Annotated in this window: 102 protein-coding genes, 3 rRNA genes, 8 pseudogenes and 1 riboswitch (1 of these 114 cut by a window edge); of the genes and pseudogenes, 59 read left to right on the forward strand and 54 right to left on the reverse strand. The window is 71.8% G+C overall.

The window, feature by feature from the left end:
* The 3 genes from AC4IHM_RS25600 to AC4IHM_RS25610 form a co-directional block, all read left to right on the forward strand.
* A protein-coding gene (locus AC4IHM_RS25600) for an aldehyde dehydrogenase (NADP(+)) (RefSeq protein ID WP_490869350.1) crosses the window boundary here: on the forward strand, positions 1–295 show its 3' end. The gene continues 1,235 nt to the left of window position 1, outside the view; only the last 295 of its 1,530 coding nucleotides appear in the window; its start codon lies off the left edge, out of view; it ends in the stop codon at positions 293–295.
* Positions 296–398: 103 nt separating this feature from the next.
* Entirely contained in the window at positions 399–1,007 is a 609-nt protein-coding gene (locus tag AC4IHM_RS25605) for a DUF1349 domain-containing protein (RefSeq protein WP_490869351.1), read from the forward strand.
* Positions 1,008–1,044: 37 nt separating this feature from the next.
* Positions 1,045–1,548, forward strand: a complete 504-nt coding sequence (locus tag AC4IHM_RS25610; protein ID WP_490869352.1) for a GNAT family N-acetyltransferase — start codon at positions 1,045–1,047, stop codon at positions 1,546–1,548.
* A 194-nt stretch (positions 1,549–1,742) separates the two neighbouring features.
* Here AC4IHM_RS25610 and AC4IHM_RS25615 read toward each other — a convergent pair whose 3' ends face one another.
* The 3 genes and pseudogenes from AC4IHM_RS25615 to AC4IHM_RS25625 all read right to left on the reverse strand — a co-directional run.
* Positions 1,743–2,090: a hypothetical protein gene (locus AC4IHM_RS25615; RefSeq protein ID WP_490869353.1), complete on the reverse strand. Its 348-nt coding sequence runs from the start codon at positions 2,088–2,090 to the stop codon at positions 1,743–1,745.
* Between the two features lie 193 nt (positions 2,091–2,283).
* Entirely contained in the window at positions 2,284–2,742 is a 459-nt protein-coding gene (locus AC4IHM_RS25620) for a hypothetical protein (protein WP_490871023.1), read from the reverse strand.
* A gap of 118 nt (positions 2,743–2,860) precedes the next feature.
* Positions 2,861–3,013: pseudogene (locus tag AC4IHM_RS25625) on the reverse strand (radical SAM protein); the annotation flags it as partial.
* Positions 3,014–3,735: 722 nt separating this feature from the next.
* Between AC4IHM_RS25625 and AC4IHM_RS25630 the strand changes: the two are divergent.
* The 3 genes and pseudogenes from AC4IHM_RS25630 (at position 3,736) to AC4IHM_RS25640 (ending at position 7,091) form a co-directional block, all read left to right on the forward strand.
* Positions 3,736–4,956: a helix-turn-helix transcriptional regulator gene (locus tag AC4IHM_RS25630; protein ID WP_490869354.1), complete on the forward strand. Its 1,221-nt coding sequence runs from the start codon at positions 3,736–3,738 to the stop codon at positions 4,954–4,956.
* 403 nt (positions 4,957–5,359) lie between these two features.
* Positions 5,360–5,935, forward strand: a pseudogene (locus AC4IHM_RS25635) (DsbA family oxidoreductase); the annotation flags it as partial.
* A 97-nt stretch (positions 5,936–6,032) separates the two neighbouring features.
* The gene (locus AC4IHM_RS25640) at positions 6,033–7,091 is read left to right on the forward strand and encodes an aminotransferase class V-fold PLP-dependent enzyme (RefSeq protein WP_490869355.1); all 1,059 of its coding nucleotides are present in this window, start codon (positions 6,033–6,035) and stop codon (positions 7,089–7,091) included.
* Positions 7,092–7,160: 69 nt separating this feature from the next.
* On the opposite strand, the gene thpD is transcribed toward AC4IHM_RS25640, so the two are convergent.
* The 5 genes from thpD to AC4IHM_RS25665 form a co-directional block, all read right to left on the reverse strand.
* Positions 7,161–8,057, reverse strand: a complete 897-nt coding sequence (thpD, locus tag AC4IHM_RS25645) for an ectoine hydroxylase (RefSeq protein ID WP_490869356.1) — start codon at positions 8,055–8,057, stop codon at positions 7,161–7,163.
* 6 nt (positions 8,058–8,063) lie between these two features.
* Entirely contained in the window at positions 8,064–8,462 is a 399-nt protein-coding gene (locus tag AC4IHM_RS25650; RefSeq protein ID WP_490869357.1) for an ectoine synthase, read from the reverse strand.
* Positions 8,463–8,549: 87 nt separating this feature from the next.
* Positions 8,550–9,821: a diaminobutyrate--2-oxoglutarate transaminase gene (gene ectB, locus AC4IHM_RS25655; protein WP_490869358.1), complete on the reverse strand. Its 1,272-nt coding sequence runs from the start codon at positions 9,819–9,821 to the stop codon at positions 8,550–8,552.
* Between the two features lie 131 nt (positions 9,822–9,952).
* On the reverse strand, positions 9,953–10,465 hold the full coding sequence (ectA, locus tag AC4IHM_RS25660; protein WP_490869359.1) for a diaminobutyrate acetyltransferase: 513 nt from the start codon (positions 10,463–10,465) through the stop codon (positions 9,953–9,955).
* A gap of 329 nt (positions 10,466–10,794) precedes the next feature.
* Positions 10,795–11,925 (reverse strand): pyridoxal-phosphate-dependent aminotransferase family protein, encoded by a 1,131-nt coding sequence (locus AC4IHM_RS25665; RefSeq protein WP_490870933.1) that lies wholly within the window; start codon positions 11,923–11,925, stop codon positions 10,795–10,797.
* Between the two features lie 168 nt (positions 11,926–12,093).
* Here AC4IHM_RS25665 and AC4IHM_RS25670 point away from each other — a divergent pair, with 168 nt between their 5' ends.
* Together AC4IHM_RS25670 and AC4IHM_RS25675 are read left to right on the forward strand one after the other, a co-directional pair.
* A complete protein-coding gene (locus AC4IHM_RS25670) occupies positions 12,094–13,185 on the forward strand; it encodes an amidohydrolase family protein (RefSeq protein ID WP_490869360.1) in 1,092 nt (363 codons plus the stop codon).
* A 186-nt stretch (positions 13,186–13,371) separates the two neighbouring features.
* A complete protein-coding gene (locus AC4IHM_RS25675; protein WP_490869361.1) occupies positions 13,372–14,373 on the forward strand; it encodes an SCO1860 family LAETG-anchored protein in 1,002 nt (333 codons plus the stop codon).
* Positions 14,374–14,461: 88 nt separating this feature from the next.
* Here AC4IHM_RS25675 and AC4IHM_RS25680 read toward each other — a convergent pair whose 3' ends face one another.
* Positions 14,462–15,106: an NADPH-dependent F420 reductase gene (locus AC4IHM_RS25680; RefSeq protein WP_490869362.1), complete on the reverse strand. Its 645-nt coding sequence runs from the start codon at positions 15,104–15,106 to the stop codon at positions 14,462–14,464.
* 62 nt (positions 15,107–15,168) lie between these two features.
* Positions 15,169–15,981 (reverse strand): inositol monophosphatase family protein, encoded by an 813-nt coding sequence (locus AC4IHM_RS25685; RefSeq protein ID WP_490869363.1) that lies wholly within the window; start codon positions 15,979–15,981, stop codon positions 15,169–15,171.
* A gap of 116 nt (positions 15,982–16,097) precedes the next feature.
* On the opposite strand from AC4IHM_RS25685, the gene AC4IHM_RS25690 reads away from it, so the two are divergent.
* A complete protein-coding gene (locus AC4IHM_RS25690; RefSeq protein WP_490869364.1) occupies positions 16,098–17,012 on the forward strand; it encodes a LysR family transcriptional regulator in 915 nt (304 codons plus the stop codon).
* Between the two features lie 30 nt (positions 17,013–17,042).
* Here the strand turns inward: AC4IHM_RS25690 and cobC are convergent, their stop codons facing one another.
* The 6 genes from cobC to cobM are packed head-to-tail and all read right to left on the reverse strand — an operon-like array spanning position 17,043 to position 23,360.
* The gene (cobC, locus tag AC4IHM_RS25695; protein ID WP_490869365.1) at positions 17,043–18,113 is read right to left on the reverse strand and encodes an Rv2231c family histidinol phosphate aminotransferase CobC; all 1,071 of its coding nucleotides are present in this window, start codon (positions 18,111–18,113) and stop codon (positions 17,043–17,045) included.
* On the reverse strand, positions 18,103–19,017 hold the full coding sequence (locus AC4IHM_RS25700) for a sirohydrochlorin chelatase (protein ID WP_490869366.1): 915 nt from the start codon (positions 19,015–19,017) through the stop codon (positions 18,103–18,105). The genes cobC and AC4IHM_RS25700 overlap by 11 nt, the downstream gene beginning before the upstream one ends.
* Positions 19,014–19,610 carry a precorrin-8X methylmutase gene (locus AC4IHM_RS25705; RefSeq protein ID WP_490869367.1) on the reverse strand — a complete coding sequence of 199 codons (597 nt, stop codon included), beginning with the start codon at positions 19,608–19,610 and terminating at the stop codon, positions 19,014–19,016. The genes AC4IHM_RS25700 and AC4IHM_RS25705 overlap by 4 nt, the downstream gene beginning before the upstream one ends.
* Positions 19,607–21,307, reverse strand: a complete 1,701-nt coding sequence (gene cobJ, locus AC4IHM_RS25710; RefSeq protein WP_490869368.1) for a precorrin-3B C(17)-methyltransferase — start codon at positions 21,305–21,307, stop codon at positions 19,607–19,609. Before cobJ ends, AC4IHM_RS25705 begins: the two co-directional genes overlap by 4 nt.
* Positions 21,304–22,545, reverse strand: coding sequence for a precorrin-6y C5,15-methyltransferase (decarboxylating) subunit CbiE (gene cbiE, locus AC4IHM_RS25715; protein WP_490869369.1), 1,242 nt, complete (start codon positions 22,543–22,545; stop codon positions 21,304–21,306). Before cbiE ends, cobJ begins: the two co-directional genes overlap by 4 nt.
* Positions 22,542–23,360 carry a precorrin-4 C(11)-methyltransferase gene (gene cobM / locus AC4IHM_RS25720; RefSeq protein ID WP_490870934.1) on the reverse strand — a complete coding sequence of 273 codons (819 nt, stop codon included), beginning with the start codon at positions 23,358–23,360 and terminating at the stop codon, positions 22,542–22,544. Before cobM ends, cbiE begins: the two co-directional genes overlap by 4 nt.
* 113 nt (positions 23,361–23,473) lie before the next feature.
* On the opposite strand from cobM, the pseudogene AC4IHM_RS25725 reads away from it, so the two are divergent.
* Positions 23,474–24,201 (forward strand): annotated as a pseudogene (locus tag AC4IHM_RS25725) (ZIP family metal transporter).
* A gap of 20 nt (positions 24,202–24,221) precedes the next feature.
* Here AC4IHM_RS25725 and cobI read toward each other — a convergent pair.
* From cobI to AC4IHM_RS25770, 9 genes are all read right to left on the reverse strand, one after another.
* The gene (gene cobI, locus AC4IHM_RS25730; RefSeq protein ID WP_490869370.1) at positions 24,222–24,953 is read right to left on the reverse strand and encodes a precorrin-2 C(20)-methyltransferase; all 732 of its coding nucleotides are present in this window, start codon (positions 24,951–24,953) and stop codon (positions 24,222–24,224) included.
* Positions 24,950–26,389 (reverse strand): cobyrinic acid a,c-diamide synthase CobB, encoded by a 1,440-nt coding sequence (locus tag AC4IHM_RS25735; protein ID WP_490869371.1) that lies wholly within the window; start codon positions 26,387–26,389, stop codon positions 24,950–24,952. The genes cobI and AC4IHM_RS25735 overlap by 4 nt, the downstream gene beginning before the upstream one ends.
* On the reverse strand, positions 26,383–26,982 hold the full coding sequence (gene cobO, locus AC4IHM_RS25740; protein WP_490869372.1) for a cob(I)yrinic acid a,c-diamide adenosyltransferase: 600 nt from the start codon (positions 26,980–26,982) through the stop codon (positions 26,383–26,385). Before cobO ends, AC4IHM_RS25735 begins: the two co-directional genes overlap by 7 nt.
* The gene (locus tag AC4IHM_RS25745; RefSeq protein ID WP_490869373.1) at positions 26,982–29,045 is read right to left on the reverse strand and encodes a putative cobaltochelatase; all 2,064 of its coding nucleotides are present in this window, start codon (positions 29,043–29,045) and stop codon (positions 26,982–26,984) included. The genes cobO and AC4IHM_RS25745 overlap by 1 nt, the downstream gene beginning before the upstream one ends.
* Positions 29,042–32,695 (reverse strand): cobaltochelatase subunit CobN, encoded by a 3,654-nt coding sequence (cobN, locus tag AC4IHM_RS25750; RefSeq protein ID WP_490869374.1) that lies wholly within the window; start codon positions 32,693–32,695, stop codon positions 29,042–29,044. Before cobN ends, AC4IHM_RS25745 begins: the two co-directional genes overlap by 4 nt.
* A complete protein-coding gene (locus tag AC4IHM_RS25755; protein ID WP_490869375.1) occupies positions 32,692–34,200 on the reverse strand; it encodes a cobyric acid synthase in 1,509 nt (502 codons plus the stop codon). The genes cobN and AC4IHM_RS25755 overlap by 4 nt, the downstream gene beginning before the upstream one ends.
* Positions 34,197–35,180, reverse strand: a complete 984-nt coding sequence (locus tag AC4IHM_RS25760) for a cobalamin biosynthesis protein (protein WP_490869376.1) — start codon at positions 35,178–35,180, stop codon at positions 34,197–34,199. The genes AC4IHM_RS25755 and AC4IHM_RS25760 overlap by 4 nt, the downstream gene beginning before the upstream one ends.
* 99 nt (positions 35,181–35,279) lie before the next feature.
* Positions 35,280–35,426, reverse strand: a riboswitch (cobalamin riboswitch).
* A gap of 135 nt (positions 35,427–35,561) precedes the next feature.
* Positions 35,562–35,783, reverse strand: coding sequence for a hypothetical protein (locus tag AC4IHM_RS25765; protein ID WP_490869377.1), 222 nt, complete (start codon positions 35,781–35,783; stop codon positions 35,562–35,564).
* 34 nt (positions 35,784–35,817) lie between these two features.
* Positions 35,818–37,068, reverse strand: a complete 1,251-nt coding sequence (locus AC4IHM_RS25770; protein WP_490869378.1) for an inorganic phosphate transporter — start codon at positions 37,066–37,068, stop codon at positions 35,818–35,820.
* A 235-nt stretch (positions 37,069–37,303) separates the two neighbouring features.
* On the opposite strand from AC4IHM_RS25770, the gene AC4IHM_RS25775 reads away from it, so the two are divergent.
* From AC4IHM_RS25775 to AC4IHM_RS25800, 6 genes are all read left to right on the forward strand, one after another.
* Positions 37,304–37,996 (forward strand): class II aldolase/adducin family protein, encoded by a 693-nt coding sequence (locus AC4IHM_RS25775; RefSeq protein WP_490870935.1) that lies wholly within the window; start codon positions 37,304–37,306, stop codon positions 37,994–37,996.
* A 439-nt stretch (positions 37,997–38,435) separates the two neighbouring features.
* Positions 38,436–39,563 (forward strand): alpha/beta hydrolase, encoded by a 1,128-nt coding sequence (locus AC4IHM_RS25780; protein ID WP_490869379.1) that lies wholly within the window; start codon positions 38,436–38,438, stop codon positions 39,561–39,563.
* A 166-nt stretch (positions 39,564–39,729) separates the two neighbouring features.
* Entirely contained in the window at positions 39,730–41,148 is a 1,419-nt protein-coding gene (locus AC4IHM_RS25785) for a hypothetical protein (RefSeq protein ID WP_490869380.1), read from the forward strand.
* Between the two features lie 178 nt (positions 41,149–41,326).
* Positions 41,327–42,925, forward strand: a complete 1,599-nt coding sequence (locus AC4IHM_RS25790; protein ID WP_490869381.1) for an ABC-F family ATP-binding cassette domain-containing protein — start codon at positions 41,327–41,329, stop codon at positions 42,923–42,925.
* Positions 42,926–43,260: 335 nt separating this feature from the next.
* On the forward strand, positions 43,261–43,482 hold the full coding sequence (locus tag AC4IHM_RS25795) for a helix-turn-helix domain-containing protein (protein ID WP_018567695.1): 222 nt from the start codon (positions 43,261–43,263) through the stop codon (positions 43,480–43,482).
* 151 nt (positions 43,483–43,633) lie between these two features.
* Positions 43,634–44,437, forward strand: a complete 804-nt coding sequence (locus AC4IHM_RS25800) for an enoyl-CoA hydratase/isomerase family protein (protein WP_490869382.1) — start codon at positions 43,634–43,636, stop codon at positions 44,435–44,437.
* A gap of 103 nt (positions 44,438–44,540) precedes the next feature.
* Here the strand turns inward: AC4IHM_RS25800 and AC4IHM_RS25805 are convergent, their stop codons facing one another.
* The gene (locus AC4IHM_RS25805) at positions 44,541–45,275 is read right to left on the reverse strand and encodes a nucleopolyhedrovirus P10 family protein (RefSeq protein ID WP_490869383.1); all 735 of its coding nucleotides are present in this window, start codon (positions 45,273–45,275) and stop codon (positions 44,541–44,543) included.
* A 90-nt stretch (positions 45,276–45,365) separates the two neighbouring features.
* Between AC4IHM_RS25805 and AC4IHM_RS25810 the strand changes: the two genes are divergently transcribed.
* From AC4IHM_RS25810 to amaP, 5 genes are read left to right on the forward strand one after another with little or no spacing between them, the layout of a single operon-like run.
* Positions 45,366–45,839: an Asp23/Gls24 family envelope stress response protein gene (locus AC4IHM_RS25810; protein ID WP_490869384.1), complete on the forward strand. Its 474-nt coding sequence runs from the start codon at positions 45,366–45,368 to the stop codon at positions 45,837–45,839.
* A 28-nt stretch (positions 45,840–45,867) separates the two neighbouring features.
* Positions 45,868–46,053 carry a hypothetical protein gene (locus AC4IHM_RS25815; protein ID WP_490869385.1) on the forward strand — a complete coding sequence of 62 codons (186 nt, stop codon included), beginning with the start codon at positions 45,868–45,870 and terminating at the stop codon, positions 46,051–46,053.
* Positions 46,050–46,433 (forward strand): hypothetical protein, encoded by a 384-nt coding sequence (locus tag AC4IHM_RS25820; protein WP_490869386.1) that lies wholly within the window; start codon positions 46,050–46,052, stop codon positions 46,431–46,433. Before AC4IHM_RS25815 ends, AC4IHM_RS25820 begins: the two co-directional genes overlap by 4 nt.
* Positions 46,430–47,089 carry a DUF6286 domain-containing protein gene (locus AC4IHM_RS25825; protein ID WP_490869387.1) on the forward strand — a complete coding sequence of 220 codons (660 nt, stop codon included), beginning with the start codon at positions 46,430–46,432 and terminating at the stop codon, positions 47,087–47,089. Before AC4IHM_RS25820 ends, AC4IHM_RS25825 begins: the two co-directional genes overlap by 4 nt.
* Complete coding sequence (amaP, locus tag AC4IHM_RS25830; RefSeq protein ID WP_490869388.1) at positions 47,086–47,673, forward strand: alkaline shock response membrane anchor protein AmaP; 588 nt, start codon at positions 47,086–47,088, stop codon at positions 47,671–47,673. Before AC4IHM_RS25825 ends, amaP begins: the two co-directional genes overlap by 4 nt.
* A gap of 32 nt (positions 47,674–47,705) precedes the next feature.
* Here the strand turns inward: amaP and AC4IHM_RS25835 are convergent, their stop codons facing one another.
* From AC4IHM_RS25835 to AC4IHM_RS25845, 3 genes and pseudogenes are all read right to left on the reverse strand, one after another.
* On the reverse strand, positions 47,706–48,461 hold the full coding sequence (locus tag AC4IHM_RS25835) for an SDR family oxidoreductase (RefSeq protein ID WP_490869389.1): 756 nt from the start codon (positions 48,459–48,461) through the stop codon (positions 47,706–47,708).
* 45 nt (positions 48,462–48,506) lie between these two features.
* The gene (locus AC4IHM_RS25840) at positions 48,507–49,310 is read right to left on the reverse strand and encodes an SURF1 family cytochrome oxidase biogenesis protein (protein WP_490869390.1); all 804 of its coding nucleotides are present in this window, start codon (positions 49,308–49,310) and stop codon (positions 48,507–48,509) included.
* 166 nt (positions 49,311–49,476) lie between these two features.
* Positions 49,477–49,665: pseudogene (locus AC4IHM_RS25845) on the reverse strand (hypothetical protein); the annotation flags it as partial.
* 186 nt (positions 49,666–49,851) lie between these two features.
* Here AC4IHM_RS25845 and AC4IHM_RS25850 point away from each other — a divergent pair.
* From AC4IHM_RS25850 to AC4IHM_RS25860, 3 genes and pseudogenes are all read left to right on the forward strand, one after another.
* Positions 49,852–50,079: pseudogene (locus AC4IHM_RS25850) on the forward strand (SDR family oxidoreductase); the annotation flags it as partial.
* Between the two features lie 165 nt (positions 50,080–50,244).
* Positions 50,245–51,183, forward strand: a complete 939-nt coding sequence (locus AC4IHM_RS25855) for an SDR family oxidoreductase (RefSeq protein ID WP_490870936.1) — start codon at positions 50,245–50,247, stop codon at positions 51,181–51,183.
* 72 nt (positions 51,184–51,255) lie between these two features.
* Positions 51,256–52,098, forward strand: coding sequence for a helix-turn-helix transcriptional regulator (locus AC4IHM_RS25860; RefSeq protein WP_490869391.1), 843 nt, complete (start codon positions 51,256–51,258; stop codon positions 52,096–52,098).
* A 358-nt stretch (positions 52,099–52,456) separates the two neighbouring features.
* Here the strand turns inward: AC4IHM_RS25860 and AC4IHM_RS25865 are convergent, their stop codons facing one another.
* Positions 52,457–53,437 (reverse strand): quinone oxidoreductase family protein, encoded by a 981-nt coding sequence (locus AC4IHM_RS25865; RefSeq protein ID WP_490869392.1) that lies wholly within the window; start codon positions 53,435–53,437, stop codon positions 52,457–52,459.
* 33 nt (positions 53,438–53,470) lie between these two features.
* Between AC4IHM_RS25865 and AC4IHM_RS25870 the strand changes: the two genes are divergently transcribed.
* Positions 53,471–54,211: a TetR family transcriptional regulator gene (locus tag AC4IHM_RS25870; RefSeq protein ID WP_490869393.1), complete on the forward strand. Its 741-nt coding sequence runs from the start codon at positions 53,471–53,473 to the stop codon at positions 54,209–54,211.
* On the opposite strand, the pseudogene AC4IHM_RS25875 reads toward AC4IHM_RS25870, so the two are convergent.
* Positions 54,205–54,369, reverse strand: a pseudogene (locus AC4IHM_RS25875) (integrase core domain-containing protein); the annotation flags it as partial. The gene AC4IHM_RS25870 and the pseudogene AC4IHM_RS25875 overlap by 7 nt on opposite strands.
* A 159-nt stretch (positions 54,370–54,528) precedes the next feature.
* On the opposite strand from AC4IHM_RS25875, the pseudogene AC4IHM_RS25880 reads away from it, so the two are divergent.
* Positions 54,529–55,038: pseudogene (locus AC4IHM_RS25880) on the forward strand (hypothetical protein); the annotation flags it as partial.
* A gap of 128 nt (positions 55,039–55,166) precedes the next feature.
* On the opposite strand, the gene AC4IHM_RS25885 reads toward AC4IHM_RS25880, so the two are convergent.
* From AC4IHM_RS25885 to AC4IHM_RS25910, 6 genes are all read right to left on the reverse strand, one after another.
* Complete coding sequence (locus AC4IHM_RS25885; protein WP_490865804.1) at positions 55,167–56,381, reverse strand: IS30 family transposase; 1,215 nt, start codon at positions 56,379–56,381, stop codon at positions 55,167–55,169.
* Between the two features lie 123 nt (positions 56,382–56,504).
* Complete coding sequence (locus tag AC4IHM_RS25890) at positions 56,505–56,738, reverse strand: hypothetical protein (RefSeq protein WP_490869394.1); 234 nt, start codon at positions 56,736–56,738, stop codon at positions 56,505–56,507.
* Between the two features lie 103 nt (positions 56,739–56,841).
* The gene (locus AC4IHM_RS25895) at positions 56,842–57,828 is read right to left on the reverse strand and encodes a DEDDh family exonuclease (RefSeq protein WP_490869395.1); all 987 of its coding nucleotides are present in this window, start codon (positions 57,826–57,828) and stop codon (positions 56,842–56,844) included.
* A gap of 103 nt (positions 57,829–57,931) precedes the next feature.
* A complete protein-coding gene (locus tag AC4IHM_RS25900; protein ID WP_490869396.1) occupies positions 57,932–58,939 on the reverse strand; it encodes a CopD family protein in 1,008 nt (335 codons plus the stop codon).
* Positions 58,940–59,080: 141 nt separating this feature from the next.
* On the reverse strand, positions 59,081–60,607 hold the full coding sequence (locus AC4IHM_RS25905; RefSeq protein WP_490869397.1) for a S8 family peptidase: 1,527 nt from the start codon (positions 60,605–60,607) through the stop codon (positions 59,081–59,083).
* A gap of 85 nt (positions 60,608–60,692) precedes the next feature.
* Positions 60,693–62,240, reverse strand: coding sequence for a S8 family peptidase (locus tag AC4IHM_RS25910; RefSeq protein ID WP_490869398.1), 1,548 nt, complete (start codon positions 62,238–62,240; stop codon positions 60,693–60,695).
* 265 nt (positions 62,241–62,505) lie between these two features.
* On the opposite strand from AC4IHM_RS25910, the gene AC4IHM_RS25915 reads away from it, so the two are divergent.
* The 3 genes from AC4IHM_RS25915 (at position 62,506) to moaA (ending at position 65,652) form a co-directional block, all read left to right on the forward strand.
* Complete coding sequence (locus AC4IHM_RS25915; protein WP_490869399.1) at positions 62,506–62,862, forward strand: DUF485 domain-containing protein; 357 nt, start codon at positions 62,506–62,508, stop codon at positions 62,860–62,862.
* Positions 62,859–64,493 carry a solute symporter family protein gene (locus AC4IHM_RS25920; protein ID WP_490869400.1) on the forward strand — a complete coding sequence of 545 codons (1,635 nt, stop codon included), beginning with the start codon at positions 62,859–62,861 and terminating at the stop codon, positions 64,491–64,493. Before AC4IHM_RS25915 ends, AC4IHM_RS25920 begins: the two co-directional genes overlap by 4 nt.
* Positions 64,494–64,662: 169 nt before the next feature.
* Positions 64,663–65,652: a GTP 3',8-cyclase MoaA gene (moaA, locus tag AC4IHM_RS25925; protein WP_490869401.1), complete on the forward strand. Its 990-nt coding sequence runs from the start codon at positions 64,663–64,665 to the stop codon at positions 65,650–65,652.
* Here moaA and AC4IHM_RS25930 read toward each other — a convergent pair.
* Together AC4IHM_RS25930 and AC4IHM_RS25935 are read right to left on the reverse strand one after the other, a co-directional pair.
* Complete coding sequence (locus AC4IHM_RS25930) at positions 65,649–65,882, reverse strand: hypothetical protein (protein WP_490869402.1); 234 nt, start codon at positions 65,880–65,882, stop codon at positions 65,649–65,651. The genes moaA and AC4IHM_RS25930 overlap by 4 nt on opposite strands.
* A 207-nt stretch (positions 65,883–66,089) precedes the next feature.
* Entirely contained in the window at positions 66,090–66,482 is a 393-nt protein-coding gene (locus AC4IHM_RS25935; protein ID WP_490869403.1) for a DUF3099 domain-containing protein, read from the reverse strand.
* Positions 66,483–66,725: 243 nt separating this feature from the next.
* On the opposite strand from AC4IHM_RS25935, the gene AC4IHM_RS25940 reads away from it, so the two are divergent.
* The gene (locus tag AC4IHM_RS25940; protein ID WP_490869404.1) at positions 66,726–67,010 is read left to right on the forward strand and encodes a GlsB/YeaQ/YmgE family stress response membrane protein; all 285 of its coding nucleotides are present in this window, start codon (positions 66,726–66,728) and stop codon (positions 67,008–67,010) included.
* Positions 67,011–67,083: 73 nt separating this feature from the next.
* Here the strand turns inward: AC4IHM_RS25940 and tyrS are convergent, their stop codons facing one another.
* From tyrS to AC4IHM_RS25955, 3 genes are all read right to left on the reverse strand, one after another.
* Positions 67,084–68,352, reverse strand: a complete 1,269-nt coding sequence (tyrS, locus tag AC4IHM_RS25945) for a tyrosine--tRNA ligase (RefSeq protein ID WP_490869405.1) — start codon at positions 68,350–68,352, stop codon at positions 67,084–67,086.
* Between the two features lie 72 nt (positions 68,353–68,424).
* Positions 68,425–69,819, reverse strand: coding sequence for a metallopeptidase TldD-related protein (locus AC4IHM_RS25950; protein WP_490869406.1), 1,395 nt, complete (start codon positions 69,817–69,819; stop codon positions 68,425–68,427).
* Positions 69,816–71,369 (reverse strand): TldD/PmbA family protein, encoded by a 1,554-nt coding sequence (locus AC4IHM_RS25955; RefSeq protein ID WP_490869407.1) that lies wholly within the window; start codon positions 71,367–71,369, stop codon positions 69,816–69,818. Before AC4IHM_RS25955 ends, AC4IHM_RS25950 begins: the two co-directional genes overlap by 4 nt.
* Before the next feature lie 288 nt (positions 71,370–71,657).
* Here AC4IHM_RS25955 and fabG point away from each other — a divergent pair, with 288 nt between their 5' ends.
* The 3 genes from fabG to AC4IHM_RS25970 all read left to right on the forward strand — a co-directional run bounded on the left by fabG (position 71,658) and on the right by AC4IHM_RS25970 (position 73,660).
* On the forward strand, positions 71,658–72,362 hold the full coding sequence (fabG, locus tag AC4IHM_RS25960) for a 3-oxoacyl-[acyl-carrier-protein] reductase (RefSeq protein WP_490869408.1): 705 nt from the start codon (positions 71,658–71,660) through the stop codon (positions 72,360–72,362).
* A 5-nt stretch (positions 72,363–72,367) separates the two neighbouring features.
* Positions 72,368–73,135 (forward strand): enoyl-ACP reductase FabI, encoded by a 768-nt coding sequence (gene fabI, locus AC4IHM_RS25965; protein ID WP_490869409.1) that lies wholly within the window; start codon positions 72,368–72,370, stop codon positions 73,133–73,135.
* Positions 73,136–73,309: 174 nt separating this feature from the next.
* Positions 73,310–73,660: a hypothetical protein gene (locus AC4IHM_RS25970; protein ID WP_490869410.1), complete on the forward strand. Its 351-nt coding sequence runs from the start codon at positions 73,310–73,312 to the stop codon at positions 73,658–73,660.
* On the opposite strand, the gene AC4IHM_RS25975 is transcribed toward AC4IHM_RS25970, so the two are convergent.
* Positions 73,638–74,330: a FadR/GntR family transcriptional regulator gene (locus tag AC4IHM_RS25975; RefSeq protein WP_490869411.1), complete on the reverse strand. Its 693-nt coding sequence runs from the start codon at positions 74,328–74,330 to the stop codon at positions 73,638–73,640. The genes AC4IHM_RS25970 and AC4IHM_RS25975 overlap by 23 nt on opposite strands.
* Positions 74,331–74,413: 83 nt before the next feature.
* Here AC4IHM_RS25975 and AC4IHM_RS25980 point away from each other — a divergent pair, with 83 nt between their 5' ends.
* From AC4IHM_RS25980 to AC4IHM_RS25995, 4 genes are all read left to right on the forward strand, one after another.
* Complete coding sequence (locus tag AC4IHM_RS25980) at positions 74,414–75,817, forward strand: CynX/NimT family MFS transporter (RefSeq protein WP_490869412.1); 1,404 nt, start codon at positions 74,414–74,416, stop codon at positions 75,815–75,817.
* Between the two features lie 55 nt (positions 75,818–75,872).
* The gene (locus AC4IHM_RS25985) at positions 75,873–75,989 is read left to right on the forward strand and encodes an SGM_5486 family transporter-associated protein (RefSeq protein WP_365619499.1); all 117 of its coding nucleotides are present in this window, start codon (positions 75,873–75,875) and stop codon (positions 75,987–75,989) included.
* A 184-nt stretch (positions 75,990–76,173) separates the two neighbouring features.
* Positions 76,174–76,380, forward strand: coding sequence for a hypothetical protein (locus AC4IHM_RS25990; protein ID WP_490869413.1), 207 nt, complete (start codon positions 76,174–76,176; stop codon positions 76,378–76,380).
* A gap of 92 nt (positions 76,381–76,472) precedes the next feature.
* Positions 76,473–76,991, forward strand: coding sequence for a SixA phosphatase family protein (locus AC4IHM_RS25995; protein ID WP_490869414.1), 519 nt, complete (start codon positions 76,473–76,475; stop codon positions 76,989–76,991).
* Here AC4IHM_RS25995 and serB read toward each other — a convergent pair.
* A complete protein-coding gene (gene serB / locus AC4IHM_RS26000; protein WP_490869415.1) occupies positions 76,970–78,250 on the reverse strand; it encodes a phosphoserine phosphatase SerB in 1,281 nt (426 codons plus the stop codon). The genes AC4IHM_RS25995 and serB overlap by 22 nt on opposite strands.
* 281 nt (positions 78,251–78,531) lie before the next feature.
* Here serB and AC4IHM_RS26005 point away from each other — a divergent pair, with 281 nt between their 5' ends.
* Positions 78,532–81,069, forward strand: a complete 2,538-nt coding sequence (locus AC4IHM_RS26005; RefSeq protein ID WP_490869416.1) for an ABC transporter ATP-binding protein/permease — start codon at positions 78,532–78,534, stop codon at positions 81,067–81,069.
* Positions 81,070–81,172: 103 nt separating this feature from the next.
* Here the strand turns inward: AC4IHM_RS26005 and AC4IHM_RS26010 are convergent, their stop codons facing one another.
* From AC4IHM_RS26010 to AC4IHM_RS26020, 3 genes are all read right to left on the reverse strand, one after another.
* Positions 81,173–81,895, reverse strand: coding sequence for a transglycosylase SLT domain-containing protein (locus AC4IHM_RS26010; RefSeq protein WP_490869417.1), 723 nt, complete (start codon positions 81,893–81,895; stop codon positions 81,173–81,175).
* Between the two features lie 340 nt (positions 81,896–82,235).
* Positions 82,236–83,294: an S-adenosylmethionine:tRNA ribosyltransferase-isomerase gene (locus AC4IHM_RS26015; RefSeq protein ID WP_490869418.1), complete on the reverse strand. Its 1,059-nt coding sequence runs from the start codon at positions 83,292–83,294 to the stop codon at positions 82,236–82,238.
* Complete coding sequence (locus tag AC4IHM_RS26020) at positions 83,291–83,986, reverse strand: SDR family NAD(P)-dependent oxidoreductase (RefSeq protein ID WP_490869419.1); 696 nt, start codon at positions 83,984–83,986, stop codon at positions 83,291–83,293. Before AC4IHM_RS26020 ends, AC4IHM_RS26015 begins: the two co-directional genes overlap by 4 nt.
* Before the next feature lie 238 nt (positions 83,987–84,224).
* On the opposite strand from AC4IHM_RS26020, the pseudogene AC4IHM_RS26025 reads away from it, so the two are divergent.
* The 3 genes and pseudogenes from AC4IHM_RS26025 to chpE all read left to right on the forward strand — a co-directional run bounded on the left by AC4IHM_RS26025 (position 84,225) and on the right by chpE (position 86,423).
* Positions 84,225–85,389: pseudogene (locus tag AC4IHM_RS26025) on the forward strand (GAF domain-containing sensor histidine kinase).
* Positions 85,382–86,023 carry a response regulator gene (locus tag AC4IHM_RS26030; RefSeq protein ID WP_490869420.1) on the forward strand — a complete coding sequence of 214 codons (642 nt, stop codon included), beginning with the start codon at positions 85,382–85,384 and terminating at the stop codon, positions 86,021–86,023. Before AC4IHM_RS26025 ends, AC4IHM_RS26030 begins: the two are co-directional and overlap by 8 nt.
* A gap of 154 nt (positions 86,024–86,177) precedes the next feature.
* The gene (gene chpE / locus AC4IHM_RS26035; protein ID WP_490869421.1) at positions 86,178–86,423 is read left to right on the forward strand and encodes a chaplin ChpE; all 246 of its coding nucleotides are present in this window, start codon (positions 86,178–86,180) and stop codon (positions 86,421–86,423) included.
* A 224-nt stretch (positions 86,424–86,647) separates the two neighbouring features.
* Here chpE and AC4IHM_RS26040 read toward each other — a convergent pair whose 3' ends face one another.
* Positions 86,648–87,436 carry an Rv1486c family protein gene (locus AC4IHM_RS26040; RefSeq protein WP_490869422.1) on the reverse strand — a complete coding sequence of 263 codons (789 nt, stop codon included), beginning with the start codon at positions 87,434–87,436 and terminating at the stop codon, positions 86,648–86,650.
* Positions 87,437–87,587: 151 nt separating this feature from the next.
* On the opposite strand from AC4IHM_RS26040, the gene AC4IHM_RS26045 reads away from it, so the two are divergent.
* The 3 genes from AC4IHM_RS26045 (at position 87,588) to AC4IHM_RS26055 (ending at position 89,986) form a co-directional block, all read left to right on the forward strand.
* The gene (locus AC4IHM_RS26045) at positions 87,588–88,385 is read left to right on the forward strand and encodes an ABC transporter ATP-binding protein (RefSeq protein ID WP_490869423.1); all 798 of its coding nucleotides are present in this window, start codon (positions 87,588–87,590) and stop codon (positions 88,383–88,385) included.
* A 54-nt stretch (positions 88,386–88,439) separates the two neighbouring features.
* Complete coding sequence (locus tag AC4IHM_RS26050) at positions 88,440–88,871, forward strand: NfeD family protein (protein ID WP_490869424.1); 432 nt, start codon at positions 88,440–88,442, stop codon at positions 88,869–88,871.
* Positions 88,872–89,026: 155 nt separating this feature from the next.
* Entirely contained in the window at positions 89,027–89,986 is a 960-nt protein-coding gene (locus AC4IHM_RS26055) for an SPFH domain-containing protein (protein ID WP_490869425.1), read from the forward strand.
* Between the two features lie 43 nt (positions 89,987–90,029).
* Here AC4IHM_RS26055 and AC4IHM_RS26060 read toward each other — a convergent pair whose 3' ends face one another.
* From AC4IHM_RS26060 to AC4IHM_RS26070, 3 genes are all read right to left on the reverse strand, one after another.
* A complete protein-coding gene (locus AC4IHM_RS26060; protein ID WP_490869426.1) occupies positions 90,030–90,536 on the reverse strand; it encodes an HNH endonuclease in 507 nt (168 codons plus the stop codon).
* A 199-nt stretch (positions 90,537–90,735) separates the two neighbouring features.
* A complete protein-coding gene (locus AC4IHM_RS26065) occupies positions 90,736–91,275 on the reverse strand; it encodes a YbhB/YbcL family Raf kinase inhibitor-like protein (protein ID WP_490869427.1) in 540 nt (179 codons plus the stop codon).
* 39 nt (positions 91,276–91,314) lie between these two features.
* Positions 91,315–92,097, reverse strand: a complete 783-nt coding sequence (locus tag AC4IHM_RS26070) for a sporulation protein (RefSeq protein WP_490869428.1) — start codon at positions 92,095–92,097, stop codon at positions 91,315–91,317.
* Between the two features lie 140 nt (positions 92,098–92,237).
* Here AC4IHM_RS26070 and AC4IHM_RS26075 point away from each other — a divergent pair, with 140 nt between their 5' ends.
* The 4 genes from AC4IHM_RS26075 to rrf all read left to right on the forward strand — a co-directional run bounded on the left by AC4IHM_RS26075 (position 92,238) and on the right by rrf (position 98,557).
* Positions 92,238–92,879: a DNA-3-methyladenine glycosylase gene (locus AC4IHM_RS26075; RefSeq protein WP_490869429.1), complete on the forward strand. Its 642-nt coding sequence runs from the start codon at positions 92,238–92,240 to the stop codon at positions 92,877–92,879.
* Between the two features lie 521 nt (positions 92,880–93,400).
* Positions 93,401–94,928 (forward strand): 16S ribosomal RNA (locus AC4IHM_RS26080).
* A 283-nt stretch (positions 94,929–95,211) separates the two neighbouring features.
* Positions 95,212–98,334 (forward strand): 23S ribosomal RNA (locus AC4IHM_RS26085).
* A 106-nt stretch (positions 98,335–98,440) separates the two neighbouring features.
* A 5S ribosomal RNA gene (gene rrf / locus AC4IHM_RS26090) occupies positions 98,441–98,557 on the forward strand.
* The 16S, 23S and 5S rRNA genes sit together here, the layout of an rRNA operon.
* A 119-nt stretch (positions 98,558–98,676) precedes the next feature.
* Here the strand turns inward: rrf and AC4IHM_RS26095 are convergent.
* Positions 98,677–99,792 (reverse strand): hypothetical protein, encoded by a 1,116-nt coding sequence (locus AC4IHM_RS26095; protein ID WP_490871024.1) that lies wholly within the window; start codon positions 99,790–99,792, stop codon positions 98,677–98,679.
* Positions 99,793–99,849: 57 nt separating this feature from the next.
* Here AC4IHM_RS26095 and AC4IHM_RS26100 point away from each other — a divergent pair, with 57 nt between their 5' ends.
* On the forward strand, positions 99,850–100,584 hold the full coding sequence (locus AC4IHM_RS26100) for a tetratricopeptide repeat protein (protein WP_490870937.1): 735 nt from the start codon (positions 99,850–99,852) through the stop codon (positions 100,582–100,584).
* Positions 100,585–100,657: 73 nt separating this feature from the next.
* On the opposite strand, the gene AC4IHM_RS26105 is transcribed toward AC4IHM_RS26100, so the two are convergent.
* A complete protein-coding gene (locus AC4IHM_RS26105; RefSeq protein WP_490869430.1) occupies positions 100,658–101,950 on the reverse strand; it encodes a DUF1015 domain-containing protein in 1,293 nt (430 codons plus the stop codon).
* 72 nt (positions 101,951–102,022) lie between these two features.
* Here AC4IHM_RS26105 and AC4IHM_RS26110 point away from each other — a divergent pair, with 72 nt between their 5' ends.
* The 4 genes from AC4IHM_RS26110 (at position 102,023) to AC4IHM_RS26125 (ending at position 106,164) form a co-directional block, all read left to right on the forward strand.
* A complete protein-coding gene (locus AC4IHM_RS26110; RefSeq protein ID WP_490869431.1) occupies positions 102,023–103,054 on the forward strand; it encodes an HAD hydrolase-like protein in 1,032 nt (343 codons plus the stop codon).
* A 103-nt stretch (positions 103,055–103,157) separates the two neighbouring features.
* Positions 103,158–104,204: a FecCD family ABC transporter permease gene (locus AC4IHM_RS26115; protein WP_490869432.1), complete on the forward strand. Its 1,047-nt coding sequence runs from the start codon at positions 103,158–103,160 to the stop codon at positions 104,202–104,204.
* 5 nt (positions 104,205–104,209) lie between these two features.
* On the forward strand, positions 104,210–105,247 hold the full coding sequence (locus tag AC4IHM_RS26120; protein ID WP_490870938.1) for a FecCD family ABC transporter permease: 1,038 nt from the start codon (positions 104,210–104,212) through the stop codon (positions 105,245–105,247).
* A complete protein-coding gene (locus AC4IHM_RS26125) occupies positions 105,244–106,164 on the forward strand; it encodes an ABC transporter ATP-binding protein (protein WP_490869433.1) in 921 nt (306 codons plus the stop codon). Before AC4IHM_RS26120 ends, AC4IHM_RS26125 begins: the two co-directional genes overlap by 4 nt.
* On the opposite strand, the gene AC4IHM_RS26130 is transcribed toward AC4IHM_RS26125, so the two are convergent.
* Positions 106,148–106,495 carry an SCP2 sterol-binding domain-containing protein gene (locus AC4IHM_RS26130; RefSeq protein ID WP_490869434.1) on the reverse strand — a complete coding sequence of 116 codons (348 nt, stop codon included), beginning with the start codon at positions 106,493–106,495 and terminating at the stop codon, positions 106,148–106,150. The two genes, AC4IHM_RS26125 and AC4IHM_RS26130, sit on opposite strands and share 17 nt — an antisense overlap.
* Positions 106,496–106,537: 42 nt before the next feature.
* Here AC4IHM_RS26130 and AC4IHM_RS26135 point away from each other — a divergent pair, with 42 nt between their 5' ends.
* The 6 genes from AC4IHM_RS26135 (at position 106,538) to AC4IHM_RS26160 (ending at position 112,461) form a co-directional block, all read left to right on the forward strand.
* Positions 106,538–106,828 carry a hypothetical protein gene (locus tag AC4IHM_RS26135; protein ID WP_490869435.1) on the forward strand — a complete coding sequence of 97 codons (291 nt, stop codon included), beginning with the start codon at positions 106,538–106,540 and terminating at the stop codon, positions 106,826–106,828.
* Positions 106,829–106,835: 7 nt separating this feature from the next.
* Positions 106,836–107,651, forward strand: coding sequence for a hemolysin (locus tag AC4IHM_RS26140; RefSeq protein WP_490869436.1), 816 nt, complete (start codon positions 106,836–106,838; stop codon positions 107,649–107,651).
* Positions 107,648–108,553 carry an NAD kinase gene (locus AC4IHM_RS26145; protein ID WP_490869437.1) on the forward strand — a complete coding sequence of 302 codons (906 nt, stop codon included), beginning with the start codon at positions 107,648–107,650 and terminating at the stop codon, positions 108,551–108,553. Before AC4IHM_RS26140 ends, AC4IHM_RS26145 begins: the two co-directional genes overlap by 4 nt.
* A gap of 47 nt (positions 108,554–108,600) precedes the next feature.
* Positions 108,601–110,343, forward strand: a complete 1,743-nt coding sequence (gene recN, locus AC4IHM_RS26150) for a DNA repair protein RecN (protein ID WP_490869438.1) — start codon at positions 108,601–108,603, stop codon at positions 110,341–110,343.
* A gap of 33 nt (positions 110,344–110,376) precedes the next feature.
* Positions 110,377–111,138, forward strand: coding sequence for a hypothetical protein (locus AC4IHM_RS26155; RefSeq protein ID WP_490869439.1), 762 nt, complete (start codon positions 110,377–110,379; stop codon positions 111,136–111,138).
* A 174-nt stretch (positions 111,139–111,312) separates the two neighbouring features.
* On the forward strand, positions 111,313–112,461 hold the full coding sequence (locus AC4IHM_RS26160) for a glycosyltransferase family 4 protein (RefSeq protein ID WP_490869440.1): 1,149 nt from the start codon (positions 111,313–111,315) through the stop codon (positions 112,459–112,461).
* The last annotated feature ends 9 nt before the right edge of the window (positions 112,462–112,470 follow it).

Consider the following 112,470-nt stretch of genomic DNA (forward strand, 5'->3'; position numbering starts at 1 on the left):
GGAAGCGGCGGGGGAGGGGCGCGGCGCGGAGCTGCTGGCCGAGCTGACGCCGCTGGCGGGGAGGGTGCTGGTGAACGGCTGGCCGACGGGCGTCGCGGTCGCCGCGGCCCAGCACCACGGGGGGCCGTACCCGGCCACGACATCGACCTCCACGTCGGTGGGCGGCACCGCCGTGGAGCGATGGCTGCGACCGGTCGCCTACCAGGGAACCCCCGAGGCACTGCTGCCACCGGAGCTGCGGGACGACAACCCGCTGGGGCTGCCGCGGCGGTTCAACGGGGTGCTTGAGCGGTAGTGCCGCGGGGGCGCGGTGGTGTACCGGCCACGGCGCCGCCGTGGCCGGTCGCGCGGTTCCCCGCGCCCCCGAGAGGCCTGAGCTGCCCTGACATACTCGGTCGATGGACATGAAGCTTCCCGAACTGCCGTTCTCCCTGCGTCCCTACGGGCCCGACGGCCACTGGACCTACGAAGGCGGTGTGCTCACCGGCGTCGCCGGGGCCCGGCAGGACCGGTTCGTGCCGCCGACCGGCGAGGCGCTGGAGTCCGTGTCCGACGCGCCGCGGCTGCTGGGGGCGCCCGAGGGGGACTTCCAGCTGATCGCCCGTGTCACCGTCGGGTTCGGCGCGGCCTTCGACGCCGGGGTCCTCTATGTGCACGTGGGGGAGCGGGCCTGGGCCAAGCTGTGCCTGGAGTACTCCCCGAGCGCGCCCACCGTCTGCACGGTGGTCACCCGGGGGCACTCCGACGACTGCAACTCCTTCCCCGTGGAGGGGAGTTCCTTCTGGCTCAGGGTCAGCCGCAGCGGGCGGGCCTTCGCCTTCCACGCCTGCGCCGACGGTGAGCGCTGGACCTTCGTCCGGCTGTTCACCCTGGGCGGCGAGGAGGAGACCGGCGCGGCCCTGGTCGGCTTCCTGGCCCAGGCGCCCACGGGGGAGGGCTGCGTGGCGACCTTCGACCACCTGGAGTTCCGGGCGCACTGGCCGGCCGACCTGCGCGACGGGAGCTGAGGCAACCGGAGGGGCCGGTTCCCGCGTCCTGGGTTGCATGATCGACGAACCTGCGACCGCAAGCCTGGTGATCCGTACCGTCCTGCCCGCCGAGGCCCGGACCGTCGCCGCCCTGCACGCACGGGCCAGGGCGACCTACTACCCGGACGGCCCGCCCGACGACGGCTTCGACCCGGTCGCCGCCTGGCGCACCGCCGCCGAGCGCCCCGAAGGGCACGTGCTGTGCGCCGTGGAGCGGGGCGGCCTCGTCGGCGTCGCCTCCTTCCGGGTCCCGGAGGGCGGCCCGGCGGACACGGTCAAGCTGTTCCAGTTCCACGTCGATCCCGACCACTGGCGCTCCGGTGTCGGCACCGCCCTGCACACGGCCTGCGTCGAGCAGTGGCGGGTCGACGGCATGCGGGAGGCCGTCCTCGACGTACACGTCGACAACCGGCGCGCCCAGGCCTTCTACGCCCGCCGGGGCTGGCACCCCGACCCCGGGAACCCGCCCGCCGAGGGCGACCACCACCTGTCCCTGCGCCTTCGCGTACCCGGGGAATGAGGCCAGCCGCCCGAACGTTTCACGCACGTGCGGAGAGGGCCTCCGCGGCCGTACGACCGACATCGCCTGCCCTTGGACCAACAGAGCCATAGGTTAGCGCACCCGGTCTGACCTGCATAGATGCACGGAGAGGCCCCGCCCATGCGCCACGGGGGAAAGCGCACAAGCGGGGCCGTCAAAGGGGGTACAGCCGGTCAGCCAGGGGTCCGCACCGAGGCCGTCTGAGCGCGCAAGTCCGCGAGACGACGTTGGTACAGCGGGCCGATGGCATGCGCGCCCCTGGCCTCGCTCGGGGTGGCCTGTTCGATCAGGTGATGGGAAACCGCCCGGAGGTGAGCGGCCCACGCGATCACGTGCTGTTGAGCCGTCCGCCCGCATGCCTGTGGTTCACCAGGAAGGCACAGCGGAAGATCCGGCCCGAGCTTGTTAGCTGCGTGCCGGACGTACCGAGCGATGGTCAGCCATTCATCCTCGGTCCGCCGAATGGCGTTTCCGTCGCCTTCCCACCCCCACGGGCCGAAGTCGTCCCCGTGATCGTCCATGCGTGCGCTCCCTCATGATCAGCGGATTAGGCCGGTGCGCCGATCGTAGCCGCGCTGTCCGCTTCCCTGGGGTCACAGTGCCCGACCGAGGGAACGCACGGACCGCACGGTCCGCACATGGGCAGGAATTGCGGAGGAGTGCACGACTGGACACCATCGCCGTGAACCGCCGCGATATCGGCCGCAACGTCGGTCATCTGCGCGCCGCCCCAGATATCGGAGATCGGCTTTCCAGCACGTTCCCGATGGTCAGGAATCGACCGAGGACGCACGGCCACACGTCACCGGTCGGGCCGATGGCGCATTTCTCGTGGGCGCAGTGCCCGCACAGATCAGCGATGGTCGGCGCGGCCCCCTGACTCGCTCTCCCGAATGCGCGGGTGCGGTCTCCGCCGACCGTGCCGACACCGAGCGCCGTAAGGTCCTGCGCCGCTTCCTGCACTTGCTGTCCGTCCCGCACGGCGACGACTCCACCCCGCAGCGGGATACCGAGGGACAGCGCCTTTTGCACGTTGGCGCGAGTCTTCTTGTGCGCCCCTCGGAGTTGCGTCACCGCGTCGTGTTCCTCGGCGCTGTCCGAGTAGTACGACGTGGCGAGCTTGACGCCGTACTCCGTGAATGCGTCCCACAGTTCCGGGCGAATGTGGGTCATGTTCGAGAACACCTCGATACCGAGGCCCCGCCCGTGAGCGTGCTTGATCAGCGCGGACAGACTCGGGTAGCGTCGGCTCTCCCCCGATGAACTGAACGTCCAGGGTGCCCATGTCGGCAAGCTGGTCAATCACGTTCAGCCAGTCCCGCACGGTCATGGTTCCGTGTGTTCCCTTGGGCCCGCTGTCCGCGTAGCAGTGATCACAGAACTCATTGCAGAGTCCCGTGATCTCAAGCCACGTGAATAAGAGACGGTTTCCGGCAGTGCTCATCGTGCGTCTCCTTACACCTGGGGTTTGGAAACCCACCCCCGATGACTCGACCGTCCATTGAGGAATCACCGGGAGCGGGAGTTGGAACCCGCCCCCTCTCGCGCCTGTGCAATCAGCACGGGGGGAGCTGTGCGGCACGAGGGGGACGGGGGTTCAAAGGCGGCCTAATGCGGCCAGCGTGGGAATTGCCGAGGACAGCGCGGCGACCGTGAAGACGAACACGGACCAGCCGAACCGGCGTACGTACTTCACGGCCTTTCCTCGTATGGCACGCAGTTGGGGCAGTCGTCAGGGTGGAACGGGGACGGGGGATGCGTCGGGCCGGGGAGGTAGACCACGCCCGAGGTCACGTCCAGCGCGCCGCCGTACTGGTCCCACCAACCGGCCGGAGAGTCCGCGTACGGGCTTCCGGGGCTGTCTATGAGGCCCTGACTAGCTCAGGGGGCGGGAGAGGCCGCGTACGGCGCTTCTGCGGCTTCACGGGGGCCTGTGTCACGAGTGGTCCGCCCGCAGGTGCCGACGCATCCGCACGTTGCAGTCACTCACGCCGCTTGCGTTCCCGTTGGCCCGCGCTCGGTCTCGGTCGTGTGCGATCACGTCGCAACCGGCGCACCCCGGAACGGGCTTGGGGTCCGGGTCAAGCCTCACGGGGAGGTCTAAGGGCTGCTCCTGGATACGCTGACCAGGGCAGACGGGCAATCCCCGAGAGGAGACCGGCCACGATGACCAGCAGGCGGCGGAGGTTGGCAGAGCGCCGGAAAGCGTGCGGGTACAACCAAGAGGAATTCGCGGAAGCGGTCGGCGTCGATCGCTCAACAGTCCAGCGCTGGGAAAGCGGGAAGACTGACCCGCAACCCTGGCAGCGTCCGAAGATCGCAAAGGTGCTGTCGGTTACGTCGGCGGAACTCGACGCGCTGCTAGTCCCGGATGCATACGCCCCGCCAAAGTCGCGTACTGCTTGGCTATCTGACGCTACGTCAGGTAGTGACGACGAATTCGATGCGCTGGAATTGGCACGGCGTGTATCTGCTAGCGATGTAGGCAAGGAAACGCTAAGTCGTCTAGAACACGCATTCGATGAACTGGCAATGAAATACCCGGTGTCACCGCCGCAAGACTTGCTCGAAAGAGTAAGGAAGCACTCCGCTTATGTCTCACATCTCATGGATGCGCGGATGACTCTTGCGGAACAACGCCGCCTTTACGTGGTCGGCGGATGGTTCCAACTCTTGGGAGCCACGTTGCATATCGACCTGGACCAGGAACACGCGGCGACGGCTCGTTTGAAGACAGCGGCCACCCTTGCGCAGCACGCAGACCACCGCGAAATTGAGGCGTGGTGTTACGAGACTGACGCTTGGCGAGTGCTCACCGATGGCGAATACGTACGCGCGCTAGAACTTGCGCAGATTGCACAGGAGTTGGCACCGGCCGGAACGTCGGCTGCGATCCAGGCGACAGCGCAAGAGGGACGCGCAAGGGCCCGTCTCGGGGAAGGGCCGGAAACGTACGCGGCTATTGAACGGGTGCAACGCATGTCGGGCGCGATGGTTCCGCGTAAGGGCACCGAGCATCACTACCAGTACGACCCCGGTAAAGCGCTGGCCTACACAGCAACGACGCTGGCATGGGTCGGAGATCCCGCAGCCGAGGACTACGCGCGACAGGTAATCGCGCGACTCGCCCCCGCTGACGATGTGGAGAAATGGCCGCGCCGGGCGGCGTCCGCGAACATCGATTTGGCGCTGGCACTGCTCGGCGGTGACCGGCTAGACGAGGCGTGCAACGCAGCACAGCGAGCCATACTGTCCGGCCGCATCGTTCCGTCGAATCACTGGCGTGCGCTGGAAGTCGTCAAGGCTGTGGAGCGGCGACAGCTCCCGGAAGCGTCAGATCTGCGAGAGGCGTACCAGGGATTGAAGGCACTCCCGAGCGGGAGTTAGGGAGCCTCCTCAACGCCGAAATGCCTACGAATCAAAGGTGCCGAAAACCCTTGGTATCACTGGCCGAACGGTACCCGGACACCCCACGCAGGCCGGGATACACGCCTTTATTTCGAAGGTGCCCCGGAAACACAAGAAACCCCCGACGGCCGCGAACGGTCATCGGGGGTCGTGTGCACACCTCGACGTTGAGGTGTGGTCATCGCGTGCCGCAGTTCCGGGGGTGGCCGTCGAGACGTACGAGGCCCGGCAAACGAGGTGCGCCGGACTCATCAGCGGGCCGGCCACTTGGGAGTCTGCGCCGGAATCGGTAGGCGACGAAACCGGACCGGGCCGGTGCATCCGAAGGTTCCCATCCGTCCGCCTTCCCGTACACGTCGAATAGTTCACGTGAACTGGACAAAGGCACAAAAACGACGTGCAGCCCGTGCTGACGATGCTCACCGCCAAGTACGGCATGAGCGAGGCGCAGGCCAGGGCCGGTGAGGACCACCTCGGTGCGCAGGCCGCCGCCGAGGGGCTCGACTACCGCACCCGCGACCGCGACCACGGCAGCACCTTCGACATGCACCGGCTGCTGCACCTCGCCAAGGCGCGGGGCCGGCACGAGGCGCTGCTGGACGCGTTCTACCGGGCAAACTTCGCCGAGGAGCGCTCCGTCTTCAACGACGACGAGCGGCTCGTGGAGCTTGCCGTCCCGGCCGGTCTGGACCCGGACGAGACCCGCGCGGTGCTCGCCGACCCCGCCGCCTACGCCGACGAGGTGCGCGCCGACGAGCACGAGGCCGCGCAGCTCGGGGCCACCGGGGTGCCGTTCTTCGTGCTCGACCGGGCCTACGGTGTCTCCGGCGCCCAGCCCGCCGAGGTCTTCGCCCAGGCGCTGACCCGGGCGTGGGGCGAGCGTGCGTCGCTGAAGCTGGTCGAGAACGAGGGCGCGCAGGCGTGCGGTCCCGATGGGTGCGCGGTGCCCCGGGTCTGAAAACCGCAGGTGAGCGGCCGTTCATAAGGGCTGCTTGGGGAAGCCGCGCGGAAATACGCCGTGGACGGGGGACCTGCGGGGAACGCACAGTGGTGCCATGGAGAGCTTCGAGAATCTCGTCCGTGCCGAGTTCGCCCCGAAGAACACCTACCTGAACACCGCCAGTACCGGCCTGCTCCCGGCCCGGACGCTGGCCGCGATGCATGACGCGGAGGTGTCCGCGGCGCAGGGGCAGCCGTTCGACATGTTCGCCGATGTCGAGGCGGTCCGGGCCGCCTTCGCCCGGCTCCTGGGGGTGCCGGCCACCCGGGTCGCGACCGGGTCGTCCGTCGCCACGTTCAGCGGGCTCGTCGCCGCCTCGCTGCCCGCGGGGGCCGAAGTCCTCACCGCCGAGGCCGACTTCAGCTCCCTGGTGAACCCGCTGTACACGCGCGGCGACCTGAAGGTGCGCGCTGTGCCGCTGGAGCGGATCGCCGAGTCGGTCGGGCCGGACACCGCGCTCGTCGCGGTCAGCTTCGTCCAGTCAGCCGACGGGCGCGTCGCCGACCTCGCGGCGCTGCGGGACGCCGCGCGGGCGCACGGGGCGCGGACGCTGATCGACGCCTCCCAGTCCAACGGGTGGCTGCCGCTGGCGGCGGACGACTTCGACTTCGTGGTCGCCGTCGCCTACAAGTGGGTGCTGTGCCCGCGGGGCGTCGGCTTCCTCGTCGTACCGGACGACCTGGGAGCGTCGGCCGGGCTGCGGCCGCTGTTCGCCGGGTGGGCGTCGGGCGAGCACCCCTGGGACAGCTGCTACGGACCCGTGGAGGAACTCGCGCACTCCGCGCGGCGGTTCGACGAGAGTCCGGCCCTCTTCTCGTACACGGGCGCCCGGCGCTCCCTGGCCCTGATCGAGGAACTCGGCGTGGACGCGGTGCACGCCCACGACACTGCCCTCGCCGACCGGTTTCGCCGGGGCGTGCGCTCGCTGGGCCACGAGCCGGTGCCCGCACCGGGCTCCGCGATCGTGTCCGTCCCCGGACTCGGCCACCGCCAGGGCGAGTTGAGCCGCGCCGGGGTCCAGGTCTCCGACCGCGCGGGCAACCTGCGGGCCGCCTTCCACGTGTACAACACCGCGACAGACGTTGACCACTTGCTGAACGCGCTGACGGCCTGACGGCCGGGCGGTGGCGGGCAGGGGTCTTCGGGGCGTGTGCGAAGGCCCCTGCCCGGAGGCGCGGGTGGGTCACCTCACCGGAGTGAAGTCCCGTGCGCCGATGAAGTCCGGTCGTCGGATCGGTGCCGCGAACGGGTCGACCGCCGCGTTCTCCACGCTGTTGAAGACGATGAACACGTTGCTGCGCGGGAACGGCGTGATGTTGTCGCCCGAACCGTGCATGCAGTTGCAGTCGAACCAGGTCGCCGAGCCGGCCCTGCCGGTGAACAGCTTGATGCCGTACTCGGAGGCCATCCTGGTCAGCGCCTCGTCGGACGGCGTCCCCGCGTCCTGCATCTGCAGGGACTTCTTGTAGTTGTCCTTCGGTGTGGCCCCCGCGCACCCGAGGAACGTCTTGTGCGACCCCGGCATGATCATGAGACCGCCGTTGGTGTCGTAGTTCTCGGTGAGCGCGATCGAGACCGATATCGTCCGCATGTTCGGCAGACCGTCCTCGGCGTGCCAGGTCTCGAAGTCCGAGTGCCAGTAGAAGCCGCTGGCCCCGAAGCCCGGCTTGACGTTGATCCGCGACTGGTGGACGTACACGTCCGAGCCCAGGATCTGCCGGGCCCGCCCGACCACGCGCTCGTCGCGCACCAGCTGTGCGAAGACCTCGCTGATCCTGTGCACCTCGAAGACCGAGCGGATCTCCTTGGACTGCGGCTCGACGATCGAGCGCTCGTCCGCGCGGATGGCCGGGTCGGCGATGAGCCGCTCCAGCTCGCGCTGGTAGACGCCGACCTCGTCGGGGCCGATCAGCTGGTCGACGGCGAGGAATCCGTCGCGCTCCAGGGACCGCAGGTCACCGGCCGGGACGGGGCCGGGCGCGTCCGGGGAGCCCCAGACGACCGGATCCTGCCGGGGGGTTGCCACCTCGGTGGCGCCGCGGGTGGGATAGAGATCGGTGACATTCGTGGTCGTGGTCACGGTGACTCACACCTCCTCGGTGAGCAGCGGGTAGACGCCGTTCTCGTCGTGATCCTCCCGTCCGGTCACGGGCGGGTTGAAGACACAGATGCAGTGGAAGTCCTCCTTGACCTTGAGCGTGTGCCGCTCGTGGCCGTTGAGGAGATACATCGTGCCGGGCGTGATGTGGTACGTCTCCCCAGTCTCGCGGTCGGTCAGCTCGGCGTCACCCTTTGTGCAGACGACAGCCTCGATGTGGTTCGCGTACCACATCGACGTCTCCGTACCCGCGTACAGAATCGTCTCGTGCACGGAGAAGCCGACCTTCTCCTTGGCGAGGACGATGCGCTTGCTCTCCCAGGTGCCGGACGCCGATTTCACGTGCCGGTCGGTGCCTTCGATCTCCTTGAACGAACGGACGATCACGGTGTTGCGATGCCTCCTAGGTGAAGGGTGTGCGGGGTTCCCCGGTGCCCCGGCCGCGCGGGCCGGGGCACCGGAAGCACGGTGGTCTCAGGCGGTCTCGCGGACGGCCCGAGCGAGGGTCTTGAGCCCCTCGTCCAGCTCCTCGGGCGTGATGGTGAGCGCCGGGAGCAGCTTGACGACCTCGCTCTCGGGGCCGGAGGTCTCGATCAGCAGCCCGAGTTCGAAGGCCCGCTTGGCGACCTTGCCCGCGCGCTCCTTGTCGTGGAACTCCAGGCCCCAGACCAGGCCGCGGCCCCGGTACTCCTTGATGTCGGCGAGGTTCTCCTCGGTGATGGCGATCATGTGCTGCTCGACCTGCTCACCGCGCTTGCGGGTCTGCTTCTCCATCGCCGACCCGTCGGCCCAGTACGCCTCAAGCGTGGCGGTCGCCGTGACGAAGGCGGGGTTGTTGCCGCGGAAGGTGCCGTTGTGCTCGCCCGGCTCCCAGACGTCCAGCTCGGGCTTGAACAGGGTCAGCGCCATGGGCAGGCCGTAGCCGCTGATCGACTTGGAGACGGTCACGATGTCCGGCGTGATGCCCGCCTCCTCGAAGGAGAAGAAGGCGCCGGTACGGCCGCAGCCCATCTGGATGTCGTCGACGATGAGCAGCATGTCCTGGCGTTCGCACAGCTCGGACAGGGCGCGCAGCCACTCGGGCCGGGCGACGTTGATGCCGCCCTCGCCCTGCACGGTCTCGACGATCACGGCGGCCGGCTTGTTGAGGCCGGAGCCCTGGTCCTCCAGGAGCCGCTCGAACCAGAGGAAGTCCTCGACGGTGCCGTCGAAGTAGTTGTCGAACGGCATGGGCGTGCCGTGCACCAGCGGGATGCCGGCGCCGGCCCGCTTGAAGGCGTTGCCGGTCACGGCGAGCGAGCCAAGCGACATGCCGTGGAAGGCGTTGGTGAACGACACGATCGACTCGCGCCCCTTCACCTTGCGCGCCAGCTTCAGCGCGGACTCCACGGCGTTGGTGCCCGTCGGGCCCGGGAACATGACCTTGTACGGCAGGTCGCGGGGGCGCAGGACGATGTTCTGGAAGGTCTCCAGGAAGCGGCGCTTGGCGGTGGTCGACATGTCGAGCCCGTGCGTGACGCCGTCCCGCTCCAGGTAGTCGATCAGCGCGCGTTTCAGGACGGCGTTGTTGTGCCCGTAGTTGAGCGAGCCCGCTCCGGCGAAGAAGTCGAGGTACTCGTGGCCGTCCTCGTCGTACATGCGGCTGCCGAGCGCACGGTCGAAGATGGTGGGCCAGCCGCGGCAGTAGCTGCGCACCTCGGACTCGACGGTCTCGAAGACGCTGAGGTCGGGCTGGGTGATGGTCACGACGAATCGCTCCTCGTTGGGTGAGGGTGGGAGAGGAAGGTCGTACGGATCCGGCGGAACCGGTGCGGTCCCGGCCGGGAAGTCTGGGGGCCGGACGGTCGGGGGTGCCCGGCGTCCGGAGGGCCGGTCGGTCAGCCGGCGGCGGACAGGGGACCGATGCGGTACAGGACCTCGGGCTCGTGCGGCCCGTCGGGGAACAGACTCGCGTCGAACAGCACCTCGCGCTCCAGCCGGGCGCCGTGGCGCTCGGCGAACGAGGTGAACAGCCGCTGCGAAGCGGTGTTGTCGGGTGAGATGGTGGTCTCCAGGGCGGTAAGTCCGCGCTCCGCGACGGTGCGGGCGGCCAGCCCGTCGAGCAGGGCGGCGGCGAGCCCGCGCCCGCGGTACGCCTCGTCCACCGCCACCTGCCACACGAGCAGGGTGTCCGGCCGGTCGGGTCGTACGTAACCGGTGACGAAGCCGACCGGCCCACCGCGCTCGTCGCGGGCGACGGCCGAGGTGGCGGCGAAGTCCCGGCACCAGAGCAGATAGCTGTAGGACGAGTTCAGGTCGAGGACCTCGGAATCCCTCGCTATCCGCCACAGGGCGGCCCCGTCGGCCACTCTCGGACGATCGATTTGCAGGTCTGCTTGCGCGGCAGTCATGCAAATTGAATTTACCCAGGGAAAATTGAAATTGCATCGCCGGACAGGGTTACGTATGGGCGCCCCATGTGTTATCACGCGTGCGCGTACCCCCGCGCGAAGGAGCGGCGATATGTTTGGGTTTGTCCGGGTCATACACCGCAAAACCGGCAGCATGTGTAACGGGTCACAATCATGTAACCCGTGCGAGACGTGCCCGAAATGCGAAGCTCGGCGTTCGTGAAATCTTTGTGTTTAGGTCCCGGGAAAGCGGGCAGAAGAATACGGGAAGCTGCGCCGAAGGAAATTCCTTAATTCTGTTTGTGTGAGATTCAGGAATTACTTCGAATTCACTCTTCCGAAAGGCCTGGTCGGGCCGGCCGCTCCCAGGCCTCCTCGACGGCCCGCCGGGCGGCCTCCAGATCGGCCTTCAGCCCCTTCTCCGCCAGCGCGGCACCCAGTGCCGCCAGGGCCCCCTGCACGGCCCCGCGGGTCGCGTTCGGACCGTAGTGGTTGACCCGGATCATCTCGGCGGCCAGCGCGCCGCCGCCCGCGGCCAGCGGCAGCGCCGGGTCGGACTCCAGGGCGCGGGCCACCAGCGCGGCGGCGTCCACGTCCGACGGCGTCCTGAGCGTCGTCGCGACCGGCGCCGCGTCCCGGGCCTCGTGCACGTACGGCTCAAGACCGCCGCCCAGCGCCGGCGCGCCGGCCCGGGTGGCCGCCGCGGCCGCCGCGTGCCGCGCCATCACCGCGTCGACGCCCTCCGCCTCGATGCGCTCCACGCACGCCTCCAGCGCGAGCATCTCCAACTGCGCCGGCGCGTGCGGCAGCACCTTGCGCCCGCCGTCGATCCAGCGCTCCTTCCAGTCCAGCAGGGACAGGTACGAGCGGCGCGGTGCCCGCGGGTTCGCCGCCATCCGCGCCCACGCCCGCTCGCTCACCGACACCGCGGACACACCGGCCGGACCGCCCATCGCCTTCTGCGCGCCGATGACGCACAGGTCCACGCCCCACTCGTCCGGCAGCACCGGCTCGGCGCCCACGGAGGCCACGGCGTCCAGGTAGAACAGCGCGCCGTGCGCCCGCACCACCTCACCGACCTCCGCGACCGGGTTGGTGTTCCCTGTCGCCGCCTCGGCGTGCACCAGGGACACGAAGTCGATCTCCGGGTGCTCGGCGAAGGCCGCACGGACCTGCTCGGCGGAGACGGCCGCGTGGAAGGGCACCGCGATGTCGTGCACGCTCGCGCCGCAGTCCCGCAGCCAGTTCCCGAACGTCTGCCCGTAGGGCCCCGTGACGACGTTCAGCGCGACGGTGCCTGGACCGGCGGCGGCGCGGATCGCGCCCTCCAGCGGCAGCAGGGCCTCACCCTGCATGATCACGACATCCTGCCCGGTGCCGAGCAGCCGCGCGACCCGGTCCTCGACGGCGGCGAAACGGCCGGCGCTCAGCGGGGCGAGGTCCAGGAAGGGATGGGTCACGGTGGTGCTCTCTTCACTCACGGGCCGGCGTACGGAACGTACGGAGTCGAGAGTAACCACGGCCCTCGCCGGCACTCGCGCCGGAGTCCGTCCGTTGCGACACCCCCACGCCCGGAATCCTCGCTTCCACCTCGTACGCCTGTCCGGTCACCGTTTAGGGTGCGGGGCATGAGCGATCACACGGTGCTGCACGTGAAGGGTCGGGTGCTCGTCGGACCGCAGGAGGTCCGCGACGAGGTGTGGGTCGTCGACGGCCGGATCTCGTACGACCGGCCCGTGAACGCCCCCAACGTCCGCACCGTCGAGGGCTGGGCGCTGCCCGGACTGGTCGACGCGCACTGCCACGTCGGCCTCGACCGGCACGGCGCGGTCCCCGACAACGTCGCCGAGAAGCAGGCGCTCACCGACCGGGAGGTCGGCACCCTGCTGATCCGCGACGCGGGCTCGCCCTCCGACACCCGCTGGATCGACGACCGCGAGGACCTCCCGAAGATCATCCGCGCGGGCCGGCACATCGCCCGCACCCGCCGCTACATCCGTAACTACGCCTGGGAGATCGAGCCCGAGGACCTCGTCGCGTACGTCGGCCAGGAGGCCAGGCGCGGCGACGGCTGGGTCAAGCTGGTCGGCGACTGGATCGACCGCGACCTCGGCGACCTGTCCGCCTGCTGGCCGCGCGGCGCCGTGCGGGCGGCGATCGCCGAGGCGCACCGGCTGGGCGCCCGCGTCACCGCGCACTGCTTCGCCGAGGACTCCCTGCGCGATCTGGTCGAGGCCGGCATCGACTGCGTCGAGCACGCCACCGGGCTGACGGACGACACCATCCCGCTCTTCGCCGAACGGGGCGTCGCCATCGTGCCCACGCTCGTCAACATCGCCACCTTCCCCGCGCTCGCCGACGGCGGAGAGTCCCGGTTCCCGCGCTGGTCGGCCCATATGCGCCGGCTGCACGCCCGGCGCCACGAGACGGTGCGCGACGCCTACGACGCGGGCGTCGCGGTGTTCGTCGGCACCGACGCGGGCGGCTCCCTCGCCCACGGTCTCGTCGGGGCGGAGGTCGCCGAGCTGGTCACCGCGGGCATCCCGCCCGCCGAGGCCCTCGCGGCGGCGACCTGGGCCGCCCGGCGGTGGCTCGGCCGACCGGGCCTGGACGAGGGCGCGCCTGCCGACCTGGTGGTGTTCGACGAGGACCCGCGCGCGGACGTGCGCGTGCTCGTCGCTCCGCGCCGGGTGGTGCTCAACGGACGGGTCGTCGGTTAGCCGACCCGGGTGACGCCGGGGAACGCCCGTGCCGAGGGATTCGAAAACACTCGCGGAAACCCCACGAAGGGGTGAAGTGACCCGAGATCGCTGACGGTTCGCCGGACGCGGGGACATTCTTTCCGGGTCCCAAGCATGTCGCTCATGCGTGTCCCGCACGCATGTCTTACTGGGGGTCCCACCACCTTGAACGGCAACACCTTCCGCATGCCCGCACGCCGCCTCGTGACCGTCGCGGCGGCCACGGCCCTGGCCGCGGGTCCCGCGGCCCTGGCCGGCGCGGGCACCGTCCACGCGACCGACGACCACGGCCGCGCGAGCGCCACCGTCCTGCGCACCGGGCTCGACGTGTCCCTGCTCAACAAGACCGTGAACGTCCCGCTCGCGGTCACCCTCAACGAGGTGCAGGCACCCGAGAGCGCCCGGAAGACCGCGCTGACCGCCCGGCTGGACGGCGTCGACGGCGGCAGGCCCTTCAGCGTCCTGCGCGCCGACGTGGCCGACGCCGCCGCCACGACGACCGCGGCGAAGAGCGAGGGCCGCACCGAACTGGTCCGCGCCCGGATCCACGTGCCCGGCCTGCCGCTGCTGTCGGTGATCGAGGTCCAGCAGGTCACCTCCCGGGCCACCTGCGAGGCCGGCGAGCAGCCGGTCGCCGACGCCAATCTGCTGGGCACCGTGAAGGTCCTCGGCAAGAAGGTCACGCTGACCACCGGCGGGCCCACCGAGGTGAAGGTGCCCGGCGTCGGAGAGGTCAGGCTCGACCTGTCGAAGACGCAGACCACCTCCCGTACGGCCGCCGCCACCGCGCTCGAACTCAAGGTGTCCGTCAACCCGCTCGACCTGAACGTGGCCGAGGTCGACGGCACCGTGACCCTGGCCGAGGCGACCTGCGAGTCGCCCTCGGCCCCGGCGGACCAGGCCGGACAGCCCCCGGCCAAGGCCGAGGAACCCGCTGCCGAGGCGGCCGGCGAGCCGCCGGCCGAGGCCGAGAAGCCGCCGGCCGGGAAGGACGCCGAGCCCGCCGCCGAACCGGCGGTCGACGTGAAGGCCCAGGGCGCCCGCGCCGAGGCCGACCTGGCCGAGACGGGCGGCAGCTCGGCGACCCCGTACGTGGCCGCGGGCGCCGTCGCCCTGGTCCTGGCGGGCGGCGGAGCCCTGTTCCTGAGCCGCCGCAGGAGCGGCTGACCGCAGGGCACGAGCGGCCGGGCGGGTTCGCCCGCGGCCTTCCCGCCCGGCGCCGGCTCCCGCCCCGCGGCTCCGGGCGGGAGCCGGCTCAGCGGGCGAGGGAGACGGCGAAGGGCTGGAAGCCGTGCCGGCGCAGGACGTGCGGGACGACCAGGATCATGGCCTCGGTGGCGCGGGCCGTGGTGACGTCCCCGAGGTCCTCGATCCACGAGGGCTGCCAGCCCAGGTCCCGCAGCAGCCCGGTGACGGTGCTCTTCGCGGATTCGTCGTCGCCCGAGACATAGACGGTCGGCGGGGTGGCCAGGATGTCCGGGGCGGTCATGACCATGAACAGCATGGTGTTGAGGGTCTTGACCACCCGGGTGTCCGGCAGGGCGGCCTGAAGCCGTTCGGCGAGGCTGCTGCCGGGGTAGCACAGGTCGCCGGGCAGCCCGTCGATGTCGCGGGTGGCGTTGGAGACGTCGACGAGGATCTTCCCGGTGAGTTCGGCGCGCAGGCCGCTCAGGAGTTCCAGGGCGCCGGCGCCGGGCGTCGCGTTGATCACAACGTCCCCGGTGCGGGCGGCGGTGCGCTGGTCGGCGAAGGAGACGCGCGGGCCGATGTCCTCGGCGGGCACCGGGGTCCGCTCCCGCGGGCTGCGGCGGCCGAGGACGACGTGGTGTCCGGCCGCGGCGAGCTTGCGGGCGAGGCCGGCGCCGACGCGTCCGGCCCCCAGGATGCCGATGCTGGTCATGAGGTGATGCTCCTTGCGGTGTCGGGCGGTGAAACGGGGGGGCGGGGCGGGGCGCCGCGCGGTCAGGCGATCGGCGCCAGGATGTCGAGGGCGGCGCCGTGGACGCCGGGGGCGGCGGCCAGGAAGTCCCGGGATGCCGTGCTCCAGGGCTTGCCGGCCAGGTCGGTGACGGTGCCCCCGGCCTCGGAGACCAGCAGGGCGCCGGCCACCAGGCCGGAGCGGACGTCGGAGAACTGGTAGAAGGCGTCCATGCGCCCGGCGGCGACATGGATGAGCTGCATCGTGGCGGGAACCGACACGCGCACCACGAGCGCGCCGGAGAGCATCGCGGTGACCGACTCGCCGATCCGCCGGAAGGTGTGCTCGGCCTCGCCCGGCTTGGCCTGCCCGGTGCCGACGAGCGCGGCGCCCAGGTCGGTCTTGGCGGACACCTTCAGGGGCCGGTCGTTGAGGCGGGCACCGCCGCCCGCGACGGCCGTGTAGGTGTCGCCGCTCAGCGGCAGGTGGACGACGGTGAGCACCGGCCGGTTGTCGCTGACAAGGGTGGCGGTGACGGCCCACTCCGACATGGCGTGCACATGGTTGATGTTGCCCTCGGCCGGGTCGGCGACCCACCACTCCCCGGGCGGGAGCGCGCCGCCGGCCAGCTCGTCCTCGGCCCACTGCGCTCCGGGCCGGGCCCGCAGCAGCGGTTCCCGCAGCACCTCCAGCACCGCGTCGTCGTTGGCGTGGATCTCGGCGACGACCTCGTCCAGGCTCACGCCCCGGGCGTCCGGGGTGCAGCGGTCGAGCAGTGTCCGTCCGGCGTCGCGCACCGCGGCCGTCACGGCGGACAGGAACGTCGGGTCGGCGTCGAAAGGCATGGCTGAACTCATGGGGAACTCCAGGGGGTTCGGTCTGCTGCGGGGGGTTGTCCCGCTCCCGCACCTCGAACCTAGGGCGCCCGACGATTAACAACAAGTGCATGCTTCTCACTTGTAAAGTTACCCGCATGCAATTGGATCTGAATCTGCTCACAGCTCTGGACGCGTTGCTCGAAGAGGGGAGCGTCGCCGGCGCCGCGGCCCGGCTCCATGTCACCGCACCGGCCATGAGCCGCTCCCTCGGCCGCATCCGCAAGGCCACCGGTGACCAGATCCTGGTCCGCACCGGCCGCAGCATGGTCCCCACCCCCCGCGCGCTGGCCCTCCGCGCCGAGGTCCACGCCCTCGTGCAGCAGGCCCACCGAGTTCTGTCCGCGCAGCGGGAACTCGACCTGGCGGCTCTGGAGCGGGTGTTCACCGTGCGCTGGCACGACGCCCTGACCGCCGCCTGCGGCCCGGACCTGTTCGCCGCCGTCCGCCGTCAGGCACCGGGCGTGCGGCTGCGCCTGCCGGCCGAGTCCGGCACGGACACGCCCGAGCTGCGACGGGGCGAGGTCGACCTCGAATCCGGCACCGGCCGGCCGGCCCTCCCGGACATCCGCCACCGCCTGGCCGGCCGCGATCAGCTCGTCGTCGCGGTCCGCCCCGGCCACCCGCTCACCGAAGGCCCGCTGACCCTGGAGCGCTACGCCGCCGCAGAGCACCTCACCGTCTCGCGGCGCGGCCGGCTGCGCGACCCGGTCGACGACGCCCTGGCCGCTCTCGGACACGCCCGCCGCGTCGTCGCCGCCGGGCCCACCGCGGCCTTCGCACTGCAACTCGCCCCCGAGACCGACCTGGTGCTCAGCCTCCCCGACGCGGTCACCCGCGCGGCCCGCGACCGGCTCGGCCTGGTCACCCTGCCCCTGCCGTTCCGGATGCCCGCCATACCGCTGTACCTGCTGTGGCACCGGCGCTACGACGAGGACCGCGCCCACGCCTGGCTGCGCGACCTGGCCACCGAAACCCTCCAGGCGCTCTTCGCACCGCCGGCCGCCCCCTGACGGACCCTCGCCGCCGGGGCCGTACGCCGCTCAGGCCCGTTCCGCGAGCGCCCGGCCCAGCGCGTCCAGGAAGCCGTCCGTCGTGGCCCGGTCCCGTACCGCCAGCCGCAGCCACCGCTCGTCCAGCCCCGGGAAGGTGTCCCCGCGCCGCACCGCGTACCCGAGGCCGCGCAGCCGGTGGCGCACCGCGGCGGCGTGGGGGAGGCGGACGAGCACGAAGGGGCCCTCGGCGGGGGCGACGGCCCGCAGCCCGGCGCCGGCGAACTCCGCCAGGCCTGCGACGAGCAGCTCCCGGTCCGCGGCCACGCGGCGGGCGGCCCCGGCCGCCTCCGCCAGGGCCCGCGGCGCCACGCACGCCTCGGCGGCCGCCAGCGCGGGCGTCGACACCGGCCACAGCGGCTGGGCACGCTCCAGGTCCGCGATCGTCTCCGGGGCCGCCAGCACGTACCCGACGCGCAGCCCCGCGAGGCCCCACGTCTTGGTGAGGCTGCGCAGGACGACCAGCCCGGGTACGTCCGTGCGCCCGGCCAGCGCCTCCCGCTCGCCCGGCACCGCGTCCATGAACGCCTCGTCCACGACCAGGGTCCGCCCGGGACGGGCCAGTTCGGTGAGCGCCGCCGCCGGGTGCAGTACCGAGGTCGGGTTGGTCGGATTGCCGACCACCACCAGGTCGGCGTCCTCCGGCACGGCCGCCGGGTCCAGCCGGAAGCCGTCCGCCGCCCGCAGCAGCACCCGGTCGACCGTGTGCCCCGCGTCCCGCAGCGCCGCCTCCGGCTCTGTGAACTGGGGGTGCACCACGAAGGGCCGGCGCACCTTCAGCGCCCGTGCCAGCAGCACGAACGCCTCCGCCGCGCCCGCCGTCAGCAGCACCCGCTCCACCGGCAGCCCGTGCCGGGCCGCCACCGCCGCCCGCGCGGCCCGCCCGTCCGGATAGGCGGCGAGGGAGCCGAGCGAGGCGGCGAGGTGCGCGCGCAGCCAGGCCGGCGGGGTGTCCGCGCGGACGTTCACCGCCAGGTCCACCAGCGCCGCGCCCTCGTCGCGGACCTCGGCGTCCCCGTGGTGCCGCAGATCGTGGCCCCCGGCCCCGGGCTCAGTGCGCATGGGAGTGCGCGTGTCCGTGCCCGTGAGGGTGCCCGTGGTGGTCGCCGTCGTCGTCGGGGTGGAAGTGCGGCTGCTGCGGCAGCCCCACCTTGCCCTCGAAGCCCGGCATCGCGATCCGGTACACGCACGAGTCGCAGTTCATCCGCACATCGCCCCGGACGGCCTCCTCGTAGCGCTCCCACACCAGGTCGAGCAGCTCCGGCTCCGGCCCGATCACGTCCGCCGACCGCACCCCGGTCTCCGGATGCGCGGCGGCCCACTCCTCGCTCTGGCGCCCGACCCGGTCCGGGAGGACGCCGGTGAACAGGAAGTACGGCAGCACCACGACCCGCCGCGCGCCCAGCCGCACACACCGGTCCAGGCCGCCCGGCACGTCCGGCTTCGCCAGCGACACGAACGCCGTCTCCACGGCCGCGTACCCCCGCCCCTCCCACAGCAGCCGCGCCGCCTTGAACACCTCGGCGTTGGCGTCCGGGTCCGTCGACCCGCGCCCGACCAGCAGCACGGTCACCTCACTCGGGTCCCACGAGGGGTCGACCGCCTCGGCCAGCCGCCGCTCCAGCACCCGCAGCAGAGCGGGGTGCGGACCCAGCGGACGCCCGTACGTGTACGAGATGCCGGGGTGGCGCTCCCTCTCGCGGGACAGCGCCGCCGGGATGTCGCCCTTGGCGTGCCCGGCGGACACCAGCATCAGCGGCACCGCGGCGAACCGGCGCACACCGCGCCCGACCAGCTCGGTGACCGCGTCGCCCAGCGGCGGCGGGGACAGCTCGATGAAGCCGCCCGCGACGGGCAGTTCGGGATGGCGGCGGCCCAGCTCGCGCACGAAGTCGCGGAACGCCTCGGCGCCGGCCTCGTCCCGGGTGCCGTGACCGGCGATGAGCAGGGCGGGCGGGGTGGTCACAGCTTCTCCTCGGGTTTCTCCGCCGAAGCGGGGTGGTACAGCAGGGCGTTGAGCGCGGCGGCGGCGACCGCCGACCCGCCCTTCTCGGACACGTTGCTCACGGCGGGCAGCCCGCTCTCGCGCAGCGCCGCCTTCGACTCGGCCGCCCCGACGAAACCGACGGGCAGCCCGATGACGAGCGCGGGCGAGGCGTCCAGGGCGAGCAGCTCCTCCAGCGCGGTCGGGGCACAGCCGATCACCCACAGCGCGCCCGGCCCGACCTGCTCGTGGGCCAGCCGCACCGCGTGCGCCGACCGGGTCAGCCCGGGGCCCGCGACGGCGTCCCTCAGCCGGCACACGGTCTCCCGGCGGGTGATCCCGGCCGCGACCATCTCCACGTCCACGACCACGGGCGCCCCGGCGTGCAGCGCGGTGTGCGCCCCCGCCAGCTCGCCCTCGGCCATCACGAGGTCGGACGCGTACGCCGGGTCGGCGGCGGAGTGGACCACCCGCTCCACCACCGCCCGGGTCAGCGGCGGGAAGTGCGAGGTGTCGAGACGGGCGCGCAGCCGCCGGAAGGACTCCTGCTCGATGGGGTGGACGACGCGGTTCACTCGGGCTCCTCCTGCCAGCGGTAGCCGCGCGGGGTCACCATGCGCCCGGCCGTCTCCCGGGTCGCGGTGTTGCCCACCGTCACGACCGTCATCATGTCGACCGCCGCCGGATCGAGAGCGGCGAGCGAGGTCAGCAGGCTCGACTCGTCGGCGCGCGACGCGTTGCGCACGACACCGACCGGCGTCGCAGGCTCCCGGTGCTCCGCGAGGATCGCCAGCGCCTTGGGGAGCTGCCAGTCCCGGCCCCGGCTGCGCGGGTTGTAGAAGGTCACCACGAGGTCCGCCTCGGCCGCCGCCCGCACCCGCCGCTCGATGACCTCCCACGGCGTGTGCAGGTCCGACAGGCTGATCGACACGTGGTCGTGACCCAGCGGCGCGCCCAGGATCGCCCCGGCCGCCAGCGCCGCCGTCACGCCCGGCACCCCGACCACGTCGATGTCGTCGGACGCCTCGGCAAGCGCGGGCGAGGCCATGGCGTACACCCCGGCGTCCCCGCTGCCGATCAGCGCGACGGCGTGCCCGCGCCGGGCCTCCTCGACGGCCGTCCTGGCCCGCTCCTCCTCCGCGCCGAGCCCCGACTCCAGGACGCGGGTGCCCGGACGCAGCAGGTCGCGGATCTGGTCGACGTACTGGTCGAGGCCCACGAGCACCGAGGCCCGCCGCAGTTCGGCCAGCGCGCGCGGGGTGAGCAGGTCCCGGGCGCCCGGCCCGAGCCCCACCACCGCGAGCCGCCCGCGGCCGGGCCGCCGTACGACGGCACAGGTCGCCATCGCCGGAACCGCCGCCGACTTGCGCTTGGGCACGAGGAGTTCACCGCCGCCCACCAGCGCCGCCGCCTCCGCGACCGAGGGGGTGCCCACGGCCGCTAGCGGGGCGCCGGAGGGGTTGGGCACCGCGACGCCCGCCAGCTCGCCCGCGGGGTGCGTCACCAGGGGCACGCCCAGCCGCTCGGCGGCCCCGACGATCCCGGGCTCCCGCGCCTTGGCGTCCACGGTGGCCAGTTCGGCGACCGACGCCGCCGACAGCCCGGCGTCGCGCAGGGCCTCCTCGACCAGCCCGAGCACCTCCTCGACCGGCGCGCCCCGGGAGGCGCCGACCCCGACGACGAGGGAGGGCGGACGCAGGACGGCCTCACGCCCGGCCGGCGCCACGAGGCGGTCGGTCAGCCGGACCGTGTACGCGTAGTCGGTGCCGTCGGTGGCCTCGGACGTGACCGGCAGCGGCGGCAGCGGCCACGCCACCTCCGCCCGCAGGACCACCGGCTCGCCGTCCAGCAGGGCCCGCGACACCCCGGCGACATCGCCCTCCACCGGCAGCCCGAGCGTGTCCAGGCCGGGCAGCCCGACCGCGTCCGTCGCCGTCGTCACCACGGGCTCGGCGCCCAGCACCTCGCCGACCGCGCGGGCGAGTTCGTTGGCGCCGCCGCCGTGCCCGCCGACCAGCGACACGGCGAACCGCCCGCCCTCGTCGACGCACACCACACCCGGGTCGGTCCGCTTGTCGTCCAGCAGCGGCGCCACGAGCCGGACCACGGCCCCCGTGGCCAGGAAGCACACGAGCCGCTCGCACTCGGCGAACGCGGCCCGTACGGCGTCCGCGACGGGACCCTCGTACACGCGCGTGCGGTCCGGCCACGCCGCCGCCAGCCGGTCCCGCGCCGCCGCTCCCGCCGCCGTGGCGGAAATGAGGCCGATCACTGGGTCACTCCTTCGGTACGGCCGCGGGGCCTGACGCCCCACAGCAGAAAGACGGGATTGGCCGCGGCGAGCCGGGTCACGTCACCCGGCAGCGGCGCGAGCCGGGACGACTGCAGCAGCACCCCGTCGCACTCGAGACCGGCGTCGAGCAGCGTCCGGCGGACCTCCGGCACCCGGTCGAGCGCGGCCAGCGCGACGACCACGGCACGCCGGGTTTGCCGCGCGCACCGCGCGACAACGGCCGGCAGTTCACGCCCGCCGCCGCCCACGAACACGGCGTCGGGGTCCTCCAGGCCGGACAGCGCCGCGGGCGCCGCCCCGTGCACCACCCGGACATCGACGCTGTGCGCGGCGGCGTTGGCGCGGATCCGCTCCACACCGTCCGGCGTCTTCTCGACGGCGGTCACGGCGGCGCCCAGCCGCGCGCACTCCACGGCCACGGAGCCGGAGCCCGCGCCGACGTCCCACACCAGGTCGCCGGGCCGGGGCCCGAGCCGCGCCAGCGCCAGCGCCCGCACCTCGAACTTGGTGATCATCGAGTCCCGATGAACGAACGCCCCTTCCGCCAACGCCCAGCCGCTCCACCCGTCCGTCCCGGTCCGTGCGCCCGCGATCGTGGTGGCCGGGCCCAGGGCCCTGGGCCCGGCCAGGCAGAGGACCACGTTCACCGCCGGGCCCCAGTCACGCCCGGCGGCCTCCGCGGGGGTCACCCGTTCCACGCGCTCCTCGGCGGAGCCCAGCGCGCGGGCGACCACGAGTACGCGCGGGTCGGTGCGCAGGGCGGCGCCCAGTTCCGCGGGGCCCGCCCCGGGGCCCGTCAGCACGGCGACCTTCGGGTGGGACCGGCACAGGTTCACCGCCGTCCGCAGCTCCCGCCCGTGCGCGCTGGCCACCACGGCGTCGTCCCACGGCAGCCCGACCCGCGCGAAGGCGGCGGCGACGGAGGAGACACCGGGCCGCACGTCGAGCAGCCGCGGCCCGAACCGCTCCGCGAGCGCCCGCACGATCCCGAAGAACCCCGGGTCGCCGGAGGCCAGTACGACCACCGGCCGCTCCTCGGCGACGTACTCCGCGACCGTGTCGAGCGCGGGCGCCAACGCCCCGAGGACGACCCGCTCGGCCCCTTCCGGCAGTCGCACGGCGTCCAGATGGCGCCGCCCGCCGACGACCAGCTCCGCACCGGCGGCGACATCCCCGGCGGGCGGCGCCCCCACCCCCATGCCCACCACGGTGATCACGTGCTCGCACCCCGCGTGCGCAGCTCCCGGCGCGCCTCGGGGTCGGCCCTGCGATAGCCGTGGAAGTGCCCCGGGTGGTACAGGTGCGAGCGGGTGCCGTGCGCGTCGAGGGCCGGACCGACCAGGAACAGGGTGTGCTTCCAGAGCCTGTGCTCCTTGACCGTCTCCTCCAGCGTGCCGATCGTGCACCGCACCACCAGCTCCTCCGGCCAGGTGGCCTGGTACGCGACGACGACCGGCGTCTCGGTCGGATAGCCGCCCTCCAGCAGCTCCCGCACCAGCTGGCCGCTGCGCGCCGCCGACAGGAAGATCGCCATGGTCGTCCCGTGCCTGGCGAACTCGCGGACCTCCTCCCCGGGCGGCATCGGCGTCTTGCCGCCGCCCAGCCGGGTGAGGACCACGGACTGCGCCACCTCCGGGATCGTCAGCTCCCGCCGCGCCAGCGCGGCGACCGCGGAGAAGGCGGAGACCCCCGGCACGATCTCGGTCGCGATGCCGATCTCCGCGCACCGGTCCAGCTGCTCCTGGGTGCCGCCCCACAGGGCGGGGTCGCCGGAGTGGATGCGGGCCACCCGCAGCCCCTCGGCCCGCGCCCGCCGGTAGACGGCGACAACGTCCTCAAGCGACATCGTCGCCGAGTCCAGCACCTCCGCGCCCTCCCGCGCGTGCTGGAGCACCTCCGCCTGGACCAGGCTCGCCGCCCAGATCACCACGTCGGCCTCGGCGATGGCCCGCGCGGCGCGGAACGTCAGCAGGTCGGCGGCGCCGGGACCGGCACCGACGAAGGTCACCCGGCCGGTGCGGGCGGCGGCCACGGAAGCCTCGGGAGCCACGGAAGCCATGGGAATCGGTCCTCTCCTACGCATATTTACTGCGGTTGCTGCTGTCGTGCGCGCGTGAACGCGTCCTGATCGGATAGCAAGGGCCCATGGCGGTCTTCGTCGCGCTCGGCGCGTTCCTGATGACGCTGGTCGGTGGCTGGACGGCACAGCGCGTGACCGACCGGCGGCACCTGGTCCTGGGCCTGGCCGGCGGTCTGATGCTGGGCGTGGTCGGCCTCGACCTGCTCCCGGAGGCGCTGGACGCGGCGGGCGACGAGGTGTTCGGCGTGCCCGCGGCACTGCTGCTCTTCGTCGCCGGATTCCTCCTCGCCCACCTGGGGGAACACCTGCTGGCCGCCCGCCGCGCCGCGCACGGCGCGGTCGAGCACGGACAGCGTTCCCCGAGGTCGGCCTGACGGCCGCGGCCGCGATGGTCGGGCACAGCGCGATGGACGGCGTGGCGATCGGCGCCGCCTTCCAGATCGGCGGCGGCATGGGCGCGGCGGTCGCCATGGCGGTGATCGCCCACGACTTCGCGGACGGCTTCAACACCTACACGCTGACCAGCCTGTACGGGAACGCCCGCCACCGGGCGATCGCGATGCTGGTCGCCGACGCCCTGGCCCCGGTGGCCGGCGCGGCCTCCACGCTGCTCTTCTCCATCCCGGAGAGCGTGCTCGGCGCCTATCTCGGCCTGTTCGGCGGCGTACTGCTCTACCTCGCCGCCGCCGAGATCCTCCCCGAGGCCCACCACGAGCACCCCGCCCGCTCCACCCTGCTGTGCACGGTCGCCGGCGCGGCGTTCATCTGGCTGGTGGTGGGCCTCGCCGAGTGAGCGGCCGCCTGCCGGGCGGCTCACAGTTTCCCGCCCCGTCCGCCCGCGCGCCGGGCGGGCGCGATGAGCGTCGACAGATACGGCAGCGGCGTACCGTCCAGCTCCGCCGCCGCCCGTACGGACTCCTCCGGCAGCCCCAGCGCCGAGCCCCACACGGCGTCGTCCAGCCGCCCGGTCTCCCGCAGCGCCTCGGCGACCTCGGCCGCCCGCCGTCCGAACTTGTAGGCGACGACCGTGCCCGGCCCGTCCAGGGCGTCCTTGAGCACGGCGGCCCCCGCGGTGACCGGCACCAGCGTCAGCGGCTCGGTGCCCTCCGTCAGCACGGCACCCGACCGTGCCGCGAGGTCCTGCATGGCGGTGATGCCCGGCACGGTCTCCACGACGGTGCCCGGCACCAGTTCGCCGATGGTCTGCGCGAGATAGGTGAACGTCGAGTACACGTTGGGATCCCCGATGGTCGCGAAGGCGACGGCGCCGTACTCCCGCAGCAGCCCGGCCACCCGGTCCCCGGCCGCGTCCCAGGCCGCCTCGCGCCGCGCCCGGTCGGTGCGCTCGTTCAGCGCGAACACGACCCGGACGACCTTCTCGGCGGGCACGTAGTGCAGCACGGTCGCCTCGGCCCGCCCCCGCTCGCCGGTGTCCATGACGGGTACGACGACGGCGTCGGCGGCCCGCAGCGCGTTGACGCCCTTGACGGTCACCAGCTCGGGGTCCCCGGGCCCGACGCCCACTCCGATCAGCCTGCTGCTCATGACGTCCGGCACCTCTCCACGAACCGACGGGCGACACCGGGCTCGGACGCCCAGTGCGTGTGCAGATAGCTCGCGTGCACACCGCGTTCGGCAAAGCCCTCGACGCGCCGCTCGGGCGCCCGCATCCCCCACGCCGGTGCCGCCCCGGCCCCGGGCTCCACCACCGTCCGGTGGAACTCGTGGCCCCGCATCCGCGTCCCCGCGGCGGCCAGCGCGCTGTCCGACACGGCCACGGCGTCCCGGTAGCCCAGCGTCAGCCGCTGCGACATCCGCGCGGACGCGTCCAGCACCCCGCACATGGGCAGCCCGTCCAGCTCCCGGCACAGATACAGCAGCCCGGCACACTCGGCGGCCACCGGAGCACCGCTCAGCGCCAGCTCGGCGACGGCCTTGCGCAGCGGCTCGTTGGCCGACAGCTCGGAGGCGTACACCTCGGGAAACCCGCCCCCGATCACCAGCCCCCGGGTCCCCTCGGGCAGCTCCTCGTCCCGCAGCGGATCGAAGGTGACGACCTCCGCCCCGGCGGCGGCGAGCAGCTCGGAGTGCTCGGCGTAGGAGAAGGTGAACGCGGCTCCGCCGGCGATGGCGACGCGCTCTTTCGGCCCGTCCGGTGTTCGAGGCCGGGGCCGGAGGCCGACCGGGGGGTCCGGGAGTGCGGCCCCCGGGCACGGGACGGGACGGGGAACCCGGGCGGCGCCCGCATCCCAGGCCGCGCAGTCCAGCGCACCGGCCCCGCGCGCGAGCCCGACCAGCGCCTCGAGATCACACCCGTCGGCAACCTGCGCGGCCATCGCCGCGACCGCCTCCACCGCCTGCGACCCCCGCTCGGCGACCGGCACCAGCCCCAGATGCCGCGACGGCGTCTCGACCCGGGCGGCCCGCCGCAGAACACCGAGCACCGGCACCCCTGCCGACTCCAACGCCTCCCGCAGCAGCGCCTCGTGCCGGTCCGACCCCACCTTGTTGAGGATCACGCCCCCGACCCGCACCCCCGGGTCCCAGGACGCGAACCCGTGCACCAGCGCCGCCACCGACCGCGACTGCGCGGACACGTCCACGACGAGCACGACCGGCGCTCCGAGGAGCTTGGCGACCTGGGCGGTGGACGCCAGCTCACCCTCCCCGGCGGCCCCGTCGTACAGCCCCATCACGCCCTCGACCACGGCGATGTCGCACCCGCGCGCCCCGTGCAGGAACAGCGGCCCGACCAGCTCGGGTCCGCACAGGTAGGCGTCGAGGTTGCGCCCCGTCCGCCCGGTGGCGAGCGCGTGGTAGCCGGGGTCGATGTAGTCGGGCCCGACCTTGTGCGGGGACACGGCGAGCCCCCGCGAGGCGAGCGCCGCCATCAGCCCCGTGGCGACGGTGGTCTTGCCGCTGCCCGAGGAGGGCGCGGCGATCACCAGCCGGGGCACGGACCCGGACCGGGAAGTCACCACTCGATGCCCCTCTGGCCCTTCTGCCCGGCGTCCATCGGGTGCTTGACCTTGGACATGTCGGTGACCAGGTCCGCGAGGCCGACGAGCTGGTCCGGCGCGTTCCGCCCCGTGATCACGACATGCTGGGTCCCGGGCCGGTCGCGCAGCACGGACACCACCTCGTCGGTGTCGACCCACCCCCAGTGCATGGGGTACGCGAACTCGTCCAGCACGTACAGCCTGTACGTCTCGGCGGCCAGGTCCCGCTTGACCTGCTCCCAGCCCTCCCGGGCCTTCTCCTCGTTGTCCAGCTGGGCGTCCCGCTGCACCCACGACCAGCCCTCGCCCATCTTGTGCCAGTCGACGCTGCCGCCCTCACCACTGGCGCCCAGCACCCGCAGGGCGTTCTCCTCGCCGACCTTCCACTTCGCCGACTTGACGAACTGGAACACCCCGATCGGCCAGCCCTGGTTCCAGGCGCGCAGTGCCAGCCCGAAGGCGGCCGTCGACTTGCCCTTGCCGATGCCCGTGTGCACGACGACCAGCGGACGATTGCGCCGCTGACGGGTCGTCAGCCCGTCGTCCGGTACGACACTCGGCTGCCCCTGCGGCATTACGCGGCCCTCCTGCTGCCCTGAACGTCCTTCACCAGACCCGCGATCGAGTCCGCCCGCAGCTCGGCCGGCGTCACCGCGGTACCGCCCAGCTCACCCGCGAGCTGCCCGGCCAGCCCCAGCCGCACCGGCCCCGACTCGCAGTCCACGACCACGGACGCGACGCCCTCGGCGGCGAACAGCCGCGCCGCCCGTCCGGCGAGGGCCACCGGCTCGGGGCCGCCGGTGGCCCGCCCGTCGGTCACCACGACCACCAGCGCCCGCCGCGCCGGATCCCGCAGCCGCTCCACCCGCAGCACCTCGTGTGCTCTGAGCAGCCCGGCCGCCAGCGGCGTACGCCCGCCCGTCGGCAGCGACTCCAGCCGGGCCGCCGCCGCGTCCACCGACGAGGTCGGTGGCAGCGCGACCTCGGCGGCCGAACCCCGGAAGGTCACCAGCCCCACCTTGTCCCGCCGCTGGTAGGCGTCGAGCAGCAGCGACAGCACGGCGCCCTTCACGGCACTCATCCGCTGCCGCGCGGCCATCGAACCGGAGGCGTCCACGACGAACAGCACGAGGTTGGACTCGCGGCCCTCGCGCGTCGCCTGCCGCAGATCGTCCCGGCGGACGACCAGCCCCCGCCCGCTGCGCCCGCGCGCCCGCTGGTGCGGCGCCGCCGCCTGCACGGTCGCCGCGAGGTGCAGCTTGGTCAGCGCCCCTCGCGGACGCCGGGCCCCGGTGGTCCGCCCGTGCTCGGTCCGCGCCCGCGAACGCCGCCCGGCGGCACCCTCGCCCAGTCCGGGCACGCTCAGCACCCTGGTCCGGAACGGCTCGGCGGCACGCGCGGGCGACTGCTCGCCCGAGCCGCCCCCGGAGGCCTGCGGCTCCCCGCCCTCGCCGGCCTCGGGCCGCGCGGCGGTGTCACCGTCGCCCTGTGGGGCGTCGTCGGGCTCGGGCCGCCCACCGGGACCACCGGGCCCGTCCGGGTCGGGATCGTCGTCACCGTCCCCGTCCCCGTCCCCGTCCTGACTGTCCTGACTGTCCTGACTGTCCTGACTGTCCTGGCCGTCCTGCCCGCCGAACTCCTCCAGCGTCTCGTCGAGCCTGTCCTCGTCGAGGCCCGGCGCGTCGAAGGGGTTGCGCCTGCGCCGGTGGGGGAGCGCCAGCAGCGCGGCCTGCCGTACGTCCTCGGCCAGTACGTCGGTCCGCCCGGCCCACGCCGCCAGCGCGGTCGCCGTCCGCGCCATGACGATGTCGGCCCGCATGCCGTCCACCTCGAAGGCCGCGCAGGTGGCCGCGATCTGCCGCAGCGCCCCGTCGCCCAGCCGCACCGACGGCAGCAGCTCCCGCGCCGCCACGATCCGCGCCCGCAGGGCGGCCTCCTCGCCGGCCCAGTGTCCGGCGAAGGCGGCGGGGTCGTCGTCGTAGGCCAGCCTGCGCCGCACGACCTCCACGCGCTGGTCCGGCTCGCGCGAGGCGGCGACCTCGACGGTGAGCCCGAAGCGGTCGAGGAGTTGGGGCCGCAGTTCCCCCTCTTCGGGATTCATGGTGCCGACGAGCAGGAACTTCGAGGCGTGCCGCACCGACACCCCCTCGCGCTCGACGTAGGAGGCGCCCATGGCGGCGGCGTCCAGCAGGAGGTCCACGAGGTGGTCGTGGAGGAGATTGACCTCGTCGACGTAGAGGATCCCGCGGTGCGCGTCGGCGAGCAGACCGGGCTCGAAGGCCTTCACACCCTCGGACAGGGCCCGCTCGATGTCGAGGGCGCCGACGAGCCGGTCCTCGGAGGCGCCGACGGGCAGCTCGACCATCCGCGCGGGCCGCGCCACCGGGGCCCCGCTCTCATGCGGCCCGTCCGGGCAGGCGGGGTCGGGGGAGGCGGGGTCGCAGGAGAAGCGGCACCCCGGTACGACGGCGACCTTCGGCAGCAGTGCCGAAAGCGCCCTCACCACCGTGCTCTTCGCAGTCCCTTTCTCGCCCCGGACCAGGACTCCGCCGACCGATGGGCTCACAGCGTTCAGGAGCAGGGCCAGCCGCAGCTCGTCCTGCCCGACCACGGCCGTGAACGGGAACGGGGTACTCACTTGTCGTCGCCCTCCAAGTCGCCTTCCAGCTCCAGATACATGGCGCGCAGCCGCTCCAGGGTGTCCTGGTCCGGCTCCGCCCACAGCCCGCGGTCCGCCGCCTCCAGCAGCCGCTCCGTGATGCCCCTGAGCGCCCACGGGTTGGACTTCTTCATGAAGTCCTGGTTCTCCGGTGAGAACACGTACTCGGCGGACAACTTCTCGTACATCCAGTCGTCCACGACCCCGGCCGTGGCGTCGTAGCCGAAGAGGTAGTCCACGGTCGCCGCCATCTCGAAGGCACCCTTGTAGCCGTGCCTTCTCATGGCGCTCATCCAGCGCGGGTTGACCACCCGCGCCCGGAAGACCCGGTGCGTCTCCTCGCCCAGCGTCCGCGTCTTCACCTGGTCCGGCGTGGCGGAGTCGCCGACGTAGGCCTCGGGGGACTCGCCCGTCAGATGCCGCACCATCGCGACCATGCCGCCGTGGTACTGGAAGTAGTCGTCGGCGTCGACGAGGTCGTGTTCGCGCGTGTCGACGTTCTTCGCCGCCACCGCGATCCGCCGGAACGCCGTCTCCATGTCCCCGCGCGCCGCCCGCCCGTCGAGCCCGCGCCCGTAGGCGTAGCCGCCCCACACCGCGTACACCTCGGCGAGATCCGCGTCGCTGCGCCAGTTGCGGGCGTCGATCAGCGGCAGCAGGCCCGCGCCGTACGCGCCCGGCTTGGAGCCGAAGACACGGGCCGTGGCCCGGCGCCGGTCGCCGTGCTCGGCGGTGTCCTCGTCGGCGTGCGCCTTCACGTAGTTGGACTCGGCCGGCTCGGCCAGCTCGGCCACCGCCCGCACCGCGTCGTCGATGAGCCCCACCACGTGCGGGAACGCGTCCCGGAAGAAGCCCGAGATGCGCACCGTCACGTCGATGCGCGGTCGGCCCAGCTCCGCCACCGGCACGATCTCGAAGCCCGTCACCCGGCGCGAGGCGTCGTCCCAGACGGGACGGCAGCCCAGCAGCGCCAGGATCTCGGCGATGTCGTCGCCCTGGGTGCGCATCGCGGACGTGCCCCACACCGTGAGGCCGACGGACTTCGGGTACGCGCCGGTGTCGCTCAGATACCGCTGGATCAGCGAGTCCGCGAGGGACTGACCGACCTCCCAACTCAGCCGGGACGGGATCGCCTTGGGATCGACGGAGTAGAAGTTCCGGCCGGTCGGCAGCACGTTGACCAGGCCGCGGGTCGGGGAGCCCGACGGGCCCGCCGGGACGTAACCGCCGTCCAGGGCCCGCAGGATGTGCCCGATCTCGTCCGTGGTCCGGGCGAGCCGCGGCACCACCTCGGCGCAGGCGAACTCCAGCACCGCGACGGCGTCGGGCAGTTCGGTGCCCAGCACCTCCCGCACCAGCCCCGCCACGGCCGTGCCGTCCCAGTCCCGGGACTCCATGCCCTGCGCGAACCGCCGGCACAACTGCTCCAGCAGGTCGATCGCGTCGGCCGCCGACCGCGCGGGGCCCTCCACCAGCTCCGTCAGCTCCACCGGCACCTTCACCGGGGCGCCCGGCTCGGCCAGCAACTCCTTCTCCACCAGCCCGAAGTGCTCGGCCAGCGAGGCCCGCAGACCCGGCAGCGCGTTCGCCCGACCGCCCCACACCTGCGAGGCGCGCAGCACCGCGAGGACGAGGTTGACGCGGGGCTCGCCCTCCGGGCCGCCGCCCAGGATGTGCAGGCCGTCGCGGATCTGCACGTCCTTGATCTCGCACAGATAGCCGTCGATGTGCATGACGAACTCGTCGAACGCGGCGTCGTCCGGCTGGTCGTCCACACGCAGGTCGTGGTGCAGCTCCGCCGCCTTGACCAGGGTCCAGATCTGCGCCCGCACCGCCGGTGCCTTCGTCGGGTCCAGGTCGCAGACGAGCGCGTACTCGTCGAGCAGTTGCTCCAGCTTGGCCAGGTCGCCGTAGGTGTCGGCGCGCGCCATCGGCGGCACCAGGTGGTCGACGACGGTGGCGTGCCCGCGCCGCTTGGCCTGGGTGCCCTCGCCGGGGTCGTTGACGATGAACGGGTAGATCAGCGGCAGGTCGCCCAGCACCGCGTCCGGCGCGCATCCGGCGCTCAGCCCGAGGCCCTTGCCCGGCAGCCACTCCATCGTGCCGTGCTTGCCCATGTGCACGATCGCGTCGGCGCCTAAGGTGTTGTCCAGCCAGCGGTAGGCCGCCATGTAGTGGTGCGAGGGCGGCATGTCCGGGTCGTGGTAGATCGCGATCGGGTTCTCGCCGAAACCGCGCGGCGGCTGGATCATCACGACGACGTTCCCGAACCGCAGCGACGCCAGCACGATGTCGTCCCCGTCGACGTACAGCGAACCCGGCGGTTCGCCCCACGCCTCCCGCATCCCGTCCCGCAGCCGCGGGTCCAGTTCCTCGAACCAGGCCCGGTAGTCGGCCAGCGGCACCCGTGCGGGCGCGGAGGCCAACTGGTCCTCGGTCAGCCACTCCACGTCGTGGCCGCCGGCCTCGATCAGCCGGTGGATCAACTCGTCGCCGCCGGACGGATATCCGCTCACCCCGTACCCCGCGTCCCGCAGCGCGTCCAGCACCCGCACCGCCGAGGCCGGGGTGTCGAGGCCGACCGCGTTGCCGACGCGGGAGTGCTTGGTCGGGTACGCCGTGAAGACCAGCGCGAGCTTCTTGTCGGCGTTCGGCTTGTGCCGCAGGGCCGCGTGCCGCACCGCGATCCCGGCGACCCGTCCGGCCCGCTCGGGGTCGGCGGCATAGACCGGCACGTCGTCGGGGCCCTGCTCCTTGAAGGAGAACGGCACCGTGACCAGCCGCCCGTCGAACTCCGGGATGGCGACCTGCATCGCCGCGTCCATGGGGGAGAGCGCGGCGTCGGAGGCCTCCCAGGCGGCCCGGGAGGAGGTCAGGCAGAGCCCTTGCAGCACCGGGACGTTCAGGTCGGCCAGCGCCCCGATGTCCCAGGCCTCCTCGTCGCCGCCCGCCGACGCCTGCGAGGCGTGTGTGCCGCCCGCCGCGAGGACGGTGGCGACCAGGGCGTCCGCGCGGCCCAGCAGCTGGTACAGCCCGGTGTCGGCGCCGCGCAGTGAACCGCAGTACACGGGCAGGGCGTTGGCGCCGTGCGCCTCGATCGCCTCGCACAGCGTGTCCACGAAGGCGGTGTTGCCGCTCAGTTGGTGGGCACGGTAGAAGAGCACGCCGACCGTCGGGCGGCCCCCGGTGAACGGGCGCTCGCCGTGGACGCCGTACTCCGGCATCTTGCGCGGCTCGTCGAAGCCCTCGCCGGTCAGCAGCACCGTGTCCGACAGGAAGCGGGCGAGCTGGGCGAGGTTGTCCGGGCCGCCCTCGACCAGGTAGCGCAGGGCCTCGGCCACCACCCCGGCCGGCACCGACGACTCGGCCATCAGCTCCGCGTCCGGCACGCTCTCGCCGCCCAGCAGCACGGTCGGGATCCCGGACGCCTTCAGCGCCGCGAGCCCGTCCTCCCAGGCGCGCCTGCCGCCGAGCAGGCGTACGACGGCCAGGTCCGCGCCGTCGACCAGCGCCGGCAGCTCCTCGGCGACATCGACCCGGGTCGGGTTGCCGATCCGGTAGGCGGCGTCCGACGCACGGGCCGCCAGCAGGTCCGTGTCGGCGGTCGACAACAACAACACTGTGCTCATGCGGGTGCTCCCGGTGGGATGAAGGGCAGTCCTTGCGGCGCGCCGGACTCGATGAGGCGCCACAGCGTGTCCGTGTCCGCGTGCTGTTCGATCAGGTCGCCGAGCCGGTCGAGCTGCTCCTCGCGCAGCGCGGCGAACGAGGTGTCGGGGGCCGGCACGAAGCGGCGGCCCGCGGCGGCGGCCACCTCGCGCAGGAACGCCCGCCGGAAGCCGTCCGACTCCAGCGAACCGTGCCAGTGCGTGCCCCAGGTCTGGCCGACCCGGCAGCCGTCCAGGAAGGGTGTTCCGCCGAGGACCTCGGCGACCCCGTGGTGGATCTCGTATCCCTCGACCTGCTCGCCGAGGGCCTCGCCCACCGGCCGGGTGAGGGTCTTCTCGCGGGCGAACCGCACCCGTACGGGCAGCAGTCCGAGCCCGTCGACGTGCCCGGCGCGCGACTCGACCTCGTCCTCGATGTGTTCGCCGAGGAGCTGGAAGCCGCCGCACAGGCCGAGTACGGGCCCGTGCCCGGCGGCCCTGCGGCCGAGCGCGTCCGCGAGCCCCCGCTCCCGCAGCCACTCCAGCGCCCGGACCGTCCCCCGGGTGCCGGGCACGACCACGAGGTCCGCGTCCGCCAGCTCCTCCGGCCGGTCCACGAACCGCACCACGACGCCCGGTTCGGCGGCCAGCGCGTCCACGTCCGTGAAGTTGGACATCAGCGGGACCGCGCAGACCGCGATCCGCAGCACGTCCTCGCCGACCGGCGGCGCGACCGCCGACTCCCGCACGGTCCCGCGCAGCGACACCCGCAGCCCGTCCTCCTCGTCGATGCCGAGCCCGTGCCGGAAGGGCAGCACGCCGTATGTGCGGCGCCCGGTGAGGTGTTGGAGCATGTCGAGGCCGGGTGCCAGGAGCGAGACATCGCCCCGGAACTTGTTGACGAGGAACCCGGCGACCAGTGCCTGGTCCTCGGGCGCGAGCAGCGCCACCGTGCCGAAGAAGGACGCGAAGACGCCTCCGCGGTCGATGTCGCCGACGACCAGGACGGGGAGCCCGGCGCCCCGGGCGATCCCCATGTTCACGATGTCGGTCCGGCGCAGGTTGATCTCGGCGGGGCTGCCCGCGCCCTCGCAGATCACCGCGTCGTGGGTGCCCCGCAGTTCGGCCAGGCAGTCGAGCACCGTGCCGAGCAGCCGCCGCCGGCGCCCGCCGTGGTAGCCGCGGGCGCTCATCTCCCCCACCGGCCTGCCGAGCAGCACGACCTGGCTGCTCTGCTCGCCGCCGGGCTTCAGCAGCACCGGGTTCATCAGCGCGGTCGGCTCCACACGGCACGCCTGCGCCTGCATGGCCTGCGCCCGCCCGATCTCGGCGCCCTCGCGGGTCACGAAGGAGTTGAGCGACATGTTCTGCGCCTTGAAGGGCGCGACCTTCACCCCCTGGCGCACCAGCCAGCGACAGATCCCGGCGGTGACGACACTCTTGCCGGCATCGGAGGTGGTACCGGCGACAAGAAGCCCACCGCTCACGACACACGCCCCTTCCGGGCAGCACCGGTGGCCCTGGCGGCGCCGTGGGCGAGGAGGCGGGTGCTCGCGCACACGAGCAGTGCCAGCCGGCTCACGCGTCGGGACAGTCGTACGGCGCGGTCGATGTCGCCGGAGGCGGCCGTGACGGCGCGCCCCGCCGCCGCGTTGAGGACCGGCCGGTGTTCGACGCGTCCGCCGTAGGAGAGCGTCCCGCCCAGCCGTACGCCGAGGGCGCCCGCGAACGAGGCCTCCACGGGCCCGGCGTTGGGACTCGGATGCCGCGAGGCGTCCGCGCGCCAGGCCCGTACGGCGCCGCGCGGACCGCCGCCGGCCACGACGGTCAGGACGGCGGTCAGACGGGCGCCCGGCCAGCCCGCGAGGTCGTCGAGCCGGGCCGCGGCCCAGCCGAACCGGCGGTACCGGGGCGACTTGTGGCCGACCATGGCGTCCAGCGTGTTCACGGCCCGGAAGCCGAGCAGCCCCGGCACCCCGCCGACGGCGCCCCACACCAGGGCGCCCACCACCGCGTCGGAGGTGTTCTCGGCGACCGACTCCACCACGGCGCGGGCGATCCCGTCGGCGTCCAGCGCCTGCGGGTCCCGCCCGCACAGGTGCGGCAGCCGCGCCCGTGCCGCCTCGATGTCCCCGGCCTCCAGGGCCCGGCCGACGGCGCGCGCCTCACGGGCGAGCGAGGTACCGCCGACGACGGCCCAGGTGGCCGCGCCGGTCAGCGCGACGGAGGCGACGGGGGAGCGGCGTACGGCGTGCGCGGCGGCCGAGCCCAGGGCGGCGGCGCCACCGGCGCACACGGCGGCGTACAGCGCGCCCCAGCCCCGGTGGTCCCGCCACAGCACCCGCTCCACGGCACCGGCGGCACGGCCGAACGCGGCGACCGGGTGCCCGCGGCGCGGATCGCCGAGGAGGAGGTCGCCGAGGAGGCCGGCGGCGGCGCCGTACGCGAAGACGCGTTCGGCACGCACGGGGCTCAGCCGGTCACACGGTCAGGGAAGCACCTGGCTTGGAACGTCGATCGGCAGCCGAGCATCGCGTTGTGTCCTCACTCAGGGTGTCCACGCCCTGGTTCGACGAGACCGGCGGCGAGAGTTCCTGGCTCCCGGGGATCTGCTCCCCGGTCACAGTGGCGGGACCGCGCCGGATTCGCACCGGCCTTCCTCTTCTGCCGCCGTAGATGGCCCCGGAAGTCCACCACGGCCCCCGAACACCCGTCAACCTGGCGTTGACCTGCGACGGGGGAGTGTGCGAAGGCCCACACACGCGTGGTGCGCGCCGGCACGGAAGAAGGCGGGGCGCGGAACGGTTGGAGTCCGTCCCGCGCCCCGCCCCGGGGTGCGTGGGGGTGTTCAGGCGACGATCAGATAGATCCCGTACGCCACCGCCGCCGCGCAGGCCGCGAAGCACGCGTACGCGCCGGTGACCGCGAGGCCCGCGGAGCCGCCCCGCGCGGCGGCCCGCTCCTGGTGGGAGAGGCCGACGATGCCGAGGGTGAACAGGCCCACCAGGGCCACGGTGACCACGAGGCTGACCCCGAAGACGGAGCCGATGGCTGCCCAGTCGATGCTCATGGAGGTTCGCTTCCTTCGTACCCGGTGCGCGGGCTCAGACGGTGGTGGCGGCCGACGGGGCCTTGGCGGCGGGGTCGGGTGTGGCGGCCGGGGCCGCGACGGTGGCCGTCAGGTCCTCGGTCACGCCCGCCGGGGGCGGGGACACGGCGGCCATCGCCGTGGTCACCACACCGGCCGGCTCGGGCTCGTCGGCGGCGACGTTGGTGTGGTCGACCACCTCGCGGCGGGACACTTTCCAGATGACGGCGGCGGCGGCGACCAGGAAGACCGCGACGAGCGCCGTGCCCCAGTCGCCCAGGCGGCAGACCCACTCGGCGAGCGCGGCGACCAGGGCCGCGGCCGGCAGCGTCAGACCCCAGGCGACGAACATCCGGGTGGCCGTGGACCAGCGCACCACGCCGCCCTTGCGGCCGAGGCCCGCGCCCATCACCGCGCCGGATACCGAGTGCGTGGTGGAGAGGGAGAAACCGAGGTGGGAGGAGGCCAGGATGACCGTCGCGGCGCTGGTCTGGGCCGCGAAGCCCTGCTGGGGCTGAAGGTCGGTCAGACCCTTGCCCATGGTGCGGATGATGCGCCAGCCGCCCAGGTAGGTGCCGAGGGCGATGGCCAGGCCCGCCGACAGGATGACCCACACGGGCGGGTCGGAGGCCGGGGCGAGCGCGCCGCCGGCGATGAGGGCGAGGGTGATGATGCCCATCGTCTTCTGCGCGTCGTTGGTGCCGTGGGCCAGCGAGACCAGACCGGCGGAGGCGATCTGTCCGGCGCGGTAGCCCTTCGCGGCGGCCCTGCCGTCGGCCTTGCGGCCCAGGGAGTACGTCAGGCGCGAGGCGAGCAGCGCCGCGACGCCCGCGACGACGGGGGCGGCGAGCGCCGGGAGGAGCACCTTGGTGACGAGCACGTCGCCGTGGACCGCGCCGATGCCCGCGGAGGCGACGGCGGCACCGATCAGACCGCCCATGAGGGCGTGCGAGGAGCTGGACGGGAGCCCGACCAGCCAGGTCATCAGGTTCCAGAGGATCGCGCCGACCAGGGCGGCGAAGATGACCTCGGGACGGATGCCGGTCTCGTCGACGAGACCCTTGGAGATCGTGTTGGCGACCTCCACCGAGAGGAAGGCGCCGACAAGGTTGAGGACGGCGGACATCGCCACCGCCACCTTGGGCTTGAGCGCACCGGTCGAAATGGTCGTTGCCATCGCGTTCGCGGTGTCGTGGAAACCGTTCGTGAAATCAAACGCGAGTGCGGTCACTACCACAATCGCGAGGATCAGCGAGAAGCTTTCCATTTACCCAGGCAATCGTTCGAGGTCATTGGCTGGACGAACGTAGGTAACCAGGGTGAACGGAAGATGAACTGGGCAGGGCGTCGTGGTGACCGGAACCGGCGTCCCGGCCTCCTTGTGGATTCCCTGTGCGTGCCCGGTCCGGTGCTCTCCGGAGACGTCCCTGGCAGGATCGCCGCGACGACGTTCGGACGAGGGACGCGAGGGGCGCGGCGGCGCCCGTGAGGAGGCGGTGACTGTGACGCGATCGCGGGACGCACGGGTGGGCGCGGACGAGGAACGGGCCTGGGAGGAACTGGTCGTGACGGCCCGGCGGACGGTGGCGGACGGGCTGGTGGTCGGCACCTCCGGCAATGTCTCGGTGCGCGTCGGCGACAGAATCCTGGTCACCCCGTCGGGCGTGCCCTACGACCGGCTGACCCCGCACGACGTGACCGGCGTCGACCTCGACGGCCGGCAGGTGCTCGGCACGCGGGCCCCCACCAGCGAACTGCCCATGCACCTCGCCGTGTACCGCGCCGACTCCGGCGCCCGCGCCGTCGTCCACACCCACGCCGTGCACGCGACGGCGGTCTCGCTGCTCGTCACCGAGCTGCCGCCGGTCCACTACATGACCGCCGCGCTCGGCGGCCCCGTCCGGGTCGCCCCGTACGCGGCCTACGGCACCGAGGAACTGGCCCGCGGCGCGCTCGACGCCCTCGCCGGCCGCACCGGCTGCCTCCTGCGCAACCACGGCACGATCACCTACGGCGCCTCCCTCGACCAGGCCTACGACCGCACCGCCCAACTGGAGTGGATGTGCCGCCTGTGGCTGACCGCCTCCTCGATCCCGGGCTACTCCCCGTCCCTCCTGACACAGACCCAGCTGGCCGAGGCGGCAGAACGGCTCCGGGGGTACGGCATGCCCTCCGACGAGACCGACGGGGTGTAGCGGCGACGGGCCGGCACACGGGGGGCGTTCCGGAGCCCCGGCCGGTGCGAGGGCCGGGGCCCGGTGCCGGTTGGACGCGGACCGCGCGACCACGGCGCCCGGGAGGCCGGCACCCGCGATCGGGGGCGCGTGCGGGGTGGGCCGGGGGAGCGGCGGTGGGCCGGCCCGCACGGGAGGTGTCCTGACGCGTCGTCGGTGCCGGGGGCCGAGGACCGGGACCGGGCACCGGTCACCGGCGTCGACCGTGCGGTGACGCCCCCCGGCGGTTCCCGAGGGCCGGTGGAACGTGTGCCGGGCCGGTCCGGGGGTACCGGCAGCGAGACCGCCCCACGGCTGCCGGACCCGCGGGCGCGCCCGGACAGGTGCCCCCGGCGGGGTGCCGTCACTCCCCGTCGCGCGCCCACTGGCCGCCCGAGGACTCCACCGGGAGACTGGCCCCATGCGCACAGTCACAGCAGCGGCCGCCGCCGTCACCGCAGCTCTGGCGGCCGGCGCGGTGAGCGTCGCCGCCGGCCGGATCGCCGGCGACGCCGCGCTCAAGGCGCCCCCCGGCCGGCCCCTGCCCACCGAACCCCGCCTCACCGTGCACGGCACCGCGGCCGGCCAGATCACCCTCACCCGGGACCTGGCCGCGCTGCGCCCCGGCCGGTACGGCCTCGCGGGCGACGGCTCGCACGCGGTCGTCGGCCCGGTCCTCACCGGCGCCCAGCACGGCGCCGACACCGTCGTACGCCGCCTCGAAGGCGTCACCCACGGCACCCTGGAGGCCGGCGACCGGGCGTGGTTCACCCCGAACCTGTACGTCGGGAACCCGGGCACCGCCCTCGACCTGGAGTACACCAACGTCACCGTTCCCGGCGAACTCGGCCCCCTGCCGGCCTGGTTCGTGCCCGGCGCCCGCTCGACCTGGATCGTCGCCGTGCACGGCCTGGCCGCCACCCGCGAACACGCCCTGAACCTGATGGCCCCCCTGCACGCCCGCAGCGTCCCGGTGCTCGCCCTCGCCCACCGCGGCGACGCCGGCGCGCCCCCCTCGCCCGACGGTCTGCACCACTTCGGCGAGACCGAGTGGCGCGACGTGGACGCGGCCGTCCGGTACGCCCTCGACCACGGCGCCCGCCAGGTCGTCCTGCTCGGCTGGTCCACCGGCGCCACCATGGCCCTGCGCACCGCCGCGCTCTCCGGCGTACGCGAGCGCATCGCGGGGCTCGTCCTCGACTCCCCGGTGCTCAGCTGGGAGACCACCCTGCGCGCCCTGGCCGCCGCCCGCCGCACACCGGGCGCGCTCCTGCCGCTCGCCGTCCGCGCCGCCCAGGGCCGCGCCGGACTGCACGCCGACCACGACGCCGGCACCGCGGGCCTGCACCGCCCGTCGGTCCCCACCCTGATCTTCCACGGCCCGGGTGACGTGGTCGCCCCGTGGGGGCCGAGCCGCCGGCTCGCCGACACCCACCCGCGGCTGGTCTCCCTCCACACCGTTCGGGACGCCCCGCACGGCGCCATGTGGAACGCCGACCCCGAGGACTACGAGGAGACCCTGCGGCGCTTCATGACCCCACTGGTGTGACCCCGTCGCACCGCCCCACCACCCGCCGCCCCGGTTCCGTTCGGCGCCGTGCCACCGGCCCGATCCGATGCCCGGACAGCACGCCGAGCCCTCGAGTTCGCCGTCCCCGACGGCCCTCGGGGCGTTCCGTTTGGGTTTTCGGACCGTCAACCGGAAGACTGCACCCGTGACGTCCCGTATCCCGCGCGACTCCAGGCTTCGACTCGTCCGCCCACGACCCCTGGCCGCTGCCCCCCAAACGATGAACCAGCGGCGTCCGCGCCGCGCCGCACCGCGCCCCCCGGAAGGCACACCGGCCCAGTCGGAGCTGGCCACCATGGCGCGCTCCGGTCTCGCCGGCGCGGCCCGCGTCGCCCGCTGGGCCGACACCGCCCTCGGCCCCGGCCGCGGCAGCGCGACCGCCGACGGCAAGGCCACCCTCTCCGACGCGACCGCCGACCAGGCGGCCCGGGAACTGGGCCTGACCACGGCCGAGGTCCGCGCCCACTGGGACATCGCCCGCCTCGCCGGACTGATCGAGGTGCACGGCGACACCGCCCGCCCCGGCTGGCGGCTGCGCGCCTGGAACCGCGACGACAGCGCCGTACTGCGCGGCTGGGTCGCCCTCTTCGACGCCTGGTCGCTCGCCCACCCCGAGCCGGCCGGGCAGGAGCCCGCGGCCGTCGCCGAGGTCGTCTCCGCGATGCCCCAGCTGCTCTCCTTTCTCCAGCTGTCCGCCGGACCCGTCCCGGTGGCCCAGCTCCTGGACCTGCTGGAGCAGCGCGTCACCGAACTGCGCACCGAGCGCTGCGAGGTGCCCTACGGCCCCCGGCTGGAGCCCGGCACCCCGGGAGCCCAGCCCGCCCCGGACCTCGCCGCCGACACCCCGCTCGCCCCCCTCCTCGACTGGGCCCTGCACGCCCTCGCCGCCGTCGGCGCGCTCACCTGCGGAGACGGTCACGCCACGCTCACCCCGCTCGGCAACTGGGCGGTCTGGGTCAAGCTGGAGCAGATCTGCGTCGCCGCGCAGAGCCCCGCCGGCAACATCGAGCAGTCCGCCGAGGGCATGCTCCGCGGCTGCGGCGGGCTGCGCCCGAACGCGGCCCGCGCCGAGTACCGCGCCTGGCTCGCCGCCCGACCCGTCGGCAGCGCCGTCGCCGAACTGCTCGGCGCCGCCCGCGGCGAGGACGCCCTGCTGCGCGGCCTCGCCTTCGAGGCGCTGCGCGTCGTCGGCGCACCCGCCGAGCCCGATGTGCGCGCCGTCCTCGACGAGCCGACGCTGCGGCCGTACGCCCTGCTGTGGCTGGCCGAGCACGACGGGACCGACCCCGAGGACGCGCACGAGGTCCTCACCCGCCGCGAGTCGACCTGGCTGTGGGTCGACACCGCGGCCGCCGTCGCCGACCACGGCGAGGCCCCGCTGCTCGTCCGGCACCTGGAGTCCGCCGTGCAGCCCACCGTCCCGGCCCTGCTGGACGAGGTCCGGGCGGTGGGACACCCCCGTACCGTGCAGGTCCTGGTCGCCCTCGCCGCCGCGCACCCCGACCCCGCGCTGGCCAAGGCCGTACGCAGGGCGGCCTTCCAGGTGCACACGGGAGGCAGCTGACCGGGGCCGCCCGCGGTGCCGGCGGGGGAGCCCGGAGCGGGGGCCGCGGGCACCGGAGCGGGAAAAGCGGTTGCACGGCCCCGTTAGACTGGCCCCCATGGCCATTCTCCTCGCGCATTAAACGTCGGGAACGTCCGCCAGCCCCCTTCCCGTCAACCACCCGCCCAGGAGTCTGACCGTGATCTCCGCCTCCGGCATCGAGCTGCGCGCCGGCGCCCGTGTCCTCGTCGAAAGCGCCACCTTCCGCATCGCCAAGGGCGACCGCATCGGACTGGTCGGCCGCAACGGCGCGGGCAAGACCACCCTCACCAAGGTTCTCGCCGGCGAGGGCCAGCCCGCCGCCGGCGAGGTCACCCGCTCCGGCGAGGTCGGCTACCTCCCGCAGGACCCGCGCACCGGCGACCTCGACGTGCTCGCCCGCGACCGCATCCTCTCCGCCCGCGGCCTCGACACCCTGATCCGCAAGATGCGCGAGAACGAACAGCGCATCGCGGGCGGCCAGGGCGCCACCCGCGAGAAGGCGCTGCGGCAGTACGAGCGCCAGGAGACGGAGTTCCTCACCAAGGGCGGATACGCCGCCGAGGCCGAGGCCGCCACCATCGCCGCCGCGCTCAACCTGCCCGACCGGGTGCTCGGCCAGCCCCTGCACACGCTCTCCGGCGGTCAGCGCCGCCGTATCGAGCTGGCCCGGATCCTGTTCTCGGACGCGGACACCCTGCTGCTCGACGAGCCGACCAACCACCTCGACGCCGACTCGATCGGCTGGCTGCGCGACTATCTGAAGACCTACCGCGGCGGCTTCGTCGTGATCTCCCACGATGTCGTACTGGTCGAGACGGTCGTCAACAAGGTGTTCCACCTGGACGCCAACCGCTCCCGGATCGATGTCTACAACATGGGCTGGAAGCTCTACCAGCAGCAGCACGAGGCCGACGAGAGGCGCCGCAGGCGCGAGCGGCAGAACGCCGAGAAGAAGGCCTCCGCGCTGCATTCGCAGGCCGACAAGATGCGCGCCAAGGCCACCAAGACCGTCGCCGCGCAGAACATGGCCCGCCGCGCGGACAAGCTGCTGGCCGGTCTCGAGGCCGAGCGGAAGTCCGACAAGGTCGCCAAGCTCCGCTTCCCCGAGCCGGCGCCCTGCGGCAAGACCCCGCTGACCGCCGAGGGCCTGTCCAAGTCGTACGGCTCCCTGGAGATCTTCACCGACGTGGACCTGGCCATCGACAAGGGCTCCCGGGTCGTCATCCTCGGACTCAACGGCGCGGGCAAGACCACCCTGCTGCGGCTTCTCGGCGGCGTCGAGAAGCCCGACACCGGCCAGGTCGTCGAGGGCCACGGTCTCAAGCTCGGCTACTACGCGCAGGAGCACGAGACCCTCGACCCCGAGCGCACCGTCCTGGAGAACATGCGCTCGGCCAACCCCGACCTCGACCTCGTCGAGGTCCGCAAGACGCTGGGCTCGTTCCTGTTCTCCGGCGACAACGTCGACAAGCCGGCCGGCGTGCTGTCCGGCGGCGAGAAGACCCGCCTCGCGCTGGCCACCCTCGTGGTGTCCTCGGCGAACGTGCTGCTCCTCGACGAGCCCACCAACAACCTCGACCCGGCCAGCCGCCAGGAGATCCTCGGCGCGCTGCGCACCTACAAGGGCGCCGTCGTCCTGGTCACCCACGACGAGGGAGCCGTCCACGCGCTCCAGCCGGAACGGATCATTCTGCTTCCGGACGGCGTCGAGGACCTGTGGGGTGCCGACTACGAGGACCTCGTCTCCCTCGCCTGATCGAATGGATGATCCACTGGCTATGGATCATTCGGCCGATCCGTGATCCACCATCTGTGTGAGATCTCCTCATCAAGAGGTGTGTCCTACACCGATTTCACGGCCGGACCCCGATGTGCCGGGGGTCCGGCCGTGCCGCCTTTCTGACCTGGAACTTCGCGGAAAAACCCGTTCGGGTGTACGGGCGCCATTCTCTGGAATTCCATATTCCGCATGTGGGGACTGGCTCCTGTCGTCACAACCTTGTCTCATCGACCTTGCCGAATGGGTGGCCAGGAGGGCCTGGAGGGGTGATCATGAGGAGACCAGAGCGCACTTCCCATGAGGAGGCACGGGTGGCCGAGACTCTGAAGAAGGGCAGCCGGGTGACCGGCGCCGCGCGCGACAAGCTCGCGGCAGACCTGAAGAAGAAGTACGACGCCGGTGCGAGCATCCGGGCGTTGGCCGAGGAAACCGGCCGCTCGTATGGCTTTGTGCACCGCATGCTCAGCGAGTCGGGCGTCACGCTCCGAGGGCGCGGCGGGGCTACCCGGGGCAAGAAGGCCGCATCGGCCTGAATCCCGGGTGGCCCCCTCGACTCCGAAGAGAAGTCCGAACGAGAAGGTGGCCACCCGGTCGGTCGTCCGACCGCCCGGGTGGTTACTGTGCAGTCACTTAGCTCTGCCGGTGTACGGCGGGGACGACGACCGCACCTCTCGGAGGCTCCTCATGGCTTCGCCCGCCCACGACCCCGTTCCCGCCCTCGACAAGGACGGCGTGCGGCTCACCGTCGACGACGCGATCGCCACGGTGACGCTGACCAACCCGGCCAAGCGCAACGCGCAGAGCCCCGCTCTGTGGCGGGCGCTCACCGAGGCCGGTCGGCTGCTGCCGGGCTCCGTCCGCGTCGTGGTGCTGCGGGCCGAGGGCAAGTCCTTCTCCGCCGGGCTCGACCGGCAGGCGTTCACGCCCGAGGGCTTCGACGGCGAACCGTCCTTCACCGACCTCGCACGGGGCGGTGACGCCGAGCTGGACGCGGCCATCGCGGAGTACCAGGAGGCGTTCACCTGGTGGCGGCGCAGCGACATCCTGTCGGTCGCCGCCGTGCAGGGGCACGCCATCGGGGCGGGCTTCCAGCTGGCCCTCGCCTGCGACCTGCGGGTCGTCGCCGACGACGTGCAGTTCGCCATGCGCGAGACCGGCCTGGGCCTCGTGCCCGACCTGACCGGCACACACCCCCTGGTCTCCCTGGTCGGATACGCCCGCGCGCTGGAGATCTGCGCGACCGGCCGCTTCGTCCTGGCCGATGAGGCCGTGAACAGCGGGCTGGCCAACCTCGCCGTCCCCGCCGACCAGCTCGACGGCGCCGTACACGACCTGGCGTCGGCGGTGCTGGCCGCTCCGCGGGACGCGGTCGTCGAGACCAAGGCGCTGCTCCAGGGCGCCCAGAGCCGCGACTACGAGTCCCAGCGCACCGCCGAACGCGCCGCCCAGGCCCGCCGCCTGCGCGACCTGTCAGGCCTCGGCGACTGACCCGACCCGACCTCGGCCTCCCACCGGCACCGCCACCGCCACCGTGGCCGAGGGCCGGGGCGACGGTCTCCGGGTCGGTCGCCGTCGCCGGCCCGCCGGGGCCTCAGTCGAGCGCCGTTACCAGTACCGCCACCGACGGGTGGTCCGGGAGGGCCTCCGTCACCGCTTTCCGGACCTGCCGGGCCACCTCCGCGGCGTTGCGGCGGGCGTCCACCGCCAGTTCCACCCGGACGTGCCGGCGCGGCAGGGCCTCTTGCCGGGCCGGCGGCTCGGTCACCTGGACCGGGCGGCCCAGTACGCCCGTCAGACGGGCCACCCCGTCCACCGCCGACGCGGCCTCGGCCGCCCGGCCCTCGTCCCCGCCCTCCTGCTCGACGGCGGCGGGACGCCGCGGCTCGCGCTCGGGAGCAGGCTCGGGCGAGGCGGACGGGTCCAGCAGGGCCGTCGCCCGCAGGTCCACCTCGGTCACCGTCAGGCCGATGCCCCGCGCCGCCGCCGTCAGCGCGGCACGCAGGCGGGCGGCCGTCACCGGCAGCGGCTCGGCGGTCGCCGAGAGGCCGACGACCGCAGCGAAGTCGGCCGTCACCCGCAGCGGTCCCGGCGGCAGTGCGCTCGGCGGCGGCGGTACGACCGGCTCCCGCGTGTCCTGCGGGTCGGCGGTCCCGATCCGCAGGCCTCCCGGGCGTACCCCCGCCACATCCCGGGCCGCGGCCAGCAGCACCTCCCGCGCCGCGCGTTCGGCGATCCACGCGCCGTCCCGCGGACCGCCCAGCGGCAGCAGCCTGCCGAGCCCCAACTGCTCCCGCACCGTCCGGGTCCACCGGTCCGCCGTCGTCATGGCTCCACCCTGCCGCATCATCCACGGCGCGCAATCGCGCAACCGTGCTTACGGTGGTCGAAGAAGGACGGACCGGAAGGGACTGCGGCGATGAGTGAACTGACGGAGAAGGAAACATCCGAGACCGGCGCACAGCGGGGCCAGGGTGTCCGGCGCGGCGGGGGAGCCCCCGGCGACCGCGGGCGCACCGCCATCGCCGACGGCGTCGTGGAGAAGATCACCGGAATGGCCGCACGCGACGTGGTCGGTGTGCACGCCATGGGCAGCGGAATGTCACGCACCTTCGGCGCGATGCGCGACCGGGTGCCCGGCGGCGGCGGTGCCAAGTCCGGCGTGACACGCGGGGTGAAGGCCGAGGTCGGCGAGCAGCAGACCGCGCTCGACCTGGAGATCGTCGTCGAGTACGGCGTGGCCATCGCGGACGTCGCCCGGGACGTGCGGGAGAACGTCGTGGCGGCGGTGGAGCGCATGACCGGCCTGGAGGTCGTCGAGGTCAACATCTCGGTCAGCGACGTGAAGCTGCCCGACGAGGAGGACGAGGAGCCGGAGCCCCGGATCAAGTGACACGGAAGCGGACTGAGGAGAGCGCACCATGAGTATGGCCGTGGTCGGCATGATCGCCGGCATGGCACTGGGATTCGCCGGATACTTCGGCGGATTCGGAGCCTTCCTGCTGGTGGCTGCCCTGGGCGCCGTCGGGTTCGTCGTCGGCCGCCTTCTGGAGGGGGACATGGAACTCGGTGACTTCTTCCGCACCCGCAACGACCGGCGGGGGTGACCGGCGTGAGCGGTGGGGCCGGTGAGCTGCTCGAACCCCCGACCGCCGTGGCGCCCGGTGACCGCGGTGCCACGCGGATCGCGGACCGGGTCGTCGCCAAGGTCGCCGCGCAGGCAGCGCGCGAGGCGGTCGGCCCGCTCCACCCGGACGCCGAACGCCCGCACGCCACCGTCGTCGTCCGGCACGACACCGCCCGCGTCCGGGTCCACCTCGAACTCGGCTACCCGTGCGACATCGACGCCCGCTGCGGGCGGGTGCGTCACCAGGTCGCCCAGCGGGTACGGGCGTTGGTGGGCATGTCGGTGCCGGAGGTGGCCGTCCAGGTGGAGCGGCTGCACCTGGCGGCGGAGTACGGCGCGAAACAGGGGAGGACGCGATGAGCGAGCCCCGGGGCACCGAGGGCAGCACACAGCGCCTGCCCGTCATGGAGCCCGCCGAGGAGCAGGAGACCGCAGGCACCGGACCGCCGCCCGAGCCGGGTGACGCGAGCGCGTCGGCCGGCCGCTTCTGGTCCGCGCGCCGCGTCCCCGGGGGCATCGTCGCCCTGCTGCTCCTGCTCCTCGCGGGCGTCTTCCTCTACGACATCGTCGCGGTGCGCGCCGGCCGGACCGGCCTGGGATGGCGCCGTGAACTGGCCCGGCAGCTCGCCCACCGGCCCCTCGACGACACATGGGTGCTGGCCGGCGCGGCGGTCGCCGCCGCCCTCGGGCTCTGGCTGCTCCTGCTGGCCCTCACCCCCGGCCTGCGCAAGCTGCTGCCCATGCGGCGCACGCACCCTGACGTACGCGCCGGGCTGCGCAGGGACGCCGCCGCCACGGTGCTGCGCGACCGGGCCACGGAGGTCACCGGAGTGCAGTCGGTGCGGGTGCGGATGCGCCGACGCCGGGCGCGCGTACGGGCGCTGTCGCACTTCCGGGAACTGGACGACGTACGGACCGAGCTGGACGGCGTGCTCGACGACGCGGTGCGCGGGCTGGGCCTTGCCCGGCCCACCTCCGTGTCCGTGCGGGTGGCGCGGCCCGGACGAAAGGGATGACAGCGGTGCTCAGGACCGTCGACCGTGTACTGCTCGCCCTCGTGGGCCTGGTCCTGCTCGCCGTCGGCGGCTCCGTGCTGGCCGTCGGCCTCGGCGCCGGCGCCCCCTCCTGGTGGCTCCACCAGGGTCCGCACGACGTGCTGCTCAGCAACGCCGAGCGGACCCGGTGGCGGGACGCCGACTGGTGGTGGCCGGTGGTCATCGCCGCGCTGGCCGTCCTGCTGCTGCTCGCCCTGTGGTGGCTGGTCGCGGTGGTGCGCCGCCGCCGGCCGGCCGAGATCCTCGTCGACACCGGGGACGGCGACGGCGCGGTGCTGCGCGGCCGGGCCCTGGAGACGGTCCTCGCCCAGGAGGCGGAGGGGCTGGACGGGGTGGAGCGGGCCAAGGTCCGCCTCGCCGGCCGCCGCGCCGCCCCGGCGACCCGCGTCCGGCTCTTCCTGGCCCCCCACGTGGACCCGGGCACCGCCCTGCACGACCTCACCACCCGCGCCCTGACCCACGCCCGCGACTCGGCGAACCTCACGAGCCTCCCGGCGGAGGTCCACCTCCACGCCGTCAGACACCGTGCCGAACGGGTGAGCTGACCGCCGGGCAGGCACCCGTGGCCGGCGACCGTCTAGAAGCCGTGCCGTGCCCCGCCGTCCACCGACAGCATCACGCCCGTGATGTACGAGGCCGCGGGGGAGAGCAGGAACGCCGCCGCGCGGCCGAACTCCTCCGGGGCGCCGTAGCGGCGCAGCGGGATGCGGGACTCGGCGGCGGCCCTGGTCGCCGCCGGGTCGGCGGACGCGCCGTCCAGCTCGCGCACGCGGTCGGTGTCGACGCGGCCCGGCAGCAGGCCGACGACGCGGATGCCGCGCGGGCCCAGTTCGTCGGCGAGGGACTTGGCGAAGCCGGCCAGCCCCGGCCGCAGGCCGTTGGAGATGGTCAGGCCGGCGATCGGCTCGTACACCGAGCCCGACAGCACGAAGCCGACGACCCCGCCCTTCGCCAGCTCGGCCGCCGCCGTCCGGGCCAGCCGCACCGCACCGAGGAACACCGACTCGAACGCCGACTGCCACTGCTCGTCCGTGTTGTCGGCGGCGAACCCGGCCGGCGGCCCGCCCACACTGATCAGTACGCCGTCGAAGCGGCCGAAGCGCTCACGGGCGGTCGCGACCAGCCGCCCGGCGGCCTTGGGGTCGGCGTTGTCGGCTGCCACCCCGACGGCGTCCGGGCCCAGCGCCGCCGCGGCCTCGGCGGCGCTCTTCTCGTCCCGGCCCGTGGCGACCACCTTCGCCCCGTCGGCGACCAACTCGCGCGCGGCGGCGTTGCCCAGCCCCCGGGTGGCCCCCGTGACGACGTACACCCGGTCCCTCAGTCCAAGATCCATGGTCCCATCCTGCCCCCTGGCCCCCGGACAGGGCGAGGGCGGTGTTCACCGGGCCGACTGCACCGCCGCGGGTTGCGCCTGCGCCGGTTCCACGTCCCCGGCGGCCTCCCGGTCCCGCTTCTCGCGGCGGACCAGGAACCACCAGCCGACCGGTACGGCGGCGGAGAACAGCCACCACTGGATGGCGTACGCGAAGTTGAGCGCGGCGTCCTCGTCGCCCGGCCCGCCGATCGGCTTCGGGGTGTTGTTCTCCGGCTCCGGCTTCGTCAGGACGGCGTATCCGCCGAGCACCGGGGCGTCGAGGCGCGCGGCCTGCTGCTCGCTGTTGATGAGCATGATCTGCCGGTCCGGCAGGCCCTTGAGGTCCTTGATGCCGCTCGCGGCGGTCGTCTCGTCGGGCATCAGCCGCCCGGTGACGGTGACCTCGCCCCGGGGCGGCGCGGGGACCTTCGGGAACTCCGTCTGGCTCGGGCCGTCCGCGGGGATCCAGCCCCGGTTGACCAGCAGGACCTTGCCGTCGTCCAGGACGAAGGGGGTCAGCACGTGGTAGCCGATGTTGTCGTCGGAGTCGGTACGGCGGCGGACGACGACCTCGCGGTCGGTGTCGAAGCGGCCCTTCGCGGTCACCGTGCGGTACCGCTCACGCGTGGTGATCTCCTTGCCGGGGGCCGTCAGCGACTCCACCGGCACCGGCTCGGCCCTCAGCGCCCGCGCGACCAGATCGTTGCGGGCGGTGCGCTCCTCGTAGCGGTGCAGCTGCCAGAAACCCAGCCGGATCATCGTGGGGATGAGCAGCACGGCGACCAGCGTGAGGATCACCCACTGGCGGGACAGGAGGAAGCGGTACACCCCATGACCGTACAACCGGGGCATGGGGTGCGATGCGGCGGGTACGGCCTTGCCTCGCCGTCGGCCCGGGGCCGGCCTCGCGCTTTCACGAGGTGGGGTGTCCTGCGCGGAAGGAAGCACTCTCCGGGTGAGGAAGCGTATCGGCGCGTACCCGCGTGTCCGCGTCGAGGGTCACCCCGCCCCAACGGCCTCGTCGGATCAGCAGCGGGAAGCCCGCTTCTTGCAGCCACTGCAGATCTCGCAGGACGGTACGGACCGACGCACCGACTTGCGCCGCCAGATCAGCGGTCGTCGTGGCGAGGAAGGCCAGGTAGTTGTGGGGGACTACTTGTCCCTGGATCGTTTGTGCCTTCATCCCGCGCGGGGCGTCGCCGATCGTTGGTGGTGGCGGGTTTCCGTCGGCGGGCCGTGTGAGGCGGTCCGGGCACCGGCGCAGTGAGGGATACGTGATGAGCCAGAACACCATTGCTTTGATCACGGGCGGGAACCGGGGCCTGGGCCGGGCCGCGGCACTCAAGCCGTCCAGGAAGCGCTGGGCACCGTGCGGGACCGCGACACCTTCGACTTCCTGGTCAACAACGCCGGCGCCGCCGCCCCGTCCCCGGTCGCCACCGACTTCGGCGGCGGGCTGCGTGACAACGAGGAGATCCGCGCCCACCTGTCCCGGCAGGCCGCGCTCGGCCGGGTCGGCGAACCGGACGGCATCGGCGGCGTCATTGCCGCGCTGCTGTCTCCGGGAACGGCCTGGATCACCGCCCAGCGCATCGAAGCCTCCGGCGGCGCCCTGCTGCAGGGGACGGCAGCACCGCCGGGCCCGCCTCCCGAGTGGCGTGCCCGGCATGTGCCGGCACCGGTGAACAAGCGATCGCCTGCGCCTTCCGCACCTGCATTTCCGGGCCGTACGGCGGCCCTCGTATCAAGGAGACGAACCATCATGGCGAAGGCCGAATACACCGTTCCCGACCTGACCGGAAAGCTGGCCGTGGTCACCGGAGGAAGCGACGGCATCGGCCTGGGCCTGGCCGGGCGCCTTGCCGCCGCCGGGGCAGAGGTCGTCCTGCCCGTCCGTAACCCGGCCAAGGGCAACAAGGCCGCCGAGCAGGTAAGGGCCACGCACCCCGGCGCGCACATCTCCACCCGCACCCTGGACCTGTCTTCGCTGGATTCGGTCGAGGCCCTCGCCGACGGCCTGAACACCGAGGGCCGACCCATCCACCTGCTGGTCAACAACGCCGGGATCATGGAGCCACCCGGCCGGCAGGAGACCAAGGACGGCTTCGAGCTGCAGTTCGGCGTGAACCATCTCGCGCACTTCGCTCTGGTCGCCCGCCTGCTGCCGCTGCTGCGCAAGGGCGGTGCCCGCATCACCTCGCAGGTGAGTGTGTCGGCGAACATGGGCGGTATCAACTGGGACGACCCTCAGTGGCAGAACACGTACAAGGGCGGCCGCGCCTACAGCCAGTCCAAGATCGCCCAGCTGCTGTTCGCGATGGAACTCGACCGCCGCAGCACCGCGCACGGCTGGGGAATCACCAGCAACGCCTGCCACCCCGGGGTCACCCCCACCAACCTGCTGGCCGCCCAGCCGGGCATGGGCCGGCACAAGGACACCACCTCAGTGAGGATGATCCGCCGCTTCGCCCGCGCCGGCATCCTCGTCCAGCGCCCCGAGGCCGGACCGCTGCCCGCCCTGTACGCCGCGACCAGCCCCGATGCCCGGGGCGGCGCCCTCTACGGCCCCAAGGGACTGCTGCACCTCAGCGGTTCCCCCGCCGAACAGCCCCTGTACAAGAATGGCCGCAGCCAGGCGGACGCGACGCGGATCTGGGAACTGTCCCAGGAACTGACCGGCGTACGTTTCCCGTCCGCATGAGGCGCCGGGGGCCGGGGGCGGGTGCCCGCGCCGGCCTCCGAAGACAGCGCCGCCTCACGAAGGGAGCCACTCATGGACCGCGCCCAACTCGCCGACTTCCTGCGCACCCGGCGTGAGGCCCTGCAGCCCGAGGACGTCGGCGTGCCGCGCGGCAGCCGACGCCGCACCCAGGGCCTGCGCCGCGAGGAGGTCGCCGCCCTGTGCGGCATGTCCGCCGACTACTACGCCCGCATCGAGCAGCAGCGCGGCCCACTGCCCTCCGGAACGATGCTCGCCGCGCTCGCCCGCGGCCTGCACCTGTCCCTGGACGAACGCGACCACCTCTTCCGGATGGCCGGGCACAACACCCCCAGCCGCAGCCCGCGCACCGACCACGTCACACCCGGCATGATGCGCATCCTGGACCGTCTCCAGGACACCCCCGCGCAGGTCATCACGTCCCTGGCCGAAACGCTGGTACAGACCCGCTTGGCCGTGGCCCTGGTCGGCAACGAGACCGAGTACACCGGATTGGACCGCAGCCTGGTCCACCGCTGGTTCACCGATCCCCGCGCACGGCGGATCTACCCCGAGCCCGACCACGCCACCCACAGCCGGATCTTCACCTCCGGGCTGCGCGCGGCCTACTCACGCCAGGGTGCCCACTCCCGTGCCGGCCAGATCGTGCACGCCCTGCTGGAACAGAGCACCGAGTTCGGCGCCCTGTGGAGCAGCCACGAAATTGGCGTCGGCCACGAAGGCGGTGCCAAACGCATCCAACACCCCGACCTGGGCACCCTTGAACTCCACTGCCAGGTCCTCTTCGACGCCGACCAGGCCCAGGCCCTCCTCGTCTACACCGCCACCCCCGGCACCGAAAGCCACGAGAAACTGAAACTGCTGCCTGTGCTCGGCGACCGGGAACCCCATCGGTAATCCGCACGGCGCACCACGCCGGGGCAGCGGCACCCCGGACCGAGCGACGTGGGCGACCGGAGGTCTTCGCCATGATCAAGGCCCATGACAGTCAACAACGCTCATGATCAATACACGTGGACGAACTGAACCGGGCCGTCGACGACCTGCACGCCGACGGCGGCGGCGTGCACTCGGCACTCGCTCAAGACCTGGTCTCCGACCGGCGAGCACGCGCATGGTCGAGGACTGGGCCGAGCACGGGCCGCTCGCGCCGTCGGCGTTTCGCAAGTCCGCGTAGCGAGGCGGCGATACCCGCGTGTTTCTGCCGGAGCGGCGCCGGCTGTTCCACTTGATCATGAAGGCGGAGCTGCGCCTCTCATGGGGTGAGGACGATGCGGCCGTCGGTTGCGTGGTTCTCGATCCGTTCGTGCGCGGTCGCCGCGTCAGCCAAGGGAAGGACTTCGGTCTCGGTGTCGGCCAGTCCGCTCGCGAGCGCTTTCAGCGCGGCGTCAGCGGCGGGTTGGACGGCCTCGGGGTGGGCCGGCACGTAGCCGCCGGCGTTGAACCCGGCGACGGTGATGTTGCCCTGCCATACACGGTTGCCGTCGATGCGGTGGTCCCAGTCGCCGCTGGCATTCCCGACCAGCAGGAGACGGCCTGACGCCGCGAGCAGGTCCAGGCTCTGGGTACGGACGCGCCCGCCGACGGGGTCGACGATGACGTCGAACTTCTCACCGCCGAGCACCTCGGGCAGTTGGGCGGAGTCGACGATGGTGTCGTAGGGCAGCCTGCTGGCGGCCGCCGGGCCCGTCCTCTCGGAACGGACCGTGCCGACGACCCGGGATGCGCCGAGTTGTCGGGCGATGCCGGGGAAACCAGCGGCCAACCCGCCCAGTGCGCCGTGGATGAGGACGCTTTCCCCCGCAGACATGCCGATGGCGCGGGTGAGCGCGATGTGGGCCATGATCGCGTTGGGGACGACGGCGACGGCAAGGGCGGGGGCGATGTCGTAGTCCTGCGTCGACACGACCCGCGCCTGGTCGCTGACGTACACCGACGCGTATCCGCCTGTCGCGTTGGCGGACAGTGACACCACCTTCTCACCGACGGTGAAGCCGGTGACGCCCTCGCCGAGTGTGCGCACGGTGCCGGCCACCTCAAGACCGGGAACGTACGGCGGCTGCGGCAGCCCAGGACCGTCCTTGAACAGGCCCTGCCGGATGTGGACGTCGATGAGTCCGACGGCGGCGTGGGTGACGTCGATCGCGATCTGACCGGGCCCAGGGGTTGGGTCCGGCAGGTCGGTGATGGTGAGCACGCCCGGGGCGCCGAACTGGCCGGCCTGTACAGCCTTCACGGTGGTTCCCTTCCACATTTAACGCACGTCGCGATGCGTTATCTCGACCGTACCACCATGCTGCCGTTAGCGCATCTCGGCGTGCGTTATGCTTCCGGCATGCACCAGAGGGCTCGGTCGGCGGAAGACAAGACACGCCGCTCGGAAGATCTGCTGAAGGCGGCGGAAGCGCTCGCGCTCGAACTCGGGGGCGTCCGGTACGTCACCCTGACGGCGGTCACCGAGCGCGCCGGCCTACACCGCACCGGCGTACGGCGCTACTACGCCGGCAAGGAGGAACTGCTCCTCGAACTGGCCGAACGGGGATGGGGACAGTGGCGGGACGCGATCAAGGGCGAGGTCGCCGAACGCACCGGGCTCGGGACCGCCCAGGCGGCGGCGGTCGTCAGCAAGACCTTGGTCGCACTACCGGTCTTCTGTGACCTGTTGACCCACGTTGCGCTGAAGCTCGAAGGCGATGTCGACATCGAACGGGCCCGCCGGTACAAGACCAATGCCTTCGCCGCACACGACGAGATCGCCACCGCGCTGGATCGCGCGAGCAGCATGACACTCGAACAGATCAGCAATCTGCTGGCCGTGGCGATCACGCTGGCCTCCGGCTTCTGGCAGGTGGCCCATCCGACTCCCACCCTCGCGGCGCTGTACGAACAGGAGCCGCAATGGGGTCACGTCGCGCTCGACTTCGCCCCGCGACTCAACCGCGCGCTCAAGGCGTTCGCCATCGGGTTCACTGAGACGATCGTTCCGGACGACGCGACCCAGGTGTATTGACCCGGAGGGTTGTTGACGCGGGTGATGGGTGGCCGGCCTGCGAGCGCGGTGTGGCTGCGGTGGTGGTTGTAGGTGTGGAGGAACTCTGCCAGCGCCGCGGTCCGCTGCTCGTTGCTGGTGCGGCGCCGTCGGCGGGCCCACTCGTCGAGCAGGGTGCGGGCAGGGCCGGCCGAGCGCGGTTCCGAGCATCCGGCTCTCCAGCGACTACTGCGTGAACATTGCGTTTGGCTTCCCGGTATGGATGCGCTCGTGACAGACGCCGCAGACCACGAGGGCCTTGCGTCGACGCCTGGCCATGAGATTCATCCAATCGGGGGCGGGCTGAACCGGCCTTGTTCGGGCTGGTGGCATCCGATCCCACGGTGTCGCGGCTGGTGGACACCCTGGCCGGAGCCGGTCCCCGCGCGCTGACCGCGATCCGCCGGACCAGGCGCGAACGGGCAGGTGATCGTGGACATCGACGGGGTACTGTCCGGGGAACCGGTGGCCGGGATGCTGCCGACTCTGGCCCAAATGCCCAAAAAGTACCGGCGGGGCCGCTCGACCCTGATCCGCACCGACTCGGCCGGCGGCACCCACGAGTTCTTGAACCGGCGCCCAACTGCGGTTCACCGACGCCGACGGCATGCGCCTGACCTGCTTCGCGACCAACACCACCGGCAGCCCGAGCCGAGGATCGCATCCGTAATGCCCGCGACACCGGCCTGCGCAACCTCCCCCTGCACCACACCGCGGGCAACCAGCTCTGGCTGGAGATCGTCCAGCTCGCCCTGGGCCTCCTGGCCTGGATGCCGATGCTCGCCCCGACCGGCCAAGCCCGTCACTGGCCCTGGACACACGTGATCACCAGCGCCCACACCCGGCTGCAAGCCCTACTGGACTGGCACCCCGAACCCCGGCAGGCAAAAAGCCCCCGCCGACGTGGCGAATTCCAGGGGTCGTTGCAACACAGTGATCAACTGGCTGTGGCCAGGAGCCTAGCGAGACGCTCGGCTGGGGTTTCCCAGCCGAGCGTTTTGCGTGGCCGGCTGTTCAGTTCGGCGGCGACGGCCGCGAGGTCCTGGGCGGTGTGTGCGGCCAGATCGGTGCCCTTGGGGAAGTACTGCCGCAGCAGCCCGTTCGTGTTCTCGTTGGAGCCGCGCTGCCAGGGACTGGCCGGATCGCAGAAGAAGACCGGGATGCCCGTGGCGACGCTGAAGGACCGGTGCGCGGTCATCTCGGAGCCCTGATCCCAGGTCAGGGACCGCCAGAGGTGGCGCGGGAGGGACTCGATGCTCGCTGCGAGCGCGTTGCGGGTGGCCATGGAGCTGTGACCGGTGGGCAGGTGGACGAGCATCAGGTAGCGGGTGGAGCGTTCGACCAGGGTGCCGATCGCCGACTTGCCGTTCTTGCCGATGATCAGGTCGCCCTCCCAGTGGCCCGGGACGGCTCGGTCGGCCGCCTCGGCGGGCCGCTGGCTGATCATGACCATGTTCTTGATGGGGCCCGGCTGGCGCTTGTAGGCGTGGCGGTGCGGGCGGCGCATGGCGCGGCCGGTCCGTAGCGAGCGGGTCAGTTCCCGGCGGAGCTCTCCGCGGCCTTGGACGTAGAGCGCCTGGTAGATCGTCTCGTGGGTCACGTGCGTCTCCGGCCGGTCGGGGAAGCGTGCCCGCAGAGCGTGGCAGATCTGCTCGGGGCTCCAGCGCATCGCCAGATGTTCCTGGATGAAGTCGCGCAGTTCGGGGTTCTGGCCGATCTTGCCCACCTTGGGCCGGGGGCGGCGACATTCGGCCCGGCGGTGGGCGTGGAAGGGCTGGTAGGTGAAGCCGCCCTTGGGCATGGGCCGCCGGTTGCGGCGTATCTCGCGGCTGATGGTGGAGGGGCTGCGGCCCAGCTCGGCGGCGATCTGCCGGACGGACGCCTTCTCGCGCAGCCGGTCGGCGATGTGGATGCGGTCGCGCTCCTGGAGATACCGCGACGGCGCGGGAGGCAGTTCCTCCGAGCCCGCTGCCTGGACCTGCCCCGGGACCGGGTAGATCGGAGGAACTGCCTTCCGGCCGCCTGGCGGTGAGTGCCAGCCGTTGCGCCACCGCTTGCCGGTGCGCAGGTTGATACCAACTATCCGGGCGGCTTCCCGCGTGCTGTACCCCTGCTCCATGAGCTGGAAGTATGCGGCCCGCTCGCGGGTCATCCTTCGCCCGCCTCCGGGCCTCCGGTTCTCCCGGATCTCGAAGTCCATTGCATCCCCTGAGCTGGGGTGTTGCAACGACCACTAGAACTCAAGCGTTCAACGAGGGCTCATGCAAGATCGAGGCTAGACCTGGTCGACGACCCCCACCCTTCCCTCCGCGCGGGCGCAGTGGGCGCCGCAGTACCAGTGGCCCTCGACCTCGACGCCCTGGCCGATGATCTGCACCCGGCAGTGCTCGCAGATGGGCGCCATCCGGTGGATCGCGCAGGAGAAGCAGTCGAAGACGTGCACCGCTCCCTGGGCGTGGACCTCGAAGGTCATTCCGTAGTTGTTGCCGCAGACTTCACATGTCGCCATGCGCCACAGGGTGGGCCGTCGCCGCGGCGCGGGCGAGCGGGCGCCGGGCGAGTCCGCCCGGAATCACCCGTCCGTACGGCTCGCCCCGCGGCGGACCGGCGGCTCAGCCGTCCGCGGGCTCGACATCCGCGAGCAGTTGCCCGAAGGCCGCCTCGTCCACCACCGGCGTGCCGAACTGGCGGGCCTTGACCACCTTCGACGTGCCCGAGTCCGGGTCGTTGGTGACCAGCAGGCTGGTCAGCCGGGACAGGCTGGTGGCGACATGCAGACCGGCCTCGGTCGCGCGGTCCTCCAAGAGGTCCCGCTCGACGGAGGTGTCACCCGAGAACGCGACCCGCATGCCCTGCTTGAGCCGTTTGCCCTCTTCGTACCGTCCCGGGTTGGGATGCGGGCATGCGGGCCTTTTGCGGGACGGGCGCCAACTGCCGGGCCGGTAGCCGCCGTGGCCCGCCTGCTGCCCGATCCTGGGCGTGGACCGGTCCGACCACTCGGTCAGCGGCCTGCACTCGTGCAGCGGCAGCCGCAGACCCCCCGCCGCCGCGGCGAGCAGACTCGGCCGGAACGCCTCCGCCAGCACGCGCGCGTCGTCCAGCGCGTGGTGCGCACGCCGCTGCACGACCCCGAAGTGCGCGGCCAGCGACTCCAGCTTGTGGTTGGGCAGCGGAAGCTCCAGCGCCTTGGAGAGCGCGATGGTGCACAGCCGTTGGCGCACCGGCGCCTCGCGCGTCGCGCGCGCGTACTCGCGGGCGATCATCTGCCAGTCGAAGACCGCGTTGTGCGCCACGAGGACTCGCCCGTCGAGCCGGGCCGCGAACTCCTCGGCAACGTCCGGGAAGAGCGGCGCGTCCCGGAGCACGTCGCTCGTCAGACCGTGTATCCAGACCGGACCCGGGTCCCGTTGCGGATTGACCAGCGTGTACCAGTGGTCCTCGACCTCACCGCGCGCGTCCAGCCGGTAGACGGCCGCGGAGATGATGCGGTCGTCGCGGGCCAGGCCGGTGGTCTCCACGTCGACGACCGCGTATCCCTGCGGATAGGCGGTCGGCCACGCCGTGGCGGACGGCGCTGCGGTCATGCGGTCTTCGAGCATGGTCAAAGAGGATACGGGCCCGGACCGACACTCGGGTCCCGCAGGGGGCCTCGGCCCCCAAGTTCCCCGCGCCGGCGGAGCGTTGCGGCACCCCGCGCGGGCCTCACCACCGGATCGGCACCGGAAGGGCCGTCAGGAGGCCCGACACCGCCACGACCACGCCGAGGGCGACGACCTCCGCGCGCGCGGGGGAGCAGGCCGTCAGCGGGTCCGCCGCGCGGCTCAGCCGGATCCTGGCCCACAGGGCGAGCACGGCCACGGCGGCCACCAGGATCACCTTGGCGAGCAGGACCCGCCCGTACGCCGTCTCCGTCAGCTGCTCCGCGATCGTGCCCGGCGGCATCCGGCGCAGCGAACTGCACACCCCGGTCGCCGTGAGGGCGGCGAGCAGAACGGCCGCCACGCGCGCGTAGAGCCCCAGCAGGGCCGGTCCCGCCGGCGCGTCCCGCCACCGCCGCAGCACCCGCAGCGCGTACAGCAGGCCGCCCACCCACAGCGAGGCGCAGGTCAGATGGACGAGGGTCAGACCGGAGCCGATCAGCGGGCTGTGCTCGGTGGTGGGATGCGCGCGCAGCGCCTCCGCGACCACCACCGCGGCCAGCGGCCAGACCTGGAGGGCGGGCCGGCGTGAGGTGGCACACAGTCCGGCCGCGAGGAATCCGTTGACCTCCAGGAGCGCGAGCTTTCCGTCACGGGACTCGTAGAGGCCGCCGATGTCGATGTCGGCGACACCGGCCGGCACCAGGTTGCCCGTGGCCACGACCGACGCCAGTCCCAGCGCGGCGAGGAATCCCGCGGCGTTCGCGTACGGCGACCAGCCGCGGGGCCGGTCGGCGGGCGCGCCGGGCAGCGACCGGGCCAGCCGGTCCACGAGGAGTTCGCCGGCCGGTACGCTCAGCGCGGCGAAGAGCACCGTGCGCAGCAGGGCGATGCCGCCGGTGCCGGGTGCCTCGGCCTCCCCGGTGCCGTGCAGGGCGGGGGACGGGCCGAGGACGGGTATCAGCGCGCCGAGCGTCACCAGCGCGAGTACGGCCACGGTCCGGCCGGTGCCGGGGGGTGCCGTGTGCCGTCGGGCGGCGGCGGTCCGGGACGGGGGTGGTGTCGGGGTCACCCCAGGATCTTCACCAAGTCCCCCGGATTCGGGCAAGTTCCGCGGCGGATCGGGCCGCGGGCCGCGGGCCGGACAGCAGGAGGCGGGCCGGGCGGCGGCCCGGCCCGCCTCACGCGCGGGTGGTCATCGGCGGAGCACCGGTTACCGGGTCACCGCGTCCAGCGCGTCGGCCGTGCCCCAGCCGTAGAAGCTGTTGAGGTTCTTCGAGCCCTTGCAGACCGCGTCGACCTTGCCGTCACCGTCGATGTCGTACGGCTTGGTGCACGGCGTGGCGTCGGCCTCGGCGTACAGCAGGGCCTTGACCAGCGCCGGGGAGGCGTGCGGGTGGGTCGACTTGATCAGCGCGGCGACACCCGCGACGTGCGGCGACGCCATCGACGTACCGGCCATGTAGCCCCACTGACCGCCGGGCAGCGTGCCCAGGATCAGTCCGCTGGTGGCGGGCGGCGCCGGGGTCTGGTAGGCCGTCGAGTCGCCGCCGGGCGCGGCGATGTCGATGACGCCCAGGCCGTGGTTGGAGAAGGACGACTTGATGCCCTTGGCACCGGTGGCCGCGACCGTCACGACACCCGGGAGCTGGGTCGGGATGTCGAGGCACTTCGACGGGTCGATCACCCGGTCGCCGGGCGTGGTGTCGTTGGGGGAGGACGGGTCGTTGATCTCGTGCGAGGCGAGGTCGTAGTTCTCGTTGCCGGCCGCGGCGACGTTGACCGCGCCCTTCTTCTCGGCGTACCGCGTGGCCCGGGAGACGGCGTCCACGAGCGCCTTCTGGTCCGGGTCGTCCTTGCAGTTGAAGTACCAGGGGTCGGTGTAATAGCTGTTGTTGGTCACGTCGACGCCGTGCTCAGCCGCCCACACGAAGCCGCAGACCACGGCCTCGGCGTAGAAGAAGCCGTCGGGGTTGCCGACCTTGATGCCGGCCACCTTCACACCGGGCGCCACGCCGGTCATGCCCACGCCGTTCTTGGCGGCGGCTATCTCCCCGGCCACGTGGGTGCCGTGCGGGCTCTCCGCCGCGCTCGGCCGCCAGGCGCCGTCGGTGGTGTCCGGCTTGCCCGCGACGCAGTTGACGGAGGCGTTCCGGTCGAAGTTCGGGGCGAGGTCGGGGTGGGTGTCGTCGACGCCGGTGTCGAGGACGGCGACCGTGACCTTGCTGCTGCCGAGCGACTTCTTGTGCGCCTTGTCGGCCTTGATGGCCGGCAGGTCCCACTGGAGGGACTCCAGCGGGTCCTGGTCGTCGGCGCTCGCGGCGGCCTGGGCGGCGGCGAGTTCCTGGCCGCTGAGCACCTTCGGCGCCCCGGTGTCGGTCGTGGCGGCCGAGGGCAGCGGAGCGGTGCGGGTGGCACCGGCCGACTGCACACCGCGGACCTTGCGGACCGTCTTGGCGAAGTCGGGGTCGGCCGAGTGGACGACGACCACGCCGATGCTGTCGTACGACGTCACGACCGTGCCGCCGGCCTTGGCTATCGCCTGCCGCACGGTCGCCGAAGGGCCGTGCCCGGGGGAGACGTTGACGACGTAGCTGAGCGAGGTCGCGTCCGCCGCGGCCGAGGGGGCGGCCTCCGCCGCGGCGGCCGGGGTGCCCGGCAGGAACGCCAGCGACGTGGCCACGGCCAGGCCGACCGGGATCGCGAGGGCACGGCGGTGACGCGGGTGAGGAACTGTCATGTGCGGTGTCTCCAGTTCGTTCGTGAAACCGGTGCGTTGAGGAATACGTTGCGGGGGCCGCCGGGGAAAGCGCGTGCGGGGGAGGTCACTTCACCGCGCGCAGCGCGTTGACGATGCCGGAGCCGTAGAAGCCGTTGACCCGCTTGCCGCCCTCGCAGACGGCGTCCTGGGTGCCGTCGCCGTCCTGGTCGTAGTAGGCGGGGCAGCCGGGGTTGTCCGCCTGGGCCTTCAGCAGCGCCTGCAGCGTCGCCGGAGAGGCGTGCCGGTGCTCCGACTTGAGCAGCGCGGCGACGCCCGCGACGTGCGGCGCGGCCATCGAGGTGCCTTGCAGATAGCCGTACGTGTTGCCGGGCAGGGTCGACAGGATGCGGCCGTTCCTCGACGGCGTGTCCGGGATCTGGTAGAGCCCGTCACCGCCCGGCGCGGCGACGTCGACGACCCCCCGGCCGTACGAGGAGTAGTACGACTTGTCCTTGTCCACGCCCGTCGCGCTGACCGTGACGACGCCCGGCAGTTGGGTCGGGATGTCGTAGCACTCGTGCGGGTCGACGGTCCGCGGCACCGGAGTGGTGTCGTTGGGGCTGGAGTTGTCGGTGATCGCGTGCGAGGCCAGGTCGTGGTTGGAGTTGCCGGCGGAGGCGACGTGCAGGGTGCCCTTGCGCTGGGCGTACAGCTGGGCCCGGTCGACCGCGTCGACGATCGCGCGCTGGTCGGGGTCGTCCACGCAGTTGTACAGCCAGGGGTCCACGTAGTAGCTGTTGTTGGTGATGTCGACGCCGTGGTCGGCGGCGAACACGAAGGCGCACACGACGTTCTCGGGATAGAAAAGGCCGTTGTCCGGGTCGCTCACCTTGATGCTCGACACCTTGACGCCCGGAGCGACACCGGCGACACCGATGCCGTTGCGGGCGGCGGCTATCTCACCGGCCACATGGGTGCCGTGGTAGTCGCCGGCGGTGTACGGCCGCCAGGCGCCCTCGCTGGTGTCCGCCGTGCCGCCCACGCAGTTGGCGGACTGGGCGGCGGAGAAGTTCGGGGCGAGGTCGGGGTGGGTGTCGTCCACGCCGGTGTCGATCACGGCGACGGTGACCCGGGAGCTGCCCGGGTTGATCCGCGCGGCCCGGTCGGCGCCTATCGCGCGCAGGTCCCACTGGTCGGCCTCCAGCGGCTCGGCGGCGCCCGCGGCCTTCGACGCCTTCGCGATCCGCGCGGCCCGATCGGCGGAGAGGACCTCCGCGGCGCCCTCGTCCGTCGTCCCGGCGGCGGTCAGCGGCGCGGTGCGGGTCGCGCCCGCCGACTGCACACCGGGCGCCTTCCGTATCCGTGCGGCGAAGCCGGGGTCGGCCGAGTGGACGACGAGCACGCCTATTCGCTCGTAGGTGGCGACCACGTCACCGCCGGCCCTGGCGGTCGCGCGCTTCACCGACGCGACGGTGCGCGGGTCCGTCCGGGTGTTGACGACGTACGCCAGAGCGGGCGCGTCGTCGGCCCGCGCGGCCTGGGCGGCGGTCTCGGCCCGCGGGGCGGCCGAGGCGGCACCCGGCAGAAAGCCGAGCGACACGGTGAGCGACAGCGCGAGGGGTACGGCGAGGGCGAGCCTGCGTCTGGAACGCGGGGTACGCAGATGATTCATGGGGTCTCCACATCATCCGGAAACGAAACCGGCCCGAGACACAGGTGGCGCTCGGTCAGGTACATGACTTGATGGTGCAGGGTGAAGCTATCCCTCGAAGCCGCTGGCCAGCAATGACCCACCGAGGGTGACTTCGGAAAGTGCCACGGGTGTTGAACCGGTGCCCGCGGGGCGCCGTGTCGTTGGACAGGGAACCCGAACACGATCAGTTCCCTGTGAGAACACCGAGGTCCAAGCCGTCATGTCCGTCGTACGAGGAGACTCCGTGGCCACCGACGCACCGCCCCCCTCGAAAGAGGAACGCCCACTTCCCTCCGCCGAGGAGTTCTCCGAAGTGCAGCAGAGCGCTGAGTTCGCCGAACTGCGCCGCTCCTTCCGCTCCTTCGCGTTCCCGCTGACGATCGCCTTCGTGGCCTGGTACCTGCTGTACGTGCTGCTGTCGAACTACGCCGGCGGCTTCATGGGCACCAAGCTGTTCGGCAACATCAATGTCGCCCTCGTCTTCGGCCTCGCCCAGTTCGTCACCACATTCCTCATCGCCTGGTGGTACTCGCGGCACGCCGCCGCGCAGCTCGACCCCAAGGCCGAGGCCATCAAGTCCCGGATGGAGGGCGGCGCATGAGCCCCGCACAGACCGTTCTCGCCGCCGACCTCGCCGCCAACGAGGCCAGCGAGCACCGCCCGCTCATCATCACGCTCTTCGCGGTCTTCGTCGTCGCGACGCTCGTCATCACCGTCTGGGCGGGCCGCCAGACCAAGGACGCCGCCGACTTCTACGCGGGCGGACGCCAGTTCAGCGCCTTCCAGAACGGACTCGCCGTCTCCGGCGACTACATGTCGGCCGCCTCCTTCCTCGGCATCGCCGGCGCCATCGCCCTCTTCGGCTACGACGGCTTCCTCTACTCCATCGGCTTCCTGGTCGCCTGGCTGGTCGCCCTGCTCCTGGTGGCCGAACCGCTCAGGAACTCCGGCCGCTACACGATGGGCGACGTGCTGGCGTACCGCATGCGCCAGCGCCCCGTGCGCACCGCCGCAGGCACCTCGACGATCGTCGTCTCGATCTTCTACCTGCTGGCCCAGATGGCGGGCGCGGGCGTCCTCGTCTCGCTGCTGCTGGGCATCACCTCCGACGCCGGCAAGGTCCTCATCGTCGCCCTCGTCGGCGTCCTGATGATCGTCTACGTGACCATCGGCGGCATGAAGGGCACCACCTGGGTCCAGATGGTCAAGGCCGTACTGCTGATCAGCGGCACCGTCCTGATCACCTTCCTGGTCCTGCTGAAGTTCAACTTCAACATCTCCGACCTGCTCGGCAAGGCCGCCGAGAACAGCGGCCAGGGCGCCGCCTTCCTGGAGCCCGGCCTCCAGTACGGCGCCACCGGCACCACCAAGCTGGACTTCATCTCCCTGGGCATCGCCCTGGTGCTCGGCACCGCCGGTCTGCCGCACATCCTGATCCGCTTCTACACGGTGCCCAACGCCAAGGCCGCCCGCAAGTCCGTGAACTGGGCGATCGGCATCATCGGCGCCTTCTACCTGATGACCATCGCGCTCGGCTTCGGCGCCGCGGCGCTCATCGGCCAGGACGAGATCAGGGCGTCCAATCCGTCCGGCAACACGGCAGCGCCCCTGCTCGCCCTGCACATCGGCGGCGTCGACTCGGCCTGGGGCGCCATCCTGTTGGCCACGATCTCGGCGGTGGCCTTCGCGACCATCCTCGCCGTGGTCGCGGGCCTCACCCTCGCCTCGTCCTCGTCCTTCGCGCACGACATCTACGCCAACGTCATCCGCAAGGGGAAGGCGACCGGCAAGGAGGAGGTCCGCGCGGCCCGCTGGGCGACCGTCTTCATCGGCATCGTCTCCATCGCCCTCGGCGCCCTCGCCCGCGACCTGAACGTGGCCGGTCTGGTCGCCCTCGCCTTCGCGGTCGCCGCGTCCGCCAACCTGCCGACCATCCTCTACAGCCTGTTCTGGAAGCGGTTCACCACTCAGGGCGCCCTGTGGTCGATCTACGGCGGTCTGGTGGTCGCCGTCGGCCTGGTGCTGTTCTCGCCCGTCGTCTCCGGCGACCCCACGGCGATGTTCCCCGACGTGGACTTCGCCTGGTTCCCGCTGAAGAACCCGGGCATCATCTCCATCCCGTTCGGCTTCCTCATGGGCTGGCTCGGCACGGTCCTGTCCAAGGAGGAGCCCGACAAGGCCAAGTACGCGGAGCTGGAGGTCCGGTCCCTGACCGGCACCGGCGCCCACTGATCCCGCCCCGCGCACGGCCCCGTCGTAGATCCCTACGACGGGGCCGTGCCGCACGTCGTAGGGATCGGGCCGCGCTCGATGTCGGACCGGTCACGTAGGCTCGCAGGAGTCGGGGGAGAGACGTGCTCCGCCGATCCGGGCCGAGGGAAGCCGAGGGAAGGAGGCCCACGTGCTCGTCGACACCTACGGCCGGGTGGCCACCGACCTCAGAGTCTCGCTCACCGACCGCTGCAATCTGCGCTGCACCTACTGCATGCCCGAAGAGGGCCTCCAGTGGCTGGCCAAGCCCGACCTGCTCACGGACGACGAGATCGTCCGCCTCATCGATGTCGCGGTCACCTCCCTCGGCATCGAGGAGGTCCGCTTCACCGGCGGGGAACCACTGCTGCGCCCCGGTCTGCCCGGCATCGTCGAGCGCGTCGCCGCCCTCGCCCCGCGCCCCCGGATGTCCCTGACCACCAACGGCATCGGTCTGCGGCGCACGGCGAGCGCGCTGAAGGCCGCGGGCCTCGACCGGGTCAACGTCTCGCTGGACACCCTGCGTCCGGGCGTCTTCAAGATCCTCACCCGCCGAGACCGCCACAAGGATGTCCTGGAGGGCCTGGCGGCCGCCCGCGAGGCCGGCCTGACCCCGGTCAAGGTCAACGCCGTCCTGATGCCGGGACTCAATGACGACGAGGCCCCCGACCTGCTCGCCTGGGCCGTCGAGCACGGCTACGAACTGCGTTTCATCGAGCAGATGCCCCTGGACGCCCAGCACGGCTGGAAGCGCGAGGGCATGGTCACCGCCGGTGACATCCTGGCCTCCCTGCGCACCCGCTTCGAGCTGACCGCCGAGGGCTCCGAGGAGCGCGGCTCGGCTCCCGCGGAGCGCTGGGTCGTGGACGGCGGCCCGCACCGCGTCGGCGTCATCGCCTCCGTCACCCGCCCGTTCTGCTCGGCCTGCGACCGCACCCGCCTGACCGCCGACGGCCAGGTGCGCACCTGCCTGTTCGCCCGCGAGGAGACCGACCTGCGCGCCGCCCTGCGCTCCGCGGCGCCCGACGAGGAGATCGCCCGCATCTGGCGGCTGGCCATGTGGGGCAAGAAGGCGGGCGCGGGCCTCGACGACCCGTCGTTCGTCCAGCCGGACCGCCCGATGTCGGCGATCGGCGGCTAGCCGCCCTCGGGGGATTCCCACTCCGACAGCCGGACCACGTCCTTCAGGAAGCCCCGCACCCCGAGGAACTGCGACAGATGCTCCCGGTGCTCCTCGCACGCGATCCACGTCTTGCGGCGCTCCGGCGTGTGGACCTTCGGGTTGTTCCACGCCAGCACCCACACGGCGGCGGTGCGGCAGGCCTTGGCGGAGCAGATCGGGGAGGGCTCCGGGGCGGTCTCGTCACTCACAGGTTCGTCTCACAGGTCCAGACAAAGGCGACGCCGGGCAGCCACGGGGGGAGCTGCCCGGCGTCGGTCCGTCGCTCCGACGGGGGATGCGGAGCGCGTACGAAGTATGTCACGGGTCGCCCATCGCCCGGCACCGGAACAACATGATTCATCTGAGCAGTTCTTCGGCCTGGCGCGGAATCGACGCCCGCTCCGACCGCCCCGCGATCACGGCCGGCCGTGCGACCCACCGGCCGCGTCCGGCGCCGGATCAGGCCCGGTGCCTTCCGGGACGGAGGATGCGGAAGCGTCGTCGGCACGCGGTGACACCAGCATCGGCCGCATCGGCACCGTCACGAACGTCGACGGCAACGATGGCGCGTTCTCGCGCCCGGCGTTCGCGATCACCACCGCGACGTACGGCAGGACCACGCCGAGGATCAGGGCCACGATCGCGACATGCCGCTCCACGTTCCACAGACAGGCCGCGAGGATCACCGCGACCGTGCGGACCGACATCGAGATGATGTAACGGCGCTGCCGTCCGCGTACGTCGTCCTGAAGTCCCGTACGGGCTCCGGTGATCCGGAACACCTCGGCACCGGCGCTCTGCTTCCGCATCTGGTTCCACCATCCGCCCGCATCGGACCCTCCCCGCCCCGCTCCCGTCCGCGGCCGCTCGGGGACCGCGGTCCCGGACAACTGCCCACGGTACGCCGCACCCGCGCCGCCCACGAGACCGGGGCACCCGGCGTGCGGGCACCCGGGCGCGGTGCCCCGTTCGGCCGCACCCGGCGTGCGCCGTGCGCGGTACGGCCCAAGACTTGCGGCAATGCTCGCGTAGAGCCGTACGAGGAGGCAGTCATGGGCTGGTTGTGGGCGATCATCGTCGGATTCGTCCTCGGAATGATCGCCAAGGCGATCATTCCCGGGAAGCAGCACAGCCCTCTGTGGCTGACCACGATCTTCGGCATGCTCGGCGCGATCGTCGGCAACGCGGTCGCACGGGCGGCCGGTGTCGAGTCGACGTCCGGCATCGACTGGTGGCGCCACCTGTTCCAGCTGGTCGCCGCGGTCATCATCGTCGGCGTCGGTGACGCGGTCTACATGGCGGTGCGGGGCAACCGGAAGATGCGCGAACGGGCCTGACGGGCACCGCACCCACCGTACGACGAGGGGCGGTCTCCGGCACGGCACCGGAAACCGCCCCTCGCCCGCGCGCTCAGGCGCCGGTGACCTCCACCGCGGCCAGGTTCTTCTTGCCGCGGCGCAGCACCAGCCAGCGCCCGTGCAGCAGATCCTCCTTCGCGGGGACCGCGTCCTCGCCGGCGACCTTGGTGTTGTTCACATAGGCGCCGCCCTCCTTCACCGTGCGGCGCGCGGCGGACTTGCTGGCCACCAGGCCGACCTCGGCGAACAGGTCGACGACCGGAGCCAGTTCGGCGACCTCGACGCGCGGCAGCTCGGCGAGGGCCGCCGCCAGTGTCCGGTCGTCCAGCTCCGCCAGCTCGCCCTGGCCGAAGAGCGCCCTGGACGCGGCGATCACGGCGGCCGTCTGGTCGGCGCCGTGCACCAGCGTGGTCAGCTCCTCGGCCAGCGCGCGCTGCGCCGCCCGGACCTGCGGCCGCTCCCGCGTCTGCTCCTCCAGCTCCTCCAGCTCCGCACGGGAGCGGAAGGACAGGATGCGCAGGTACGTCGAGATGTCCCGGTCATCCACATTCAGCCAGAACTGGTAGAAGGCGTACGGCGTCGTCATCTCCGGGTCGAGCCAGACGGCGCCGCCCTCGGTCTTGCCGAACTTGGTGCCGTCCGCCTTCGTCATCAGCGGCGTCGCGTAGGCGTGCACATCGGCGTCCGGCTCCAGCCGGTGCAGCAGGTCGAGGCCGGCCGTGAGATTGCCCCACTGGTCGCTGCCGCCCTGCTGCATCGTGCAGCCGTACCTCCGGTAGAGCTGGAGGAAGTCCATCGCCTGGAGCAGCTGGTAGCTGAACTCCGTGTAGCTGATGCCCTCGGAGGACTCCAGGCGCCGGGCGACGGAGTCCTTGGTCAGCATCTTGTTGACGCGGAAGTGCTTGCCGATGTCCCGCAGGAACTCGATCGCCGAGAGGCCGGCGGTCCAGTCGAGGTTGTTGACCAGCACCGCGGCGTTCTCGCCCGCGAAGGACAGGAACGGCTCGATCTGGCCGCGCAGCCGCTCGACCCAGCCGGCGACGGTCTCCGGGGAGTTCAGCGTGCGCTCCGCGGTCGGGCGCGGGTCGCCGATCTGGCCCGTGGCCCCGCCGACCAGCGCCAGCGGCCGGTGCCCGGCCTGCTGGAGCCGGCGCACGGTGAGCACCTGCACCAGGTGCCCCACGTGCAGGGAGGGCGCGGTCGGGTCGAAACCGCAATAGAAGGTGACGGGACCGTCCGCGAGCGCCTTGCGCAAAGCGTCCTCGTCGGTGGACTGGGCGAACAGCCCGCGCCACTTCAGCTCGTCGACGATGTCCGTCACGGTTCTCTTGTCTCCTACGTGCTCATGCCTGCTGGTGATCCTCGGGCAGCCGGGTGACGGCCGACTACGAGGTTATACGCCCTGACTGACAGAACTCATGTTGAAGTCGGGGACCCGCAGCGCCGGCATCGCGGCCCTGGTGAACCAGTCCCCCCACTCCCTGGGCAGCGTCTTCTCGGTGCGGCCAGCCTCCGTGGCCCGGCCCAGCACACTCACCGGCGACTCGTTGAACCGGAAGTTGTTCACCTCGCCGACGACCTCGCCCCGCTCGACGAGATAGACGCCGTCCCGGGTCAGCCCGGTCAGCAGCAGCGTCGCCGGGTCGACCTCGCGGATGTACCAGAGGCAGGTCAGCAGGAGCCCGCGCTCCGTGCCGGCCACCATCTCCGCCAAGGAGCGGTCCGTGCCGCCGTCCAGGATCAGGTTCCCGACCGCCGGGGCCACCGGCAGCCCGGTCAGCCCGGCACTGTGCCGGGTGGTCGTCAGCCGGTTCAGCTCACCCGCGCGGATCCAGTCGGTCGCCGCCACCGGCAGCCCGTTGTCGAACACCGACTGGTCGCCGCCCGAGGAGTGCGCGACCACGAAGGGCGCGCACTCAAGGCCCGGCTCGTGCGGATCGCCGCGCAGGGTCAGCGGCAGCTCGCCGAGCCGCTCGCCGACCCGCGTGCCGCCGCCCGGCCGGGAGAACACCGTGCGCCCCTCGACCGCGTCCCGGCCCGAGGCCGACCAGAACTGGTAGATCAGCAGGTCGGCCACCGCGGTCGGCGGCAGCAGCGTCTCGTACCGCCCGGCGGGCAGCTCCACCCGCCGCTCGGCCCAGCCGAGGCGTACGGCCAGTTCGGCGTCGAGCGCGGTCGGGTCGACGTCCTTGAAGTCCCGCGTGGAGCGCCCCGCCCACGCCGACCGGGTGCGGTCGGGCGACTTGGCGTTCAGCTCCAGCGTCCCGTTGGGCTGGTCGTGCCGCAGCCTGAGCCCGGTGGACGTCCCCAGGTACGTCGACGTCATCTCGTGGTTGGCGAAGCCGTACAGCTCCCGGCCGCCGGCACGCGCGCGTGCGAACGCCTCCCCGAGGGCCGGCGCGAAGTCGGCGAACACGGCCGACGAGGTCTCGGCGGGCGCGTCGGTGAAGTCGGGCGAGGCCGGCCCGCCCGTGACCAGCGGCTGCGCGTCCTCGGCCGGTCCGGCGCCGTGTGCCGCGGCCTCGGCGGCGCGCACCAGGGGCGCCAGCTCGTCCACGGTCACCGCCGAGCGCGACACCACCCCGGACGCCGTGCCCCGCCGCCCGTCGACGGTGGCGACGACGGTGAGCGTGCGCCCGCGCGTGACGCCGTTGGTGGTGAGGGCGTTGCCCGCCCAGCGCAGGTTGGCGGTGGACTCCTCGTCGGCGATGACGACACAGCCGTCCGCCCGGGACAGCTCCAGCGCCCGCTCGACGATCTCGTGCGGCTTGTTCGTACCGGCGCTCATCGGCCCGCCTCCTGGGTGGTGTTGAGGATGTTGACTCCCTTGAAGAGGGCGGACGGGCAGCCGTGCGAGACGGCCGCGACCTGTCCCGGCTGGGCCTTGCCGCAGTTGAAGGCGCCGCCCAGGACATATGTCTGCGGGCCGCCGACGGCCGCCATGGACCCCCAGAAGTCGGTGGTCGTCGCCTGGTAGGCCACGTCCCGCAACTGCCCCGCGAGCCGCCCGTTCTCGATCCGGAAGAACCGCTGCCCGGTGAACTGGAAGTTGTACCGCTGCATGTCGATGGACCAGGACCGGTCACCGACGACGTAGATCCCCCGGTCCACACCCCCGATCAGGTCCTCAGTGGACAGCCCGCCGGGATCCGGCCGCAGCGACACGTTGGCCATGCGCTGCACGGGCACATGGGCGGGGGAGTCGGCGTAGGCGCACCCGTTGGACCGCTCGAACCCGGTGAGCCTCGCGATCCGCCGGTCGAGCTGGTAGCCCACCAGCGTGCCGCCCCTCACCAGGTCCCAGGACTGGCTCTCGACGCCCTCGTCGTCGTACCCGATGGTCGCCAGGCCGTGCTCGGCGGTGCGGTCGCCGGTGACGTTCATCAGCTCCGAGCCGTAGCGCAGCCTGCCCAGTTGGTCGAAGGTGGCGAAGGAGGTGCCGGCGTAGGCGGCCTCGTACCCGAGCGCCCGGTCCAGCTCCGTCGCGTGCCCGACGGACTCGTGAATGGTCAGCCACAGGTTCGACGGGTCGACGACCAGGTCGTACAGCCCCGCCTCGACGCTCGGCGCCCGCATCTTCTCGGCGAGCAGCTCCGGGATCTCGGCCAGCTCCGCGTCCCAGTCCCAGCCGGTGCCGGTCAGGTACTCCCAGCCGCGTCCGGCGGGCGGCGCCAGGGTGCGCATGGAGTCGAACTCGCCGCTGGAGTCGTCCACCGACACGGCCGTGAGCACCGGGTGCAGCCGCACCCGCTGCTGCGTGGTCACGGTCCCGGCGGTGTCGGCGTAGAACTTGTTCTCGTGCACGGTCAGCAGCGAGGCGTCGGCGTGGTCGATCCCGTCGGCCGCCAGCAGCCGCGCGCTCCAGTCGGCCAGCAGTGCGGTCTTCTCCGCGTCGGGCACGGTGAAGGGGTCGATCTCGTACGCCGAGATCCACGTCCGGTCGGCGTGCACGGGCTCGTCGGCCAGCTCCACCCTCCCCCACTGCCCGACGGGCGTGGAGGGCGCCGTGTCCGACCCGGCCGCCCTGATCACCTCGGCCGACAGCTTCGCCATCGCCACCGCCTGCGAGGCGACCTTCGCGGCGGCGTCCATGGTGAGGTCGACGCCGGACGCGAAGCCCCAGGTACCGCCGTGCACCACCCGCACCGCGTACCCGAGGTCGGTGGTGTCGGAGGATCCGGCGGGCTTGGCGTCCCGCAGCCGCCAGGAGGCGTTGCGGATCCGCTCCAGCCGGAAGTCCGCGTGCTCGGCGCCGAGCGCACGCGCGCGGGCGAGCGCGGCGTCGGCGAGGGCGCGTAGCGGGAGTGCCGTGAAGGCTTCGTCGATGCGGTGAGGCACCTGTGTCTCTTTCTGTCGACGTGACCGGTCGTCTGCCGCGACACCGGGGGCTGCGCCGCATCATGTCGCGTCGGCCCGGACGGGACCACATCTTTGCCGCCGGGGGCGGCTGCGCGCCGCCGGTGCCCTTCTGTAGGGACCCGACAGCCAGCCCCGTGAGCCACTGTGGGTGCCCGAGTCTTCGGGGGCGGGCGGGGACCGATAGGTTTTCGAGGAAGCCGCCTGCCATAGCCGCCTGTCAACCGGGTGTTCGGGCGGATACCAGACCGCTAGGGAAAGGGTGATCCGTTGAGCCGCTCGGTTCTCGTCACCGGAGGCAACCGGGGCATCGGCCTCGCCATCGCCCGCGCGTTCGCCGACGCCGGCGACAAGGTCGCGATCACGTACCGCTCGGGAGAGCCGCCCGAGGGCGTCCTCGCCGTCAAGTGCGACATCACCGACAACGAGCAGGTGGAGCAGGCCTACAAGGAGATCGAGGAAGCGCACGGTCCCGTCGAGGTCCTGATCGCCAACGCCGGCGTCAACAAGGACCAGCTCCTGATGCGGATGTCGGAGGAGGACTTCACGTCCGTCATCGACACCAACCTCACCGGCACCTTCCGCGTCGTCAAGCGCGCCAACCGGGCCATGCTGCGGGCCAGGAAGGGCCGCGTCGTCCTCATCTCCTCGGTGGTCGGGCTCCTCGGCTCCGCGGGGCAGGCCAACTACGCCGCCTCCAAGGCCGCCCTGGTCGGCTTCGCGCGCTCCCTCGCCCGTGAGCTGGGCTCGCGCGACATCACCTTCAACGTCGTCGCGCCCGGCTTCGTCGACACCGACATGACCCGGGAACTCACCGAGGACCAGCAGGCGAAGATCCTCGCGCAGGTGCCGCTCGCCCGGTACGCGCGGCCCGAGGAGATCGCCGCGACGGTGCGGTTCCTCGCCTCGGACGACGCCTCGTACATCACTGGAGCCGTCATCCCCGTTGACGGCGGACTGGGAATGGGTCACTGATCACCATGAGCGGAATCCTCGAGGGCAAGCGCGTCCTGATCACCGGCGTGCTGCTGGAGTCCTCCATCGCCTTCCACGCGGCCCGGCTCGCCCAGGAGCAGGGCGCCGAGATCATCCTGACCGCCTTCCCGCGTCCGACGCTGACCGAGCGCGTCGCCAAGAAGCTGCCGAAGCCCACCAAGGTCATCGAGCTGGACGTCACCAACGACGAGCACCTCGGGCGCCTGGCCGACATCGTCGGCGAGGAGCTGGGCGGCCTGGACGGCGTCGTCCACTCGATCGGCTTCGCGCCGCAGGACGCGATGGGCGGCAACTTCCTGAACACGCCGTTCGAGTCGGTCGCCACGGCCATGCACGTCTCCGCGTACTCCCTGAAGTCGCTGACCATGGCGTGCCTGCCGCTGATGCAGAACGGCGGCTCGGTCGTCGGCCTCACCTTCGACGCCCAGTTCGCCTGGCCGCAGTACGACTGGATGGGCCCGGCCAAGGCCGCGCTGGAGGCCACCAGCCGCTACATGGCCCGTGACCTCGGCAAGCAGAACATCCGCTGCAACCTGGTCTCGGCGGGCCCCATCGGTTCCATGGCCGCCAAGTCCATCCCGGGCTTCGAGGACCTCGCCTCCGTGTGGGACAGTCGCTCCCCGCTGGAGTGGGACCTGAAGGACCCGGACCCGGCCGGCCGCGGCATCGTCGCGCTGCTGAGCGACTGGTTCCCGAAGACCACGGGCGAGATCGTCCATGTCGACGGCGGTCTGCACGCCATCGGCGCCTGACGGCCGTCACCCCTGGGCCCGCGTCCTTCCCGGACGCGGGCCCTCGGCGTGTCACCGGCCGGACCGTGTCACCCGGCCGGCTCAACCGGCCGGGCGGCGGGGCGGCGCGCGGCGCACGCTGAGTACCGGTTCACCACGTGTTCTCCTCCCCAGCGCGGCCGAGGGGGTCTCCCTGTGCGTCTGCTCGCCCGCCTGGCCCCGGCCGCTCTCGCCCTCGCCTGTGTGCTGACCCTGCCGTACGAGGCGGTGTCCCACGCGCGCGTGGCCGCCGGGGACGCCGCCGCGCCGGAGCCGTTCGGCGCCGAGTGCAGGGTCCGGATCGACGCCTCCGACGTGACCGCCCACTGCCACAACCCGTACCCGGGGACCGACCAGGTGCGCCTGCACGTCGAGTGCGCCCGCTGGTGGGACCTCGACACCGACGGCGCCCCGGTGGCGGCCGGGCCCGCGCAGACCGTGCGGCTGGCCGGACGGTGCTGGAAGGAGGTCCGCTCGACGTGGGTCAGCCACCGGCGGGCGGACTGATCCGGCCCGGCCGGCACAGGAACGGGTAGCCCGCTGCCTCGGCCCCCGCCGTCCCGGCGTCGCCCGCGCGGATGGCGTCGACCAGCCGGGTGTGGTCCATGTGCGTCCCCGGCGTCAGCTCGTCGCCCACGTCCTCGCGCAGCCAGTCCCGCATCACCTCGTTCAGATCCGCGTACATCGCGCTCATCACGTCGTTGTGCGAGGCCGCCACCACGGCCAGGTGGAAGGTCGCGTCCACCGCCACGAACGCCTCCGCGTCGCCCGACTCCCAGGCCTCCTCGCGGCGCACCAGCAGCGCGTCGAGCTGCTTGAGGTCCTTCTCCGTACGCCGCTCGGCGGCGAGCCGGGCGGCGGCCGACTCCAGGGCGGAACGCAGCTCGGCGATGTGCCGGGTGTCGGCGTCGGCGAAGCGGCGCTGCATCACGCCGGCCAGCTCGCTGGTCGCCACGACGTACGTGCCCGAGCCCTGACGGATGTCCAGCAGCCCGTTGTGGGCCAGCGCGCGGACCGCCTCACGGACCGTGTTCCGGGCGACGCCGAGCTGCTCGACCAGCTCGGGCTCGGTCGGGACGCGGGAGCCGACCGGCCACTCACCCGAGGTGATCTGCTGCCGCAGCGCCGCGATGACCTGCTCGGACAGCGCCGAACGACGGGGATGGCTCAGGGGCATGGCTCACCTTCGCACGTGAGTGGAGTGCGCGCGTACATGAGTGGACGGCACGAGTGGACAACCAATCATCCCATGATTCTATGATGGGCCTCATGGCTGGTGACGAAACCCGGGCGGAAACCGGGACGCAGACCCGGGCGGGGACCCCGGCGCAGACTCCCGCGGAGGCCAGGACACGGTCCGGCGGGCCCGGGTCCGCGGCCCCCGGGGCGTCCTCCACGCGCGCGTGGACGGCGTGGACGACCCGTCTGCTCCTCCTCGGCATCGTCCTGGCCGCGCTCAATCTGCGCCCCGCCATCACCAGCCTGGGCGCGCTCCTCGAAGAGGTCCGCGACGGGCTCGGCATGAGCGGCAGCGTGGCCGGACTGCTCACCTCCGTGCCCCCGCTCTGCTTCGCCGTCTTCGGGGTCACCGCCCCCCGGCTGGCCCGCCGCTTCGGACCCGGGGCCGTGGTCTGCGCGGGCATGGCCGCCATCACCGCCGGCCTGCTGATACGCCCGTACATCGGCGGCACGGCCGGCTTCCTGGCCGCCACCGCCCTCGCGCTCATGGGCATCGCGGTCAGCAACGTCCTGATGCCGGTCATCGTCAAGCGCTACTTCCCCGACCGCGTCGGCTCCACGACCGGCCTCTACTCGATGGCCCTCGCCTTCGGCACCTCCGTCGCCGCCGCCACGACCGTGCCCGTGACCAACGCGCTGGGCGCCGACTGGCAGCCCGGCCTCGCGGTCTGGGCCCTGCCGGCCGCGGCGGCCGTCCTGCCCTGGATCCCGTTCGTACGGGACCGGGCGGCGCCCTCCACACCGTCGCCCGACCCGAGTGCCCCGACCGCCAACGGCACGGCCGGCGCCGAACCCGCGCCCGCCGGCCGGCCGGCGGCACAGTCCGCCGAGCAGCCCCGGCTGCGGATCACCCGCAGCCGTACGGCCTGGGCACTCGCCGTCTTCTTCGGCCTCCAGGCCACCGCCGCCTACATCACGATGGGCTGGATGGCGCAGATCTTCCGCGACGCGGGCGTGTCGGCCGGCACCGCCGGGCTGCTGCTCGCCGTCACCATGGTGATGGGCGTGCCGCTCGCCTTCGTCATCCCGCGCGTGGCGACCCGCCTGCCCCACCAGGGCCCGATCGTGCTGGTACTGGGCCTGTGCGGGCTCGCCGGGTACGCCGGCCTGTACTTCGCCCCGGCCGCCGGCGCCTGGGCCTGGGCCCTGCTGCTCGGCATCTCCAACTGCGCCTTCCCGCTCGCGCTGACCATGGTCGGGATGCGGGCCAGGACGGGCGCGGGCGTCGCCCAGCTGTCCGCCTTCGCGCAGAGCACCGGCTACCTGATCTCCATCCCGGGACCGCTCCTGGTCGGCGTGCTCTACCAGCACAGCGGCGGCTGGGGCCTGCCGATCGCCCTGATGAGCGCCCTCATGGTGCCGCAGATCGGGGTGGGTGTCCTGGCCGGGCGCAACCGCACGGTGGAGGCGGAGGCGGCCCGCTGACCCCGGTCGGCGGGCCGCCGGGCCCGGCCCGTGGCACGGATGCGAGACTTGCCGCATGCCAGTCCTCGACCCGAACCCCCAGCACGGCCAGAAGAAGATGCTGATCGTCTTCGGCTCGTTCCTCGCGATCTTCGTGATCATCGGCATCATCGCGACGATCGCCTCCCCGTGACCCCGCCCCCGCCGTCCGACGGGTGGGGTTAACCCCACCGTCCCCTAGGGGGCGAGGGTCAGGGTCGAGTGGGTGGATCTCCGGATGGGCCGGTGTCCGCGGATTCCGTAGTTTCGAGATGTGCCCGCGACAGGCGGGCCGCGGAGCACGGACCAGGGACGCTCAAGGACCAGCGGAGGCACTCATGTCGGCCCCTACCCACACCCGGCCTCCCCAGGCGACCAGGGGCGGCGTCGACATCCGGCTGCCCTGGTGGGCCCTCGCCCTGCCCGTGCTCGCCTTCGTCGTCCTGCTCCTGCTGATACTCAATCCCGCGGACGCCCACGCGGCCGCGGGCGAGCCCGCGCTGGCCCACCTCGTGGAGCGGGTGCAGCGGCTCACCGCGCGCTGAGGCCGGACCCTCGCCCCGGACGCGTGTCCCGCGATGAATCCGCATGTCAACTCCCTGCGCCCCGTGGCCTGTTTCATGCGAAGCTGGATGCCATGAGCGTCGCAGAACCCCGCAGGATTGTCCTCTTCCGGCATGCGAAAGCCGACTGGCCCGAGGTGACCGACCACGAGCGGCCACTCGCCGATCGGGGCCGCAAGGACGCCGCAGAGGCCGGTCGCCGGCTGGCGGACACCGGCGTCCCCGTCGACCAGGCCCTGTGCTCCACCTCGACCCGGACCCGCGAGACCTGGAAGCTCGCCGTCCAGGAGTTTCCGCAGCGGCCGAAAACCGTCTACGAGGAGCGGATCTACGAGGCCTCGCCCGGTGAGCTGATCGCCGTGCTCAACGAAACCCCCGACAAGCTGCGGAACGTGCTGGTGGTCGGGCACAACCCGGGCATGGAGGGGCTCGCCGAGGTCCTGGCGGGCTCGGCCGACGACGAGGTCCGCGAGCGGATGAACAGCCGGGGGTTCCCGACCGCCGCCTTCGCCGTCCTGACCTTCCCGGGCTCCTGGAAGGACCTGGAGCCCGGGGTGGCCTCACTGGTCGACTACTGGGCGCCGACCGACTGATCCGACCCCGCCCGACAGGGCCCGGCACCCACGCGGTCCGGGTCCTCGCCGGGCCCCTCGTCCAGCGTGTCCGCGGCCTCGACCTCGTCGCGGGTGATGCCCAGCAGATACAGCACCGTGTCGAGGAAGGGCACGTTCACCGCGGTGTGCGCCGCCTCGCGCACCACCGGCTTGGCGTTGAAGGCGACCCCGAGCCCGGCCGCGTTCAGCATGTCCAGGTCATTGGCGCCGTCGCCGATCGCCACCGTCTGCGACAGCGGTACGCCCGCCTCGGCGGCGAAGCGGCGCAGCAGCCGGGCCTTGCCCGCCCGGTCCACGATCTCCCCGGTGACCCGGCCGGTCAGCCTGCCGTCGACGATCTCCAGCGTGTTGGCCTGGGCGAAGTCCAGACCCAGCCGCTCCTTGAGGTCGTCGGTCACCTGGGTGAAGCCGCCGGAGACGACCCCCACCTGGTAGCCGAGCCGCTTCAGCGTGCGGATCAGGGTGCGGGCACCCGGCGTCAGCCGCACCTCGCCGCGCACCTTCTCCACCACCGAGGCGTCCAGCCCCGCCAGCAGCGCCACGCGCGCGTGCAGCGACTGCTCGAAGTCCAGCTCCCCGCGCATCGCGGACGCCGTCACCTCGGCGACCCTGTCCTCGCAGCCGGCGTGCGCGGCGAACATCTCGATGACCTCGTCCTGGATGAGCGTGGAGTCCACGTCCATCACGACCAGGCGCTGCGCCCGCCGGTGCAGCCCCGCCCCGACGACCGCGATGTCCACACCGAGCGCCGCCGCCTCGGTGGCCAGCGCCGTGCGCAGCGGCTCGGTCCCCACGCCGGACACCGCGAACTCGACGGCGGTCACCGGATACTTGGCCAGCCGGAAGATGCGGTCGATGTTGCTGCCCGACTCGGTGATCCGGGCCGCTATGGCGGCCGTCGCCTCCGCGGTGAGCGGGTGCCCGAGCACGGTGACCAGAGAGCGGCCGAGACCGCGCGGACGGTTGTCGCCGATACCGGAGATGATCTCCGCCTGCAGCTTCAGCGACTCCGCCCAGCTGTGCACGGTCGCCCGCAGGTCGCCCGCCAGACCGCCGGGCGGCTCGGTCACGAGCGCGCACAGCACGATCCGGCCACGGGTGACGACCTGCTCGATGTCGACCACGTCGACGGAGTAGGCGGCGAGGGTGTCGAACAGGCCGGCCGTGATGCCCGGTCGGTCCCTGCCGAAGATCTTGACGAGAAGTGTGGGAACGTCAGAGGTCTGCGAAGCGCTCATGGTGTTCCAACCGTATCCGGCACCCGGTGGCTTTCGCCCCCTAGGTCCGTCTGGCGGACACACCCCGTACGCCCGTCCCGCCCGGCGACGGCCCCGCGACCACGCGCGCGCCCCGGTGGCGTGATCTGGACGGTGGTGTGCCCGCCGCGGGCGCCCGCACCGCTTTCACCGGCCCGGCTTTCGGTCAGGGGGGCGAGCCTGAAATAGTTCCCCCCGATGTTCGACATCCCTAGACTCCCAGCGACGGGGGTAACTCGGGGGACAACTCAGTGGGGCATGGAGTGCCGGAACTCGTACTGGAATCCAATGGACGGACTTGGACGCTCGATCCGTCCCGGTCATACGCGCTCGGACGCGATCCGCAGGGGGAGCTTGTCTTCGACGACGCCAGGGTGTCCTGGCGGCATGCCACGATCAGTTTCAACGGCCGCAGCTGGGTCGTGGAGGATCACGGCAGCACCAACGGCACGTTCGTGCACGGGCAGCGGATCCAGCAGGTGGAGCTGGGCGTCGGCTCGGTGCTGAACCTGGGCAACGCGACCGACGGACCACGCGTGAACCTGACCGGCGCCCAGGCGTCCGTCGGCACACCGCAGGCACAGCCGCAGCAGCAGCCGTACGCCGCGCAGAGCGCGAGCGCCGGCTGGGCCCAGCAGGCACCGGCACAGGAACCGCAGCAGCAGGCCCAGCGGCACGCGCAGCACCAGGCCGGCTGGCAGCAGCCGCAGCAGGCCGCGCCGCACTTCCCCCAGCAGCAGGGACCCGGTGGCGCGGCGGGGGCGCCGCCGGTCTACGGCGACCGCAGTCCGACCACGTTCCACGAGTTCTCCCTCGGGCACGTGATGCGCATCGGCCGTGCCCTGGAGAACGACCTGGTCGTCTCCGACCTCCAGGTCTCACGCAACCACGCGGAGTTCCACTCGACGCCCGACGGGCGCATGGAGATCCGCGACCTGGGCTCGCACAACGGCACCTACGTCAACGGCCTGCCGATCGCCAAGGGCGGCTCCCAGCTGCTCGGCCCGACCGACCTCGTGGGCGTCGGCCACTCGATGTTCCGGATCGTCGGCGACCGGCTCGAGGAGTTCGTCGACACCGGTGAGGTGTCCTTCTCCGCCCGTCACCTGACCGTCACGGTCGACGGCGGCAAGCAGATCCTCAAGGACGTGTCCTTCGGCGTACCCGAGAAGTCGTTGATCGCGGTCATCGGCCCGTCCGGCTCCGGCAAGTCGACCCTGCTCAAGGCGCTCACCGGATACCGGCCCGCCGACCGGGGCGAGGTGCTCTACGACAACCGGAACCTGTACAAGCAGTTCGCCGAGCTGCGTCAGCGCATCGGTCTGGTCCCGCAGGACGACATCCTGCACAAGGAGCTGACCGTCAAGAAGGCCCTCAAGTACGCGGCCAAGCTCCGTTTCCCGGCCGACACCACGGCCGCCGAGCGCGACTCCCGCATAGACGAGGTGCTGCGCGAGCTGAAGCTGGACATCCACAAGGACAAGAAGGTCACGTCCCTGTCCGGCGGCCAGCGCAAGCGGGTCTCCGTGGCCCTGGAGCTGCTCACCAAGCCGTCGCTCATATTCCTGGACGAGCCGACCTCCGGTCTCGACCCGGGCATGGACCGCGATGTCATGCAACTGCTGCGCGGCCTCGCCGACGACGGCCGTACCGTCCTGGTCGTCACCCACTCGGTGGCCGAGCTGGCGACCTGCGACAAGCTGCTGGTGATGGCGCCGGGCGGTGCGGTGGCCTACTTCGGCCCGCCGGAGGAGGCGCTGAACTTCTTCGGCTACGACACCTGGGCCGATGTCTTCTCCGCCTTCGAGAACTACCGCGACTACGACTGGGCGGGCCGCTGGAAGGGCTCGCAGCACTACCAGATGTACGCCGCGGACATCGACGCCGTCGCGGCGCAGTCCGTACAGGTACCGGCGATGCAGGCGATGAAGCCGCCGAAGCCGCAGGGCTGGATGTCCCAGTTCGTCACGCTGGTGCGGCGCTATGTCTCGGTGATCGTCTCCGACAAGGGCTTCCTCGCCCTGATGGTGGTCCTGCCGGCCGTGCTCGGCGCGGTGAGCCTGCTCATCAACTCCGACAAGGGCCTGCTGCCCAATCCGGTCAACCCGCAGACCGGCCGGATCATTCCCAACGGCACCGCGACCACGGTCCTGCTGATCCTCGCGGTCGGCGCCTGTTTCGCCGGCGCCGCGAACTCGGTCCGTGAGCTGATCAAGGAACGGGTCATCTACGAGCGGGAACGCGCGACCGGCCTGTCGCGGTCCGCGTACCTGATGTCCAAGGTCTTCGTGCTCGGTGTGATCACCGTGCTGCAAGGCCTGCTGGTCGGCGTCATCGGCTTCGCCACCCGGGAGATCCCGGAGCGGGGGCTGGTCCTCGGCAGGCTGACGCTCGTCGAGCTGTCACTGCCGATCATGGCGCTGGGCTTCACCTCGATGATGTTCGGCCTGATCATCTCCTCGCTGGTGAAGACCGCCGAGAAGACCATGCCGCTGCTGGTCATGTTCGCGATCATCCAGGTCGTCTTCACCGGCTGCCTCTTCGCCCTGAACGAGACGGTCGGCGTCAACCAGTTCTCGTACCTGATGCCCTCGCGCTGGGCGGTCGCCGCGGCCGGCGCCACGCTGGACTTCAACAGGATCAGCCCGCCCGAGGAGGGCGCCTCGGCCGACCCGCTGTGGGAGCACACCGTCGGCGCCTGGGGCCTGGACATGGCCGCGCTGATCGTCCTCGGCGTGATCTGCGGCTTCTTCGTGGCGCGCTTCCTGCGCCGCCACGAGCCGGAGGTCATGCGCAAGTAGGCCGCGGCCACGGCGCCCCGAAGGGCGGCACCCTTCCTGACGGAGGTGCCGCCCTTCGGCGTTCGGCTCTGCGACGGTCGGCGAGAAGAGGTCCGCGCCGGCCTCAGTACGCGCTGTTGACGTTGTCCATCGTGCCGTACTTGTCCGCGGCGTAGTTGCAGGCCGCGGTGATGTTGGCCACCGGGTCGTAGATGTCCCAGGACGTACCGGGCACGTGGTAGGCCTTGAACGTCGGCGGGATCACCTGGAGCAGGCCCTTGGACGGGATGCCGTTGATGGCGTTGATGTCCCAGTTGTTGATGGCCTTCGGGTTGCCGGAGGACTCGCGGATGATGTTGCGGTGGATGCCCTCGTAGCTGCCGGGGATCTTGTGCTTCTTCAGGATGTCCCGGGCCTCACGGATCCAGCCGTCGAGGTTGTTGGAGTAGCTCTTCTTCGCGGCCTTCTTGACCTCGGTGCGCTTGGCGGACCGGCTGGTGCTCTCCTTCGCCGAGCGCTTCTGCGCGGCCTTCTCGGCCGCCTTCTTCGTGGCGGTCTTCTCGGTGGCGGTCTTGGTGGCCGCCTCCTTCTTCGCCTCGATGGAGGCGACCTTCTGGCCGGTGCCGGCGAGCGGGCCGGTGACGCCCGCGTGCACGTCCTGGATCTTCTTGGCGCTGTACGCCACCTTGGCCGTCGGAGCGGCCTCGCTCGTGGTCGTCTGACCGCTGGCCGGTACGGCGGTGAGGGCGACGGCGGCTGCGCCGAGCGTGCCGACACCGGCGATCGCGACCTTGTGGGTGCGGTTCAGGGAACTACTGCGACCACGGGAAAGGATGTTCTTCAGCATGGCGGGATGACCTCTTCGAATAGCGCGGAGGTCGCTCTCGTCCGGTGGGGGACAGGGGTGCTTCCGGCACAAACGCCGGGGCGGGATGCCCACGGCGCTGAGCGACGAGAGCAATTCTTAGCGGCCGCAAAATTCGGTGGCAAAGGCGTGACGTACGATCCGGGGTAGTGGATCAGGGGTGGGTGATACCGGGCAAACAGGGCCGTATGTCCCGCTCAAAAGGGACGAGTCGCTCTCCTACTCCTGTTCGTACGTGATGTGCGCCCTATGTGAGGGCTCACATCGACCCCCCGCCGTTCTCACCGTTGGTTGCTGAAGCAATGCGATGTGTAAGGGGTTTTCAGTCGCTCTCCCACGGCAGGAGGAGATGGACGTCCCCGAACTCGTGCCACAGGTAGCGCCCCCGCACCGCCGCGTCGTAGCCGCGGCCGATCGCCGCCCGCCCCGCCACCGCCTCCAGCATCAGCAGATGCGAGGCCTCGGGCTCGTGCAGCCCCGTCAGCAGGCCGTCCACCACCCGCACCCCGCGCTCCGGAGTCACGACCAGATCCGTCCACCCCGCCCGGGGCCGTACGACCCCGTCGACACCGGCCGCCGACTCCACCGCCCGCACCGCGGTCGTCCCCACCGCCACGACCCGCCCCGCACCCGCCCGCACGGCGTTGATCAGCCGCGCCGACGCCTCCGGCACCCGGAACCGCTCCGGATACGGCGGCTCGTGCGACTTGGCCGAAGCCACCCCCGTGTGCAGCGTCACCGGCGCGAACCGCACCCCCCGGCTCACCAGCTCCGCCACCAGCCGCGCCGTGAAGGGCCGCGCCGCGCTCGGCATCTCCGCGCTGCCCGTCCCGTCGGCGGACGGCAGCGCGAACACCGTCTGATACGCGGACAACGGCTGATCGCGCTCCGTGTACGAGTAACGGATGGGCCGCCCGTGCTCCCGCAGCACCGCGGACACCTCCGCCCCCGACACCCGCGCCCACCACAGCCGCTCCCCACGCGTGCTCAGCGGCTCCTCCAGCAGCAGCCGCGCACCGCCCCGCAGCCGCACCCCGGCCCCCCGCGGCCCGCCCGCCCGCGCGCGCGTGGTGCCCCGCCCGTCGGGATCCCGCAGCTCCACCGCCCACCGGCCGTCGTCCCCGCGAGTGGAGAAGTGCACCACCACGCGCGCGTGCCCGACGCGCCCGTCGACGGCGGCGGCCAACGTGGCCGACGTATTGACGACCAGCAGATCACCGGCCCGCAGCAGCCCCGGCAGCTCCCCGAACCCGTGGTGCGAGACCTCGGCGCCACGCGACACCAGCAGCCGTACGGCGTCCCGGTCGAGGCCGGGCCCCCGCCGCTCGGCGGGCACCCGGGCCGACAGCTCCGGCGGAACGTGCGGCGCCGGCGTCGTCACAGCGCCTCCAGCAGCGCGGAGGCCCGGTAGCGGCCACTGGCCGGCCGTTCGTCCAGCAGCCGCAGAAGCGCCGGAACGACGCTCGCCGGATCCGGCCGCGGATCGTCGTCGTCCGGTACGGCCGCCGCGTACAGGTCCGTGGCCATGTCCCCCGGGTCCACCGCCCAGACCCGCAGCCCCGGCTCCTCGACACCCAGCACCGCCGCCAGCCGGTCCAGGGCCGCCTTGGACGCCCCGTAACCGCCCCACGTCCCGTACGCCTCGGCGGCGGCGTCCGAGCTGACCGTCAGCACCGCGCCCGCCGAGGCCGCCCGCAGCGACGGCAGCACGTCCTGGACCAGGCCCAGCGCGGCCACCACATTCACCTCCAGCGCCCGTCGCAGCCCCTCCGGCGGCAGCTCCTCCAGCCGCACCAACGGCTCGGCGCCCAGCGCGCTCGCATTGCTGACCAGCAGGTCCACCCCGCCCAGCCGCCGGGCCGCCGCCGCGAGGGCGGCCCGGTGCCCGGCCTGAGCGACATCCCCGGGCAGCGCCGTCACGCGCGTGCCGTACGCCTCCAGCGCCGTCGCCGTCTCCTGGAGCGCCTCCGCAGTCCTCGCGTCGAGCACCAGATCCCAGCCCCGCTCCGCCAGGGCCCCGGCGAGCGCCCGGCCCAGTCCCCTCGACGCCCCTGTGATGATCGCCACCGACATGGCACACGTCCCCTTCGCCGTATCCGTCGTCCCGACCGTCCCCGCCGACCGACCGGGCCGGCGTGATCCTCAACGTAGGAACCGGGCCCCACCGGCCGCCTCGGGCACGGGCCCCGACCGGACAGGGCCCTTCGCCCTAGGCCCGACGGGCGGGACCTCCGTCCTAGGCCCACCGCCCCGGGCCGGGGCCGGTCGCAGGTCCGATCCCGTTGTCGGCCCCCGCCGGTACCGTGAGGACATGAGTCACGGCCCACGGTCCGGCCTCGCCGCGGTCAGCTCCGCGCTGCTGGCCATGAGCAGGCATCTCGAGGTGCGCGACGTTCCTCAAGACGATCGTCGCCTCGGCCCGCGAGCTGCTCGACGCCCGGTACGCGGCGCTCGGCGTCCCCGACGACCACGGCGGCTTCGCCCAGTTCGTGGTCGACGGCGTCAGCGAGGAGCAGTGGAAGGCGATCGGCCCCCTGCCCCGCCAGCACGGCATCCTCGCCGCGATGCTCCACGAGGCCACGCCCGAGCGTCTCGCCGATGTCCGCGAGGACCCCCGGTTCGGCGGCTGGCCGTCCGCCCACCCCGACCTGGTCGACTTCCTCGGACTGCCGATCCGCGACGGCGACGAGATCATCGGCGCCCTGTTCCTCGCCAACAAGGTGCGCCCCGCGGGCGGACCCTGCGCCCGACCGGACGGCACCTGCGGCTTCACCCGGGACGACGAGGAACTGCTCGGCATCCTCGCCCAGCACGCCGCGATCGCCCTCACCAACGCGCGCCTGTACGAACGCAGCCGCGAGCTGACGATCGCCGAGGAACGCTCCCGGCTCGCCCACGAACTGCACGACGCGGTCAGCCAGAAACTGTTCTCGCTGCGCCTGACCGCCCAGGCCGCCACCGCCCTGGTCGACCGCGACCCCGCGCGCGCCAAGGGTGAGCTGCGCCAGGTCGCCACGCTCGCCGCGGAGGCCGCCGACGAGCTGCGCGCCGCCGTCGTCGAGCTGCGCCCCGCCGCTCTGGAGGAGGACGGCCTCGTCGCCACCCTGCGCACCCAGATCCAGGTCCTCGACCGCGCCCACGCCGCACGCGTGACCTTCACCTGCCACGGCGTCAAGGCCCTGCCCGCCGCCAGTGAGGAGGCGATGCTGCGCGTGGCCCAGGAAGCACTGCACAACGCCCTGCGCCACTCCGGGGCCGGACACGTCGACGTGACCCTGCGCCGGCGCGGCACCGAAGTCGTCCTGCGGGTCACCGACGACGGCGGCGGCTTCGACCCGGGCACGGTGCGCCGCGCGGGACGCCATCTGGGCCTGGTCTCGATGCGCGACCGGGCGAGCGGCACCGGGGGCACGCTGACCGTGCGGTCCGCGCCGGGCGAGGGCACCACGATCGAGATGGAGGTCCCCGGTGGGTGACGCAATCAAGGTGCTGCTCGTCGACGACCACCAGGTGGTGCGCCGGGGACTGCGCACCTTCCTGGAGGTGCAGGACGACATCGAGGTCGTGGGCGAGGCCGCGGACGGCGCCGAGGGGGTCGAACGCGCCGAGGAGCTGAGTCCCGACGTGATCCTCATGGACGTCAAGATGCCGGGCATGGACGGCGTCGAGGCGCTGCGCAGACTCCGCGAGCTGGACAACCACGCGCGCGTGCTGGTCGTCACCAGCTTCACCGAGCAGCGCACCGTGGTCCCGGCCCTGCGGGCGGGCGCGGCCGGGTATGTCTACAAGGACGTGGACCCCGACGCGCTTGCGGGCGCCATCCGCTCCGTCCACGCCGGCCACATCCTGCTCCAGCCCGAGGTCGCGGGCGCCCTGCTGAGCCAGGAGGTCAGCGGCCCCGGCCAGGGCAGAGCGGGTTTTCTCACGGAGCGGGAGCGCGAGGTGCTGGGCCTGATAGCGGACGGCCGCTCCAACCGGGAGATCGCCCGCGCGCTGGTGCTCTCGGAGAAGACCGTGAAGACCCACGTCTCGAACATCCTGATGAAACTCGACCTCGCGGACCGCACCCAGGCCGCGCTGTGGGCCGTACGCCACGGTGTGGCCGACTGACGCGTACGCGGCGCCGGCCCGGAGGGTTCCCCTCCGGTCGGAGATTCATACCGTCGTGGGAATGTCCCCCACATGGCGCATCCTTCGAGGCGCCCGGCCGTTCTCCAGTGCGTGCCGCGGTGACTGCCGCGGTGATCGCAAGGAGGGCTTGTAAGTGAAGAACCTGAAGAAGGCAGCGGCCGTGACGATGGTGGCCGGCGGGCTGATCGCCGCCGGTGCGGGCATGGCCTCCGCCACCGACGGCTCCCACGCCCACGGTGAGGCCATCGGCTCCCCGGGCGTCGTCTCCGGCAACCTCGTCCAGGCGCCGATCCACATCCCGGTCAACGCCGTCGGCAACAGCGTCAATGTCGTCGGGCTGCTGAACCCGGCCTTCGGCAACCTGGGCATCAACCGCTGACGCAGCCCCAACGCCGCCCCTCGGCACCCGGCCCCCGCGCGACTGCGGGCAGCCGTGCCGCAGGGGCGGCCTCGGGCGGGGTGCGCGGCCCCCGTCAACGCCGGACCGCGCACCCCGCCTCGCGCCAGCCGGACGCCCCCTCACCTGTCAAGGGGTCCCGCATGCCCCGCCCGTACCTGTCAGGGGGTGTCACCGCGCACCCCGCCCGCACCCGTCGGGCGACTTCACCGCACGCCCCGCTCCCGCTCCTCCACAACCGAGTTGTAGGCCGCGACCTGCGCCCGCCGGGCCGTCCGCTCCACCGGCCGCAAGGCCTCCCCGCGCGCCACCATCTCCGACGCGCTCACCGCACCCCCGGGCCCGTTCTCCGACGCCAGCGCCACCAGCACTCCCACCCGCTGCGCCAGCTCCAGCACCCGCACCGCCCGCGGCGGATACCCCGGCGCCAGCACCTCCCGCCCGCGCTCCGCCCGCGCCCGGTACGCCGCGACCGCCGCCTCCGCGACCGGCCCCGACCCGGCGACGTCCAGCCGCGTCAGTACCTCCGTAGCGTCCCGCAGCGCCTCCGCCAGCTCCCGCTCGGCCTCCCCGAGCGAGGGCACATCGGCCGGCGGCGCCTCCCGCACCGGCAGGCAGCGCCAGCCGACCTCGACCCGCACGTCACCCTCGGGCCCGGCCTCGTACACCTCCGGCACCAGACCGAGCGCCGCACCATGACAGATCACCGCCTCCCGCGCCTCCAGCGCCCGCGCGTTGAAGTCCGGCGGCCCGCTCAGCCCCAGCGGATGCCCCGGCGCGGGCAGCGCGACGCGCAACCCCGTCGCCCCGAGCGCCCGCAGCCGGCCCAGTGCCAGCGTGAGACCGACCGGAGCCGCCTCGCCCGGCAGCCCCTCCACCCGGTGCACCGCATCCCCGCCGACGATCGCGACCGCGGCGTCATCAGGCGAGACCATTCCGGCAATAAGGGCATTTCCCCAGGCGGCAAGGCGCCCTGCGCGTGGTTCCGAGAGCATGCCCCCAGACTAAGGACCGGACCGATGGAACGGTGACGCCGACCGGTGGCGTAGATTTCCAGGAGGGCCTGCGCCCACCGGCGCGGCGGCCCGAGCCAAGGCGTACGCGAGAGCCGAGACCGGCCACACTGCAAGGGGAGACAAGGCGCTCATGAGCGATGTTCTGGAACTTCAGGACGTATCCGTGATCCGTGAGGGCCGGGCTCTCGTGGACCAGGTCTCCTGGTCGGTCAAGGAAGGCGAACGCTGGGTCATCCTCGGCCCCAACGGCGCCGGCAAGACCACCCTCCTCAATGTCGCCTCCAGCTACCTCTACCCCAGCAAGGGCACCGCCACCATCCTCGGCGAGACGCTCGGCAAGCCCGGCACCGACGTCTTCGAACTGCGCCCGCGCATCGGCATCGCGGGCATCGCCATGGCCGACAAGCTGCCCAAGCGCCAGACCGTACTGCAGACCGTGCTGACCGCCGCCTACGGGATGACCGCCGGCTGGCAGGAGGAGTACGAGGAGGTCGACGAGCGGCGCGCCCGCGCCTTCCTCGACCGCCTCGGCATGACCGAGTACCTGGACCGCAGGTTCGGCACCCTCTCCGAGGGCGAGCGCAAGCGCACACTGATCGCCCGAGCCCTGATGACCGACCCCGAACTGCTGCTCCTGGACGAGCCGGCCGCCGGCCTCGACCTCGGCGGCCGCGAGGACCTCGTGCGCCGTCTCGGCCGGCTCGCCCGCGACCCCATCGCCCCCTCGATGATCATGGTCACCCACCACGTCGAGGAGATCGCCCCCGGCTTCACCCACGTCCTGATGATCCGTCAGGGCCAGGTCCTGGCCGCCGGTCCGCTGGAACTCGAACTCACCTCCCGCAACCTGTCCCTCTGCTTCGGACTCCCGCTCGTCGTCGAGCAGGTCGGCGACCGCTGGACCGCGCAGGGACTGCCGCTGTCCTGAGCCGCCCCCTGTGCGCCCTGTCCCCGGCGGGCCCAACGGACCTACCATGACGGTGTGAACGACATAGACGCATGGGTGTGGTGGCTCGTCGCCGCGGCAGCGCTCGGCATCCCGCTCGTCGTGACCGCGATGCCGGAGTTCGGGATGTTCGCCGTCGGCGCGGTCGCCGCCGCGGTCGCCTCCGGGTTCGGCGCGGGCCTCGTCGTCCAGGTACTGGTCTTCGTCGTCGTCTCCGTCGCCCTCATCGCCGTCGTGCGGCCCATCGCCGCCCGGCACCGCTCCCAACAGCCCCAACTGGCCTCGGGAGTGGACGCCCTGAAGGGCAGACAGGCCGTCGTCCTGGAGCGGGTGGACGGCTCCGGCGGCCGGATCAAGCTCGCCGGAGAGATCTGGTCGGCCCGCGCGCTGGACGCGGGGCGTGCCTACGAGGCGGGCGAGGAAGTGGATGTGGTGGAGATCGAGGGGGCAACGGCGATCATCATGTGACCCCGCCGTGCACAAGTGGACCGAACGCCCCCCGAGTTGCGCGACGGTCTGTCAGACTCGACCAGCAAGATCCTCAACAGCCGTAGGATGAGCAGTCGTCAGGGTCAATAGGATCTGCCCGAGCGCCGAGGCGGAGAAGGGGACGGACAACCGCGATGGAACCGGTCATCATCGTCTTGATCATCCTGGTGGTGTTGGTCTTCATCGCCCTGATCAAGACCATCCAGGTCATCCCACAGGCCAGCGCGGCCATCGTCGAGCGCTTCGGCCGCTACACGCGGACACTGAACGCGGGCCTCAACATCGTGGTCCCCTTCATCGACACCATCCGCAACCGCATCGACCTGCGCGAACAGGTCGTGCCCTTCCCGCCGCAGCCGGTCATCACCCAGGACAACCTGGTCGTCAACATCGACACCGTCATCTACTACCAGGTGACCGACGCGCGCGCCGCCACCTACGAGGTCGCCAGCTACATCCAGGCGATCGAGCAGCTCACCGTCACCACGCTGCGCAACATCATCGGCGGCATGGACCTGGAACGGACCCTGACCTCCCGCGAGGAGATCAACGCGGCCCTGCGCGGCGTCCTCGACGAGGCCACCGGCAAGTGGGGCATCCGCGTCAACCGCGTGGAGCTGAAGGCCATCGAACCGCCCACCTCCATCCAGGACTCGATGGAGAAGCAGATGCGCGCCGACCGCGACAAGCGCGCCGCGATCCTCCAGGCCGAAGGTGTCCGGCAGTCCGAGATCCTGCGCGCCGAGGGCGAGAAGCAGTCCCAGATCCTGCGCGCCGAGGGCGAGGCCAAGGCCGCCGCACTGCGCGCCGAGGGCGAGGCCCAGGCCGTCCGCACGGTCTTCGAGGCCATCCACGCCGGCGACCCGGACCAGAAGCTGCTCTCCTACCAGTACCTCCAGATGCTCCCGAAGATCGCCGAAGGCGACGCCAACAAGCTCTGGATCGTCCCCAGCGAGATCGGCGACGCCCTCAAGGGCCTCTCCGGTGCCATGGGCAACTTCGGTGGCATGGGCGCCGGTTCGGGCGGCGGCAGCGGCAACGGCGGCGCCGGTGTCCCGGCCCAGGAACGCAGGGAGAAGCCGTCGATCGACTGACGGCGCCGCATCCACCGGATCCCGGGCGAGTGCCGCGCAGCCGTCATGCCGCGTCCAGCACCAGCCACTCCGGCAGCGCCTCGAAGTCGTCCCGGGCCAGCGCGAGCAGCATCGCGTCCGCGGGCGTCGGCTCGAACGGCGTCCGCAGCAGCGGCATGCCCGCCTGCTCGGGCGTCCGGTTCGCCTTGCGGTGATTGTCCTCCGCGCACGAGGCCACCGTGTTCAGCCAGGTGTCCTGCCCGCCGTGCGACCGCGGCACCACATGGTCCACGGTCGTCGCCCGCCTGCCGCAGTACGCGCACCGGTGCCGGTCCCGGACCAGCACACCCCGCCTCGACCACGGAGCGCGTCTTCGGAAGGGCACCCGTACGTACTGGCAGAGCCTGATCACCCGGGGCGCCGGTATGTCGAGCGCTGCCCCACGCATCCGCAGGGAGGGGTGGGCCTGCTCGACGACGGCCTTGTCCTGGAGCACCAGAACGACGGCTCGGTTCAACGTCACCGTCGACAACGGCTCGAAGCTCGCGTTCAGCACCAGCGTGTCCCGCATACCAGCCCACCTCCCGTGTGCACCGGCCCACCCCCTGGCGGGCTGGGATCAACTCTGGCCGGGCACGCCGGGATGGACAACGCAATATCCACTCCCACGAGGGGCGTCTCCCCCCGCCACTCCTCGGCAACAAAAATGCCCGCCCCTGATCCATTCCAAGACCAGGGACGGGCAAACGTTCCATGAACGCTCGGCACACTCAGCCCTCGGCGGGCACCTCGTACTCACCGATCAGCTGGGCACGCGCGATGGCGTGGAACCGCAGGTTGAAGCCCACGAAGGCGGGCGTGGCGGCGGCGTCCGGACCCAGCTTCTCCTGGTCCACGGCGTACACCGTGAACACATACCGGTGCGGCCCGTCCCCGGCCGGCGGCGCGGCGCCGCCGAACTCCTTGCTGCCGTAGTCGTTGCGCGCCTGGACGGCACCCTCCGGCAGCCCATCGAACGAGCCACTGCCCGCGCCCGCCGGCAACTCGGTCACCGAGGCCGGGATGTCGAACACCACCCAGTGCCAGAACCCGCTCCCCGTCGGGGCGTCCGGGTCGTAGCACGTCACGGCGAAGCTCTTGGTCCCGGACGGGAAGCCCTCCCACCGCAGCTGCGGTGAGGTGTTGCCGGCCGCGTAAACCTGAGCGTCCTTGAGCGCCGCCCCCTCCTGGACGTCGTCACTCGTGACCGTGAACGACGGCACGGGCGGATGGAAGTCGTGGGGGAGCGGACGCCGCTTCGGCTCGGTCACTCGGAACCTCCTGATCGTGTGGTGCAGAGACGACCGAGCCTAGAACCAATTGCGCCTGCTGCCGACCTCCGAAAGCCATTGGTTGAGGTACGCCGCCCAGTCGGTCCCCTGGTAGTCGTGCAGCCCCACCTGGAAGGAGCGGAACGTGTCGCTGCCCTCGCTGAACAGCCCCGACTTCTTGTCCATCTCCAGCACAACGTCCATGGCCTGCGCGTCGGCCACGAAGCTCAGCTCGACCTGGTTCAGCCCCCGGTACCGCTGCGGGGGGAAGAACTCGATCTCCTGGTAGAAGGGCAGCTTCTGCCGCGTGCCCCGGATGTGGCCCCGCTCCATGTCCGCGCTCTTGAAACGGAAGCCCAGCTGGATGAACGCGTCCAGGATCGCCTTCTGCGCCGGCAGCGGGTGCACGTTGATCGGGTCCAGGTCACCGGAGTCCACGGCGCGTGCGATGGCCAGCTCCGTGGTGACGCCGATGTTCATCCCGCGCAGCGCCTGCCCGTCGATCATGGTGACCGGCGTCTCCCAGGGAATCTCGAGCCCGAACGGCACCGCGTGCACCGCACCGGCTCCGAGGTCGAACTCCCCGCCGAGCCGCACCTTCGTGAACTCGATGTTCTGCTTGTACTCCTGGTCCCCGCTCTCCACCTCGACCTTGGCCTGCAGCCCGACCGAAAGCGCCTGGATCTGCTGGTCGACGGAACCGCCCTGGATGCGCACCTCGCCCTGGACGACGCCGCCCGGAACGACGTTGTCCTCACTCAGCACGGTCTCGACCGAAGCCCCGCCGGCCCCCAGGCTCGCGAGCAGCTTCTTGAACGCCATGTCTCTCCCTCTCCAGGCTTTGCCGAACCCTTGATCCCTACAAACGCGATTCGGCCGCGGCCGGTTCCGCGCCCGCACCAGGAAGGCAGAGCACCTCGGCCACCCTGTGGACGGACCCGGCTGCGTTACGCTCGGACGGCATGATCGCGAGCCTCGAACGTACGCCGCTGCCCAGGGACTTCTTCGACCGTCCCGTCCTTGAGGTGGCCCCCGACCTGCTGGGCCGCATCCTGGTGCGCAACGGCCCGGACGGCCCGATCGCCCTCCGCCTGACGGAGGTGGAGGCCTACGACGGTGAGAACGACCCCGGCTCCCACGCCTACCGCGGTCGCACCGCCCGCAACGACGTGATGTTCGGTCCGCCCGGTCATGTGTACGTCTATTTCACCTACGGCATGTGGTTCTGCATGAACCTGGTCTGCGGGCCCGAGGGCAGGGCGAGCGCCGTTCTGCTCCGTGCCGGCGAGATCATCGAGGGCGCCGAGCCGGCCCGGACCCGTCGACTCTCCGCCCGCAATGACAAGGAACTGGCCAAAGGCCCGGCCCGTCTGGCCACCGCCCTGGGCGTGGACCGGGCCCTCGACGGCACCGACGCGTGCACGGCCGAGGACACCCCCCTGCGCATACTGACCGGCGCCCGCGTACCCCGCGACCAGGTACGCAACGGTCCGCGGACCGGCGTGTCCGGCGAGGGCGGAGTCCACCCCTGGCGCTACTGGATCGCCGACGACCCGACGGTCAGCCCGTATCGGGCCCATGTGCCCAAGCGGCGCCGAAGTTGACTCTCTCTTGGCAAACGCGTAACGTGGCCCGAGCCGCTTGACCCGGTATGGCAATCGCCAGCAACGGGAAGTGGCCAACCCACTACCTACGATTTCCCCTCGGCGGGGGCGAATTCTGCGTGTCTGCATGCCGGAATTCACCCGCGGGACTCGATTTTGAGGCCACGGAGAAGTCGGCTAACGTAGTGAATGTCGAAAGGCCGACGGGCGAAAGCCCAAGGACTGCGACAAATCCCGCCGACCGGGAATCGGGCCGAAAAGGATCTGATAGAGTCGGAAACGCAAGACCGAAGGGAAGCGCCCGGAGGAAAGCCTGAGAGAGTTTCTCGGGTGAGTACAAAGGAAGCGTCCGTTCCTTGAGAACTCAACAGCGTGCCAAAAGTCAACGCCAGATATGTTGATACCCCGACCTGATCGGTTGATCCGATCGGGTTGAGGTTCCTTTGAAATACAACAGCGAGGACGCTGTGAACGGTCGGATTATTCCTCCGACTGTTCCGCTCCCGTGATGTTGGAAAGCATTCACGGAGAGTTTGATCCTGGCTCAGGACGAACGCTGGCGGCGTGCTTAACACATGCAAGTCGAACGATGAACCACTTCGGTGGGGATTAGTGGCGAACGGGTGAGTAACACGTGGGCAATCTGCCCTGCACTCTGGGACAAGCCCTGGAAACGGGGTCTAATACCGGATACTGACCTCCACGGGCATCTGTGGGGGTCGAAAGCTCCGGCGGTGCAGGATGAGCCCGCGGCCTATCAGCTTGTTGGTGAGGTAATGGCTCACCAAGGCGACGACGGGTAGCCGGCCTGAGAGGGCGACCGGCCACACTGGGACTGAGACACGGCCCAGACTCCTACGGGAGGCAGCAGTGGGGAATATTGCACAATGGGCGGAAGCCTGATGCAGCGACGCCGCGTGAGGGATGACGGCCTTCGGGTTGTAAACCTCTTTCAGCAGGGAAGAAGCGAAAGTGACGGTACCTGCAGAAGAAGCGCCGGCTAACTACGTGCCAGCCAGCCGCGGTAATACGTAGGGCGCAAGCGTTGTCCGGAATTATTGGGCGTAAAGAGCTCGTAGGCGGCTTGTCGCGTCGGTTGTGAAAGCCCGGGGCTTAACCCCGGGTCTGCAGTCGATACGGGCAGGCTAGAGTTCGGTAGGGGAGATCGGAATTCCTGGTGTAGCGGTGAAATGCGCAGATATCAGGAGGAACACCGGTGGCGAAGGCGGATCTCTGGGCCGATACTGACGCTGAGGAGCGAAAGCGTGGGGAGCGAACAGGATTAGATACCCTGGTAGTCCACGCCGTAAACGGTGGGCACTAGGTGTGGGCAACATTCCACGTTGTCCGTGCCGCAGCTAACGCATTAAGTGCCCCGCCTGGGGAGTACGGCCGCAAGGCTAAAACTCAAAGGAATTGACGGGGGCCCGCACAAGCGGCGGAGCATGTGGCTTAATTCGACGCAACGCGAAGAACCTTACCAAGGCTTGACATACACCGGAAACGGCCAGAGATGGTCGCCCCCTTGTGGTCGGTGTACAGGTGGTGCATGGCTGTCGTCAGCTCGTGTCGTGAGATGTTGGGTTAAGTCCCGCAACGAGCGCAACCCTTGTCCCGTGTTGCCAGCAAGCCCTTCGGGGTGTTGGGGACTCACGGGAGACCGCCGGGGTCAACTCGGAGGAAGGTGGGGACAACGTCAAGTCATCATGCCCCTTATGTCTTGGGCTGCACACGTGCTACAATGGCCGGTACAATGAGCTGCGATACCGTGAGGTGGAGCGAATCTCAAAAAGCCGGTCTCAGTTCGGATTGGGGTCTGCAACTCGACCCCATGAAGTCGGAGTCGCTAGTAATCGCAGATCAGCATTGCTGCGGTGAATACGTTCCCGGGCCTTGTACACACCGCCCGTCACGTCACGAAAGTCGGTAACACCCGAAGCCGGTGGCCCAACCCCTTGTGGGAGGGAGCTGTCGAAGGTGGGACTGGCGATTGGGACGAAGTCGTAACAAGGTAGCCGTACCGGAAGGTGCGGCTGGATCACCTCCTTTCTAAGGAGCACATGGCCGACTGCAAGCGTATGTCTTGCACGGTTGCTCATGGGTGGAACGTTGACTATTCGGTCCGGACTCGGGCCGGTGGCTGTCAGTACTGCTCTTCGGAGTGTGGAAGGCATGATCATCGGACGGGTTTGGGCCGGGCACGCTGTTGGGTGCCTGAGGGTATGGCCGTGAGGCTGCCTCAGTTGCCGGCCCCAGTGAACTTGCCGTGAGTGGCAGGGTGATGGGTGGTTGGTCGTTGTTTGAGAACTGCACAGTGGACGCGAGCATCTGTGGCCAAGTTTTTAAGGGCGCACGGTGGATGCCTTGGCACCAGGAACCGATGAAGGACGTGGGAGGCCACGATAGGCCCCGGGGAGTCGTCAACCAGGCTTTGATCCGGGGGTGTCCGAATGGGGAAACCCGGCAGTCGTCATGGGCTGTCACCCGCTGCTGAACACATAGGCAGTGTGGAGGGAACGCGGGGAAGTGAAACATCTCAGTACCCGCAGGAAGAGAAAACAACCGTGATTCCGGGAGTAGTGGCGAGCGAAACCGGATGAGGCCAAACCGTATGCGTGTGAGACCCGGCAGGGGTTGCGTGTGCGGGGTTGTGGGATCTCTCTTTTACGGTCTGCCGGCCGTGAGACGAGTCAGAAACCGTTGATGTAGGCGAAGGACATGCGAAAGGTCCGGCGTAGAGGGTAAGACCCCCGTAGTCGAAACATGAGCGGCTCGTTTGAGAGACACCCAAGTAGCACGGGGCCCGAGAAATCCCGTGTGAATCTGGCGGGACCACCCGTTAAGCCTAAATATTCCCTGGTGACCGATAGCGGATAGTACCGTGAGGGAATGGTGAAAAGTACCGCGGGAGCGGAGTGAAATAGTACCTGAAACCGTGTGCCTACAAGCCGTGGGAGCGTCGGGCATCAAGCTTGCTTGGTGTCTCGTGACTGCGTGCCTTTTGAAGAATGAGCCTGCGAGTTTGCGGTGTGTTGCGAGGTTAACCCGGGTGGGGTAGCCGTAGCGAAAGCGAGTCCTAAGAGGGCGTTTGAGTAGCACGCTCAAGACCCGAAGCGGAGTGATCTAGCCATGGGCAGGTTGAAGCGGCTGTAAGAGGTCGTGGAGGACCGAACCCACCAGGGTTGAAAACCTGGGGGATGACCTGTGGTTAGGGGTGAAAGGCCAATCAAACTCCGTGATAGCTGGTTCTCCCCGAAATGCATTTAGGTGCAGCGTCGTGTGTTTCTTGCCGGAGGTAGAGCACTGGATAGGCGATGGGCCCTACCGGGTTACTGACCTTAGCCAAACTCCGAATGCCGGTAAGTGAGAGCGCGGCAGTGAGACTGTGGGGGATAAGCTCCATGGTCGAGAGGGAAACAGCCCAGAGCATCGACTAAGGCCCCTAAGCGTACGCTAAGTGGGAAAGGATGTGGAGTCGCACAGACAACCAGGAGGTTGGCTTAGAAGCAGCCATCCTTGAAAGAGTGCGTAATAGCTCACTGGTCTAGTGATTCCGCGCCGACAATGTAGCGGGGCTCAAGCGTACCGCCGAAGTCGTGTCATTGCAGCGTGTAGCCCCAACGGGTGCTGTGATGGGTAGGGGAGCGTCGTGTGCCGGGTGAAGCAGCCGTGGAAGCGAGTTGTGGACGGTTCACGAGTGAGAATGCAGGCATGAGTAGCGATACAAACGTGAGAAACGTTTGCGCCGATTGACTAAGGGTTCCTGGGTCAAGCTGATCTGCCCAGGGTAAGTCGGGACCTAAGGCGAGGCCGACAGGCGTAGTCGATGGATAACCGGTTGATATTCCGGTACCCGCTGTAAAGCGTCAAACACTGAATATCGTGATGCTAAGGCCGTGAAGCCGCCCTGGAGCCTTCGGGTGAAGGGGAGTGGTGGAGCCGCTGAACCGAGCGGTTAGTAGGTGAGTGATGGGGTGACGCAGGAAGGTAGTCCATCCCGGGCGGTGGTTGTCCCGGGGTAAGGGTGTAGCCCGTCATCCAGGTAAATCCGGGTGGCATGTGGGTGAGACCTGATGCCGAGCCGATTGTGGTGAAGTGGATGATCCTATGCTGTCGAGAAAAGCCTCTAGCGAGTTTTATGGCGGCCCGTACCCTAAACCGACTCAGGTGGTCAGGTAGAGAATACCGAGGCGTTCGGGTGAACTATGGTTAAGGAACTCGGCAAAATGCCCCCGTAACTTCGGGAGAAGGGGGGCCACACCTGGTGATGATCTTTACGGTCTGAGCTGGGGGTGGCCGCAGAGACCAGCGAGAAGCGACTGTTTACTAAAAACACAGGTCCGTGCGAAGCCGTAAGGCGATGTATACGGACTGACGCCTGCCCGGTGCTGGAACGTTAAGGGGACCGGTTAGTCATATTTCGGTGTGGCGAAGCTGAGAACTTAAGCGCCAGTAAACGGCGGTGGTAACTATAACCATCCTAAGGTAGCGAAATTCCTTGTCGGGTAAGTTCCGACCTGCACGAATGGCGTAACGACTTCTCGACTGTCTCAACCATAGGCCCGGTGAAATTGCACTACGAGTAAAGATGCTCGTTTCGCGCAGCAGGACGGAAAGACCCCGGGACCTTTACTACAGTTTGATATTGGTGTTCGGTTCGGCTTGTGTAGGATAGCTGGGAGACTGTGAACTTTGGACGCCAGTTCAGGGGGAGTCGTCGTTGAAATACCAGTCTGGTCGTGCTGGATGTCTAACCTGGGTCCGTGATCCGGATCAGGGACAGTGTCTGATGGGTAGTTTAACTGGGGCGGTTGCCTCCTAAAGAGTAACGGAGGCGCCCAAAGGTTCCCTCAGCCTGGTTGGTAATCAGGTGTTGAGTGTAAGTGCACAAGGGAGCTTGACTGTGAGACCGACGGGTCGAGCAGGGACGAAAGTCGGGACTAGTGATCCGGCGGTGGCTTGTGGAAGCGCCGTCGCTCAACGGATAAAAGGTACCCCGGGGATAACAGGCTGATCTTCCCCAAGAGTCCATATCGACGGGATGGTTTGGCACCTCGATGTCGGCTCGTCGCATCCTGGGGCTGGAGTCGGTCCCAAGGGTTGGGCTGTTCGCCCATTAAAGCGGTACGCGAGCTGGGTTTAGAACGTCGTGAGACAGTTCGGTCCCTATCCGCTGTGCGCGTAGGAGTCTTGAGAAGGGCTGTCCCTAGTACGAGAGGACCGGGACGGACGAACCTCTGGTGTGCCAGTTGTCCTGCCAAGGGCATGGCTGGTTGGCTACGTTCGGGAGGGATAACCGCTGAAAGCATCTAAGCGGGAAGCCTGCTTCGAGACGAGGGCTCCCACCCACTTGATGGGGTAAGGCTCCCAGTAGACGACTGGGTTGATAGGCCGGATCTGGAAGCACCGTGAGGTGTGGAGGTGACCGGTACTAATAGGCCGAGGGCTTGTCCTCAGTTGCTCGCGTCCACTGTGTTAGTTCTGAGACAACGAACAGTTGTCGGCTTTCGAGCTGAACAGACAATTAAAGAGTGTGCTTGTTCGCTCGAAACCATTAGGGTTTCGGTGGTCATAGCGTAGGGGAAACGCCCGGTTACATTTCGAACCCGGAAGCTAAGCCTTACAGCGCCGATGGTACTGCAGGGGGGACTCTGTGGGAGAGTAGGACGCCGCCGAACAATCTTTGGAAAGGACCCCTGGTCCCAGCGTTCAGCTGGGGCCAGGGGTCCTTTCGTTTTTCCGGAGCGCACCGGGTACTCGGCCGCGCGAGAATGACTTGCAGTACCGAAGACAGGAGTCACCGATGTCCACCAACTCTCCCGACGACCGACCGGAGCGCGACCAGCGGCGACGGGACAGTGGTGACCGCGGCGACCGCAGTGGCCAGCGCGGGGACCGTGGCGGCTTCCGCCGGGACAACGACCGCGGTGGTTTCCGTCGGGACGACCGTCGCGATGACAACCGTGGTGGTGGGTACGGGCGTCGGGACGACCGTGATCGTGGGCCGCGTCGTGACGACCGGGACCGTGGTGGCGACCGGGGCTTCCGCCGTGACGACCGGGGCGGTGACCGTCCGCCCTTCCGTCGCGATGACCGTCGCGATGACCGGCGTGACGACCGGCGTGACGATCGACGGGACGACCGCCCCTCTTTCCGGCGTGACGACCGCGGGGACCGTGGCGGCGACCGCCCGTCGTTCCGCCGCGACGACCGTCGCGACGACCGTGGTGGTGACCGTCCCCCGTTCCGGCGTGACGACCGTGGTGAGCGCGGTGGCTTCGGCCGGCGTGACGACAACCGTGGCGATGACCGTGGTGGACAGCGTGGTGGTTTCCGTCGGGACGACCGTCGGGACGACAACCGTGGTGGTGGGTACGGGCGTCGGGACGACCGTGATCGTGGGCCGCGTCGTGACGACCGGGACCGTGGTGGCGACCGGGGCTTCCGCCGTGACGACCGGGGCGGTGACCGTCCGCCCTTCCGTCGCGATGACCGGCGTGACGACCGGCGTGACGATCGACGGGACGACCGCCCCTCTTTCCGGCGTGACGACCGCGGGGACCGTGGCGGCGACCGCCCGTCGTTCCGCCGCGACGACCGCCGCGACAACCGGGGCGGTGACCGTCCGCCCTTCCGTCGCGATGACCGTCGCGATGATCGGCGGGACGACCGTGGTGGTGACCGTCCCCCGTTCCGTCGGGACGACCGTGGCGACCGTGGTGGGTTCCGGCGGGACGACAGCCGTGGTGATCGCGGTGGGTACCGTCGTGACGACAGTCGCGGGGGAGAGCGCGGGGGCGACCGTGGTGGGTTCCGCGGGCGGGACGACCGTGGCGCGCGTGGGCCGCGGCGGGACAACCGCGACGACCGTGGCGGGCGGCCCGGTGGCTTCCGTGGGCGCGACGACCGGCACGGCGGTGGGGGCCGTTTCCGTGAGGAGCGGGAGCGGGACCGGGAGCCGATCAAGCGCCTGCCGATCCCCGAGGAGGTCACGGGCGACGAGATCGACAAGGACGTACGGCAGGAGTTGCAGAGCCTGCCCAAGACGCTCGCGGAGGACGTGGCCAGGAACCTGGTGATGGTCGCCCGGCTGATCGACGAGGACCCGGAGGGGGCGTACGCCTACTCCAGGGTGGCCCTGCGCCTGGCGTCCCGGGTCGCCGCCGTGCGGGAGGCGGGCGGGTTCGCCGCGTACGCCAACCAGAAGTACTCCGAGGCGCTGGCGGAGTTCCGGGCCGCCCGGCGGATGACCGGGTCCGTGGAGCTGTGGCCGGTCATGGCCGACTGCGAGCGCGGGCTCGGCCGGCCCGAGAAGGCGCTGGACATGGCCGGCGCGCCCGAGGTGCACAAGCTGGACAAGGCCGGACAGGTCGAGATGCGGCTCGTGGCGGCCGGCGCCCGGCGCGACATGGGGCAGTTGGACGCGGCCATCGTGACGCTTCAGAGCCCCGAGCTGGCCTCCAACTCCGTGCAGCCCTGGACCGCGCGGCTGCGCTACGCCTACGCCGACGCGCTGCTGGCCGCCGGCCGGGAGCAGGAGGCGCGGGAGTGGTTCGCCAAGGCGGTGGAGTCCGACCGCGACGGCAGCACGGACGCCTCCGACCGGCTCGCCGAGCTGGAGGGCGTGGAGTTCGTGGACGCCCTCGACGAGGGCGAGACCGAGGAGGAGCCCGAGGCCGAGCCCGAGGCCGGCGAGAAGGACTGACGTCCACGACCTGACGACGAAGGGGCGGGACCGGCACACGCGGCACACGGTCCCGCCCCTTCGTCATGCCGGGTCACAGGTCGAGCGCGCGCAGCACCAGGCCCGAGGCCGGCTTGGGGCCGAAGGAGGTCGACTTGCGGGGCATCGTGACGCCCTGTCGGGCCAGCTCGCGGACGACCTCCTCGTGGACCGGGTGCATCAGCACCGCCGTACCGCCGTCGCGCTCCGCCTTCTCGGCGGTGGCCGCCGTGTCGTGGATGTACGAGACGTGGGCCGCCGAGTCGTCCGGGACGTGCCAGACGTGGGCCAGGAGCGCGGCGTGCAGGACCGTGGCGTCCAGGGTGCGCCAGGCTTCCGGACGGTCGGTGGGGACCGTGCGGGCCAGCAGCGCGGGGTCCGGCCGGTCCACGAGGTGAAAGGCGCCGTCACCGGCGAGCAGGAAGGCGTTGCCCGCCTCGCAGGCCTTCGCCAGCGCGTCCATGGCTTCCGCCAGGGGCGTGTCCAGGCGGCTGACGCGGAAGTTGCCGTCCAGGGCGGCCACGGCGGCGCCGACCGGAAGGCCGTGCAGCAGGCGGTGGATGGCGCGGACCCGGAGCGGGTGGCGGACCGTGTCGACCAGCAGGACCAGACCGTAGTCCCAGGGGCTCGGGGAGGGGTGTTCCGCGCGGAGCGTGCGGTAGGTCGCCCAGCGGTGGTGGCCGTCGGCGATGAGGGCCTGGTGCTGTGCCAGCTCGGCCCGGACGCGGGCCAGGGCCCCGGGGTCGGTGACCGACCACAGGCGGTGGCAGAAGCCGTCCTCCGTGGTCGTGGCGAGCAGCGGCGGCTGCTCGGCGGTGTGCTCCACGAGGGCGGCCGTGGCCCGCGTGGTGTCGTCGCCGCGGTAGGTGAGCAGCAGGGGTTCGAGGTTCGCCGAGGTGGCCCGCATGAGTGCCGCGCGGTCGTTCACGACGTGCGGCATGACGTCCTCGTGCGGCAGGACCACCCGCTCCGAGGGGTCCGACACGCGCAGGGCGCCGATGATGCCGCGTTGGACCATGCCCTCGTCGTCGCGCTGTTCGTAGATGTACAGGCCCGGTTCGGGGTCGGCGGTCAGGACGCCCTCCGCCCGCCAGCGCCGCAGGGTGCGGGCGGCCTGGTCGTTGCGCGCCTCGGGGGTCGCGGCCTGGGGCAGGATCAGGCGAACGATGTTGTGCGGGTCGGCGGACTCGAGGTGGAGCAGGCCGTCGGGGCGGACCACAACGTCGTAGGGCGGGGATGTCACGGCGGCCAGACTGCCGACCCGGTCGGGGTCGTAGCGGAGGCCTCGGAACGGGGTGAGTTCCAGGCCCCGGGGCGCCGTTGCTTCCGGGTGACCTGCAGTCTTCATCCGGGCATCGTACGTGTGTCGGTGGCATGGGGGATGATCGGGGGAAAGGCGTCGAACGAGGAGCGATGTGCAATGAGCCGGAGCGTCAGGACGAGGCCCGAGGGCAGTGGGCGGGGCCTGAGCGAGGCGTACGACACGGCGCTGCTCGACCTGGACGGCGTGGTGTATGCCGGAGGGGACGCGATCGCCCACGCGGTCGAGTCGCTCGCCACCGCCCGCGCCGGCGGCATGCACCTGGCGTATGTCACGAACAACGCGCTGCGCACCCCCGACACGGTGGCCGCGCACCTGACCGAGCTGGGCATACCGACGGGCGCCGCCGATGTCATCACGTCGGCGCAGGCGGTGGCCAGGCTGATCGCCGAGCAGGTGCCGCCGGGCGCGCGGGTGCTGGTGATCGGCGGCGAGGGCCTGCGGGTGGCGCTGCGCGAGCGCGGCCTCGATCCCGTGGAGTCGGCGGAGGACGATCCGGCAGCCGTGGTGCAGGGATACGGCGGTCCCGAGCTGCCGTGGGGGCGGTTCGCCGAGGCCTGCCATGCCATCGCGCGCGGTGTGCCCTGGTACGCCTCCAACACCGACCTGACCATCCCGAGCCCCCGCGGGATCGTGCCGGGCAACGGCGCCGCGGTGGAGGTCGTACGGATCGCCACCGGCGCGGATCCGCGGGTCGCGGGGAAGCCGTTGCCGCCCATGCACCGGGAGACGATCCTGCGCACCGGCGCGCGGCGGCCGTTGGTGGTGGGCGACCGGCTGGACACGGACATCGAGGGCGCGTTCAACGGCGAGGTCGACTCACTGCTCGTCCTGACCGGCGTGACCGACGGGGCGCAGTTGCTGGCGGCGCCGCCCCGGCACCGGCCGACGTATGTGGACGCCGATCTGCGCGGGCTGCTCACCGGGCAGCCGGAGGTCACCGGGGACGGGGACGCCGGGTTCCGCTGCGGCGGCTGGCGTGCGGCGGCCGGTGCGGGACGGCTGGAGCTGGCGGGTGACGGCGCGGCGCCGGACGGGCTGCGCGCGCTGTGCGCGGCGGCCTGGACGGCGGGCGGGGAGTCGGGGTGCGGGCTGGACTCGGGGAAGGCGCTGGCCCGACTGGGACTGTGAGCCGCCGTAAGGGGACGGGGAGCAAGCGCCGTCGGCGCCCTCAACAGCGGCCTTGACGTGCTCGGGATCGTGATCGGTTGGCAGGGTAGGCTAGCCTAACCACGTGTTGGTCGACAGTCCCTCAGAACAGCGCGTGGAGAGTGACTCCGCGCCGCCCGCCGGGCGCCGTGCCCTGCGTGCCGCCGGGCTGCCCGTCTCCGTGGCGGTCCTGGTGCTCGTCGCGTCGGCGAGTATCGCGATCGGCGCCAAGGACCTGTCCCTGGCCCAGGTCTGGCACGGTCTGTTCCACGACTCGGGCACGTACGGCGACGTGGTGGTCGGCGAGCGGCTGTCGCGGACCGTGCTCGGCCTGCTGGCCGGTGCCGCGCTCGGCCTCGCGGGAGCGGTCTTGCAGGCGCTCACCCGCAACCCACTGGCCGATCCCGGACTGCTCGGCATCAACGCGGGTGCCTCCGCGGCGGTCGTCACGGCCATCACCTTCTTCGGCGTCACCTCGCTGGGCGGATACGTCTGGTTCGCCTTCGCGGGCGCGGCGGGCGTCGGTGCGCTGGTCTGGTTCCTGGGCGGCAGCCGGGGGGCCACGCCGGTGCGGCTGGTACTGGCCGGCACCGCGATCAGCGCCGCCCTCTTCGGCTACCTCCAGGCCGTGATGATCATGGATGACGCGGCGCTGGGCCGGATGCGTTTCTGGACGGTCGGTTCGCTGTCCTCGGCGACGAGCGGGACCATCAGGGAGGTGCTGCCCTTCTTCGTGACGGGCACGGCCCTCGCCCTCGCGCTGGCCCGGCCGCTCAACGCCATGGAGATGGGCGACGACACCGCAAGGGCCCTCGGCGCCAACCTGAACCGCACCCGGGCGCTGTCCATGCTCGCCGCGACCGTGCTCTGCGGGGCGGCGACCGCCGCCTGCGGGCCGATCGTGTTCGTCGGACTGATGGTCCCGCACATCGTCCGCTCCTTCACCGGGCCCGACATGCGCTGGATCCTGCCGTACGCCGCGATCCTGTCGCCCGTGCTGCTGCTCGGCGCCGATGTCCTCGGCCGGATCGTGGCACGGCCCTCGGAGCTTCAGGTGGGCATCGTCACCGCCGTCCTGGGCGGGCCGGTCTTCATCCATCTCGTACGACGGCGCAGGACGGCCCAGCTGTGAAGACCGTGAGGACCAACCGTGTCGTGCGAAGCCCGGGAGGGCTCTCGTTCCGCCTGGACGTGCGGGCCGCCGTCGTCGTCGCCGTGCTGCTGGTCGTCGCGCTCGCCGCGAGCGTCGTGCTGATCGGCACCGGCGACTTCGAGATACCGGCCGCCGACGTGCTCAAGGCCCTGGTCGGCGAGGGCAACGCCGGCCAGGAGTTCATCGTCAACGAGCTGCGGCTGCCGCGGGTCCTGGTCGGACTGCTGGTCGGCGCCGCGCTCGGGGTGGGCGGCGCGCTGTTCCAGGCCATCTCGCGCAACCCGCTCGGCAGTCCGGACGTACTCGGCCTCGGGCAGGGTGCGACGGCCGGCGCCCTCATCATGATCGTCCTGTTCTCCGGCAGCGCCGCCCAGGTCACCGTCGGTGCCCTCGTGGGCGGCCTGGTGACCGGCCTCGCCATCTATCTGCTCGCCTGGAAACGGGGCGTGCACGGTTACCGGCTGGTCCTGGTCGGTATCGGCGTGTCCGCGATCGTCACGGCGGTCAACGGCTACCTGATGACCCGGGCCGACATCGTCGACGCCTCCCGCGCCGTCGTGTGGATGACCGGTTCCCTCAACGGCCGTGACTGGGAGCAGGTCTGGCCCCTGCTCGTGCTGTGCGCCGTACTCGTCCCGCTCGTCCTCGCCAACGGACGGGCGCTGCGGATGATGGAGATGGGCGACGACGTGTCGTACGCCCTCGGAGTGCGCGTCGAGCGGGTGCGGGGGCTGCTGCTGGTGGCCGCCGTGCTGCTGACCGCCGCCGCCACCGCCGCCGCGGGGCCGGTCGGCTTCGTCGCGCTCACCGCGCCGCAGCTCGCGCGGCGCCTGACCCGTTCGCCCGGACCCAACCTGCTGCCGTCCCTGTGCATGGGCGCCGCCCTGCTGGTCAGCGCCGACTGGATCTCGCAGCGGGCCTTCGGCGTCGACCAGTTGCCCGTGGGTGTGGTCACCGGCGTACTCGGCGGCGTCTACCTGCTGTGGCTGCTGGTCACCGAGCGCAGGGCGGGCCGGATATGAGCGCCGTCGCCGGTGTCCGCAGCGGGCTGAACAACCAAAGGAGCAATGTGAACCGCCTGACCGCCGAGAACGTCACCCTCGCCTACGACCAGCGGGTCATCGCGGAGAAGCTGTCGGTGGCGATACCCGACAACTCCTTCACCGTGATCGTCGGCCCGAACGCGTGCGGCAAGTCCACCCTGCTGCGCGCCCTTTCGCGCATGCTCAAGCCCAGTGAGGGCCGGGTGCTCCTCGACGGGTCGGTCATCCAGTCGATGCCCGCCAAGCAGGTCGCGCGGACCCTCGGCCTGCTGCCGCAGTCGTCCATCGCGCCCGACGGGATCACCGTCGGCGACCTCGTCGGCCGCGGCCGCTACCCGCACCAGGGCCTGCTGCGCCAGTGGTCGACCGAGGACGAGCGGGTCGTCCAGGAGTCCATGGCGCAGACCGGCATCTCCGAACTCGCCGACCGCTACGTCGACGAACTCTCCGGCGGCCAGCGCCAGCGCGTGTGGATCGCCATGGCGCTCGCCCAGCAGACCCCGCTGCTGCTGCTCGACGAGCCCACGACGTACCTGGACATCCAGCACCAGATCGATGTCCTCGACCTGTGCGCGGAACTCCACGAGGAGCAGGGCCGCACGCTGGTGGCCGTCCTGCACGACCTCAACCACGCCGCCCGCTACGCCACTCACCTCATCGCGCTGCGCGACGGGGAGGTCATCGCCGAGGGCGCGCCCAAGGACATCGTCACGGCCGAACTCGTCGAGCGGGTCTTCGGGCTGCGCTGCCAGGTCATCGACGACCCCGAGACCGGTACGCCGCTGGTGGTGCCGGCCGCGCGCAAGGCACGGGGCGCGGGCGGCGCCAAGCTCGGCAAGACGGCCGCCGAGAGCGCCGGGAAGGCCGAGGAGATGGCCGCTACAGAAGCTTCCTGAGCCGGAACAGATCGCGCAGGCCCGCTTCCAGCCGCACCCGGCCCGAGCCCCAGGCCCTGGCGAAGTTCAGCTCGCCGGCCACCAGGGCCACGAGGTCGTCGCCGGTCATCGCCAGCCGGATGTCGGCCTTCTCGCCCGGCGGCCCCTCGACGGTCTGGCGCACGTCGAGACCGCCGTCCGCCAGGCGCCCGGCGAAGGTGATGTCCAGGTCGGTGATGTGGCAGCTCACCGAGCGGTCCAGCTCGGTGGCCGACCGCACGTCCCCTTCGGCGCCGCGCATGTTGTCCGAGAGCTTGTCGAGTGCCGCGCGGCACTCCTCAGTCGTCGCCATCGGGACCGACCGTACCCCAGGGGTACGCGGTAGCGTCGGGGCATGAACGACGCAGTACCGGTGCCTGAGCCCCGGGAGACGGAGGCCGGGGAGCGGTCGGAGCCCGGGTACGAGCCCGCGGCCCCCGCGCCCCTCGACGCCCCCCGCACGCCGACGGGAAACGCCGAGGTGGACGCCGGGCTGGCGCGGCTGTCCGACGCCGACCACCTGGCGACCGACGGACATGTCGAGGTGTACGAGGATGTACACCGGAGGCTGCGCGACGCGCTCACCGCGCTCGACGCCCGCCCGGGACCCGCGGGTCCCCCATCGCCGTACGACCGCAGGAGCTGAACCGAACGTGGCAGGAGTCGCACGCCGACGTCTCGACGCGGAGCTGGTCCGCCGCAAGCTGGCGCGTTCGCGCGAGCACGCGGGCCGGCTGATCGCCGACGGGCGGGTCACCGTCGGCAAGACCGTCGCGACCAAGCCCGCCACCCAGGTGGAGACCGCCGCCGCGATCGTGGTGAACGCGGACGAGGGCGACCCCGACTACGTCTCGCGCGGTGGCCACAAGCTCGCCGGCGCGCTCGCGGCGTTCGTGCCGCACGGGCTCGTCGTCGAGGGGCGCCGCGCGCTGGACGCCGGTGCCTCCACCGGCGGCTTCACCGATGTCCTGCTGCGGGCGGGCGCCGCGCACGTCGTCGCCGTGGACGTCGGATACGGACAACTCGCCTGGAGTCTGCGCCAGGATGAACGCGTCAGCGTCAAGGACCGTACGAACGTACGCGAGTTGACGCTGGAAGCGATCGGTGGGGAGCCCGTGGACCTTGTCGTGGGGGATCTGTCCTTCATCCCACTCGGACTGGTACTGCCCGCGTTGGTGCGGTGCACACGACCGGAGGCCGACCTGGTGATGATGGTGAAGCCGCAGTTCGAGGTGGGGAGGGAACGGCTGGGCAGCGGGGGAGTGGTCCGCAGTGCGCAACTGCGGGCCGAGGCCGTGCGGGGCGTCGCCCGCAAGGCCTGGGAACTGGGACTCGGGGTGAAGGGGGTCACCGCCAGTCCGCTGCCCGGTCCCTCCGGGAACGTCGAGTATTTTCTGTGGCTGCGGGCCGGCGCCGACGAACTGGACCCGGCCGACGTTGACCGTGCAGTGGCGGAGGGGCCGCGTTGACACAGAACCGAGCGCGTACTGTTTTCCTGCTCGCCCACACCGGGCGCCCCGCTGCGATCCGCAGCGCGGAGCTGGTGGTCAAGGGGCTGCTGCTCGCCGGGCTCGGCGTGCGCGTCCTGGAGGCCGAGGCGCGCGATCTGCCGCTGCCGGGCGAGGTCGAGCTGGTCGGCGAGGCCACCCCGCAGTGCCTCGACGGCTGCGAGCTGCTCATCGTCCTCGGCGGTGACGGCACACTGCTGCGCGGCGCCGAGTTCGCCCGCGCCTCCGGGGTGCCGATGCTCGGCGTCAACCTCGGCCGGGTCGGCTTCCTCGCCGAGGCCGAGCGCGACGACCTCGACAAGGTCGTGGACCGGGTGGTGAACCGGGCCTACGAGGTCGAGGAGCGGATGACCGTCGACGTCGTCGTGCACCGCAACGGCGACATCGTGCACACCGACTGGGCGCTGAACGAGGCCGCGGTGCAGAAGGCCGGTGCCGAGAAGCTGCTGGAAGTCGTGCTGGAGATCGACGGGCGGCCGGTGACCGGGTTCGGCTGCGACGGCATCGTGCTGTCGACGCCGACCGGGTCGACGGCGTACGCCTTCTCGGCCGGCGGGCCGGTGGTGTGGCCGGAGGTGGAGGCGCTGCTGATGGTGCCGATCAGCGCGCACGCGCTGTTCGCGAAGCCGCTGGTGACCTCGCCGGACTCGGTGCTCGCGGTGGAGGTGCTGCCGCACGTGCCTCCGGGGGTCCTGTGGTGCGACGGGCGCCGGACGGTGGAGCTGCCGCCCGGGGCGCGGGTCGAGGTGCGACGGGGGGCCGTGCCGGTGCGGCTGGCCCGGCTGCACCACGCCTCGTTCACGGACCGGCTGGTGGCGAAGTTCGCGCTGCCGGTGTCGGGGTGGCGCGGGGCGCCGCACTAGCCGACTCGATGGGGTGGCCTGTGTGCGCTCCCCGTCCACAACCTCGTATGGTCGTGTCCGTGCTTGAGGAGATGCGGATACGGTCGCTCGGGGTCATCGACGACGCCGTGGTCGAGCTGTCGCCCGGGTTCACCGCTGTCACCGGTGAGACGGGTGCCGGCAAGACCATGGTGGTCACCAGCCTGGGACTGCTGCTGGGCGGACGCGCCGACGCGGCGCTCGTGCGGATCGGGGCGAAGAACGCGGTCGTCGAGGGGCGGATCGCCGTGCCCGGGGACGCCGCGGCCGCCGTCCGGGCCGAGGAGGCCGGGGCCGAGCTGGACGACGGGGCGCTGCTGATCAGCCGTACCGTCTCCGCCGAGGGGCGCTCGCGGGCACATCTGGGCGGACGGTCCGTGCCCGTGGGAATGCTCGCCGAACTGGCCGACGAACTGGTGGCCGTGCACGGCCAGACCGACCAGCAGGGGCTGCTCAAGCTGTCCAGGCAGCGGCAGGCCCTCGACCGGTACGCCGGTGACGCGGTCGCCGCGCCGCTGGCCAAGTACACCGAGGCCTACCGGCGGCTGCGGGCCGTCGCGACGGAACTCGACGAGATCACCACGCGCGCGCGTGAGCGCGCCCAGGAGGCCGACCTGCTGCGCTACGGCCTCGACGAGGTCGCGGCCGTCGAGCCGCGGGCCGGCGAGGACGTGGAGCTGGCCGAGGAGGCGGAGCGGCTGGGCCACGCCGAGGCGCTCGCGTCGGCCGCCACGGCCGCGCACGCCGCGCTGGCGGGCAACCCGGAGGACCCCGAGGGCGTGGACGCGGCCACGCTCGTCGCGGGAGCGCGGCGGGCCCTGGACGCCGTGCGCTCACACGACCCGGCGCTGGCCGCGCTCGCCGAACGGATCGGCGAGGTCGGCATCCTGCTGCGCGACGTGGCCGGGGAACTCGCCGGGTATGCCGACGACCTGGACGCCGACCCGCTGCGGCTCGCGGCGGTCGAGGAGCGCCGGGCCGCGCTCACCGCGCTGACCCGCAAGTACGGCAAGGATGTCACCGCCGTGCTGACCTGGGCCGAGCAGGGCGCCGCGCGGCTGACCGAGCTGGACGGCGACGACGAGCGGATCGGCGGGCTGACCGCCGAACGCGACGCGCTGCGGGCGGAGCTGGGCGGGCTCGCACAGGCCCTCACGGACGCGCGGACCGAGGCAGCCGAGCGGTTCGCCGCCGCCGTGACCGCCGAGCTGGCCTCGCTCGCCATGCCCCACGCACGCGTGTCGTTCGCGATCCGGCAGAGCGAGGACCCGGAGGGCGTGGAGGTCGGCGGCCGTACGGTCGCCTACGGGCCGTCGGGCACCGACGAGGTCGAGCTGCTGCTCGCCCCGCATCCCGGGGCACCGCCGCGGCCGATCGCCAAGGGCGCGTCCGGCGGTGAGCTGTCGCGCGTGATGCTGGCCGTGGAGGTCGTGTTCGCGGGCACGGACCCGGTGCCGACCTATCTCTTCGACGAGGTCGACGCCGGTGTCGGCGGCAAGGCGGCGGTGGAGATCGGCCGCCGTCTCGCGCGCCTCGCGAAGAGCGCGCAGGTCGTGGTGGTCACGCATCTGCCCCAGGTGGCCGCGTTCGCCGACCGGCAGTTGCTGGTGGAGAAGACGGACGACGGTTCGGTGACCCGCTCCGGTGTGAAGGTGCTGGAGGGCGAGGACCGCATCCGGGAGCTGTCCCGCATGCTGGCGGGACAGGAGGACTCGCAGACGGCACGGGCCCACGCGGAGGAACTGCTCGCCACGGCCCGGGAGGACGCGTAGAGGCGCGGTCCCGTGCGCCCGTAGGGTGTCCGGATGATCAACCGTAGTCGTCGCACCGGACTTTCCCTCGCCCTCGCCGCGGGTCTCGCGCGGACCGGCCTGGGCGCGCTGCGCGCCGTGGCACCGGGCGGCCGGGAACGCTGGGAGCGGCGCAACCACGCCGGACGGACCGTGGGCCTGTACGCCGGGCCCGCGTGCGCCCTGGCGGCGGCGGCCGGGACGGCGCGGGTGCGGCCCGCCGCCGGGTTGGCCGTGCTGGCCGCCGGTGCCTGCGGGGCCTACGACGACGTGGTGGGCGCGGGGGACCCCCGGCGCGGATTCCGGGCGCATCTGTCGGCGCTGCGGCACGGCGAGGTCACCTCGGGGGCGGTGAAGCTGTTCGGCATCTCCGCGGCCGGGCTCGCCGCGGGCGCGGCGATGAAGGAACGGCCCCTCGACCGGCTGTTGGCCGGTGTCGTCATCGCCGGGGCCGCGCACTTCGTCAACCTCGTGGACACACGGCCCGGCCGGGCCGGCGCCGCCGTCCTGGCGCTCGGGGTGCCGGGGCTGCTGCGCGGTGGGCCCGCGGCGCGCACGTCCGCCGTCGCCATGGGCGCCGCGGCGGCCGTGCTGCCCGACGACCTCGCCGAGCGCACGATGCTCGGGGACACGGGAGCGCACGCGCTCGGCGCGGCCCTCGGGGTCGCGGTGGTGGCCGGGAACGGGCGGGCCGTGGTCGCCGCGCACGCGGTCGCGCTCGTGGTCGCGGCGGCGTGCGGTGAGCGGGCGGCCGGACAACCCGGTTCACTCGTGTGAGTGAATCGGTGTCGTCAGGTTGCCCCGGTGGTCGACCGGATGCGGCGGCCGTCGTTCCCGGAACACCCGTACGGCCTGGCATCCTTGACGGAGTGACGTGCGGCGCGCCCGCCCCGTCCTTCCGTTCTGTACGTTCTTCGTGACCTTCCCCGCCGAACCAGGAGCCCCGGCCAGGTGACCCCCGCGAGCAGCCACTCACCGCACGGCCAGTCGCCGCTGCGCACCGTGCAGGTGCTGGGCGGAGGCAACGCCGGCAGCAGCGCGCACGTGCGTTCGCTCGCCGCGGGGCTCGTCGCACGGGGCGTGAAAGTGACGGTGTGCGCCCCCTCCGATGCGGAGTGCACCTACGACTTCACGGGCGCGGGCGCCGACCACGTGCACGTGCCGCGCAGCAGCGATCCCGTCTCCGTGGCCGCGCTGCGGGCGGTGTGCGCGGACGCCGACCTGGTGCACGCGCACGGACTGCACGCCTCCTTCCGTGCGGCGCTTGCCCTCGGCGGGCGGCGCGTGCGCACCCCGCTCGTCGTCACCTGGCACGACCGGCCGCACGCCGAAGGAGCCCGCGCCCAACTGCTGCGGGTGCTGGAACGCCGGGTGATGAAGGCCGCCGCCGTGGTGCTCGGCGCGACCTCCGACCTGGTCGACGGCGCGCGGCGGACGGGCGCGCGGGACGCCAGGCTCGGCCCTGTCGCGCTCCCCGCCCGGTCGCGCCGGTCCACCGGACTCGACGACCCCGACCGGGCGCGCCCCAAGATCCGGGCCGAACTCGGCGCCGTCGACCGCCCCTTGCTGGTCGCCGTCGGTTCCCTGGAGCGGCACCGGGGATACAACGTCCTGCTCGACGCCGCACAGGCCTGGCGCCGCCTCGACCCCGTGCCCCTGGTCGTCGTCGCCGGGGAGGGGCCGCTGCGCGGGGAGTTGCAGGGCCGGATCGAGGCCGAGAGGCTGCCCGTGGTGCTCATCGGCAGCCGCGACAACGTCACCGACCTGCTGGCCGCCGCCGACCTCGCCCTGCTGCCGAGCCGCCGGGAGGCCGGACGCTCCGTCCTCGCCCAGGAGGCACTGCACGCGCGCGTGCCGCTGGTCGCGAGCGACGCGGGCGGCATCCCCGAACTCGTCGGCGACGCCGCCGAACTCGTCCCGCCCGGTGACGCGGACGCCTTCGCCGACGCCGTCGTCCGCCTGCTCGACGACCCCGCGTGGCAGGACGAGTTGCGGGACAGGGGCGTACGGCAGGCGGCCACCTGGCCGACCGAGGACGAGACGGTCGCCCAGGTCCTCAGCGTCTACGACGAGTTGACGCAGCCCACGCCGTTGCTCTAGGCATCCGTC

The organism is Streptomyces sp. SL06 (genome assembly GCF_058244745.1).

What these genes read in the sequence shown, in the direction of transcription:
- AC4IHM_RS25605 (WP_490869351.1), top strand. Translation starts at nt 399, where the DNA reads ATGGACATGAAGCTTCCCGAACTGCCGTTCTCCCTGCGTCCCTACGGG.
- AC4IHM_RS25610 (WP_490869352.1), top strand. Translation starts at nt 1,045, where the DNA reads ATGATCGACGAACCTGCGACCGCAAGCCTGGTGATCCGTACCGTCCTG.
- AC4IHM_RS25615 (WP_490869353.1), bottom strand. Translation starts at nt 2,090, where the DNA reads ATGGACGATCACGGGGACGACTTCGGCCCGTGGGGGTGGGAAGGCGAC.
- AC4IHM_RS25620 (WP_490871023.1), bottom strand. Translation starts at nt 2,742, where the DNA reads ATGACCCACATTCGCCCGGAACTGTGGGACGCATTCACGGAGTACGGC.
- AC4IHM_RS25630 (WP_490869354.1), top strand. Translation starts at nt 3,736, where the DNA reads ATGACCAGCAGGCGGCGGAGGTTGGCAGAGCGCCGGAAAGCGTGCGGG.
- AC4IHM_RS25640 (WP_490869355.1), top strand. Translation starts at nt 6,033, where the DNA reads ATGGAGAGCTTCGAGAATCTCGTCCGTGCCGAGTTCGCCCCGAAGAAC.
- ectA (WP_490869359.1), bottom strand. Translation starts at nt 10,465, where the DNA reads ATGACTGCCGCGCAAGCAGACCTGCAAATCGATCGTCCGAGAGTGGCC.
- AC4IHM_RS25670 (WP_490869360.1), top strand. Translation starts at nt 12,094, where the DNA reads ATGAGCGATCACACGGTGCTGCACGTGAAGGGTCGGGTGCTCGTCGGA.
- AC4IHM_RS25680 (WP_490869362.1), bottom strand. Translation starts at nt 15,106, where the DNA reads ATGACCAGCATCGGCATCCTGGGGGCCGGACGCGTCGGCGCCGGCCTC.
- AC4IHM_RS25685 (WP_490869363.1), bottom strand. Translation starts at nt 15,981, where the DNA reads ATGAGTTCAGCCATGCCTTTCGACGCCGACCCGACGTTCCTGTCCGCC.
- AC4IHM_RS25690 (WP_490869364.1), top strand. Translation starts at nt 16,098, where the DNA reads ATGCAATTGGATCTGAATCTGCTCACAGCTCTGGACGCGTTGCTCGAA.
- cobC (WP_490869365.1), bottom strand. Translation starts at nt 18,113, where the DNA reads ATGCGCACTGAGCCCGGGGCCGGGGGCCACGATCTGCGGCACCACGGG.
- cobI (WP_490869370.1), bottom strand. Translation starts at nt 24,953, where the DNA reads ATGAGCAGCAGGCTGATCGGAGTGGGCGTCGGGCCCGGGGACCCCGAG.
- cobO (WP_490869372.1), bottom strand. Translation starts at nt 26,982, where the DNA reads ATGCCGCAGGGGCAGCCGAGTGTCGTACCGGACGACGGGCTGACGACC.
- cobN (WP_490869374.1), bottom strand. Translation starts at nt 32,695, where the DNA reads ATGAGCACAGTGTTGTTGTTGTCGACCGCCGACACGGACCTGCTGGCG.
- AC4IHM_RS25765 (WP_490869377.1), bottom strand. Translation starts at nt 35,783, where the DNA reads ATGAGCATCGACTGGGCAGCCATCGGCTCCGTCTTCGGGGTCAGCCTC.
- AC4IHM_RS25770 (WP_490869378.1), bottom strand. Translation starts at nt 37,068, where the DNA reads ATGGAAAGCTTCTCGCTGATCCTCGCGATTGTGGTAGTGACCGCACTC.
- AC4IHM_RS25780 (WP_490869379.1), top strand. Translation starts at nt 38,436, where the DNA reads ATGCGCACAGTCACAGCAGCGGCCGCCGCCGTCACCGCAGCTCTGGCG.
- AC4IHM_RS25800 (WP_490869382.1), top strand. Translation starts at nt 43,634, where the DNA reads ATGGCTTCGCCCGCCCACGACCCCGTTCCCGCCCTCGACAAGGACGGC.
- AC4IHM_RS25805 (WP_490869383.1), bottom strand. Translation starts at nt 45,275, where the DNA reads ATGACGACGGCGGACCGGTGGACCCGGACGGTGCGGGAGCAGTTGGGG.
- AC4IHM_RS25810 (WP_490869384.1), top strand. Translation starts at nt 45,366, where the DNA reads ATGAGTGAACTGACGGAGAAGGAAACATCCGAGACCGGCGCACAGCGG.
- AC4IHM_RS25815 (WP_490869385.1), top strand. Translation starts at nt 45,868, where the DNA reads ATGAGTATGGCCGTGGTCGGCATGATCGCCGGCATGGCACTGGGATTC.
- AC4IHM_RS25825 (WP_490869387.1), top strand. Translation starts at nt 46,430, where the DNA reads ATGAGCGAGCCCCGGGGCACCGAGGGCAGCACACAGCGCCTGCCCGTC.
- amaP (WP_490869388.1), top strand. Translation starts at nt 47,086, where the DNA reads ATGACAGCGGTGCTCAGGACCGTCGACCGTGTACTGCTCGCCCTCGTG.
- AC4IHM_RS25835 (WP_490869389.1), bottom strand. Translation starts at nt 48,461, where the DNA reads ATGGATCTTGGACTGAGGGACCGGGTGTACGTCGTCACGGGGGCCACC.
- AC4IHM_RS25855 (WP_490870936.1), top strand. Translation starts at nt 50,245, where the DNA reads ATGGCGAAGGCCGAATACACCGTTCCCGACCTGACCGGAAAGCTGGCC.
- AC4IHM_RS25860 (WP_490869391.1), top strand. Translation starts at nt 51,256, where the DNA reads ATGGACCGCGCCCAACTCGCCGACTTCCTGCGCACCCGGCGTGAGGCC.
- AC4IHM_RS25870 (WP_490869393.1), top strand. Translation starts at nt 53,471, where the DNA reads ATGCGTTATCTCGACCGTACCACCATGCTGCCGTTAGCGCATCTCGGC.
- AC4IHM_RS25885 (WP_490865804.1), bottom strand. Translation starts at nt 56,381, where the DNA reads ATGACCCGCGAGCGGGCCGCATACTTCCAGCTCATGGAGCAGGGGTAC.
- AC4IHM_RS25890 (WP_490869394.1), bottom strand. Translation starts at nt 56,738, where the DNA reads ATGGCGACATGTGAAGTCTGCGGCAACAACTACGGAATGACCTTCGAG.
- AC4IHM_RS25895 (WP_490869395.1), bottom strand. Translation starts at nt 57,828, where the DNA reads ATGCTCGAAGACCGCATGACCGCAGCGCCGTCCGCCACGGCGTGGCCG.
- AC4IHM_RS25905 (WP_490869397.1), bottom strand. Translation starts at nt 60,607, where the DNA reads ATGACAGTTCCTCACCCGCGTCACCGCCGTGCCCTCGCGATCCCGGTC.
- AC4IHM_RS25910 (WP_490869398.1), bottom strand. Translation starts at nt 62,240, where the DNA reads ATGAATCATCTGCGTACCCCGCGTTCCAGACGCAGGCTCGCCCTCGCC.
- AC4IHM_RS25920 (WP_490869400.1), top strand. Translation starts at nt 62,859, where the DNA reads ATGAGCCCCGCACAGACCGTTCTCGCCGCCGACCTCGCCGCCAACGAG.
- AC4IHM_RS25935 (WP_490869403.1), bottom strand. Translation starts at nt 66,482, where the DNA reads ATGCGGAAGCAGAGCGCCGGTGCCGAGGTGTTCCGGATCACCGGAGCC.
- AC4IHM_RS25940 (WP_490869404.1), top strand. Translation starts at nt 66,726, where the DNA reads ATGGGCTGGTTGTGGGCGATCATCGTCGGATTCGTCCTCGGAATGATC.
- AC4IHM_RS25950 (WP_490869406.1), bottom strand. Translation starts at nt 69,819, where the DNA reads ATGAGCGCCGGTACGAACAAGCCGCACGAGATCGTCGAGCGGGCGCTG.
- fabI (WP_490869409.1), top strand. Translation starts at nt 72,368, where the DNA reads ATGAGCGGAATCCTCGAGGGCAAGCGCGTCCTGATCACCGGCGTGCTG.
- AC4IHM_RS25975 (WP_490869411.1), bottom strand. Translation starts at nt 74,330, where the DNA reads ATGCCCCTGAGCCATCCCCGTCGTTCGGCGCTGTCCGAGCAGGTCATC.
- AC4IHM_RS25980 (WP_490869412.1), top strand. Translation starts at nt 74,414, where the DNA reads ATGGGCCTCATGGCTGGTGACGAAACCCGGGCGGAAACCGGGACGCAG.
- AC4IHM_RS25985 (WP_365619499.1), top strand. Translation starts at nt 75,873, where the DNA reads ATGCCAGTCCTCGACCCGAACCCCCAGCACGGCCAGAAGAAGATGCTG.
- AC4IHM_RS25990 (WP_490869413.1), top strand. Translation starts at nt 76,174, where the DNA reads ATGTCGGCCCCTACCCACACCCGGCCTCCCCAGGCGACCAGGGGCGGC.
- AC4IHM_RS25995 (WP_490869414.1), top strand. Translation starts at nt 76,473, where the DNA reads ATGAGCGTCGCAGAACCCCGCAGGATTGTCCTCTTCCGGCATGCGAAA.
- serB (WP_490869415.1), bottom strand. Translation starts at nt 78,250, where the DNA reads ATGAGCGCTTCGCAGACCTCTGACGTTCCCACACTTCTCGTCAAGATC.
- AC4IHM_RS26010 (WP_490869417.1), bottom strand. Translation starts at nt 81,895, where the DNA reads ATGCTGAAGAACATCCTTTCCCGTGGTCGCAGTAGTTCCCTGAACCGC.
- AC4IHM_RS26020 (WP_490869419.1), bottom strand. Translation starts at nt 83,986, where the DNA reads ATGTCGGTGGCGATCATCACAGGGGCGTCGAGGGGACTGGGCCGGGCG.
- AC4IHM_RS26040 (WP_490869422.1), bottom strand. Translation starts at nt 87,436, where the DNA reads ATGCTCTCGGAACCACGCGCAGGGCGCCTTGCCGCCTGGGGAAATGCC.
- AC4IHM_RS26045 (WP_490869423.1), top strand. Translation starts at nt 87,588, where the DNA reads ATGAGCGATGTTCTGGAACTTCAGGACGTATCCGTGATCCGTGAGGGC.
- AC4IHM_RS26055 (WP_490869425.1), top strand. Translation starts at nt 89,027, where the DNA reads ATGGAACCGGTCATCATCGTCTTGATCATCCTGGTGGTGTTGGTCTTC.
- AC4IHM_RS26060 (WP_490869426.1), bottom strand. Translation starts at nt 90,536, where the DNA reads ATGCGGGACACGCTGGTGCTGAACGCGAGCTTCGAGCCGTTGTCGACG.
- AC4IHM_RS26070 (WP_490869428.1), bottom strand. Translation starts at nt 92,097, where the DNA reads ATGGCGTTCAAGAAGCTGCTCGCGAGCCTGGGGGCCGGCGGGGCTTCG.
- AC4IHM_RS26075 (WP_490869429.1), top strand. Translation starts at nt 92,238, where the DNA reads ATGATCGCGAGCCTCGAACGTACGCCGCTGCCCAGGGACTTCTTCGAC.
- AC4IHM_RS26105 (WP_490869430.1), bottom strand. Translation starts at nt 101,950, where the DNA reads ATGAAGACTGCAGGTCACCCGGAAGCAACGGCGCCCCGGGGCCTGGAA.
- AC4IHM_RS26110 (WP_490869431.1), top strand. Translation starts at nt 102,023, where the DNA reads ATGAGCCGGAGCGTCAGGACGAGGCCCGAGGGCAGTGGGCGGGGCCTG.
- AC4IHM_RS26125 (WP_490869433.1), top strand. Translation starts at nt 105,244, where the DNA reads ATGAGCGCCGTCGCCGGTGTCCGCAGCGGGCTGAACAACCAAAGGAGC.
- AC4IHM_RS26130 (WP_490869434.1), bottom strand. Translation starts at nt 106,495, where the DNA reads ATGGCGACGACTGAGGAGTGCCGCGCGGCACTCGACAAGCTCTCGGAC.
- AC4IHM_RS26135 (WP_490869435.1), top strand. Translation starts at nt 106,538, where the DNA reads ATGAACGACGCAGTACCGGTGCCTGAGCCCCGGGAGACGGAGGCCGGG.
- recN (WP_490869438.1), top strand. Translation starts at nt 108,601, where the DNA reads ATGGTCGTGTCCGTGCTTGAGGAGATGCGGATACGGTCGCTCGGGGTC.
- AC4IHM_RS26155 (WP_490869439.1), top strand. Translation starts at nt 110,377, where the DNA reads ATGATCAACCGTAGTCGTCGCACCGGACTTTCCCTCGCCCTCGCCGCG.